The organism is Stenotrophomonas sp. WHRI 8082 (assembly GCF_040223995.2).
Lineage (GTDB): Bacteria > Pseudomonadota > Gammaproteobacteria > Xanthomonadales > Xanthomonadaceae > Stenotrophomonas.
In genome coordinates this window covers 115,343-230,685 of record NZ_CP167826.1, presented here as the reverse complement: position 1 = coordinate 230,685, position 115,343 = coordinate 115,343, and the positions used below count along the sequence as shown (strand labels likewise).

The window sequence follows — 115,343 nt, the reverse complement described above, 5'->3', positions numbered from 1 at the left end:
CCCAGTCCGATCAGGTAGCGGCGCTGGGCTTCGGATTCGATGCCTTCGGCGACAACGCCGAGCCCGAGGCTGCGGGCGATCCCGCAGACGGCTTCGCAGATCGCGGTGTCGGAGCGGTCACCGGGGACGCCTTCGGTGAACAGCTGGCTCAGTTTCAGCCCGTCGATGGGTAGCCGGCGCAGGTAGTTGAGGGCGCTGTAGCCTTCGCCGAAATCGTCGATGGCCAGCATCACCCCCATCTCGCGCAGGCGGGCGAAGGTGCGCAGGGTATCCGGCGCATCCTCGATCAGTACGCGCTCGGTGAACTCCAGTTCCAGCGCGGTACCCGGCAGATGGAACTCATCCAGTGCCTGGCGCACCTTCAGTGCCAGGTCATCGCCGGTGAACTGGCGATAGGACACATTCACGGCCACGCGTACCAGACCCAGCCCCTGGTCCTGCCACTCCCGCACCTGGCGGCAGGCCTCGCGCAGTGCCCATTGGCCGATGCGCACGATGTCGCCGGTGCTCTCGGCATGGGCGATGAACAGGTCCGGCCGCATTTCGCCCAGCTGTTCGTTCTGCCAACGGATCAGCGCCTCGGCGGCGATCACCTCGCCGGTGCGCAGGTTGACCTGCGGCTGGTACACCAGGCGGAACTCGTCGCCTTCAAGGGCGCGATGCAGGCGGCTTTCGATCTGCAGGCGGTCGTTCTGGCGCTGTGCCAGTTCGGGCGAAAACACCTGCCAGCCGTTGCGCGTGCGTCGCTTGCAGTCATACATCGCGGTGTCGGCATTCTGGATGAGCTGCTGCGGACGTACGCCGTCGCGCGGTGCGCAGGCGATGCCGATGCTCGCGGTCACGACGAACTCATCGTTGCCGAACACGAAGGGCGGCGCGAACGCGGCGGTGATGCGCTCGGCCAACTGTTCGGGTTGGTCGGCCTGGTCGCGGGTATCACAGACCACCAGGAACTCGTCACCGCCGAAGCGCGCAAGCAGGCCCTCGGTGCCGATGGCGCCGCCGATGCGGCGTGTGGCTTCCACCAGCAGTTCGTCACCGGCGTTGTGGCCCAGCAGGTCGTTGACGGTCTTGAAGCGGTCCAGGTCGATGTACAGCACCGCGGCCTTGCAGTGGGTCGGGTTGGCCAGGCGCACGCCGAGGTCGCTGAGCACGGCGTCGCGGTTCATGATGCCGGTCAGCGGGTCGGTCCGGGCCTGGATGCGCAACGTCTCTTCGGCCTGCTTGCGCTCGGTGATGTCCTGCACGGTGCCGGCGATGCGCGCGGCCTCGACATCGCCCTCGGATACCTCGCCGATCATCCGGATCCAGAAGCTGTGCCCATCCGCGCGCTGGCCGCGCAGTTCCAGCGTGAAGCCGCTGCGGGCGTCCACCGAGTTCGCCAGCGCCTGCTGCAGGGCCAGTCGATCTTCGTTGCGCAGGCAGTCCATCAGGTCGGGCATGTCGTCCATCGGCAGGTCCTGGCCGAGGATGCGGCGCGCCTCTTCGGTCAGGTACAACCGTGCCAGCCCACGGTCCCACTCCCATCCGCCGATGTGGGCCAGCGATTGCGCACGGTCGAACAGGGCGTTGTTGCGCTTCAGCTCGGTGATGTCGCTGAACATCGCGAACACATGATCGGCGTGGTCCCGGCCATTGCCGAACACCGGTACGTTGGTCATCGACAGCCACAACATCCGGCCACGCGGGCGGTGGTACAGGCCGATGATGGTGCTGCGGATGACCCGACCGGCCTGGAAGCACCGGTTCGCCGGCCAGTGCTCATGGCTGAGCAGGTGGCCATGTTCGTCGACCACGATCCAGTCCTGCGGATCGAGCAGGGTCTGCAGGCTGGCACCGGTACCGGCCGTGCCGAGGATGCGGTGCGCCGCCGGATTGGCCGACACGACGTGCAGTTCCCGGTCGAAGAGGATCACGCCCTTGTCGATCGACTCCATCAGCAGGCGATAGCGCGACTCGGCCTGCCAGCGCCCGCTCAGGTCACGGGCTACGGCTACGATGCACGGCGCGCCCTGCAGTTCGAAGCCGGCCGAGTGCACTTCGACGGGAAACCGGCTGCCGTCACCACGCATGTTGGTGACTTCGATGACATAGGTATCGCCGCGTTGGAAGGCGGCCCACACCGGTTCGAGGTGGTCACTGGGCAGGTCGGGGTTCAACAGTTCGATGGGCTGGCCGATGATCGCCTCGCGCGGACGGCCGTAAGCACGCACGCCGGCACGGTTGAGGTCCAGCACCACCCCGGCCGAGCTGAGGATGCTGACCGGGTCGGGCACCGCGTCGAACAGGGCGGCATAGCGCTGCTCGGCGTCCTGGCGGTGTTGCATGGACTCGGTCAGCGCGTGGCGTGCCTGCTGCAGCAGGGCGTGATGCTCGGCCCGATGGGGCTGCGCGAGTGCATGGTCCAGAGCGGCCAGTGCGTCGTTCTGCGTGGCGGGGTGTCCGCCAGCGGCCAGATCGTCGCACGGGCCGCGGCTGCTCATGCAGGCGCCAGGGCTTTGCCGGTGCGGCTGCCGGTCGTTCGGCCAAGCCGCTCCGCCAGCCAGCGGCCGATCGCGGCCAGTTCGTCCAGGTCCACGCCGGTCTCCAGGCCCAGGCCGCGCATCAGGTACACCACGTCTTCGCTGGCGACGTTGCCGCTTGCGCCCTTCGCGTAGGGGCAGCCGCCGGCACCGGAAACCGCACTGTCCACCACCCGCACGCCCGCTTCCACGCAGCTGGCGATGTTGGCGATGGCCTGGCCGTAGGTGTCGTGGAAATGCACGGCCAACGCCTGCATCGGCACCTCGGCCGCCACGGCCAGCAGCATCGCGCGCGCCTTCAGCGGCGTGCCGACCCCGATCGTGTCACCCAGCGAGATCTCATAACAGCCCATCGCGTGCAGCGCCTTTGCCACGCGGACCACTTCGCTGACCGGCACCTCCCCCTGATAGGGGCAGCCGAGCACGGTGGAGACGTAGCCGCGCACGCGCACGCCATCGTGTGCAGCACGCTGCAGGATGGGCTGGAATCGTGCCAGCGACTCGTCGATGCCGGCGTTGGTGTTGGTGCGGTTGAAGGTTTCCGAGGCGGCGGTGAACACGGCCACTTCCTGTACGCCGGCAGCCAATGCACGGTCGTAGCCCTGCTCGTTGGGCACCAGTACCGGATAGGCCACGCCCGCATGGCGGGTGATGCCGGCGTAGACCTCGGCGGCGTCGGCCAGCTGCGGTACCCAGCGCGGGCTGACGAAGCTGGTGGCCTCGATGCTGCGCAGCCCCGTAGCGGACAGGCGGTCGATCAGGGTGATCTTGTCGGCGGTGCTGACCGGCTGTTTTTCATTCTGCAGTCCATCGCGTGGACCGACCTCGACGATGCGGACGGCATCAGACATCGCACAGCCTCCCGCGGTTCGGGAAGGAGAGGGAACAGCGGAATGAGGGGCGGAAATCAGCGATCACGGAACGTCCTGTCAGCGAGGTGGCGCGCAGCGCGGCAGCCACGAGGGAAATACACGCGGGCCACGGTGACAAACGGCCAGCGTGGGGAATGAATCGTTTGGTTTCAGGCCCGGCCCGCCGCGTTGCAGCGTAGGATCCGCGCGTACCGGGCGGCAATGCGTGAAGAATGCGCGGATCAGGCGTCTGCGGCCCAGCTCGGCGACCGTTTTTCCAGAAAAGCCCCCAGGCCTTCCTGGCCCTCGGCCGACACCCGCAGGCGTGCGATCAGGTCCGCGTTGGCCGCATCCAGTGCGTCGCGGTCATGGCTGGCCAGCACCTGGCTTACCAAGCGCTTGGCGCTGGCTGCGGCGATGGGTCCGGCTTTCTGCAGCAGGCTGACCTGTCCGGCCACAGCCGCATCCAGCTGCCCGGCGGTGACCACCTGGTGCAGCAAGCCCATCTGCAGGGCCGCGGCGGCATCGAACTGCTCGGCGGTGGCGAACCATCGACGCGACTGGCGCGGGCCGATGGCGGCCACGACATACGGTGATATGACCGCAGGCAGCAGGCCCAACCGGCTCTCGGTCAGGCCGAAGCGTGCCGTGTCGACGCCGATGGCGATGTCGCAGCAGGCCACCAGACCGACCCCGCCCCCGAAGGCGGCGCCCTGCACGCGGGCGATGGTCGGCTTGGGCAGTTCATCCAGGGTGCGCATCAGCGCCGCCAGTGCCAGTGCATCTATGCGGTTGTCCGCTTCGCTGGCCGCCGCCATCCCGCGCATCCAGTGCAGGTCGGCACCGGCGGAGAAAGAGCGGCCTTCGCCGGCCAGCACGACAACGCGCACGTCGGGGTCATTGCCGGCCTGACGCAGGGCGGCGGTCAGGTCGGCGATCAGGCCGGCATCGAAGGCGTTGTGCAGGTCCGGCCGGTTCAGGCGCAGGGTAAGGGTGGCGCCGGAGCGCTCGATCAGCAGGGAATCGGTCATTTTCAGTCGTGGGTACATACCTGTATGGATCATAGCGGGCCGAAGGTCATGGGCCATGACGCGGCGCGGCGATGGTAGAATTGAGAACCATTCTTATCACTGAGAAGTGCGCGAGTGACGCTGTCCGATCTGCCCTTGCAAACCAATGCCGTGGTCGAAACTGTCCATGACACGCATGCCAATGACACCATCGCCCGTCGTCTGAGGGAGCTGGGCTTCGTCAAGGGCGAGTCCGTGCGCCTGGTCGCGCGCGGCCCCATCGGCGGTGAGCCGTTGCTGGTGCAGGTCGGTTTTACCCGTTTCGCCCTGCGCCGCAGTGAGGCAGCACGCGTGCAGCTGAGCGCCCAGCCGGGAGCGTTGGCATGAGCCCTGCTGCGGACCTGCCGCTGCGCGTTGCTCTGGTCGGTAACCCGAACAGCGGCAAGACGGCGCTGTTCAACCAGCTGACGGGCAGTCGGCAGAAGGTGGCCAACTACACCGGCGTGACCGTGGAACGGAAAGAAGGCCGCATGCGTGCACCGTCCGGTCGCGAGTTCGCCATCCTCGATCTGCCGGGTGCCTACAGCCTGCAGCCGGCCAGCCTGGACGAGGCGATCACCCGCGACCTGTGCCGCGGTTTCTACCCCGGTGAGGCCGCGCCGGACGTGCTGCTGTGCGTGATCGATGCCACCAACCTGCGGCTGCACCTGCGCTTCGCGCTGGAACTGCGCGAGCTGGGCAAGCCGATGGTGGTCGCGCTGAACATGGTGGACGCCGCGCAGCGTCGTGGCATCCAGATCGACGTGGCGGCGCTGGAGCGCGCGCTGGGCGTACCCGTGGTGGAAACGGTCGCCGTGCGCAAGCACGGTGCGCAGGCCCTGGTGGAGCGGCTGGACGCGATGGTGCCGCACCTCGGGGCACCGGTCGTTGCCGTGGACGGGCAGGGCGCGGATTACCACGCGCAGGTGCGCGCCATCCTCGACGCCTCGGTCAGCATGCCCACCCGCACCGCGAAGATCGACGACACGCTGGACCGCTGGCTGCTGCATCCGGTGTTCGGCCTGGTGACCCTGGTCGTGGTGATGTTCCTGATTTTCCAGGCGGTGTTTGCCTGGGCCACGCCGATGATGGACGGCATCGAAGCGTTGTTCGGTTGGCTGGGTGAGCAGGCCGGTGCGGTGCTGCCGGAAGGCCCGCTGGCCAGCCTGATCACCGACGGCATCATCGCCGGCCTGGGCGGTGTGGTGGTGTTCCTGCCGCAGATCCTGATCCTGTTCGCTTTCATTCTGGCGCTGGAAGAATCCGGCTACCTGCCGCGCGCGGCGTTCCTGCTGGATCGCATGATGGCGTCGGCCGGCCTGTCCGGACGGTCGTTCATTCCGCTGCTGTCGAGCTTTGCCTGCGCGGTGCCCGGGATCATGGCCACGCGCAGCATCCAGGACCCGCGCGACCGACTGGCGACCATTCTGGTCGCGCCGCTGATGACCTGTTCAGCGCGCCTGCCGGTGTATGCCTTGCTGATCGGCGCGTTCATCCCGGATGAAAAGGTTGGCATCTTCAACCAGCAGGGTCTGGTCCTGTTCGGCCTGTACATCGCCGGCATCCTCAGCGCGCTGCTGATGTCGTGGGTGATGAAGAAGTGGCGCCGCGACAAGAGCGAGCATCCGCTGATGCTGGAGCTGCCGTCCTACCGGATCCCGCATCCGCGTGACCTGGCGGTGGGCCTGTACGAGCGCGGCATGATCTTCCTGAAGCGCGTGGGCGGCATCATCCTGTCGCTGACGATCCTGCTGTGGTTCCTGTTGTCGTTCCCCGGTGCGCCGGCGAACGCGACCATGCCGGCCATCGATTACAGCTACGCCGGCCAGCTGGGCCACGCGATGACGGCGATCTTCGCTCCGCTGGGTTTCAACTGGCAGATATGCATCGCGTTGATCCCGGGCATGGGCGCACGCGAAGTGGCGGTGTCTTCGCTGGCGACCATCTATGCGTTGTCCGCGGCGGATGACGATGCGGCCATCTCGGCACTGACGCCGATCGTCAGCGATGGCTGGTCGTTGGCGACCGGTCTGTCGTTGCTGGTGTGGTTCATCTACGCGCCGATGTGCATTTCCACGCTGGCCACCATCAAGCGCGAGACCAACTCGTGGAAGCAGGTGAGCTTCGCGACGGTGTATCTGTTCGCGGCGGCGTACATCGCCGCGCTCATCACCTACCAGGTGACCGTGGCGCTGGGGGGCGGCTGATGGAGGCCGGCCTGCTGCTGCAGTACCTGATCATCGCGGTGGCCGTGCTGGTCAGTGCGTGGGTGGTGCTGAAGAAGCAGTTCCCGGGCGTGGTGCGCAAGGCACGCGGCGCGATTGCCGTGCGCCTGTTGCGGCCCGGAACGAAGGGCTGGCGTCAGTCGCTGGGGCGGCGCATCGCCCCGCCGGCCACTGGCAGCGCTGGCGCCTGCGGCGGTTGTGACAGCTGCGGGCCCACCCCGCCGAAGGCGCACTGACCAGTGACGTGGCGGCTCCTCCCTCGGACCGGTAGAGCCGACTTCAGTCGGCTGCTCCTTGCAGCAGGTAGAGCCGACTTCAGTCGGCTGGATGCAGCCGACTGAAGTCGGCTCTACCCCTCACTTGCCCGCAGTCAGTTCCGCACCAACCCGCCATCCACCACCAGGTTCTGGCCGGTAACGGCGCGCGACCACGGTGATGCGAAGAACAGCACCGCATCGGCGAACTCTGCCGGGGTGGTGACGCGGCGCAGCGGGGTGGCACTGGCGATGTAATCGAACACGGCCTCCGGCGTGGCCGCGCTGGCATCGGTCATGCGCAGCAGTCCGCCGGAAAGCATGTTCACCGTTATGCCGTCCGGCCCCAGGTCACCGGCCAGGGTGCGCGTGAGTGCCAGCAATGCCGCCTTGGCGGCGGTGTAATCGTGATAGGGCACGACCGGAAGCTGGAAGAGGTTGGTCCCGATGTTGATGATGCGTCCGAACTGCTGGCTGCGCATGCCCGGGATGGCGGCCTGCACCGTGTTCAGCGCGCCGCGGACACTGCCGTCGAACTGCGTCTGGAAGCTGCTCCAGCTGATGGTGTCGGCCTTCTCGCGGGCTTCGCCGTTGAAGGAGAAGTTGGCCAGCGCATTGTTGACGACAGTGGTCACCGGGCGGCCGAAATGTGCCTGTGCCAGCGTCATCAGGGTGTCCACCTGGTGGCGGTCGGTGACATCGGCCTGTACGGCCAGTCCCTGGTCACCGAGCTCCTGCGCCAGCGCGCGGGCGGCGTCGCTGCTGCGGTGGTAGTTGATGATCACCTGCGCACCCTGCGCGGCGAACGCGCGGGCGATGTGCTGGCCCAGGCCGCGTGCTGCGCCGGTGACCAGCACCAGCTGTTCTTCAATCTTCATGGTAGGGCGCAGGATCGTGAGGCGGGCGCGCAGACTAGCAAGCTGCTGCGTGAGGGCGCGTGCAGTGACCGGATCGGGTCTCCAGCCCCCCTGTGCAAACAGGTGGCCAACCGCTAGCCTCTGTGCATGAATCCGACTCCGCTACGTTTGCTTATCCACGGCGCCTCTGGCCGCATGGGCCAGGCCCTGTTGCGTCTCGCCGCCGAGAACTCCCAGCACGTGCAGGTGGTGGCTGCCTTCACCGGGCACTCGCCGGCCCAGCGTGTCATCGAGGGCGTCCCGCACTTCGCCGCCAGCGAACTGGCGGGTGCACCGCCGTTCGACGTGGCCATCGATTTCAGCCTGCCGGCCGGGTTCGATGCGATCCTGGCACTGTGCGTACAGCGCGGTGCTGGATTGGTGTCGGGCACGACCGGGATCAGCGACGTCCAACAGGACACGTTGGCGAAGGCTGGGCAGGCGATCCCGCTGGTGTGGGCGTCCAATTTCAGCCTCGGCGTGGCGGTGCTGGATGAGCTGGTCGAGCGCGCGGCGCAGGCGGTGGCTGGCTGGGACTGCGATATCGTCGAATCCCACCATACCCGCAAGCTGGATGCCCCCTCGGGGACCGCGCTGACACTGGGCGCCGCAGCGGAGCGGGGTGGGGCACACCCCCATTACGCCAGCCTGCGTGCCGGCGACATCATCGGCGAGCACCTGGTCCAGTTCACCGGCCTGGGCGAGCGCATCGAACTGGTGCATCGCGCGAGCAACCGGGACATCTTCGCCCGGGGCGCGTTGTTCGCCGCCGGGCAGTTGGCCGGCAAGGCCCCGGGCAGCTATCGCGTGCGGGATCTGCTGAACGGCTGAACGGGCGGGCGGGGAACCGGGCCGGACGGCCCGCTGCGCTCGCCGAGCATGGCTCGGCGCTACCAGTGGGCCAGCGATGCCGGTGGGCCCGCGCGACAGGCCCGCTGCGCTCGCCGACCATGGGTTGGCGCTACCGGCGCGCCTTTCCGCAACGCAGCGCTGGCGCGCGCGCCCACATGCGTCTACAATTCGCACTCGCCGAAACACGATAGCCGGACCGGTCCAGAACCGTACGTCCGCGCTTTTTTGCAACCGGTTTTTACCGTGAGCGCAGGCGTGACCTTCGGTACCCCATCGGTAGCCAAAGTGAGATTTCCGTGACCCAAGCCGCAATCCTCGTCCTCGAAGACGGCACCGTATTCGAGGGCGAATCCGTAGGCGCGCCCGGCCTGTCCGTTGGCGAAGTGGTGTTCAACACCGCCATGACCGGTTATCAGGAAGTCCTGACCGACCCGTCCTACGCCCGGCAGATGGTCACGCTGACCTACCCGCACATCGGCAACACCGGCATGACCGATCAGGACAATGAAGCGTCCAAGGTGTGGTCCGCCGGCCTGATCGTGCGCGATGTGCCGCGCCGGCCCAGCAGCTGGCGCAGCCAGGTTTCGCTGCAGGACTGGCTGCTGCAGCGCGGCGTGGTGGCCATCTCCGGCATCGACACCCGCAAACTGACCCGCATCCTGCGCGAGAAGGGTGCGCAGAACGGCGCGCTGATGGCCGGTGAAGGCCTCAGCGTGGAAAAGGCACTGGAGGCGGCGCGCAGCTTCCCCGGCTTGAAGGGCATGGACCTGGCCAAGGTCGTGTCGACCGAAACGACCTATACGTGGACCGAAGGCCAGCTGGACCTGGACGCCAACACGTTCGTCAGCGTGCCGTCGCAGTACAAGGTCGTGGCCTACGACTACGGCGTGAAGACCAATATCCTGCGCATGCTGGCCGAGCGCGGCTGCGAGGTCACCGTGGTGCCTGCACAGACGCCGGCGGCCGATGTGCTGGCGATGAAGCCCGACGGCGTGTTCCTGTCCAACGGCCCGGGTGATCCGGAACCGTGCGACTACGCGATTGCGGCGATCAAGACCGTACTGGACGCCAAGGTGCCGACCTTCGGCATCTGCCTGGGCCACCAGCTGCTCGCGCTGGCCTCTGGTGCCAGCACGATGAAGATGGGCCTTGGCCACCACGGTGCCAACCACCCGGTGCAGGATCTGGACACGGGCCGGGTGATGATCACCTCGCAGAACCACGGTTTCGCGGTGGATGAGGCGACCCTGCCGGCCACGTTGCGGGTCACCCACCGGTCGCTGTTCGACGGTACCAACCAGGGCATCGCGCGCACCGACGTGCCGGCGTTCTCGTTCCAGGGCCATCCCGAAGCGTCGCCCGGCCCGACCGATGTCGGCCCGCTGTTCGATCGTTTCGTGACCCTGATGGCGGGAGCCCGCGCCTGATGCGCGTTCCCGTACTGCTGGCCGGGCTGTTGCTGGCCGGCGCCGCCAGCGCACAGCCGGCCACTCCGGCCGATGTGGCGTTCATCATGCATCAGCTCGGCATGGAAGGCCTGGGCCGTAACAGCGCGGACGTGCTGTTCAGTGTGTCGCCCACGTTGCAGGCGCTCGACGACAGCGGACGCGACTGCGCCGCCACACAGATCGGCAAGCTGCTGGATGCGCATTTCCAGCAGCAGATCGCCGGCAATCTAGGTGACGACGGCGCGGCACTGGTCGTTGAGTTCACGCAGTTCCTGGCCACGCCTGCCGGCAAGGACATGGGTCGCACCTTCCAGGCCAGCGCCGCGGCGCAGCAGGGTGCGAACGCCGAAGCACCGCAGGTAAGTGAAGCGAACAAGGTGGAAATCGCCCGGTTCATGGGCACGCCTGCATTTCAACGTTTCATCGAAGGAATCAGTGCCGACGGCGGGATGCCGGAGAACATCGGCGAAGCGATGTCCGGCGCGCTGAAGCGCGAATGCCGCATCGATTTCGACCCGGAACAGATGTCCTGATCGTCAGCGTGCGATCACTCCCCCTTGTCACGCTGTACCGACCTAGAGAAGAAAATGGCAAAGCGCACTGACCTGAAAACCATCCTCATCATCGGTGCTGGCCCGATCGTCATCGGCCAGGCCTGTGAGTTCGACTACTCTGGCGCGCAGGCCTGCAAGGCGCTGCGCGACGAGGGCTACCGCGTGGTGCTGGTCAACAGCAACCCGGCCACGATCATGACCGACCCGGAGATGGCGGATGCCGTCTACATCGAGCCGATCAACTGGCAGACGGTCGAGAAGATCATCGCCAAGGAGAAGCCCGACGCCCTGCTGCCGACCATGGGCGGCCAGACCGCGCTGAACTGCGCGCTGGACCTGGCGGACAATGGCGTGCTGGAGAAGTACAACGTCGAGCTGATCGGTGCCAAGCGCGAAGCGATCCGCATGGCCGAAGACCGCGAGCTGTTCCGCGTGGCGATGGGCGAAATCGGCCTGGAATGCCCGTCGGCGGCCGTCGCGCACACGCTGGAAGAAGCGCTGGATATCCAGACGCGCGTGGGCTATCCGACCATCATCCGTCCCAGCTTCACCCTGGGCGGCAGCGGCGGCGGCATCGCGTACAACCGCGAAGAGCTGATCGACATCGTCACCCGGGGCCTGGAACTGTCGCCGACCACCGAAGTGCTGGTGGAAGAGTCGGTGCTCGGCTGGAAGGAGTTCGAGATGGAAGTGGTCCGCGATACCGCGGACAACTGCATCATCGTCTGCTCCATCGAAAACCTGGACCCGATGGGCGTGCACACCGGCGACTCGATCACCGTGGCCCCGGCGCAGACCCTGACCGACAAGGAATACCAGCGCCTGCGCGATGCCTCCATCGCCGTGCTGCGCAAGATCGGCGTGGACACCGGCGGCTCCAACGTGCAGTTCGGCATCAACCCGGAAACCGGCCGCGTGGTGGTGATCGAGATGAACCCGCGCGTATCGCGGTCGTCGGCACTGGCGTCCAAGGCCACCGGCTTCCCGATCGCCAAGGTCGCCGCCAAGCTGGCCGTCGGCTACACGCTGGACGAACTGAAGAACGAAATCACCGGCGGCCTGACCCCGGCGTCGTTCGAGCCGTCCATCGATTACGTGGTGACCAAGATTCCGCGCTTCGCCTTCGAGAAGTTCCCGGCCGCCGATGCCCGCTTGACCACCCAGATGAAGTCGGTGGGCGAGGTGATGGCGATGGGTCGCACCTTCCAGGAATCGATGCAGAAAGCGCTGCGTGGCCTGGAAACCGGCAAGGTGGGCTTCGACCCGACCGAGCTGGACCTGAGCAACGAAGACGATCTGCAGACCATGCGCCGCGAGCTCAAGGCACCGGGCCCGGAACGCCTGTTCTATGTGGCCGATGCGTTCCGCGCCGGCCTGAGCGTGGAAGACATCCATGCGCTGTCCTTCATCGATCCGTGGTTCCTGGACCAGATCGAAGAGATCATCACCGCTGAGGGCGAAGTCGCCGCCAGCGGCATCGACGGGCTGGATGCTGCGCGCCTGCGCAAGCTCAAGCGTGCCGGCTTCTCCGATGCGCGCCTGGCCCAGCTGACCGGCACCAATGAAGCCGCCGTGCGTGCCCTGCGCCGTGCGCACAAGGTGCGCCCGGTGTACAAGCGGGTTGACTCCTGCGCGGGCGAATTCGCCACCGGCACGGCGTATCTGTATTCGACCTACGAGGACGAATGCGAGGCCGCACCGACCAACCGCGACAAGATCATGATCCTGGGCGGTGGTCCGAACCGCATCGGCCAGGGCATCGAGTTCGACTACTGCTGCGTGCACGCCGCACTGGCGCTGCGCGAAGATGGCTATGAAACCATCATGGTCAACTGCAACCCGGAAACGGTTTCGACCGACTACGACACCTCCGACCGCCTGTACTTCGAGCCGCTGACGCTGGAAGACGTGCTGGAGATCGTCGAGCTGGAGCAGCCGAAGGGCGTGATCGTGCAGTACGGTGGGCAGACGCCGCTGAAGCTGGCGCGTGCGCTGGAAGCCAACGGCGTGCCGGTGATCGGCACCTCGCCGGACTCCATCGACCTGGCCGAAGACCGCGAGCGTTTCCAGCAGCTGGTCGACAAGCTGGGCCTGAAGCAGCCGCCGAACCGCATCGCCCGCAACGACCAGGAAGCGCTGCTGCTGGCGCGCGAGATCGGTTACCCGCTGGTGGTGCGCCCGAGTTACGTGCTGGGCGGCCGCGCGATGGAAATCGTCTACGGCGAGTCCGACCTGGCCCGCTACGTGCGCGACGCCGTCAAGGTGTCCAATGATTCGCCGGTGCTGCTGGACCGCTTCCTCGACAATGCCGTGGAAGTGGACGTGGACATCATCGCCGACAACCAGGGCAACGTGCTCATCGGTGGCCTGATGGAGCACATCGAAGAAGCCGGCGTGCATTCGGGCGATTCATCCTGCTCGCTGCCGCCGTATTCGCTGTCCGCCGAAACCCAGGCCGAGCTGCGTCGCCAGGTCGTCGAGCTGGCAAAGGCGCTGAACGTGGTCGGGCTGATGAACACCCAGTTCGCCATCCAGGCCGGTGAGAACGGCGAAGACATCGTCTACCTGCTGGAAGTGAATCCGCGCGCTTCGCGCACCGTACCGTTCGTGTCCAAGGCGACCGGCATGGCGCTGGCCAAGATCGCCGCCCGCTGCATGGCCGGCAAGACGCTGGCAGAGCAGGGTGCGACCAAGGAAATCGTGCCGGATTACTACTCGGTGAAAGAGGCGATCTTCCCGTTCGCCAAGTTCCAGGGCGTCGATCCGATCCTCGGGCCGGAGATGCGTTCGACCGGCGAAGTGATGGGCGTGGGCCGCAGCTTCAGTGCCGCGTTCGCGCGTGCCCAGGAAGCTGGTGGCATCAAGGCGCCGCCGGTGGGCAAGGCCTTCGTGTCGGTGCGTGACCCGGACAAGCAGCGCGTGCTGCCGGTCGCCGAGGCACTGCTGTCCAAGGGCTATACCCTGGTCGCCACCCGCGGCACCGCTGCATGGCTGCAGCAGCACGGCATGGAATGCGAGATCGTCAACAAAGTCGTGGAGGGTCGTCCGCACATCGTGGACCGGATCAAGAACGGCGAGATCGTCTACATCGTCAATACCACCGAAGGCCGCGCGGCGATCAATGACTCGTTCTCGATCCGTCGTGAAGCGCTGCAGCATCGCGTGACCTATTCGACCACCATCGCCGGTGCCAAGGCACTGGTGCATTCGCTGGAATTCCGCGGTACCGGCCCGGTCTGGTCGCTGCAGGAACTGCACAAGGAACTGAACGCATGAGAGCTCCCATCACGATGAAGGGCGCGCAGCGTCTGCGCGACGAGCTGGACCACCTGAAGTCGGTCAAGCGCCCGAAGGTCATCGCGGCGATCGCCGAAGCGCGTGAACACGGCGACTTGAAGGAGAACGCCGAGTACCACGCCGCGCGCGAGGAGCAGGGCTTCATCGAAGGCCGCATCAAGCAGCTTGAAGGTGAGCTTTCCCATGCCGAGATCATCGACGTGTCCAAGCTCAACGCGGGCTCGAAGGTGGTGTTCGGCGCATCGGTGACGCTGGCCGACGTGGAAACCGACGAAGAGAAGAAGTACCAGATCGTCGGTGACCTCGAAGCGGACATCAAGCTGGGCCTGATCGCCATCTCCTCGCCTGTCGCGCGCGCGATGATCGGCAAGCTGGAGGGCGACAGCATCACCATCGATGCGCCTGCTGGCCAGCGCGAGTACGAAATCGTCAGCGTCAGCTACGAAGGCTGATCGGTGGCCAACGCAACGCTGCTGCTGCCAGCGCGGAGCCGGTTTTCCGCGGCAGCGTTGCCCGATGACGCCGCACGTGCGCTGGGCCGTGCCCAGCACCACGTTCGCGAGCCAGGTGAGGCGGCGCAACTGCAGCGCCACTTCACCGTGGCGCCGGCGGGCGAGATGCCCGCCGCCGCCCTGACGCGGCAACTCGATGCCGGGGATGCGCAAGGACACCTCTGGCTGCGCGCCGATCCGGCCCATGTGGTGCCGGACATGCACGGCGCCCGCATGATGGGCCATGGCGACACGCTGCGGCCCGGCCACGATGATGTGGTGGCGCTGCTGCCTGCCCTGCAGCCACTGTTCGCCGATCATGGCCTGGTACTGGACGCACCCGTTGCATCGCGGTGGTATCTGCAGGTGCCCGCCGACATGCCGCTGCCGCGCTTCGCCAGCCCGGAGGACGTGCTGGGGGATGATCTGTTCTCGCATCTGCCATCTGGCGGGGAGGGACGCCGTTGGCGTGCCCTGCTGACGGAAACGCAGGTCGTGCTGCACACTCACCCGTGGAACGCCGAGCGCATTGCTGCCGGCAGTTCTCCGATCAATTCGCTGTGGTTCTGGGGAGCGGGCGCCCTCCCCGCCACGGTGACTACGCCGCATGCCCAGGTGCGCAGCCGCGATGCCCTGCTGCGCGCGCTGGCGCAGGCCGCGGGCGTGCAGATCGATGGCGAACAGACCGTGGATGCGCTGGTGGACCTGCGCCAGCTGCGCTCGCTGGAGCAGTTGGGTCGCGATGCGATCACCCCGTTGCTGGCTGCCCTGCAGCGCGGTGAACTGCGCCAACTGGTACTGGATTTCGAAGATGGCACGCAGTTTGTCTTCATGCGCTCGCAGCGCTGGAGCTTCTGGAAGAAACCGCGCCAACTGCACGACGAACGTTCGTCGGCTGGATGAAGAACGGGCGACGGGATGACTTTCGTCTGCTTCATGTAGAACGGCTGACGGGACACCTTCCGTCGGCTTCATGAAAAACGGCCGACAAGGTAGAGCCGACTTCAGTCGGCTGGGTCGCAGCAGCCGAGAGGTTAGAGCCGACTTCAGTCGGCTGGGTGACAGCAGCCGACTGAAGTCGGCTCTACCGAGGTAACAACTGTGGCCCGTTCGTTCGGCGGGGCGCTGCCAGCGCGGTATCATTCGCTGTCTTCCTGCAACCGGCGTCGCCGATGTCCCCTGCCGCCGAACCTGCACTGCTTATCCGTCGCCGTGAGCACACCGAGGTGGGATCGTGGCCCGACGGCACGCTCCCTTTGTTGGCACGGCTGTATTCCAGCCGCGGCGCGACGACACCGGAGCTGGCGTTGCCCAAGCTGGGCAGCCTGCATGCGCCCGAACTGCTGGGCGGCATCGACGGCGCAGTCGCGTTGCTGACGGCGGCCATCGCGCACGACAAGCGCATCGTGGTGGTCGGCGATTTCGACTGCGACGGGGCCACCGCCTGTGCGGTCGGCGTGCGCGGCCTGCGCATGCTCGGCGCGCGACACGTGGCCCATGCGGTACCGAATCGCATGGTGCACGGCTATGGCCTGTCGCCCGCGCTGGTGGAAGAACTCGCCGCACTGCAGCCGGACCTGCTGGTGACCGTCGACCATGGCATCGCCTGCCATGCCGGCGTTGCGGCGGCCAAGGCGAAGGGCTGGCAGGTACTGGTCACCGACCACCATCTGCCAGGGCCGCAGTTGCCGCCTGCCGATGTGATCGTGGACCCCAACCTGCAGGACGATGCCTTCCCCAGCAAGTCGCTTGCGGGCGTGGGCGTGATTTTCTACGTGCTGCTGGCGCTGCGCCGCCATCTGCGCGAAATGAAGGTGTTCGCCGATGGCAAGGGGCCGGACCTTGCCGTCCTGCTGGACCTGGTCGCGGTGGGTACCGTCGCCGATCTGGTCGCGCTGGACGCCAACAACCGTGCGCTGGTCAGCGCCGGCCTGCGCCGGCTGCGTGCGGGGCAGGGCTGCGTCGGCCTGAAAGCGCTGATTGAAGCCAGCGGTCGCGATGCCGCACGGCTCACCGCGACGGACATCGGCTTTGCCTTGGGGCCACGGCTCAACGCCGCCGGTCGCCTGGAGGACATGGCGCTCGGCATCGCGTTGCTGCTGACGGACGAGCCGCGACAGGCGCGCGAGATCGCGCAGACACTGGAACAGATCAACACCGAACGACGTGCCGTGCAGCAGACCATGACCGACGATGCCGAAAAAGCCGTCGCCAAGGTCGTGCTGGATGATGACGGCCAGCGGCCGATCGCGGCGGTGCTGTTCGATGCGGACTGGCACCCGGGCGTGGTGGGATTGGTGGCGTCGAAGATGAAGGATCGTCTGCATCGGCCGGTCGTGGCGTTCGCACCGGCCGAGCCCGGGAGCGATGCGATGCGCGGATCGGCCCGTTCGATCCCCGGCCTGCATATCCGCGACGCGCTGGCCTTGGTGGATGCACGGCACCCCGGGCTGATCGAGCGTTTCGGTGGCCATGCCATGGCGGCGGGCATGAGCATGCCGCATGCGCATCTGGCCGCGTTTCATGCCGCGTTCTGCGCCGCCGTACAACAGATGCTGGACCCGGTGATGCTGCAACAACAGTTGCTCAGTGACGGCGAGCTCGGCAGTGACGAACTGGATCACCAGCACGCTGATGCGCTGCGCCTTGCCGGCCCGTGGGGGCAGGGCTTCCCCGAGCCGCTGTTCGATGGGCACTTCGAGGTGACGAACTGGCGCGTGCTGAAGGAGCGTCATCTGAAGCTGGAACTGCGTCGACCGGGCGTGAGCGGTGTAGTGAACGCAATCCAGTTCGGCGGCTGGACCGGCAATGCGCCCGCGCGCAACGTACACCTGGCCTATCGGCTGGCCTGTGACGACTATCGCGGCGGCACCGCGATCCAGTTGATCGTCGAGCATTGCAGCGCGGCCTGATGGAGTCCGCCGAGCCGGGCTCGGCGCTACAGATACTGCATCAGGCCGCGCGATACCCTCCGCGTACTCTTATTCCTTGACGTGGGTCACCAGCGTCGGCAGATCCCACGCACCGCCTGCGGCCACCAACCGGCACATGCCGCTGGTGGACACCGCCGTGGCAACGAACCGGCGTCCATCCCAGCCCCAACCGTTCATCGACCAGCAATCGCCCAGTCCGCGCCCCTTGTGTGCGCCGCTGATGCTGCGCCCGTCGTCATCGTTGCCCAGATTCGTCACCAGGGTGGGCGCATACGGGGCGCGGTCGTTGACCACCCAATAGCCGCTGCCCTCGTTGTAGGCGCCGCGCCAGCACACCGTCGACACCAGCAGCTTGTCCGCGCTCAGTCGCCGCACGTTCAACGGCGGTGCCGGATCGTCCAGCACGACGGTCTGGTCCGGTTGGATCCCATCGCAGTCCTCGGCCGGCGTGGCCGCTACCAATGCGGCACGCAGCGCAGCTGAGCTGCCCAGCGCGGCATCGGACGGGCGCGGGGCAGGCAGCGTGCCCAGCACCACCACCGGTACCGGCAGCGCAGGCAGCACCGACGATTCGGCGCGCTTGCCCTTGCGCATGAGCGCACCCGGCGTGCCCAGGCGACCCTGGAACTCATCCATCTTCAGCAGCACTGCAGACGCGCCGCGCCCAGACAGCGTCCACTGCGTGCCCTCGTTGCCGGTGAACACGATGCGGCCCTGGCCGCTGAGCGCGGTGAGCAGCGCAGCCACCTGCTTGGGTGAAAACCGTGCCGTGCCTTCCTGGCCGGCATAGTCCACGCGGCCTTGGTCGACCCCGTCGATCTGCAGGCTGAGGCGCGCGGGCAACGTGATCTCTTCGTACTGGCCCAGCATCAGTTCGGCGGTCACCGGTTGGTCCGGCCCACCCAGGCGGGTCAACAGCACCGATACCGGCAGGCTGTCTGGCATCTCTTCATTCTGGTAGCCCGCCGCGCGGCAGGTGCGGGTGTTGTCGCAGGCCAGGGTCCAATCGTTATGGGTGAAGTCCACGCCAGGCACGATGGCAGGTGCGGCGATCGCGGTGAACGGCGCGAGCAGCAACGACGGCAGCAGGCAGAGTAGGCGCATGGGAAGCAGTTTCCGGAGGGCGATCAGGGAGTGACATGGTCGCTCATGCGGATGTGCAGGCCCATCATGCATCCACTCAACCCCGTTCCTCGCAACCAGCCGTTCAATGGAGCATCCACTACGCAGGAGCGCCCCATGGAATCTCTTCATCGCCGCATCGGTCTGCTCTGCTGTCTGGCCGCGGGTCTGCACGGCGGAACGGTCGCCGCACGCTCGCCCCTGCCGCCCGCGGCCGCCGTCACCGCGCCGGTGCTGCAGGTAAAGGGCGCGGAGGTGCCGGTACAGCTGCGTCGGGTCAGCCTGGACAGCCAGGTCGCCGGCGGCCTCGGCGAAACCCGTATCGAGATGGAGTTCTTCAACCCCAACGCGCGCGTACTGGAAGGGCAGCTGGCGTTTCCGCTCGCGGACGGTCAGCAGGTGGCCGGCTTTGCGTTGGACATCGATGGGACGTTGCGCGACGCGGTGCCGGTGGCGAAGGCCAAGGGTCGGCAGGTGTTCGAGGCCATCGAACGACGCCGGGTGGACCCGGGCTTGCTGGAGCAGACCGCCGGCAATCAGTTCCGCCTGCGCATCTATCCCATCCCCGCACGCGGCAGCCGACGCGTTGCCCTGGTGGTGCGGCAGACGTTGCCGGCCGATGCGCAGGGCCTGCGCTGGAGCCTTCCGCTACAGTTCGCCCGGAATGCGCAGCAGGTGGACGTGCACCTGCAGGCAAGTGGTGGCGGCACACCGCGTCCGGTGTCCGCAGCGGGCTGGGCCTTCGTCCTGCGCGATGGCCGGTATCACGCCCGTTGGCAGGGCGCGGGGGCCGCGTTGCCGCCGCTGGCCCAATGGACCGTGCCGCAGGTGCGCCAGGCCGATGTAGTGACGGGAACGCATGAGGGCCAGCGTTATCTGCTGGCGCAGGTGCCCGTCGCCAGCCAGGTCCGCGCGCGCACGATGCCGTCACGCGTCGGCCTGTTGTGGGATGCATCGGGGTCTGCGGTGCGGCGCAACCGCGAGGCGGAGCTGGCCGTCCTGGATGCGTACTTCCGCGCCATCGGCACGGGGCGGGTGCAGCTGACCGTGCTGCGCGACGAGGCCGAGCCCGTGCGTGACTTCGCCATCCGCGGTGGCGACTGGTCGGCACTGCGCGCGCACCTGCAGGCGTTGCCGCTGGACGGTGCCAGCGCACTGGGGGCGTGGACGCCGCGCGCGGACATCGAGGAGTACGTGCTGGTGAGCGATGGCCTGGCCAACTACGGTGCACGTGCGCTGCCGGCACTACGGGCCGGCCAGCGGTTGTACGCGATCAGTGGCGCAGGTGAGAACACCGACGTGCCGCGCTTGCGCGCTTGGACGTCGGCGCACGCCGGGCGCGTGCTGGTACTGACCCGTGCCGCCGACGCCGCAACCGTGGCACCGCAGTTGCTGCAACAGGGGGTGCAGGTGATGTCGCTCGAAGGACACGGCGTGGATCAACTGGTCGCCGAGGTGAGCGATGCAGCGCAGGGGTGGGTGCGCGTGCACGGTGCCGTGCGCGATGACAATGGGACCGTGATGCTGCGCCTGCGCGGGGCGGACGGTGGCATCGTGACCGAGCGCATTGCGGTCAGCGCCGCCCGCGACGTGACTGGAGGTCTTGTTGCCCATGCGTGGGCCAGGGCGATGCTGGCCGACTGGGCGGGCGATCCGTCGCGTCATGATGCGCGCATCCGTTCGCTGTCGCAGCAGTTCGGTCTGGTCGGCGCAGATACGTCCTTGATCGTGCTGGAAACACTGGACGACTACCTGGCCAACGGCATTCGCCCGCCGGCACCGCTGCGTGCCGACTATGACCGCCTGCACGCACTGGGTGTGGACGACGCCGCGCACGCGCGCAGCGCCAGGCTGGAGCAGATCGCGGGGCAGCTGGCCGCACGCCGCCGGTGGTGGGAGACGCGCTGGCCGAAGCAGGCACCCCCGCGTGTCGAGCAGCAGAAAAGCCGCCCGGTGGCACTGCGGGAGAGCGCCCCCGTGGCGGCGCTGCAGGCATTCGCCGAACCGCGTGCCGCCGATGAAATGAGGGCGCCGGCGCCGGCGCCGGTGCCCATCGCGGTGACAGCAGCGGCTCCGGCCGGGCGTCCGGCGATGGACGTGGCTGGGGATCGCGCGAGCAATAGCGGCGCCATCGCCATTTCGCTTGCGCCCTGGGCACCGGATTCCGACTACGCCCGGCGCCTGCGTGCCGCCAGTGCGGGAGAGCTCTACCGCACTTATCTGCAGGAACGTGCCGCGCATGCCGACAGCAGTGCGTTCTACCTGGACGTGGCTGATCTGCTGCTGGCCAAGGGCCAGCGTGCATTGGCCCTGCGGGTGCTGTCCAACCTGGCGGAGATGCAGCTGGAGAACCGCCATGTGCTGCGCGTATTGGGCTATCGCCTGATGCAGGCAGGGGCCGCAGCGCAGGCGGTGCCGGTGTTCCGTGACGTGCTGGCACTGGGCGAGGAGGAGCCGCAGAGTTTCCGCGACCTGGGGCTGGCGTTGGAAGCCGATGGCCAGTACCCGGCCGCATTGAGTGCGCTGTACGAAGTGGTGCTGCGGCCGTGGGATGCACGCTTCAGCGGCATTTCGCTGATCGCGCTGGATGAAGCCACGACCCTGGCGGCCCGCGAACAGCTGGATGCCGGTCTGATCGATCCGCGGCTGCGCGCCCCCATGCCACTGGACCTGCGCGTGGTGCTGGGCTGGGACAGCGACAACAGTGACATGGACCTGTGGGTGACCGACCCGAATGGCGAGCGCGCGTACTACGGCAATCGATTGACCTACCAGGGCGGGGCGATGTCGGAGGATTTCACCGGCGGGTATGGGCCCGAGCAGTTTTCACTGCGCGAGGCCAAACCCGGCGTGTACAAGGTGGAAGCCAATTTCTTCGGCAGCCGCGAGCAGCTGGTGACCGGTGCGACCACGCTCACCCTGCGCCTGAGCACGCACTGGGGGACTGCCCGGCAGCAGGACCAGCAGGTCACCCTGCGGCTGAAGGATCAGGCGGATACGGTGCTGGTGGGCGAGTTCGAGGTGCGTTGACGGCAGACGGACTGGCTGGATTCCGAGCGGGATGCCGGCGCGGCAGGCCGAACAGCGGCCGCAGCAGGGGCACGCGGCGGATCAGCAGCTCATGCAGCAGCAGGCTGCCGGCGAACGTGCCGACCAGCACCAGCACCGGTTCCAGCCAAGGCCCCAAGGCCAGTGGACGCAGCCAGTACAACAGCACGATCAGCACGGTCTGGTGCAGGATATAGAGGCAGAACACCGCCTCTCGCGCATAGGGCAGCCATCGGAACGGCCGGTCCAGCCATGCTCGTGCCCAGCCGAACAGGGCCAGCAGCGCGGTCCACGTGTACAGCGCGCGTGCGATGCGCTCGGTCTGCGCCCACGGCAGTGCGAGCATCCACGCCTCGCTTCCGTCCAGGCCCGGCATCCGGCCCAGCGCGCGGATGCCCAACTCGAGGCACAGGCCCACCACGGCCAGCCACAGCGTGGGCCAGCGCCAGCGCAGCAGCAGGTCCCAGCCGCGCTGCCAACGGGCACCGATGAAACCCAGCGCGAACAACGGCAACGACTCGGCATGGACGAACAGATCGCCGATCAGGGCATGGGTGGGCGGATGGTCGGGCAGCACCACCAGAATGTTCCAGGCCAGCCAGGACACCGGCAGCAGCAGGCCGGCCGTGGCGATCACCCGGTTCGACAGCGACCCGCTGGGCAACAGCGCGCGCAAGGGCCGCAGCAGCGACGCCAGCCCGATCATCAGCAGCGAATACGGAACCAGATAGGCCAGGTACCAGAGATGGTTCCAGGTGAAGCCGAAGGCCGCGCCGGTGAAGTGGGCGCCGGGCCACGGGCGGAATTGCCAGTAGCGGAGCAGGAAGGCGCCCAGTCCGGGGGCGACGTCGCCGGTATCCACCGCTTCGCAATAGGCCTGCAGGCTGACCACCGCGACGATGCCGAACACCAGCGGCAGCAGCAACCGCCCACTGCGGCGCAGCGCAAAGCGCATGCGGCCCGCCGCAGGAACAGCCAATCCCAGCGCGATGCCGGAGATGGCGAACAGCAAGGGCATGCGCCAGCGGTTGAGCGCGATCATCGGCCACTGCAGCCATTCCACCGTGTAAGCGCTCTTCAGATGAAAGCCCCAGTCGTCCACGTAGGCCATGCCGACGTGGTACGGGATGAGCAGCATGAGGGCGAGGACGCGCAGGGCGTCGAGATCATGTCGGCGGTGCATGGTGACGGGCAGCCCGGGAAGGAAGTCCGAAGCGTGCCGTCGTCGGGTGGAGGCGGTGCAGGGCAGGGGCCGTGTGGGCGACCGGCAGGGACCGATGGCGGGCAGGGAGGGACCAACGGGGCGGCTGAAACCGTCGTCGCACGCCATAATGCGCCGGATGGACAGCCCCCACCCAACGCCGCAGGCCCCGGCAACGACGCCACACGTTCTCCGGTCACCACGGCGCACGGCACGTGCGGTGGCCCTGTTCTGGCTGGCCGTATTCATGGGCACGGCAGCGGCCAATGTGCTGGTCGGCTGGATGCGTGCTGCCCGCGACCACGAAGCCTTCGACTGGTTTTCCACCAGCGTGGATGAAGCCAGTAGTGGGGGGGTGTCGCTGCTGTTGCTGGCCGTGCTGATCCGGCTGGCGTGGCGCTGGCCATTGCATGCCGATACGTGGCGGAGGCGATTGCCGGTCTATGTGCTGGGCGGGGTGGCGTGGTGGCTGCTGCATGTCACCGGCATGGTGGCCCTGCGCCAGGCAGCGCACGCGGTGGTGGGCAGCACCTATCAGTACGGACCCTGGCCCACCCAGTGGCTGTACGAACTGTTCAAGGATGTGCAGACCTACGCGATCCTTGTCTGTGCGGTGCATGCGGTGGCGTGGTTCGGGCGGCGGCGGCAGGGCGAAGCGGCCCTGTTGGCGGCACCGGACGATGCGCCGCCGGTGGAGCCGGTGGATCGCCCGGCGCATTTCCTGGTGCGCACGCTGGGCAAGGAGTTCCTCGTCGCAACGGCAGATATCGAGTACGCGCAGGCGGCCAGCAACTACGTCAACCTGCGGGTGCGCGGACGCGACTACCCGCTGCGGACCACCATGGCCGCGCTGGAGCAGCGGCTGGATCCGCAGCTGTTCCTGCGCAGCCACCGCAGCTGGCTGGTCAACCGTGCCTGCCTGCGCTCGATCGAAGCCACCGAAGGGGGCGAAGCCCTGCTGCACATGGCCGATGGCGGTCGGGTGCCGTGCAGCCGGCGGCAGCTGCCGGTGCTGCGCCAGGCGCTGGGCGCGTGATCGGCCACGACGCCGGGCAGGTGCCGGGTCGGCCGACCGGGTGGCCGCAGTTTGCTATCATTGCAGGTCATCTTTCGAACAGAAACCGCCGACATGCTCGAGCTGAATCCTGTCCGCCAGCGCATCACCGATCTGACCGATCGCGTGCTGTCGCTCAGGGGGTATCTTTGACTACGACGTCAAGAAAGAGCGCCTGGAAGAAGTAACCCGGGAACTCGAAAACCCCGATATCTGGAACAAGCCGGAGTACGCCCAGAACCTGGGGCGTGAGCGCTCGCTGCTGGAAAAGACCGTGGGCGGCATCGCCAGCATCCTGGATGGCCTGGCCGAATCGACCGACCTGCTGGAGCTGGCGGAGAGCGAGCAGGACGAGGAAACCGCCGACGCGGTGGTCGCCGACCTGGACAAGTACCAGAAGCACGTGGAACAGCTGGAATTCCAGCGCATGTTCTCCGGCGAAATGGACAACTGCAACGCCTTCGTCGACATCCAGGCCGGTGCCGGTGGCACCGAAGCCCAGGACTGGGCCGAGATGATGTTGCGCATGTACCTGCGCTGGTGCGAAGCGCGTGGCTGGAAAACCGAGCTGATGGAAGTCTCCGGTGGCGACGTGGCCGGCATCAAGTCGGCGACGTTCCGCGTGGAGGGCGATTTCGCCTACGGCTGGCTGAAGACCGAGATCGGCGTGCACCGCCTAGTGCGCAAGTCGCCGTTCGATTCGGACAATCGCCGCCACACCAGCTTCACCTCGGTGTTCGTGTCGCCGGAAGTGGACGACAACATCGAGATCGACATCAATCCGGCTGATCTACGTACTGACGTCTATCGCTCCTCCGGCGCCGGTGGTCAGCACGTCAACAAGACCGAATCGGCGGTGCGCATCACGCACATCCCGACCAATACGGTCGTGGCCTGCCAGACCGGCCGCAGCCAGCACCAGAACCGCGACACCGCGATGAAGATGCTGGCCGCCAAGCTGTACGAGCTGGAGGTGCAGAAGCGCAACACCGAGCGCGATGCGCTGGAAGCGACCAAGTCCGACATCGGCTGGGGCAGCCAGATCCGCAACTACGTGCTCGACCAGAGCCGTATCAAGGATCTGCGCACCGGCATCGAGCGTACGGACACGCAGAAGGTGCTCGATGGCGACCTCGACGAATTCATCGAGGCCAGCCTGAAATCCGGCCTGGAAGCGGGCGCCAAACGCAGCGACGCCTGAGCCTGCGGGTCACCGGTGCGGTGACCCGTCCGGTGGCTGCAAGCGCAGCCACCCCTGGTCCGTCGTATCCTCGGCGGGCTGGAATCCCTGATTCCCCTCCCCAATGACACGACCCCCACGCCCATGAACGAGCAGACCGCCGCGCCGCAGCCCCCCGTCGACGAAAACAGCCTTATCGCTGAGCGTCGCGCCAAACTGAACGCGCTGCGCGCCCAGGGCATCGCCTATCCGAATGATTTCCGCCGCGAGGATTTCGCCGGCACGCTGCAGGCCGACTTCATCGACGCCGACCAGTGGACGGCCGAGGCGCTGGAAGCCGGCGAGCGGCGGGTGCGGATGGCGGGCCGACTGATGGCCAAGCGGGTGATGGGCAAGGCCAGTTTCGCGCAGATCCAGGACGAATCCGGCCGCATCCAGGTGTTCCTGCAGGGCAACGTGCTGGGCGACGCCTACACCGCCTTCAAGGGCTGGGACGTCGGCGACATCATTGCCGTGGAAGGCGGTCTGACCCGCACCCGTACCGGCGAACTGTCGGTGAAGGCCGACGCGATCCGCCTGCTGACCAAGTCGCTGCGTCCGCTGCCGGACAAGTGGCACGGCCTGGCCGACGTGGAGCAGCGCTATCGCCAGCGCTATGTCGACCTGATCGTCACCCCGGAATCGCGCGAGGTCTTCATCAAGCGCTCGAAGATCATCCGCGCCATGCGCGCGTGGCTGGACAACCGCGACTTCCTGGAAGTCGAAACGCCGATGATGCATTACATCCCCGGCGGCGCCACGGCCAAGCCGTTCACCACCCACCACAATGCGCTGGACCTGGACCTGTACTTGCGCGTGGCACCGGAGCTGTACCTCAAGCGCCTGGTCGTGGGTGGCCTGGAGCGCGTGTACGAGATCAACCGCAACTTCCGCAACGAGGGCGTCAGCACCCGCCACAACCCCGAGTTCACGATGATGGAGCTGTACGAGGCGTATGCCACGTACAACGAAGTGATGGACCTCACCGAGGGCGTCATCCGTGATGTGGCGCAGAAGGTATTGGGCACCACCGAAGTGGAGTGGGATGGGGCGCGCATCGACCTGGCGCCGGCGTTCCGTCGCTGGCGGATGGACGAGGCCGTGCGCCACCACAACCCGGACATCAGCCTGGCCGACTGCACCAACCGCGACGCACTGGCGGCCCACTGCGAACGTCTGAATATCCGCATCAAGCCGTCCTACGGTTGGGGCAAGCTGCTGCTGGAGATCTTCGAGGCCACCGTCGAACACACGTTGATCCAGCCGACCTTCATCACCGATCACCCGGTGGAAGTGTCCCCGCTGGCCCGCGCGAACGACGACGCACCGGGCTATACCGACCGCTTCGAGCTGTTCATCAACGGCAAGGAGCTGGCCAACGGCTTCTCCGAGCTCAATGACCCGGAAGACCAGGCGGCCCGGTTCCAGGCGCAGGTCGAGGCCAAGGACGGTGGCGACGACGAGGCGATGCACTACGACGCCGACTACATCCGCGCGCTGGAATACGGCATGGCCCCGACCGGCGGCCTAGGCATCGGCATCGACCGCCTGGTCATGCTGCTGACCGGCAGCAGTTCGATCCGCGACGTGCTGCTGTTCCCGTACATGCGTCCGGAAGCCTGAGTCCGGGGGCCGGGTGTCGGCCGAGGCCTGCACCTACCTAAGCTGCGATGTCTGGAGTATCGTGTCGGCGAGGCCTGTGATGGCCGATATGGCCTGCAATTCCTGGGGGGAGGCGGCAGGCCGCGTCCAGAATGCCGCCACAATGTGACGGCGATCAAGATCCGGGGAGCGCATGGCGGATATCGGACTGATGCAGGGTGCGGGCACGCAGGATGGCAGGTTATCCTCGCCAACCCTGATTCCAGGGTGGTCGAACAAGCAGGCAGAAGCAGCATTGAATATTGTGATCGTTGACGATCAGACGTCTGCCCGGACGATGCTGCGCCATGTCATCGAAGACATCGCGCCGGAACTGGCTGTGTACGATTTCGGCGACCCGCTGTCGGCGCTGAACTGGTGCGAGTCGCAGCCGGTCGACCTGCTGCTGCTGGACTACCGCATGCCGGAGATGGACGGGCTGGAATTTGCCCGCCGCTTCCGTCGCCTGCCCAAGCACCGCGACATTCCGGTGATCCTGATCACCGTGGTCGGCGATGAGCCGATCCGCCAGGCGGCGCTGGAAGCGGGCGTCATCGACTTCCTGGTCAAGCCGATCCGGCCACGCGAGCTGCGCGCACGCTGTTACAACCTGCTGCAGCTGCGCAAACAATCCGAGAACGTGAAGCAGCGTGCGTTGTCGCTGGAGCAGCGCCTGCTGGCCAGCATGCACGAGGTGGAAGAGCGCGAGCGCGAAACGCTGTCACGGCTGGCGCGCGCCATCGAATTCCGCGATGCGGGCACCAGCGCGTATCTCGAGCGGATGGCCCGGGTGGCGGGATTGATCGCCGAACAGTTGGGGCTTCCCGAAGAGGAAGTGAAGCTGATCGAAATGGCGGCCCCGCTGCATGACATGGGCAAGATCGCGATTCCCGATGCGGTGCTGCTGAAGCCGGGCAAGCTCAACGACGAAGAGCTGGCGATCATGCGTCGGCATCCGCGGATCGGCCACGAGCTGCTCAGTGGCAGCCAGAACCGTTTCATCCAGGTCGGCGCCTTGATCGCCCTGCGCCACCACGAACGCTACGACGGCAGCGGCTACCCGGACGGCCTGGTTGGCGATGCGATCCCGTTGGAGGCGCGCATCGTCGCGGTTGCCGATGTGTTCGACGCGCTGATATCGCCACGACCGTACAAGGAGGCGTGGACGATGGATGCCACGTTGGCGTATCTATACGCGCAGCGGGGACGCTTGTTCGACCCCCGTATCGTAGACGCGCTGCTGCAGGGGCGCGAGCAGCTGGAACAGATCTGCGCCGAACACTCCACCGCTTCGGTCCGACCCGGCTTCTGACCATGACCGCCCTGCTGCCCCGCCTGCGCCAGCGACTGGCCCTCCGCCAGGATTCCGAGCACGGGCAGCAGATCGTCCGCATCGCCCTGATCAGCGTCATCCTGGCGTACGTGCTGATGCCGGGCGTTCGCAACGACCTGCCGCACTCGCAGTATGTCGGCGTGCTGGCGATCGTGCTGGGTGGGCTGGGGCTGTCGGTGCTGGCCTTCGCCTGGCTGCTGTGGCGGCCGCAACGTTCCGACCCGCGCCGTGTGCTTGGCATGCTGGCCGACTACGGACTGATTGCCGCCGGCATGATCCAGATGGGCGAGCCGTTGTCGTGGGTCTACATCGTGGTGATGTGGGTGACCGTGGGCAACGGCATGCGTTTCGGCAACAACTACCTCTACCTGGCCGTGGCGATGGCCATGGTCAGCTTCGGCTGCACCGCGCTGTATACCGAATACTGGGTGGATAACGCGCGCCTGGCGATAGGCCTCTGGTTGGGACTTGCGGCGGTGCCGTTGTATTTCTCCACGCTGCTGCGCCAGCTCACCCAGGCGATGGACGAAGCGCGCCGGGCCAGCGAGGCCAAGAGCCGATTCCTGGCCAACATGAGCCATGAGTTCCGCACGCCGTTGAACGGGCTGGCGGGGATGACCGAAGTGCTGGCTACCACGCGTCTGGACGAAGAGCAGCGCGAATGCCTCAACACCATCCAAGCGTCATCGCGCAGCCTGCTGGCGCTGGTGGAAGAGGTACTGGACATCTCGGCGATCGAGGCCGGCAAACTGCGCGTGGCGGCGGAAGATTTCGCCTTGGGCGACGTGATCCAGGCCATCGGCCTGATCCTGCTGCCGCAGGCCAAGGCCAAGCGGCTGGACTACCGGGTGAAGATCGACGAGACCGTGCCGCCGCGGTTGCGCGGTGACACCGGCCACCTGCGGCAGATCCTGCTGAACCTGGCCGGCAACGCGGTGAAGTTCACCGATCACGGCAAAGTGGAGCTGCGCGTCGGCGTGGTCCGCGCCGAGACCGATGGGGGCGTGCGGCTGCGCTTCGACATCATCGATACCGGCATCGGCGTGGCGCCGGCCATGCGACCGCGGCTGTTCGAGGCGTTCGAGCAGGCCGACGTAAGCATGGCGCGCCGCCACGAAGGCACCGGGCTGGGCACCACCATCGCCAAGGGGCTGGTGGAAGCGATGGGAGGCGAGATCGGCTACCAGGAGAACCTGCCGCAGGGCAGCTGCTTCTGGATCGAGGTGCCGTTTGCACCGCCGCAACCGCAGTCCCATGTTGTTACGCCCGCCCTGGTGGGAAATCCACTGCAAGGCGAGGGCGGCAACGTAATCGCCTTCGCCGATCCCTTCCTGCGTCACCGCGCGCGGGTGCGCAGCATGAGCATCCTGGTCGCTGATGACCACGAAGCCAACCGCATGGTGCTGCAGCGCCTGCTGCAGAAGGCCGGTCATCGCGTGCTGTGCGTGGACGGCGGCGAGCCCGTGCTCGATGCGATGGCCGACAACGATTTCGATGCGGCCATCGTCGACCTGCATATGCCGGGCATGAGTGGCCTGGACATGCTCAAAGAGCTGCGGGTCCTGCAGGCCGGCGGTGCACCGCGCACGCCGGTGCTGGTGCTCAGTGCGGATGTGACCCCGGATGCGATCCAGCGCTGCATGCAGGCGGGCGCGCATACGTTCCTGGCCAAGCCCGTAGTGGCCGTGCGCCTGCTGGATACCCTGGCCGAGATCGCGTCCAATCGTGACCTCAAGCCATCGGCGCCGATCGTACGCACGCTCACGGCGGGCACCGACGGGGTGCTGGATTCGGCCGTACTGGACGAGCTGGCATCGCTGGGCATGGGCGAGGGCTTCGAGCGGGAGTTCATCCGCCAATGCCTGGCCGATGCTGAGACCTGCATGCGCAAGGCGCAACAGGACGGCGACGCAATGAACTGGGTGCAGTTCCGTGAACAGTCACACGCCATCAAGGGCGTGGCCAGCAACCTTGGGCTGGTGCGCGCCGCCAACCGCGCGGGTGAACTGATGCGCATGGCCGACTGGCAGTTGAAGGCGGAGTGGCGGCAGCGTCTGTCCGTGCTGGCCGATACCGTGAAAGAAGGACGCCTGGCGTTGAATGCGCGTGCCGTCCATCGCAGCCAGCCCGGCGTCGACGAGGCTGATCCGCGCTGAGTGACAGGATGGTGCCGGGCGATGCGCGGCGGGATGCCTGCCATCGCCCGGTCCTGGTCGGAACGCAGTGTGCCGGCCCATGGCCGGCACCTGCCGAATGTACGCGTGGGGGAGGGAGCGCACTCAGGCCGCGTCAAGGCCGGCACGGCGCGTCTGCGCCTTGATCAGCCGATCCATCGTGCGCAGCGAACGGTCGCCCAGCGCCAGCGCCGAATCCACCCAGACCTTGGTGATTTCCAGCAGCTCGTCGTAGCTCACGGCCTGCGCCAGGTTGCGCGCAGCGTTCATGGCCAGGTAGGACTGTGGAATGCGCTGATGCTGGCGGACCAGGTCTTCTACCGCCTTGCGCCCTTCGCCCTTCTTTACCAGCACATCCACCACACCCATCGCATGCATCTCTTCGGCGCTGTAGATCCGGCCGTCAAGGATGATCTTTTCTGCCTGCTGCGGGGCCACCCGGCGGCACAGGAACGAGTATGCGCCCATGCCCGGGAACAGCCCGAACAGCACCTCCGGCAGGCCCATGCCCGCACCTTCCTCGGCCACGATGGTGTGGCAGGCCAGCGCCATTTCCAGGCCGCCGCCGAGCGCATCGCCCTGGATCAGGGCGATGGATCGCACATCACCGCCGAAGCCGGTATGCAGGTGGTGCACGCCTTCCACGCAGCGCTGGGCGTACGCCAGCAGGCGGTCCCTGTTGCCTTCCCGGATCAACCGCGTGAAGAGGTCCAGATCGCCGCCGAGGTTGTAGGCACTGGCATCGGAGGCCAGCACGAAATGGCGCAGTCGCCCGTCATGCCGCGCCGCCGGTCCGCGGGTGATGGCGCTCATGTAGCTCCACATTTCGTCGAGCATGTCTTTGCGGCAGCAGGGGCGGATACCGGTGCTGGCATCGGCGTGCATATACAGCCAATGGGCGGCGCCATCGGTGCTGTCTTCGGTGCGGATGGTGGTGTAGGGGCGGGTGACGGGCAGCTTTTCAATGGTGCTCATGGCAGTTCCTCGGCATGGCTGGCCCGCGGGAGGATCGGTGGTCGGCGGGCCGACGGGTCCACTCGCGGCGATGCTACACCGACGCAACTGCCCCGAATGGAAAAGCCAGAGTCATTCGCGACGCCGGCCCTTTCAGGTTCCGGTCATCGTGAGGGTCGAGCGGCGGGATGCGGGATCGTGCGGGCCGCTGCGGTCGCCGACCGTGGGTCGGCGCTACCGGGGTGCCGGGATCGTGCCGGCCGCTGCGCTCGCCGACCATGGGTCGGCGCTACCGGGGGCGGCTCAGGGGGCCGGGGCGTCGCGCAGTTCGCGGCGCAGGATCTTGCCGACGTTGGTCTTCGGCAGTTCCTTGCGGAACTCGACGATCTTCGGATGCTTGTAACCGGTCAGGTTGGCGCGTGCGTGTTCCTTGACCTGTTCGGCGGTCAGGTTCGGGTCCTTCTTGACGATGACCACTTTCACGATCTCACCGGACTTGTCATCCGGCACGCCCACCGCGGCCACTTCCAGCACGCCGGGCATCATCGCGATCACGTCCTCGACTTCGTTCGGATAGACGTTGAAGCCGGACACCAGGATCATGTCCTTCTTGCGGTCCACGATGTAGAAGAAGCCCTGCGCATCCATCTTGGCCATGTCGCCGGTGTGCAGCCAACCGTCGGCATCGATGGCACCGGCGGTGTCTTCAGGCCGCTGCCAGTAGCCCTTCATCACCTGCGGACCCTTGATGCACAGTTCGCCCACGTCGTCACCGCCGACGATGTTGCCGTTGTCATCCTTGATGCAGGCGTCGGTGGAGGGAATCGGCAGGCCGATCGAGCCGTTGTACTCGGCCAGGGTCAGCGGGTTGATGCACGCGGCCGGCGAGGTTTCGGTCAGGCCATAGGCCTCCACGAGGGTAACGCCGGTGATCTTCTTCCAGCGCTCGGCGACCGATCGCTGCACGGCCATGCCGCCCCCCAGGGTGACCTTCATCGAAGAGAAATCCACCGTGTCGAAGCCGGGTGTGTTGAGCAGACCATTGAACAGCGTGTTGACGCCCGTGATGGCGGTGAAGCGCACGCCCTTCAGCTCCTTGACAAAGCCCTTCATGTCGCGCGGATTGGTGATCAGGTGGTTGCAGCCACCGAACTTCATGAAGACCAGGCCGTTCGCCGTCAAGGCGAAGATGTGGTACAGCGGCAGGGCCGTGATGATCCATTCCTTGCCCGGTTCGATGCCGGAGGCGCCGATCCAGGCCGAGGCCTGCTGCATGTTCGCGACCAGATTGCGATTGGTCAGCATCGCGCCCTTGGCAACGCCGGTGGTGCCACCGGTGTACTGCAGGAAAGCGATGTCGTCGTGGTCGATCTCCACCTTCGGCAGCTCATGGCGGCTGCCCAGCTTCAACGCACGACGGAAGCGCACGGCGCCCTTCAGGGTGTAGTTGGGCACCATCTTCTTGATGTACTTCAGCACGAAGTTCACCACCACGCCCTTGGCGCCCAGCATGTCGCCCAGGCCGGTGGTGATCACATGCTTGACCTGCGTATCGGCGATGACCTGCTGCACGGTGTCACCGAAGTTGTCGACCACCACCAGGGCGGTGACGCCGGCATCGACCAGCTGATGCTTCAGCTCGCGCGCGGTGTACAGCGGGTTGACATTGACCACGGTCAGGCCGGCGCGCAGCACGCCGAAGGTCGCGATCGGATACTGCAGGCAGTTCGGCATCATCAGCGCGACGCGGTCGCCTTTCTTCAGTTGCAGCTCGCCCAGCAGGTAGGCAGCGAACTGTTCGACCAGTGCATCGGTTTCACCGTAGGTGAGCACCTTGCCGAAGCTGGAGTAGGCGGGGCGATCCCGGTACTTGGCTACCGAAGCGTCGAAGACGGAGGAGACCGAGTGGAACTCGTTGATGTCGATCTCGGCGGGTACGCCGGTCGGATAACTCTGCAACCAGGGACGTTCCAGGCTCATGATTTCCCCCTCCAGGAAACTTAGAATTTGAGTGTTGCGGTAGCCAGTATCATGCAGATCCAGCCTTGGCAGCATACCGTCCCGGATGGAAAACGCGAAGAGGCCCGCCAATGGCGGGCCTCTGTGTCCTGCGCGGTAGTGACGGCCGCTGGCCGTCACGCGTGTCATATCAAAGGTCGCCGCCGAGGGAACGACGGCGGAGGGATTGACGGCCAGCGGCCGTCACTACCTCAACGCTGGCGCGGCGGGGCGCCGTTGGCCCTGTAGTACGGCGCGGTGCTGCGCGGCAGCGGGGTGCGCCCGCGCAGCACGTCGGCCAGCTTCTCGGCGATCATGATTGTCGGCGCGTTGAGGTTGCCGGTCACCACCTGCGGCATGATCGACGCATCGATGATGCGCAGGCCTTCCATGCCATGCACGCGGCCCTGGCCGTCCACCACCGCCATCGGATCCGAGGCGCTGCCCATCTTGTTCGAGCACGACGGATGGTACGCCGTCTCGGCATGCTCGCGGACGAAGGCATCGATCTCCGCATCGGTCTGCATCTGGTTGCCGGGCGAAATCTCACGGCCGGTGTACGGTGACAGCGCGGGCTGGGCGAAGATCTCGCGGGTGATGCGGATCGCATCGCGGAATTCGCGCCAGTCCTGATCATGCGACATGTAGTTGAACAGGATGCTGGGATGTTCGCGCGGATCAGTGGAGCGGACGTGGACGCGGCCGCGGCTCGGTGAGCGCATCGAGCCGACATGCATCTGGAAGCTGTGCTCCTTGATCGGGTTGGAGCCGTTGTAATTGATAGCCACCGGCAGGAAGTGGTACTGCAGGTTCGGCCAGTCGAATTCCTCATTGCTGCGGATGAAGCCGCCGCCTTCGAACTGGTTGCTGGCGCCGGTGCCGGTGCCCAGGAACAGCCACTCCGCGCCGATCGCCGGCTGGTTGTACAGCTTCAACGCCGGTGCCAGCGATACCGGCTGCTTGCACTCGTACTGCAGGTACATCTCCAGGTGATCCTGCAGGTTCGCGCCGACGCCCGGCAGGTCGTGCACCACGTCGATGCCCAGGCCACGCAGCAGGTCGGCCGGACCCACGCCCGAACGCTGCAGCACCTGCGGCGAAGCGATCGCCCCGCCACACAGCAGCACTTCGCGGCGCGCGCGCGCCTTCTGCGGTTCATCGTTGCGCAGCCATGCCACGCCCACCGCACGCTTGCCCGAGAACAGGATGCGATCGGTCAGCGCGTGGGTGACGATGGTCAGGTTTGGGCGCGGGCGGGACAGATCCAGATAGCCACGCGCGGTGCTCGAACGGCGGCCGCGCGGGGTCACGGTGCGGTCCATCGGGCCGAACCCTTCCTGCTGGTAGCCGTTGAGGTCGTCGGTATGCGGATAGCCCGCCTGCGTACCGGCTTCGATCATCGCCTTGAACAGGACGTTGTTGCCGGCCTTCGGCGTGGTGACCCGCAAGGGGCCATCGCCGCCGTGGTAATCATTCGCGCCGATGTCGCGCGTTTCGGCCTTGCGGAAGTACGGCAGGCAATCGGCGTAGGTCCAGTCGTCCAGGCCCGGCATGCTGGCCCAGTTGTCATAGTCCATCGCATTGCCGCGGATGTAGCACATGCCGTTGATCAGCGACGAACCGCCCAGGCCCTTGCCGCGGCCGCAATCCATGCGCCGATTGTTCATATGCGGCTCGGGATCGGTCTTGTACGCCCAGTTGTAGCGCTTGCCCTGCAGCGGGAAGGCCAGCGCGGCCGGCATCTGCGTGCGGAAGTCGAGGCGGTAATCCGGACCACCGGCTTCCAGCAGCAACACCGTGACGTCGGCGTCTTCGGTCAGCCGCGTGGCCAGCACGTTGCCGGCCGACCCTGCGCCGATGATGATGTAGTCGTATTCGTTGAGGGTGCTCATGTCGTTCTCCTGCAGGCTGGCCGGTGCGCACGCGCGACCGGCTGGCGGGATGAAGGAACGACCGGACACGGGGGGAGGGGCGCGTCGGTCGTTACCGGGAAGGGGCAATCAGAAGATGCTGGCGTAGTCGCCCAGCTCCACCTGCACCGACTTGATGCGCGTGTAGTGGGCCAGGGTGGAGATGCCGTTCTCACGGCCGACACCGGACTGCTTGTAGCCACCGACCGGCATTTCCGCCGGCGATTCGCCCCAGGTGTTGATCCAGCAGATGCCCGCTTCCAGGCGATGGATGATGCGGTGCGCACGCGCGATATCGTTGCTGACCACGCCCGCGGCGAGGCCGAAATGCGTGTCGTTGGCGCGGCGGATCACTTCCTCTTCGTCGTCGTAGGCCAGGATGCTCATCACCGGCCCGAAGATCTCTTCGCGCACGATGGTCATGTCATCGCGGCAGTCGCTGAAGACGGTCGGCTGCACATAGGCGCCGTTGGCCAGCGCGGCGTCCGTCACGCGGCCACCGCCGGTCAGCAGACGCGCGCCCTCGGTCTTGCCGGTTTCGATCAGGCGCAGCACGTTGTCCATGTGCGCGAAGCTGACCATCGGGCCGAAGTTGGTGTCAGCCTGGGTGGGGTCACCGATGCGGATGCGCTTCACGCGTTCCACCACTGCCGCTTCGAACGCGGCCAGCATGCTGCGCGGCACGAAAACGCGGGTGCCGTTGGTGCAGACCTGACCGGAGCTGAAGAAGTTGGCCATCACCGCGATATCGGCCGCGCGGTCCAGGTTGGCGTCATCACAGATCACCAGCGGCGACTTGCCGCCCAGTTCCATGGTCACTTCCTTCAGCGACGACGATGCGGCCGACGCCATGACTTTCTTGCCGGTTTCCACGCCACCGGTGAAGGAGATCTTCTCGATCACCGGGTGTTCGGTCAGCCAGGTGCCCACATCGCGGCCTGGGCCCTGCACCACGTTGAAGACACCGTCCGGCACACCCGCTTCGGTGTAGATCTTGGCCAGCTCAATAACGGTCAGCGGGGTCACCTCGGAGGGCTTGAACACCATCGCGTTGCCAGCGGCCAGCGCCGGGGCGGACTTCCACAGCGCGATCTGCACCGGGTAATTCCATGCGCCGATGCCGGCGACCACACCCAGTGGTTCGCGGCGGGTGTAGAAGAAGCTCGACTCGCGCAGCGGCACCTGGCTGCCTTCGATCGCGGTGGCCAGGCCGGCGTAGTACTCCAGCACGTCGGCACCGGTGACGATGTCCACCGTGGTGGTCTCGCTCACTGCCTTGCCGGTGTCCAGCGTTTCCAGCCGCGCCAGGTCATCGTTGCGCTCGCGCAGGATGTCCACCGCACGGCGCAGGATGCGCGAACGCTCCATCGCGGTCATGGCCGCCCACACCTTCTGGCCTTCCGCGGCGCTGGCCACGGCGCGCTCGACGTCGGCCTTGTTGGCGACCTGGACCTCGGCGATCACCTCGCCAGTGGCCGGGTTGACGGTCTGGAAGGTCTTGCCACTGGTGGCGTCGACCAGCTTGCCGTGGATGTAAAGCTGCTGCAGGGGCAGGGTGGACATGGGAACTCCTGGAAGGGGGAGGGGGAGACGAGGAGGGGAGGGCACCCAGCGCTTATAGCGCGTTTGCCTGTAACTGGAAGTCGATATAGCCGTAAGCGATGCGGCGCGCCTTGTCGGCATTGAACTCACCGCCGACCAGACTGCCGCGCAGCCACAGGCCATCAATCATCGCGGCCAGCCCGCGTGCGGCCAGGATGGCCTGCGGCGCGGGCAACGCACGTTTGAACTGGTGGCACAGGTTGGAGAACAGGCGTTGATCGTTTGCGCGCTGCAGTCGAGCCAGTTCCGGCTGGTGCATGCTGGCGGCCCAAAACGTCAACCAGACGCGCATGGCCGTGCCGTTGGTCTGGCTGTCGTCGAAGTTGCCGTCGACGATGGCCCGCAGCTGGGCGCGCGCGTCGTCGGCGCAGGTGTCGCGGAAACGTGCGACGGCGGCTTTCAGTTCGCGCAGGATCTGCCGCATCGATGCATTGAGCAGCCCGTCCTTGTCACCGAAGTAATGGGCCACGATGCCGGTGGACAGGCCCGCCTTGCGCGCGATCGTGGCTACCGTCGCATCGGCCAGGCCGATCTCGTCGATCGTCTCGAAGGTGGCGCGGATCAGCTGTTCACGGCGGACCGGCTCAATTCCTTTCTTTGGCATCGTTTCTCCATGCGCGGCAACCGGTACGGGACCGGGAAGAGGAGTCACTATACTTTTTATTGATTGAACGTTCAATCAATAAAGGCGTAGGATGCGCCTGCGTCCCCCGCGCCCTGCGTCTGGCCCCCCGATCCGGCCCCACGTGCGTGCTTCCTGGATCGAAGAGACAACCCCATGTCTTCCAAGGCTTCCTCTGCTCCGTCGCCGCTGCGTTTGAACGGCTTCGTGTTCTTCAGCTCCGCCCTTTCCATCGGTGTGCTGGGTCTGCTCACCGTGCTGCACCCCGATGCCAGCGAGCACTGGCTCAAGGTCGCGCAGGCCGAAGTGTCCGCCGCGTTCGGCTGGTGGTACATGGTGCTGATGGTCATCTGCCTGTGCTTCGTGCTTTGGCTGGCGCTGTCGCGCTACGGCGCGATCCGGCTGGGCCACAACGAAGAAGCGCCGGCGTTCGCGTACGTCCCGTGGGTCTCGATGCTGTTTTCCGCAGGCATCGGCATCGCGCTGCTGTATTACGGTGCCTATGAGCCGCTGGACCACTTCCTGGCCCCGCCGGACCAGCCGGGCAGCACCGTGGAGGCGAGTCGCGAGGCAATGGCGCTGACCTTCCTGCATTGGGGACTGCACGGCTGGGCGCTGTACGCGCTTGTGGGTGTCGCACTTGCCTACTTCGCCTATCGCCGGGACCTGCCGCTGGCGCTGCGGTCTGCGCTGTACCCGATCTTCGGCGAGCGCATCCATGGTCGCATCGGGGACATGGTTGACGGATTCGGCATCCTGGCGACGCTGATATCGATGGTGACCAACCTGGGCATCGGCGCGCTGGTGGTGCAATCCGGGCTGACTTATCTGTTCGGCATGCCCGATACGCCGCAGACGCTGGTGCTGATCGTGCTGGTGATGATGGCGGTGGCCACGATCGGCGTGGTGGCCGGTGTGGAGAAGGGGATCGCTTGGCTGTCCAATCTCAATGTGCGCCTTCTGTGCGTGTTGCTGCTGTTCGTGCTGGTGACCGGGCCGACGCTGCATCTGCTGGACGGGCTGGTGCAGAACACCGGCGACTACCTTGCCTCGTTCGTGCGCAAGAGCTTCGATATCTACCTCAACCAGCCTCAGGGCCGCGAGTGGCTGGGCAGCTGGACGCTGTTCTACTGGGCGTGGTGGATTGCCTGGGCGCCGTTCGTCGGCCTGTTCGTGGCGCGTATTTCGCGCGGGCGCACCATCCGCGAAGTGATCCTGGGCGTCCTGCTGATCCCCTTGGGTTTCACGTTGGCGTGGCTGTCGATCTTCGGCAACACCGCCATCGACCTGGTGTTGAACCACGGCCAGGCGGTGCTGGGTGAGGTGGCCAAGGCGGATGCGGCGATGACCCTGTTCAAGCTGCTGGAGTACCTGCCGTGGGCGCCCTACGTGGCCGGTGCGGCGGTGGTGATCGGCTTCGTGCTGTTCCTGACCCCGGTGGACTCGGGCACGCTGATGATCGCCAACCTGTGCACCCGGCGCGTGGACGGCGGGGTGGAGGATGGCCACGACGCCCCGATCTGGCTGCGGGTGTTCTGGGCCGTGGTGATCACCGTGGTGAGCATCGGCCTGCTGCTGGCCGGCAACTTCGGCGCGATGCAGACGGCCGTGGTGCTGTGCGGCCTGCCGTTCTCGTTCATCCTGGTGTTCTACATGGTGGGCCTGCTGCGCGCGTTGCGCACCGACCCGGATGCCCCGCATCGGCGCTGAAAGCCGCCGAGCACGGCTCGGCGCAACCGGGGCGCGCGAAGTCGGTAGCGCCGAGCGACGCTCGGCGAGCGCAGCGCCGCCATTGCTTTCAGGCCGGTGTGCTACCGGAACGAAAGGCCGCCGAGCACGGCGCGGCGCGGCCAGGGCGCCGGAAGTGGGTAGCGCCGAGCCACGCTCGGCGAGCGCAGCGGCGCCGTTGCTTTCAGGCCGGTGCGCTACCGAGGCGTAGCGCCGCCTCCAGCAGCGGCACGGCCCATTCCGGCGTGCCACGCAGCTGCTCCAAGTCATCCGCCTGCGGCCACGCCAGCACGCCCTCCTGCAGCTGCAGAACCAGCACCGGATCGGCCACCGCCTCACCCGCCGCGGCATCGGCGCTGTTGTCATAGACCTGCAGCGCCGCCAACACCGGCATCAGGCCGATCAGATTCTGCTGCGCCAGCGGCCAGCGGCGGCGGATGTCGGCTTCATTGATGGGGTGCCCGCCGGCCTGCACGCGCGCCTTCACCCGGGCGATATGCTGCTCCGGACTGGACAGCCCGCAGAACCACACCAGCACGTCATGCGTTGCGCTGGCCTCATGCAGCATCGCCGTTATCGACGTACCACCCAGCGTGGTTTCAAAGGCATGGTTGTGGCCCTCGGCCAGTGCGGCCTGCAAGCGGCGTACGCCTTCCTGCCAAGCCTGCCCATTGGCTTGCGCCTGTGGCGTGCCGAGCTGCTGCACCAGTGCGCGCGCATAGGTATCCGGATTGAACCAGTCCAGCCCGGCCTCACGCAGCAGTTGACCGCCGATGGAGCTCTTGCCGGCACCGTTGACGCCGGCCAGCACGTACAGGAACGGACGCGCCATCAGTAGCCGGAACCGGCCTTGACCTTGCCCTGCAGGCGGGCAGGGCGCTGCAGCAGGTCACGTGCGCGCGCACCGGCCTGCGCCTGCTGCAGCACCGCCAAGCGCTCGTCGAAGCCCTGACGGAGCTCGGTCAGGGCAGGGGTCTGGCTGCGCAGTTCATCCAGCGACTGTTCCAGCGCCTCAACCTTGGCCTGCAACGCGCGGTACTGGTCAGCGGAGATGATCACCGCCTGCGGCTCGTTGTGGTTGGTGACCACCACCATGCGCTGGTCACGCACCTCCTGCATCACCTTGCGCCAGTGCTCTTTCACCGACGAGGCGGTGGTGCGGGTGAGCTCGGTGATGGGCTCGAAGCTGATCGGGGTGTGCAGCATGGTGGACTCCACAGGGTGTGCCTTGGGGTCGAGATTACTCCTGTTTCGTCCTATTTATATGAATTTTCTAAAATAGGAATTAATCATTTTTCCGAGTGGCGCCTCGTTGGTCCGAGCGAGGGTGGTTGAAGCCCTTGCGCAGGACACGTCGTAAACCCATCCATGGGGCCTGCTTTCCGCCCATCCAGGGCTCCAAGCGTCCTGCGCAAGGGCTTCAACCACCCTCCCGGCCGGCATCGCTGCGCCAGCGGAGGGGAGAGCGGCAGCAAAAGCAAAGGCGGGTGACGGGCATCGCCCGTCACCCGCCTTTTTCTTTTCATACGCGGCTGATGGCCACCGGAAACCGTCAGGGCGACGGGTGGATGGAGGGTGCGGGGGCGTTGAGCGCCATGGATGGCGCGAAACAAGGCCCGCAGGAGCGGCTTTTGCCGTCCCCCGGACCCTCCATCCGCCCGTCGCCAAACCCGGAAACCAGCCCCCCCCACCCGCGAGGGGGCTCAGCCCGTTCGGTACCCCCTTACCGCCCCGCCAACTGCCGCAGCACGTACTGCAACAGCCCGCCGTGGCGGAAATACTCCACTTCCTTCGGGGTCAGCAGCATCACCGAGGCCTCAAACGTCTGGCTGCTGCCATCTGCCTTGGTCGCGGTAACCGTGGCGCGCTTGCTGGCGCCGTCCTGCAGGCCGGTGATGTCCAGCGTTTCGGACCCATCCAGGCCCAGCGACTGCGCGTTTTCGCCATTGCGGAACTGCAGCGGCAGCACGCCCATGCCGACCAGGTTGGAGCGATGGATGCGCTCGAAACTCTCCGCAATCACGGCCTTGACGCCCAGCAGCAGCGTGCCCTTGGCCGCCCAGTCGCGCGACGAGCCGGTGCCGTATTCTTTGCCGGCCAGCACGACCAGCGGCACGCCGTCGGCCTTGTACTTGATCGCCGCATCGTAGATGGCCAGCTTCTCCGGCTCACCACCGCTGGCGGGGTAGTACAGCGTGTTGCCACCTTCCTCGCCGTCGAACATCAGGTTCTTGATGCGGATGTTGGCGAAGGTGCCGCGTACCATCACATCATCATTGCCGCGGCGGCTGCCGTAGCTGTTGAAGTCCGCTGGCTGCACGCCACGGTCCTGCAGGAAGCGACCAGCCGGCGATTCCTTCTTGATGTTGCCCGCAGGCGAAATGTGATCGGTGGTGATCGAGTCGCCAAACAGGCCCATGATCCGCGCACCGTGGACATCGTCGATGGTGCCGACCTGCATGGTCATGCCGTCGAAATAGGGCGGGTTCTTGATGTAGGTCGAGCCGTCATCCCACTCGTACAGATCGCCATCCGGCGAGGCGATGGTGTTCCAGCGCGAATCGCCCTTGAACACATCGGCGTAGTTCTGCTTGAACATCTCCGGCCCGAGGGTCGCGGCGATCACATCGCCGATCTCCTTGTTGCTCGGCCAGATGTCACGCAGATACACCGGCTGGCCATCGCTGCCGGTACCCAGCGGTTCGGTGGTCAGGTCGATATCGGTGGTGCCGGCGATGGCGTAGGCCACCACCAGCGGCGGGCTCGCGAGGTAATTCATCTTCACTTCGGGGTGTACGCGGCCTTCGAAGTTGCGGTTGCCCGACAGCACCGACGTCACCACCAGGTCGCCCTGGGCGATGCCCGCGCTGACTTCCGCCGGCAGCGGGCCGGAGTTGCCGATGCAGGTGGTGCAGCCGTAGCCCACCACGTAGAAGCCGAGCTTTTCCAGCTCGGTCAGCACGCCGGCTTTTTCGAGGTAATCGGTGACCACGCGGGAGCCTGGGCCGAGCGAGGTCTTCACCCACGGCTGGCGATTGAGACCGCGCGCGGCGGCGTTGCGGGCCAGCAGGCCTGCCCCGATCATCACCGCCGGATTGGAGGTGTTGGTGCACGAAGTGATGGCGGCGATGACCACCGCGCCGTCCTTCAGCCGGAACGCCTTGCCATCCAGTTCCACGTCGGCCTGGCCCTTGGCCAGCTGCTCGTTGCCCACGGCCGTGCCGCCGCCTTCGTTGATGAAGGTGGACACGTCCACGTCTTTCTTGTCACGGTTGGTGGTCAGTCCGACCAGCGCATCGCGGTAGTTGGCCTGCACGTCTTCCAGCAGCACGCGGTCCTGCGGGCGCTTGGGTCCGGCGAGCGACGGCTTGACGGTCCCCATGTCCAGTTCCAGCGTGGTGCTGTACTGGGCCGGTGCGGTGTCGGCGTCGTGCCACAGGCCCTGGGCCTTGGCGTAGGCCTCGACCAGCGCGATCTGCTCTTCAGGGCGGCCGGACAGGCGCAGGTAATTCAGTGATTCATTGTCGATCGGGAAGATGCCACAGGTTGCACCGTACTCCGGCGCCATGTTGCCGATGGTCGCGCGGTCGGCCAGCGGCAGATGCTGCAGGCCGTCTCCGAAGAACTCGACGAACTTGCCGACCACGCCGTGCTTGCGCAGCTGCTGGGTAACGGTGAGCACCAGATCCGTGGCGGTGGCCCCTTCAGGCATCTGCCCGGTCAGCTTGAAGCCGACTACCTGCGGGATAAGCATCGAGGAAGGCTGGCCCAGCATCGCCGCTTCCGCTTCGATGCCGCCTACGCCCCAGCCCAGTACCCCGATGCCATTGATCATGGTGGTGTGGCTGTCGGTGCCGAACACCGTGTCCGGATACGCGACCGTTACGCCATCCTTGTCAGCCGCCATCACCACGCGGGCGAGGTTTTCCAGGTTCACCTGGTGAACGATGCCGGTATTGGGCGGCACGACCTTGAAGTTGTGGAAGGCCTTCTGGCCCCAGCGCAGGAAGCCGTAGCGTTCCTGATTGCGCTGGAATTCGATCTTGCCGTTGAGGTCCAGCGCTTCTGGCTTGCCGAACACATCGACCTGCACCGAGTGATCGATGACCAGCTCGGACGGGATCTGCGGATTGATCTGTTCCGGGCTGCCGCCCAGTTTGACCACGGCGTCGCGCATCGCAGCCAGATCGACCACACACGGCACGCCGGTGAAGTCCTGCAGCACCACGCGGGCGGGCATGAACGCGATCTCGATGTCCGGCTCGGCCTTCGGATCCCACTTGGCGACCGCTTCGATGTGATCCTTGCCGACGGTGACCCCACCGTCCTCATGCCGGAGCAGGTTCTCCAGCAAAATCTTCATGGAGTAGGGCAGGTGGGAGATGTCGAAGCGCTGGCCCAGCGCGGGCAGGCTGAAGTAATCGTAGCGCTTGCCGCCGACGTCCAGCTGGCTGCGGGTGGAGAACGAATCACTCATTGCAGATGACTCCTTTGCGAATGGCTTGCAACGGCCGCGCACCAGGCGCGCCTGCTTGCTCAGCGCAGAAGCTTACACATTCAGATGTAGCGCCGATGTCATCACGGCCAAAAAGGGGACGGAGGGGATTAAGTCGTTTGTGGCCCCCTTCGGGCTGAAGACGACTTAATCCCCTCCGTCCCGTTTTTGAAAAGTATGTATAATTCATGCATACCGAAGAGGGCCTACCCATGGAAGCCACCGTAGCTGAACGCGGACAGATCACCTTGCCGAAGGCGGTCCGCGATGCGCTGGGCCTGACCAAGGGCACCCAGCTCACCGTGGAGCTGGAGGGCGGCCGGATCATCCTGCGCAAGAGCGTGGATGACGCCATCTCGCGTGCCCGTGGCAAGTTCGCGCTGGATGGCTTTGACAGCACCGACGCTGCGGTGAAGGCCGTCCGTGACGAACAGTAAGCCCGCCATGATCGCCGTGGATTCGCCGGTGCTGATCGAGCTGCTCAGCAATGGCGCGCAGGCCGATGCCGTCGAGGCCTGCCTCCGCCAGAGCCTGGTCGGTGGCCGCGTGGTGGTCTGCGGGGCGACGCTGGCCGAGGTCTGCGCCGCGCTGCGTGGCGGTGCCGAAGTGCTGGAGGCGCTGGAAGAGATGGGTGTGCATTTCAATGCGCTGGAAGCCAAGTCCGCCCTGCGCGCCGGCGAAATGCAGCGCCGTCATCGGCAGCGCGGCAACGAGCGCCGCAGCCTTGATGGCTTCATGGTCGGCGCCCATGCCCTGCTGCAGTGCGATGGCCTGATCACCTGGAACGACACGTTTTACCGAGATTACTTCAAGGGCCTGAAGCTGATCGTGCCGCAGGCCTGAGCGAAACCGTTTTACCGCTTCATCCATTCGTTGTATTCACCGCATTACCCCGGGAGTTGTCATGTTGGAAGCCTACCGCCACCACGTCGCCGAGCGCGCTGCGCTTGGCATCCCGCCCCTGCCGCTGACCGCGCAGCAGACGGCCGATGTCATTGAACTGTTGAAGAATCCGCCCGCTGGCGAAGCCGAATTCCTGGTCGAGCTGCTGACCCACCGCGTGCCGGCCGGCGTTGATGACGCCGCCAAGGTCAAGGCGTCGTACCTGGCGGCCATCGCCTTTGGCAGCGAGCAGACTCCGCTGATCAGCCGCGAGCGCGCCACCGAACTGCTGGGCACCATGCTCGGCGGTTACAACGTCGCCCCGCTGGTCCAGCTGCTGGACGACACCGCGGTCGGTGGCATCGCCGCCACGGCGCTGAAGAACACGCTGCTGGTGTTCGATGCCTTCCACGACGTGCAGGAAAAGGCCAACGCCGGCAATGCCAACGCGAAGTCCGTGCTGCAGAGCTGGGCCGACGCCGAATGGTTCACCAGCCGTCCCGAAGTCGCGCAGAGCATGACCCTGACCGTGTTCAAGGTGCCGGGCGAAACCAATACCGACGACCTGTCGCCGGCACCGGATGCGACCACGCGCCCGGACATCCCGCTGCACGCCTTGGCGATGCTGAAGAACAAGCGTCCCGATGCGGCCTTTGTGCCGGAAGAAGACGGCAAGCGCGGTCCGATCCAGGAAATCCTGTCGCTGAAGGACAAGGGCCACCTTGTTGCCTACGTGGGCGACGTGGTGGGTACCGGTTCCTCGCGCAAGTCGGCCACCAACAGCGTGCTGTGGTTCACCGGTGAAGACATTCCGTTCATCCCGAACAAGCGCTTCGGCGGTGTCTGCCTGGGGTCGAAGATCGCCCCGATCTTCTACAACACCATGGAAGATGCCGGCGCGCTGCCGATCGAGCTGGACGTCACGCAGATGGAGCACGGTGATGTCATCGAGCTGCGCCCGTACGACGGCAAGGCGCTGAAGAACGGCGAAGTGATCGCTGAGTTCCAGGTGAAGTCGGACGTGCTGTTTGACGAAGTGCGTGCCGGTGGACGCATCCCGCTGATCGTCGGTCGTGGCCTGACCGCCAAGGCGCGCGAAGCGCTGGGCATGCCGGTCACCGATCTGTTCCGCCTGCCGGTGCAGCCGGCCGACACCGGCAAGGGGTTCTCGCTGGCGCAGAAGATGGTCGGCCGCGCGTGCGGTCTGCCGGAAGGCCAGGGCATGCGCCCGGGCACCTACTGCGAACCGAAGATGACCTCGGTGGGTTCGCAGGACACCACCGGTCCGATGACCCGTGACGAGCTGAAAGACCTGGCCTGCCTGGGCTTCTCCGCCGACCTGGTGATGCAGTCGTTCTGCCACACCGCGGCCTATCCGAAGCCGGTCGACGTCAAGACCCACCACACCCTGCCGGAGTTCATCTCCACCCGCGGTGGCATCTCGCTGCGTCCGGGCGATGGCGTGATCCACAGCTGGCTCAACCGCATGCTGCTGCCCGACACCGTCGGCACCGGCGGCGACTCGCACACCCGTTTCCCGGTGGGCATTTCGTTCCCGGCCGGTTCGGGCCTGGTGGCCTTCGCCGCTGCCACCGGCGTGATGCCGCTGGACATGCCGGAATCGGTGCTGGTGCGCTTCAAGGGCAAGATGCAGCCGGGCGTGACCCTGCGCGATCTGGTCAACGCGATCCCGCTGTACGCGATCAAGTCGGGTCTGCTGACGGTGGCCAAGGCTGGCAAGAAGAACATCTTCTCCGGCCGCATCCTGGAAATCGAAGGTCTGCCGGACCTGAAGGTCGAGCAGGCGTTCGAGCTGTCCGATGCCTCAGCCGAGCGTTCGGCCGCCGGTTGCTCGGTGCACCTGGACAAGGCACCGATCATTGAGTACCTGACCAGCAACATCACCCTGCTGAAGTGGATGATCACCGAGGGATATCAGGACCCGCGTTCGCTGCAGCGTCGCATCGACAAGATGGAAGCCTGGCTGGCCGATCCGCAGCTGCTGGCACCGGACGCCGATGCCGAGTACGCCGCGGTGATCGAGATCGACCTGGCCGACATCCACGAGCCGATCGTGGCGTGCCCGAACGACCCGGACGACGTCAAGACGCTGTCCGAAGTGGCCGGTGCCAAGATCGACGAAGTGTTCATCGGTTCGTGCATGACCAACATCGGTCACTTCCGCGCGGCGGCCAAGCTGCTGGAAGGCAAGCGTGACATCCCGACCAAGCTGTGGGTGGCCCCGCCGACCAAGATGGACGCGTCCGAGCTGACCCGCGAGGGCCATTACGGCACCTTCGGCAGCGCCGGTGCGCGAATGGAAATGCCGGGCTGCTCGCTGTGCATGGGCAACCAGGCGCAGGTGCGCGAGGGCGCGACGGTGTTCTCGACCTCGACCCGCAACTTCCCGAACCGTCTGGGCCGCAACTCGAACGTGTACCTGGGTTCGGCGGAACTGGCGGCGATCTGCTCGCGCCTGGGCCGTATTCCGACCAAGGAAGAGTACATGGCGGACGTGGGCGTGCTGGAAGCCAGCGGCGCGGAGATCTACCGTTACATGAACTTCGATCAGATCGAGGAGTATCAGGAAGCCGGCAAGTCGGTCGCTGCCTGATTGCGGTAGCGCCGACGTCGGTCGGCGCCTGCTGATACAGAACCCCCGGTGCAAGCCGGGGGTTTTTTATTGCGTGCAGAGCGGGGGGGGCCAGGGGCGGTGGTAGAGCCGACTTCAGTCGGCTGCTCTTTCCCGCTACCCCGTGACACTGACGCGAACCGCATCAGCCGAACGATGCACAAGGCGGCTCGATTGCAACTCCGCCCATGTACGGTGCGTCGTCGTGTGGTCACGCTGGACGTGCTGGTGCGCCATCGCACCGGTCGGGATTGCCGTCCTGGAAAACCTCACAAACAGCTCTGTTGGTCCCCTTGGGAAACACGGAGCATGCACTGGCCTGCCGATTCCATGGCGGGTGGTGCGTGGGGATCTTTAGATCCGCCGGTTTGTGAGGTTATCCGGTACGGCAACCCGCATCGCCCGCCGCCTTGCGCATCTGCGCAGGCGGCCTCCATGCATGTGAGGTCCAACGTTGAATACCGCATCTCCCACGACGCAGGAAGCAGAATCCGCCATCGCCGATGAGCTCAACGCCCGGCTGCATGCACATCCTGTGGATGGCGACTGCCTGGTGGCGGCGCTGCTGCTGATGGCAGAGCAGCGCGGAATCAGCGGCGTGGCGCGCAGCTGTGGCATGAGCAACGGCACGTTCCGGCGGCAGTTCCGCAATGCCCGCGGATTGCCGTTGTCCACGGTGCTGCGCGTGCTGCAGTCGCTAGGTTGGCAACTGCAGGTGCAGGTCCGGTAGCGCCGAGCCATGCTCGGCGGAAAGCATCAGGGTGCATCAGCAAAAAGCCGCCGACCATGGGTCGGCGCTACCAAGGCGCTGACGGCCAGCGGCCGTCACTACCTTTCCGCAGCCGGGTAGCTGTCCGGGCGCATCCGCAAACAGCCGCCGACCATGGATCGGCGCTACCGGCTTACGTGCGCGACAGCGCCAGCAGGCGTTCGGCGATCTTCTCCAGCGGCAGCTGCTCTTCGGCCGCGCCGAGCTTGAACGCGGCGCCCGGCATGCCCCAGACCACGGACGTGGCTTCGTCCTGCACCAGTGTCGGCGCGCCGGCCTGGCGCAGCTGCAGCAGGCCGCGTGCGCCGTCATCGCCCATGCCGGTCAGGATCACCCCGATCGCATTGGCGCCTGCACTCTGTGCCACCGACTGGAACAGCACGTCCACCGCCGGCTTGTGCCGGTTCACGGGCGGGCCATCGTCGATGCGGCAGCGCCAGCGGGCACCGTCGCGGATCACCCGCAGGTGCTTGCCGCCCGGCGGCAGGTAGGCGTGGCCCGGCAGTACCGCTTCGCCGTCGGTGGCCTCGCGCACGGCCATGGCCGAGTGCCGGTCCAGCCGTTCGGCGAACGCAGTGCTGAACGTGGCCGGCAGGTGCTGGGTCATCACCACGGCCGGGGCATCGGCGGGCAAGCCTTCCAGCACCACGCGCAGTGCCTCGGTGCCGCCGGCGGAGGCGCCGATGGCGATCAGCCGGTCCGTGGTGCGGAACTGTGACGGCCGCGGCGCAGTGGGCGTGCCCGTGGACGCCAACGTGAGTTTCGGTGCCACCGGTGCACGCACCAATGCGCGTACCCGCGAGCGCGAGGCGGTCTTCACCTTCTCGATGATTTCATCCGCATACCCCTGCAGCCCGCGGGTCACGTCGAGTTTCGGTTTGGACACGAAATCCACTGCGCCCAGCGCCAATGCCTGCAGCGTGGTGTCCGCGCCGCGTTCGGTCAGCGATGAGATCATCACCACCGGCAGCGGGTGCAGACGCATCAGGTTCTCCAGGAAGGCCAGGCCGTCCATGCGCGGCATTTCCACGTCCAGCGTGATCACGTCCGGCGCCAGCCGCTTGATCTTCTCGCGCGCCAGCAGCGGATCGGCCGCGGTGCCCACCACTTCAATGCCCGGATCGCTGGCGAGGATCTCAGTCAGTATCTGCCGCACCACGGCAGAGTCGTCCACGATCAAGACGCGGCACGGTTGCTCCAGGCTCATTCGAACAGCTCCACACCACCGGTGACCGGTGCCTTAGACAGACGGGCACGCACCGCCGATTCGGTTGCCGCCACTTCGGCCTCGTGCGCGTGTGGCAGGCGGTTCACCACGACGCGCCCGCTATCGGCGAAGAACCATATCTTGCGCGGATGGATGCCGCACAGGTCTTCGGCAATGATCGGGATGTGTTCGGCCTGCAGGTACTGGCGCACGAACTCGGCGTTGCGGGTACCGACCGGATTGCTGGTGAAACCTTTCAACACGTTGGCGCCACCGAACACTTTGGCCTCCAGGCGCTTGCGGTTGGCGCCGCGCTTGAGCAGGTCGTTGATCAGCAGTTCCATGGCGTAGCTGCCGTAGCGTGCGGGCGCGCCGTCGCCGACGTTGCCTTCCGGCAGCAGGAAGTGGTTCATGCCGCCGATGCGCAGCACCGGGTCGCGCAGGCAGGCGGCCACGCAGGAACCGAGGATGGTGGTCAGTGCGGTGTCATCGTCCACCACCAGGTACTGGGTAGGCAGCAGCTTGGCGGCGGTCACCTTGAAACGGCTGTCGTAGTACCGCATGACATCGTCTTCGCGCAGTGCGGCGGCACTCATACCGGGGCCCCCGGTGCGCGGCGGTACAAGGTGCGGCCGCACGGCTGGATCAGGTCGGCAGCGTGCAGATAGTTCTCCGAGTGACCGGTGTACAGCATCCCGTCATCGGCCAGATGCTTGACCAGCCTGCCCAGGATGTCGCGCTGGGTGGGCTTGTCGAAGTAGATCATCACGTTGCGGCAGAACAGCGCAGTGAACGGCCCACCGATGTCGAAACGTGGCGCCAGCAGGTTCAGCGGGCGGTAGTCAATCAGATCGCGCAGCGCGGGCACGACGCGGCACTGGCCATCATTGGGGCCCGTCCCGCGCTGGAAGTAGCGGCGGCGCAGGTCGGGCTCCAGCCCGGACACGCGATCGATCGCGTACACGCCGCGTGCTGCGGTGGCCAACACCTGCGTATCCACGTCGGTGGCCACGATGCGTACCGGCGGCTTCAGCGTGCCAAAGGCTTCACAGGCAGTGATGGCGATGGAGTAGGGCTCTTCGCCGGTGGACGCCGCGCAGGACCACAGCAGCAGCGGATTGGCGCTGGTCGCCGTGGCGGCACGTGCCATCAGCTCTTCGCGCAGTTTCTCGAAGTGATGCGGCTCGCGGAAGAAGGCGGTGAGGTTGGTGGTCAATGCGTTGGTGAACGCCTGCCATTCGTCATCGCCGCCGTTTTCCAGCAGGTCCAGGTACTGCTGGAAGCTGCGCAGGCCGAGCGCACGCAGGCGCCGCGACAAGCGGCCGTAGACCATGTCGCGCTTGGCGGGGGCCAGCGCGATGCCGGCCCGCTGGTGGATGAGTTCGCAGACACGGCGGAAATCGCGGTCGGCGAAGTCGAACTCGCGGTTGTCACTGCGGATGATCGGGGAGGCGGGCAGGGTCACAGGGTGTGTCCAGAGCGGGGACGGTGGCGCGGGACAAGCCCACGCCGGACGGATCAGAATTCCTGCCAGTTGCCATCGTCAGGGGTCGACAGCGCACGCGGCGTCGCAGGCGCGCGGGCCGGCGGACGGGCGGCCGCGCGGGATGCGGCGGGTGCCGGGGTGGATGCGCGATGCGCCGGGCTCTCGATGCGCTCGGCCACGGCGCGCACGGCGGCGTTGACCTGGTTGTCCAGACGGAAGATCGCCACGGCATCGGCGAGCTGGGTGGCCTGTTCTTCCATAGCCCGCGCGGCGGCAGTGGCTTCTTCGACCAGCGCGGCATTCTGCTGGGTGGTTTCGTCCATCTGCACCACGGTCTGGTTGACCTGTTCGATGCCGGCGGACTGCTCCTGCGATGCCGCGGAGATCTCGGCCATGATGTCGGTGACGCGCTGCACCGAGGCGACGATCTCGCCCATGGTGGCACCGGCCTTGTTCACCAGTGCCGAGCCGTCGGCCACGTTGGTGACTGAGTCATCGATCAGGCCCTTGATCTCCTTGGCCGCCGCAGCCGAGCGCTGGGCGAGGGTGCGGACTTCGCTGGCGACAACGGCGAAACCGCGGCCTTGTTCACCGGCGCGCGCCGCTTCCACCGCAGCGTTCAACGCCAGGATGTTGGTCTGGAAGGCGATGCCGTCGATGACGGTGATGATCTCGGCGATTTTCTTTGACGAGGTCTGGATGGCGGACATGGTGGTGACCACCTGGCCCACGACGTCGCCACCCTGCGAGGCGACGGATGCCGCGCCGATGGCCAGCTGGTTGGCTTGGCGTGCGTGCTCGGCGTTCTGGCGCACGGTGGAGGTCAGTTCCTCCATCGAGGCAGCGGTTTCTTCCAGGTTGGCGGCCTGCTGTTCGGTACGGCGCGACAGATCGCTGTTGCCGCTGGCGATTTCACCGGCGGCCAAGGTGATGCTGCTGGTGGCGCCCTGGATCTGGCCGACGATCTGGGTCAGCTGGATCACCGTGGCATTGGCATCGTCGCGCATCCGCGCAAACACGCCCTGGAACTCGCCGTGCATGCGGGCGGTCAGGTCGCCTTCGGCGATGGCGGACAGCAGGCGCGACAGCTTGCCCAGGTTGTCATCGCTGACGGCGGTCATGGCGTTGAGGTTTTCGACCATGGCACGGAAGTCGTGCTCGAACGAGGCCGCATCGCCGCGCTGGCTGAAATCACCGGCCGCCGCCGCACCAGCCAAGCGCTTGATCTCGGCGTTGATACGGGCGAGGTTGGCCTTTACGGCGTCCACGGTCGTGGTGATGGCCGCCTTCTCACCCGGATAGCGGGCGATATCGGTACGCAGATCGCCAACGGCGTACTGCTGCACCACGCCCAGCACATCGTGCAGGGTCTGCACGTGGTTGCCGACGAGGGTGTTGGTGTCACGCACCATCTGCCCGTACTCGCCGGGCACGGTGCTGGCGTCGATACGGTAGGACAGCTCGCCTGACTCGTGGCGGCGGGCCATCTCCCGCTGTCCACCGATTACCGCGTGCAGCTGATCCTGCATGCGCGACATGCTGTGCAGCAGGCGGCCGGTTTCATCGTGCGGCTGGTCGCCGATGGTGTTGTCCAACTTGCCGGCGGCAATGCCTTCGGCTACCAGGGTCGCCTTGCGCAGCGGGGTGGCGATGCGGCTGCCGATCACCCAGCTCAGCGCCAGCACCAGCAGCACGACGAGGCCGCCGGTCAGCGCCATGATCAGGGTGAAGGTCCATGCCTGCGCCTGCACGTCGTCCATATAGACGCCACTGGTGACCACCCACTGCCACGGCGCGAACATGTGCGCGTAGGTGACCTTGTCGATGGGCTTCTCGGCGCCGGGCTTGTTGGTCTGGTAGTAGGTGTAGCCGCCGCCGATGCGCGCCATGCCCACCTGCAGGTAGTACAGCGGCACCCCGTCGACCGATGTGTAGTCCTTCTGCACGCTGCCGACACGTTCGGGCTTGAACGGGTGCATCAGCAGCACGTAGTTCGTGTCCAGCACGTTGTAGTAGTAGGCATCGTCCTGGGCGCGCATGGCATCGATCGCCTGCAGCGCGGCGGCCTTGGCGGCTTCTTCGCTCAGCTCACCCTTGGCGGACAGACGCTGGTAATGGGTCAGCACGCCCTCGGCAAGCTCGACCTGGACGGCAAGCGATTCCTTGCGGGTTTCGGTCAGGTCCAGGTACTGCATACGCGCCGCCACGATGGACAGCGCGACGACGCCGATGGCGATCAGCACGGTCAACAGGTTGAGCTTGCGGCGGACCGGAAGGTTGTCGAAGTAGCGATGCCAGCGTTGCTTGAGCGTCATGGAGGGGGCCAGAACAGGGAAGGGGACGCGGTACTGCGTCAACCACGTTATCGGCCGCTGCGGCGGACAATTGAGTGCTTTGGTCGCGCCGCGCTTGTCTCGGCGGTTACTTCCTGCCGGCAACGCGATGCCTGACGGACGCCGCGCGGTGCGCTCGCCGAGCGTGGCTCGGCGCTACCAACGCTGCCCCGCGCCCAACATTCCCCGCGCGTGCGATCCCCGTTAGAGCCGACTTCAGTCGGCTGCCGTTCGCGTGACGCACGCGGTTCTCACGCCCGCTGGCCGTCCATGCCTTGCCGCTGCGCTCGCCGAGCGTGGCTCGGCGCTACCGGGTATCGCGGGCGGCGGGATAAAAAAAGGCCGGGCACATGGCCCGGCCTCATCCGAAGATGTCGTCGGATCAGAACTCTGCCCAGTCCCCTTCGGCCAGCTCGGCGGCGGGCTGGCGGGTGGCGGGACGACGCACTGTCGGCGCGGCGGAGGCGGCGGGTGCGGCGGCGCGCGGACGGGTGGCGGCCGGGGCCTCGTGCTGCACGTCCGACTCATCCAGGGTGAACACCGAAACGGCTTCACTCAGGTGGCCGGCCTGTTCTTCCATGGCCCGCGCGGCGGCGGTGGCTTCTTCCACCAGCGCGGCGTTCTGCTGGGTGGTTTCATCCATCTGCACGACGGTCTGGTTCACCTGTTCGATGCCGGCGGACTGTTCCTGCGAGGCGGCGGAGATCTCGGACATGATGTCGGTCACGCGCTGCACCGAGGCGACGATTTCACTCATGGTGGCACCGGCCTTGTTGACCAGGGCAGAGCCATCGGCGACCTTGCCGACCGAGTCGTCGATCAGGCCCTTGATCTCCTTGGCGGCAGCGGCGGAGCGCTGGGCCAGGGTGCGCACTTCGCTGGCGACCACGGCGAAGCCACGGCCCTGCTCACCTGCACGGGCGGCTTCCACCGCGGCATTCAGTGCCAGGATGTTGGTCTGGAACGCGATGCCGTCGATGACCGAGATGATTTCAGCAATCTTCTTGGAGGAGGTCTGGATGGCCGACATGGTGGTGACCACCTGGCCGACCACTTCGCCGCCCTGCGAGGCGACACCGGCGGCGCCGATGGCGAGCTGGTTGGCCTGGCGTGCGTGCTCGGCGTTCTGGCGCACGGTGGAGGTCAGTTCCTCCATCGATGCGGCGGTTTCTTCCAGGTTCGCGGCCTGCTGTTCGGTACGGCGCGACAGATCGCTGTTGCCGCTGGCGATCTCACCGGCGGCCGAGTTGATGGCGCGGCTGGAGTGCTTGATGCGGGTGACGATGCCACTGAGCTGTTCGGCGGTGGCGTTGGCGTCGTCGCGCATCTGGGCGAACACGCCCTGGTAGTCGCCCTGCATGCGGGCGGTCAGGTCGCCGCGTGACAGGGCGGCAAGCAGCTGCGAGATCTGCTCGATGCTACTGGCATTGGCGTTGAGCAGCCCGTTGATCTGGTTGGCCAGCTGCAGGAAGAAGCCGTCCTTGCCTTCGCTGCCGACACGGCCAGTGAGGTCGCCTGCGGCGGCGCGGGCAATCACCTGCGCGACTTCCGCTTCCACGGCAGCTTCCGGGGTCCGGTCGCGCCATTCGGTCACATGGCCGACGGTGTCGCCGTCTTCGTTGCGGATGGTGGTGATGACCTGGGCGAACTGCGCCTGGCCATACTGGACTTCGCGGCGGGCGACGCCGGTCTTGGCCAGCTCGGCCATGACGGCCGCATCGGCTTGGCCACCGTGTTCCAGCTCGGCGACCGGGCGGCCGACCAGCGGTGCTTCGGGGTCGAAGCCCGGCAGGTCCTTGCGCAGTTCGTCGGCATGCTCGACGAGCGACTGCTGGAGCGCGCTGTTGGCGTAGACGATCTGCTGGTTCGCATCGCTGAGGAACACACCGGTAGAGCTGTAATCCAGCGCGGTGCGGATGCGCAGGTTCTCGCTGGCGATGGCTTCGTCGCGTTCGATACGCTCGCGCAGGTCGCGCTGCATGCGCTGCATGGCCTGCATCAGGTCGCCGACTTCATCCGAGCGCGAGGTGTCGATGTGGCCGTCCAGCTTGCCGCTGGCGACTTCGTTGGCAACGCTGACCGCGCCGCGGACACTGCCCACCAGGGAGCGGGCGAACAGATACACCAGTACCAGGCCGAGTGCTGCGCCGCCCAGTAGCGCGATCAGCATCAGCATCGACGAGGTGGCATAGGCGGAGGTGGCCTCGTCGCGCGCGGCGCGGGCAAGGCGGTTGTCTTCGGCGATCAGGGCTTCCAGGGCCGCTGACGACTTGTTGTGCAGGGTGCGCGTTTCACCGACGAAGGTATCGATGGCATCGTCGGGCAGCTGCAGTTCCAGCATCTCGCTGACCGAATCATAGGAGGTCAGGGTCTGGTTCCAGTCCTTGACGAAGGTGTCGAACAGGGCCTTCTGCTGCGCCCCATCGACCAGGGCCGGATAGGCCTTGATGGAGGTGTCCAGCTGCTTGCGCAGGTCTGCCGCACGCGTGCGTGCTTCGGCCTTGACGTCATCGCTGGCACGGATCAGCTGCTGGTAGGAGGCGCTGCGATACTCACCCAGCACGCCCCGCATTTCGCCGGCCGTGCGGATGCTTTCCATCCGCTTGCCGGCCAGCGTCGTCGTCACGTCGTTGAGCGAGTCCAGGCCACGGTAGGCCACGATGCCCTGAAGCAGCATCACCAGCAGGAGGACACCAAAGGTGGCCATCAGCTTGGGCATCAGTTTGAGGTTGTTGATCCAGGGCATGGGCGTTGCACTCTCCAAAGGCGGACGCGTCCGGACCACCATGGTCCGGGTGCAGCAGCCACGCCGGACGGGCCGGCGTGGCAGGACAGGCCGGTATTACTTGATGTCGGCCAGCTTCAGGCCAGCCGGCGAGCTGACTTCGATTTCAGCACGCGAGGCATCACGCTCGATCTTGCCGATCACGCAGACGGTCTTGCCTTCCAGGGTTTCCAGCGGGAAGCTGAACTTGCCGCGGTTGGCGCCGGCGATGCGCGCGGAGAAGGTGTGGCGCGGGAACGCACCGCCCATGTACAGGAAGGTCGGCGACCCTTCCGAGCCTTCAGCGAAGCGGGCCTTTTCCACCTTGCCGCAGACCATGCCGTCCTTGCCGACCTGGCGGGCTGCCATTTCCGGCGGAATCATGGCCGACTGCGCGGAGGCGGTGAGGGCGGTGGCGGCCAGCAGGGTGGCAGACGCAAAAGCGAGCAGGGACTTCATCGACGGGTACTCCAGTAAGAAGAATGGTGATCGGGTGGCCGGCCTGGCGCGTTCCATCGCGGGCGGTCCTGACTCCCCTATCGGCCGTTGCAGGTGGAACTGAAGGATTTTGTTTTGATCGGTGACGATCAGGCAGCGACTTCTTCCAGCGCAGCGGGCTGACCCATGTCAGCGCTGTCGAGCAGGGTTTCGATGTCCAGCAAAATCAGCATGCGGTCGTCCTGGGTGCCGATGCCCGAGATGAAACGGGTATCGACGGCGGCGCCGAATTCGGGGGTCGGGCGGATCTGCTCTGCGGCCAGCGGGATCACATCGGACACGCTGTCCACCACGATGCCGACGACGCGGTCTTCCACGTTCAGCACGATCATCACGGTGAAGGCGTCGTAGCGGGCATTTTCCAGGCGCAGCTTCAGGCGCAGGTCGATGACCGGCACGATGGTGCCGCGCAGGTTGATGACGCCCTTGATGTAATCCGGTGCGTCCGGCACGCGGGTCACCGCGTCATAGCCGCGGATTTCCTGCACCTTGAGGATGTCCACGCCGTAGTGCTCGTCGCCGAGGGTGAAGCTGAGGAACTCGCCGCCGGTATCGGCGTGGGCCTGGTTCTTGTCGTTCATCGAGGGTGTCCTGGGTGCCGTGATTCGCGGTCTCAGGCTCGGTATCGGCTGCTGCTGCCACGACTTTAGCGCTGACCTGCAACGGCGGCCGTAGTGCCGGCCCGTAATGCGGATCTATAACGCCGACTGGTAGTGCCGACTTCAGTCGGCACCGTCAACAGGACAAGCAGCCGGCTGAAGCCGGCTCTACCGGGGTATCAGCAAGCAGCCGGCTGAAGCAGGCTCTACCGGGGTGCCAGTCCGCCGGCTACGATTCGCCGTTCTTGCGGGCGCTGCGCTGGCGGTCGATGCGGAAGATGTAGCGCTGGATGGTGCTGTCGCCGCCGCGCGGCAGGCGGTCGAAGCGCAGGCCGACGCGGTTCACTTCGACGCCGCTGGGCAGCTTCTGCACGCGCTCGTTGCAGGCGATCAGGCTGATCTGCAGGTCCGGACCATCCGGCACGGACAGCACGGCGTCGTAGCGCTTCTGCATCCCAAAGACGTTGTACTCGGCGGGCAGGGCTACCGCCAGTCCACCGCCGCTGATATCCACCACGCGCATAGACAGTGGCTCAGGCCGGCCATCGGCCGCAGGCAACAGCAGGTGGGGTGAGTCAGTGATCGGTGTCTCCAGCCGGTACATCTCGCGACGCTGCAGATGCACCATCTCGTCCGGCAGGCTGGCGCGGAAGGCGATATGGCGGCCGTTCTGCTCCCGCTGCACGATATCCACGCGGAAGCGCACCAGCACGCGATCCAGTTGGGCGAAGCACAACAGATAGCCGGCGGCCTCGGCGGCGCGGTTCGACGCCTCCTGCGGACTGCCATCGAGCATCAGCTGCTCTTCGTCCTCGTCGATTTCCAGTACGGCGGTGGGGAAGCTCTGATCGCGTCCACCAATATGGGCGTTGATCAGCGATCGGTGCTCGATCAGCTGACGGAGCAGTTGCCGCACCTGCAGCGGATTGCGCACGAGGAAACGCTCATCGGCGCTGTCGTCCTGCGCGGTAGGGTGTTCCTGTGCGTCGTCGTGGCTGCCTGCGGACATCGGTTCTGCGTTCGAGAGCGGGAAAAACCGTGACGTGCGGCACGGTGCGTCTTTCAGCATATCGGCAAAGCCGTGCGTTCCTGAAGCCCGCGACGCCGGCGTGTTACGCGGACACGTCCGGTAGCGCCGAGCCACGCTCGGCGAGCGCAGCGGCAGGGAGTTGACGGCCAGCGGCCGTCACTACCCAGCGGCCGTCACGTCCCTCAGGGCGCGTGCCCGGCGAGCTCCCGCAGCCGCCGCATCACGGCGGTTTCACCGTCGTCGGCCTGCAGGCGGAAACGTGCCACGGCTTCAGCCAGACGCGCGGCCTGTTCGCTCATCGCATGCGTGGCCTCGGTGGACGCTTCCACCAGAGCGCCGTTCTGCCGGGTGGACGCATCCATGTGGCTGATGCTCTGGTTGACCTGTTCTATGCCCGCGCTCTGCTCCTGCGATGCCGCCGCGATCTCGCCCATGATCTGGTTGACCTGCTGCACCGACTGCATGATCTCGTCCATGGTCGCGCCGGCACGCTGCACCAGTGTGGTCCCTTCGGTCACCTTGTCCACCGAGTCTTCGATCAGCCCCTTGATCTGCTTGGCGGCGTCTGCCGAGCGCTGTGCGAGCACGCGCACCTCCGAGGCCACGACAGCAAAACCACGACCTTGTTCACCGGCACGCGCGGCTTCGACCGCAGCGTTCAGCGCCAGGATGTTGGTCTGGAAGGAAATGCCGTCGATGACCGAGATGATTTCAGCAATGCGTCGTGACGCGCGCTCGATGTCGGACATGGTGTTCACCACGTTGCCGACGACCGCGCCACCGGCAGCCGCCACGTCCGCAGCGCCGCTGGCGACGCGGTTGGCGGTACGCGCATGTTCGGCATTCTGCCGCACCGCAGCGGTCAGTTCTTCCATTGTCGCCGCGGTTTCTTCCAGGCTGGCGGCCTGCTGCTCCGTGCGGCTGGCAAGGTGCTCATTGCCCTGCGCGAGACCGGATGCGGTGTGGTTGATGTGGCTGGACGCATCCTTGATGCTGCCGACGATGCCGGTCAGCTGGTCGACGGTGGCGTTGGCATCATCGCGGATGCGGGCGAAGACGCCGTGGAAGTCGCCCTCCATGCGCACCCTGAGATCGCCCCGCGACAGCGATGACAGCAGGGCGGATATCTGTTCGATGCTGGTGGCATTCGCATCCAACAGGGCATTGAGATGCTGTGCCAGCTGCAGGAAGAAGCCGGTCTTCCCTGCGCAGGCCACCCTGCCACTGAAATCACCGTCGGCCGCCGCCTGCACGATGCGGCCGAGCTCTTCTTCCACCTGCACTTCCACGGTGCGATCAGCCCATTCGACCACGAAGCCCTGGCGCTCTCCCTCGCCATTGATGATGGGGTTGACGATGAGCTGCAGCACGCGCCCGCCCACGCGGATCTGCGCGCGGTAGGTGGTGGTCAGCGTGTCCAGCAGCGCTGCCTGGTGGGCCGGGTTGCGGTGGAAGATATCGATGTTGCGGCCGAGCAGGTCGGCTGCACTGAACTGCGGCAGGTCGCGGCGCAGGTCGGCTTCGGCAGCGGCCAGCATCTTCTGCAGGGGACGGTTGACGAACACGATGTTGCGCTCACGGTCGGCAATCATCACGTTGGTGGTGACATCCTCCAGTGCGGAGCGGATGCGCAGCGTTTCGCCCAGCACCGCTTGTTCGCGCTCACGACGCTGCAGCAGCTGCGTGCTTGTCTGCACCAGGGCGCTCGCCAGCGAGTCCGCCGGGAACTGGCCTGCATGGATGCCGATGGGCAACGGCTGATCGGCCGCCACGCCACGGGCCAGCACGGCCAGCTGGCGCGGGTCATGGCCAAGCAGTACCAGCTGGCGACGCATCTGGATCGCCATCACCGACAGCAGCCCGGTCTCTATCACGACGTAGCTGGCATGCAGCACCAGCACACCGATGCCGCTGCCGGCGCTGAAGACCGGGTAGGGCAGGCCCCGCTGCTGCAGCCAGAAGAATGCAACGTGGTGGATCGCGATCGCCGCCGCCGCAACCACCAACGGCAGCCAGTCGCGGTAATACAGCAGCAGCGCGATCAAGACGATGACCGTGAAGTGGGTTTCAAGCAGTCCGTTGGTCTGGTGGATCAAGGTGGCGGCGAGCACCATCCAGCCCAGCGCCACCGTGCAGCGCGACAGCCGCGTGCCGGGCAGCAGCTGGACCTGTGCGGCGACCACCAGGGCCGTCGGCAGGCTGATCGCCAGGAAAGGCACCCAGATGCCTGCACGCAGGGCCAGGCCCATCGAGACCAGAGCGAGTACGGCGGTGAGGCCGAGGAACAGGCGGTCGGCGTCTGCGCCGAGGACCTGCAGGAAGGGAAGTTTTTCGTGACCGACGAATGACTCGGCGGTGCGGGAGGGTGCGGACATGCGCAATGCTCCTTTTGGCATGGACTGCGGTGTAGACACTCAGCGGCGGTCGTTGAACGCGACACACAGCGGAGCTGGGGATGTGCTGTTCTGGTGCCAGAGGGCGGGGACGGCCCAGCCGATCCAGCTGGCCAACAGCAGAAGGCCCACAAGCGCCCTCAGTGGGCGTCGGCGGGCAGTGGCTACCGGTTCGGCAGGTGCGTCCATGGCACTCCTTGCATCGGATGAGTGTGGTTGGATCCCTCCCGCGCGCGAGGGGGATCCAACACCGGGACGCGGCAGGGAGCGCGACCCGGGGTGATCAGAACTCCTGCCAGTCCCCTTCGCCCGCGAGGACGGGCTGGCGGATGACCGGCGCAGGCTTGCGGGCCGTCGTACGGGCTGCCGATGGTTTGGCTTTCGATGGCACGACGGGGGCCGCGGCGGCCGGGGTGTTGGCGGCACCGCCCGCGATACGGAACTGCGCGGCCGCATCGGTCAGCTGCATGGCCTGTTCTTCCATGGAGCGTGCGGCGGCAGTGGCTTCTTCCACCAGCGCGGCATTCTGCTGGGTGGTTTCATCCATCTGCACCACGGTCTGGTTGACCTGTTCGATGCCGGCAGACTGCTCCTGCGAGGCCGCGGAAATCTCGGCCATGATGTCGGTGACGCGCTGCACCGAGGCGACGATCTCGCCCATGGTGGCGCCGGCCCGGTGCACCAGTGCAGAGCCATCGGCCACCTTGTCGACGGATTCGTCGATCAGGCCCTTGATCTCTTTCGCGGCAGCGGCAGAGCGCTGTGCCAACGTGCGCACTTCGCTGGCCACCACGGCGAAACCGCGGCCCTGGTCACCGGCGCGGGCCGCTTCGACCGCGGCGTTCAATGCCAGGATGTTGGTCTGGAACGCGATGCCGTCGATCACCGAAATGATCTCGGCGATCTTCTTGGAAGACGCCTCGATCGCGCTCATGGTGCTGACGACCTGACCCACCACTTCGCCGCCCTGCGACGCGACACCGGCGGCGCCGATGGCAAGCTGGTTGGCCTGGCGCGCGTGCTCGGCGTTCTGGCGCACGGTGGAGGTAAGTTCCTCCATCGACGCCGCCGTTTCTTCCAGATTGGCGGCCTGCTGTTCGGTACGGCGCGACAGATCGTTGTTGCCGGCTGCGATTTCACTGGCTGCACCGCGGATGCTCTGCGCCGACACCTGGATGCGCGACACGATGCCGGTCAACTGGCTGACGGTGGTGTTGGCATCATCGCGCATCAGCGCGAATACACCGTGGAACTCGCCGTCCATGCGCGCGGTCAGGTCGCCGGCGGCGATCGCCTGCAGCAGCTGCGAGAGCTGCGACAGGTTGCCGTCGGCCACGTGCATCATGGTGTTCAGCTGCTCGATCATGAGCTTGAAGTCATGCTCGAAGCGGGACGCGTCGCCGCGCTGGCTGAAGTCACCAGCCGCCGCCGCGGAGGCCAGCTGCTGGATCTGCGTATTGATGGCCATCAGGCTGGCTTTTGCGGCATCCATCGATTCGTGCAGGATCGCGCGGGTGCCGGGCAGGCGTCGTGCATCCGGCGCCAGGTTGCCGGCGGCGTACTGGTTGAGCACGTCGATTGCATCGCGGATGGAATCAAGGTGCTCGAAGATCACGGTGTTGATGCCGTGCGCCAGCTCACCGTACACACCCGGGAAATCTTCCGGGATGCGGTGGTTGATGTCCGGGCCCGCATGCATTTCCACCATCTGCTGGGTCTGGCCGGAGAAACGGCGCAGGGTGGCGGTCATTTCGGCGGTCGCGGTCAGCATGCGGCCGGCTTCGTCGTTGCTGGTGGCCGGCGTACTGACACTCAGGTCACCGCGTGCAACCGCCTGGATGGCCTGCACGGCCTTGCCCAGTGGCACGGTGATGACGCGCGAAATAGTGACGGCCAGTGCTGCGGCGACCAGCGAGAGCAGCACCATCGCCGCGATGATGGCGACCATGCTGTTGCGGTGCGTGGCATTGGCGCGGGCGATGCCGGCGTCCATGACGGTGCCGCTGTAGGCGCTCAGCGCCTTGAGGTCTTCAAACAGTTTGCGACGCAGGGGGCGCGACTGCTCGTCGGACACCTGCTGGGCCAGCACCGCATCACCGTTTGCGCCTGCGGCACGCAGCTGTACGTTGGCGGCGAAATACGCATCGACGCCTGCCTTGACCTTGTCGAACAGCGCGCGCTCCTGCGCGTCGGCCTTCAGTACGGCGTAGGCGTCCAGCTCCTCACGGACGACCTTGGCGGTGGCGTCCATGCGGGTGTTGTAGTCGGCAACCTTCTCCGGCTTGTCCAGCATGGTCAGCTGGGCCATTTCGTAGGTGCGGAACTCGCCGAGCTGCGAACGCACCTCGCCCAGATGCTGCACGGAAGGAATGGCATCGATGGCCATGCCACGCAGCTGGGTGTTGGCTTCAGACAGGCGCAGCAGGGCGAAAGCGCCTACCACGAGGGTCATCAGGGTGGTCAGGGTGAATCCCACGGCCAGCTTGCGGGCAATGGGGAGATCGCGGAACCACTTCATGGGGGTGCTCCAGGGCAGGACGATGCGCCCGCGGCGGGGCCGTGGGAACTTTTCAGGAAAACGGCCCGCAATGGAGGGGGCATCATCACGCCGTCTACACAGATAGCGGCATCGCCGCGAGGATCTGTAGCGCGATCTGTTCGTCGGCAGCAATGCCCGGTAGCGCCGAGCCACGCTCGGCGAGCGCGCAGCGCGGCCTGTATCCGGCGTCGTGATTGCGGGCAGAAAAGCCGCCGAGCGTGGCTCGGCGCTACCGGACGTCAGCGCAGCGCGGGCTGTATCAGGCGTCGTGATTGCGGGCAGAAAAGCCGCCGAGCGTGGCTCGGCGCTACCGGAGGTCAGCGCAGCGCGGCTCAGGCCGCCTGCGGCACCCGCAGCGAGCGGACCAGGCCGCCGATGTCGACGATCAGGGCCACGCGGCCATCGCCGAGGATGGTCGCGCCGGACACGCCGCCGATGCGGCGGTAGTTGTTCTCGATGTTCTTCACGACAACCTGTTGCTGGCCGACCAGTTCGTCCACTTCCAGCGCGATCTTCTGGCCATCGCCTTCCACCACCACCACCAGCGACTCATCGCTGTGACGCTGGCCGTAGCCGTAGTACTCGCTCAACGACAGGATAGGCAGGTACTCGCCGCGCACGCGCAGCACGCGGCCTTCGCCGGCCATGGTGCGGATGTCGCTGGCTTGCGGCTGCAATGCTTCCAGTACATAGGCCAGCGGCAGGATCAAGGTTTCGCCCGCCACCGAAACGGTCATGCCGTCGAGGATGGCGAGGGTCAGCGGCAGGCGGATCAGCGTGCGCGTCCCGAAACCGGCGCGGCTTTCGATCTGCACTTCACCGCCCAGCGCCTGGATGTTGCGACGGACCACGTCCATGCCCACACCGCGGCCGGACAGGTCGGTCACGGCATCTGCCGTGGAGAAACCAGGCTGGAAGATCAGGTCCCAGACCTGCGAATCGGTGGGGTTGTCCGGCACGGCAAGGCCACGCTCGGCCGCCTTCGCCAGGATGCGTTCGCGGTTCAGGCCGTGGCCGTCGTCGCTGACTTCAATGACGATGTGGCCGCCCTGGTGTGATGCCGCCAACGTGATCGTGCCGGTTTCGTCCTTGCCCGCATTGCGGCGGAACTCCGGCATTTCCAACCCGTGGTCGATCGAGTTGCGCACCAGGTGGACCAGGGGATCGGCGATCTTTTCGATCAGGCCCTTGTCCAGCTCGGTGCCTTCGCCGATCGTCTTCAGGCGCACCTGCTTGCCCAATCGCGTGGAGAGGTCGCGGACCAGACGCGGGAAGCGGCGGAACACCGCATCCACCGGCAGCATGCGCACGCCGATGACCGCTTCCTGCAGGTCACGCGTGTTGCGCTCCAGCAGGTCCAGGCCGGCGAACAGGCGCTCGGCGTGGGCCGGGTCGATGTGGTTGGAGACCTGCTTGAGCATGGCCTGGGTGATGACGAGTTCGCCCACCAGATTGATCAGGGCGTCGACCTTGTCCACGCTCACCCGGATCGAAGTCTCTGCCTCGGCCGGCGGTGCGGCTGGCGCCGCGCTGGGGATGGCTGCTGCGATCGGTGCAGCGGCCGCCTGCGGGGCAACCTCGACCACCGGATCGAGGGCCAGGCTGGGCGGCGCGACCGGACGGATGTCCAGTTCGCAGTCATCGACCACCCAGGCGAAGGTGTCTTCGATCTGGCTGCGCTTGATCTTGCCGATCAGGCCGAGGTCCCATGCCAGGTGCGCTTCGAACGGATCCAGCTGCTCGAAGCCGGGCAGGCGTTCCATGCGGGCCTGCACCTGCAGCGGGCCGAGGTGCTCCAGCTCGCGGATGATCCGCAGCGGATCGTTGCCGCTCATGAACATCGACGGTGCCGGCGTAAAGCCGATCTGCCAGGCTTCCGGCTCGGCTTCAACGGCGGCAGCGGGCGCACTTGCGGCGGCGGCGGGCGCCTGCCCGGACAGAATACCTTCCAGGCGCGCCTTCATCGCGGCGACCACGGCCGGGTCGGCCTGCACGCCGTGTTCGGCTTCGCGCTGCAGGGCGCGCAGCACGTCCACCGATGCCAGCATGGCGTCGACGGCGTTGGCTTCCAGCGCGCGCTTGCCGGCACGCAGTTCGTCCAGCAGCGTTTCCAGCACATGGGTCAACGCGGCGATGGCATCGAAGCCGAAGGTGCCGGCGCCGCCCTTGATCGAGTGCGCGGCCCGGAACACCGAATTGATGATCTCTGCATCGTGCTGGCCGGATTCCAGGGTCAGCAGTCCAGCTTCCATCGCATCCAGCCCTTCGCGGCTTTCCTCGAAGAAGGTGGCGTGGAATCGTTGCAGGTCCATGCTCATGTCAGGTGTGTTCCAGGGGCGCGGGGGACGGGGGCGGCGAGGGCGATCAGCCCAGGACTTTCTGCACGGTGGCGATCAGCTGTTCGGGATTGAACGGCTTCACCAGCCAGCCGGTCGCGCCGGCCGCCTTGCCTTCGGATTTCTTGTCGGCCGCTGACTCGGTGGTCAGCATCAGCATCGGGGTGAACTTGTACTCGGCCAACTGGCGCAGCTCGCGGATCAGCGAGATGCCATCCATGTTGGGCATGTTGACGTCGGTCACCACGGCGTTGAAGCGCTGTCCCTTGGCGCGGTTGAGTGCGACGGCGCCATCCTCGGCTTCTTCGACGGCAAAGCCGGCCGAGGTGAGGGCGAAGGAGACCATCTGGCGCATCGACGCCGAGTCATCCACCACCAAGATACGTGCGCTCATGCCGCGTTCTCCACAGAATTCAGGTTGTCATGGGGTACATCCAGGCCGAGGGCCTGGCTGACGCCGAGCAGTCGCGCGGCGTCGGAAAAGGTTGCGGTGCATCCGCTGAACTGTGTCGGCCGGCCCGCACTGCGGCGGTCGTGCACGAACGCGCACAGCACCTGCACCGCTGCGGTGTGGATGCGGCTGACCCGACTGGCGTCAAGCACCACGGGCGCGGCCTCGGCCAGCAGCGGGGCCAGGCGGTTCTTCAGCTCGGTGCTGCTCTCGATGCCGAGATCTTCACCCAGGTCCACTGTGCTCATTGTTGCTCCGGACAAACGGTTCCAGACTTCATAGCGGCAATTTCCGGGAAAGCTTTAGGGATGGGTTTTTCTGTTTCTGGGCCAGGGCGGGAGCAGGACCCGGGGCCGAGGGGGCGGGCAGGGCCACGCAGGACACGCCGCAAGTACGTCCATGTAGGCTTGTGTTCGGCTCCTGCCTCACACAGTCCTGCCTGACCCTGCCCGCCCCCTCGCTGACAGTCTGCCCTTGACCGCAGTTGGGCGGAGAGCAGGAGCGCACAAGCGCAGGAACCAGGCCGAGGCCGGGCGCCTGCGCTGATCAGTTGAGCAGGCGCGTGGCGTCGAGCAGGATCATCGGCTGGGCGCTTACGCGGGCCACGCCACGGAAGATGTCGTTGCTGATCCGGCAGATACGCGCGGTGTCCGGGGGCTCGATCTGCGAGTCGCTGAGGTTGGTCACATCCTCGACCGCGGTGACCCGCAGGCCCATGATGTCGCCGTTCTCCTCCAGCACCACGATGCGGGTCAGCGCATCTTCGCCCGCGGGGGCGCCACCCAGGTGGATGCCCAGGTCCATCACCGGTACCACCTGCCCACGCAGGTTCATGATGCCCAGCATGGCCGGGGCGGTGCCGCGCAGCGACAGCAACGGCACCGGCAGCACCACCTCCTGCACCTTCAGCAGCTCCAGCGCGTAGGCCTGGCTGCCACAGCGCAGGCGCAGCCAGCGCGAGCTGCGCTCGGCGGCGCGGCGCTGCGGTGAGGACGCATGTCCGTTCTCACGGGCCTGTTCCTGCAGCTCCTGCCATGTGCTGGGCGCGCCGGTCGCACTCGCTGGCGGCGGCAGGTTGGACGGGCGGTTCGGAATGCGCGCGGGCGCGGGGGCGCGGGCAACCGCGGCGGCGGCGATCGGCGCGGCGGGCGCTGCCAGGATCACCGTGTCTGCCGCGGTCGGGTCGGCAGCGGCGGCGAAGGCGGCTTCCAGCGACGGGCTGTCCGCATTGGCCAGCACGGCCGCGATGTCCTCGCCGGTTTCGTAGATCACCTCGTCGGGCAGGTCATCCCAGGTCGGTGGGCGTTCGGGCGGCGTCGCGGCGCTGGCGTGTTCCATCGCGTCCAAGGCGGCATCGAAGGCAGCCTGCAGCGCTGCTTCTTCATCGTCCACCACGGCGGGGGCGCCGGTTTCGTAGACGACCTCATGCGGCAGATCATCCCAAGTGGGCTCGCGCGCGTCGTCCGCGTCGCCCGTCACTGCAGGGGCGAGCACCTGCGCAGCGGCAGCCGCAGGCGCGTCGGCCGATGCCACCGCGTCACCCAGCAACTGCTCCAGATAGTCGTCCAGCACCTGTTCGTTGTTCATGCGGCCTGCTCCAGCGCGCGCGCATCGTCGGTCAGGATCCACTCCAGCGCACGCCGATAGGCCGCGAGCCCGCGCCCGGGGTAGTCATCGCCTTCCACCGGCGTCATCAGGGTGGCAGCGCTGCTCATGCGGGTGTCGACCGGAATCGCGTCATCCCAGACCCGCGTAAGGTGGCGGTCCTGCATCTGCCTCAGCGTCTCGTTGCCGGCGCGGGTGCGTCGATCGAACAGGGTAGGCAGGATCGACATCGGCAGCGGACGGCGACGCGAGCGCTCCACCATCTCGCCGGTGCGGACCATGCCATCCAGACCGTGCAGGGCCAACGGCTCGGCCTGGGTGGGAATGATCAGTCGATCAGCGGCTGCCAGTGCGTTGATCATCAGCAAGCCCAGCGTGGGTGCGCAGTCCAGCAGGATGTAATCGTGACGGCCTTTGTGGCGGGCCAACGCGTTCTGCAGTGACAGGCCCAGGCCCGGCTGGTTGGCGCTGCGCCGTTCCAGCGTGGCCAGTGCGGCCTGCGCGCAGACGTGGTCCAGGCCGGGAATGGCGCTGGGGTGGCTGAGCACGGACAGCTCCACCGGCGGGGTGGCGAACAGATCCAGTACGCCCGCCGGCGGTGGATCCAGCGGAATGCCGAACGAGCGGGTCAGCGATGCATGCGGATCGAGATCGATCAGCAGCACGCGATGGCCCAGGCCGGCCAGTTGGCGCCCCAGTGCGAGGGTGGTGGTGGTCTTGCCGACTCCGCCCTTCTGGTTGGCGATTGCCCAGATGCGCATCGGTCTACTCCTTCATGGCGGGGGTGACGGCGGCGCCGATGGGGCTGCCGGCCGGGGCGGGCGCGCGGGGCGCCTGCGGGAGGGGGGGTAAGGCAATGGGGGCGATCACCGGCGCGTCGGCGTCGCTGGAGGCGTTGAGGCGCTGGCTGATGGGATCCACGCCGTGGCTGGTATCGGCCAGGATGATCACCATCACGCGGCGGTTGCGGTTGCGGCCGTCCGCACTGGTGTTGTCTTCGCGGGGGCGGAACTCGCCGTAGCCGACCATCGCCAGCCGGGCGGGCTGCAGCCCCTGATCGGCGAACAGATGCACCACGCTTGCGGCACGGGCCGCCGACAGTTCCCAATTGGAGGGGAACTGGGCCGTGGCGATCGGGATGTTGTCGGTGTGGCCTTCCACGCGCACGCTGTTGGGCACGTCACGCAGCACCTCGGCCAGCTTGGCGAGCGTGTCGCGTGCGTGCACATCGAGCATCGATGCGCCGGTGGGGAACAGGATGTCGCTGTTGATCTCTACTTCGATCCACAGCTCGGTACGGCGCACGGTGATCATGCCGCGGTCGATCAGCGGTGTGAGCGCGGCGGTGAGTCGGTCGGCGATGCCATCCAGCTGTATTTCCGCCTGCTTCAGCTGCTCCTGGTCGCGGAACGAGATGGGCGAGCGCATCTGCGATGCCATCGAGGGCAGCAGGGTAGGGTCGTTGGCCGGGGCCGGTGCCGAGGGACCGACGCGGCTGCCGGCGTTGATGACCGACGGGGTGTCCCAGCCGCCGCCCTTTACCTGGTGACTGCCTACCTGCACCGGGTTGATGGTGCGTGGCGCAGACCCGAAGGCGCTGCTCAAGGCACTGGCGACCACCCGGTACTTGCCTTCGTTGACCGTGGAGATGGCATACATCACCACGAAGAAGGCAAGCAGCAGCGTCATCAGGTCGGCGTACGGAATCGCCCAGGCCTCATGGTTGGCATGCTCTTCGTGGTGACGGCGGCGGGCCATGTCAGTGCAGGAATCCGCTCAGGTTGGTTTCGATGTTGCGCGGGTTCTCGCCGTGGGCGATCGAGATGATGCCTTCGATGGCCATCTCGCGATCGCGCGTGGTGTGGGCGATCACGCTCTTCAGCTTGGCGGACACCGGCAGGAACAGCAGGTTGGCCGAGGCGATGCCGTAGATGGTAGCGGTGAAGGCGGCCGCGATGCCGTGTCCCAGCTTGCTGGGGTCGGCAAGGTTCTTCATCACGGCGATCAAGCCCAGCACTGCGCCGATGATGCCCAGCGTCGGGGCATAGATGCCCATGGCTTCGAATACCTTCGACGCGGCCAGGTCTTTGTGTTCCTGGCTGCTCAGTTCGATCTCCAGCATGTGCCGGATGGTTTCCGGCTCTACGCCATCCACCAGCAACTGCAGACCCTTGCGCAGGAACGGATCGCTCTGCGCGTCGACCTGCGCCTCCAGACCCAGCAAGCCTTGGCGGCGCGCGATGTTGCTCCATTCCACGATCTGCGTGATCAGCTGGCGGCGGTCGCTCTGCGGCGGGCGGATGACCCAACGCACGATCTTGAAGGCGTGCTTGAACACTGCCGGCGCGGTATGCAGCAGGATCGAGGCAAGGGTGCCGACGATGACGATGACGAACGCGGCAGGCGACCACAACGACGCCAGGCCGGCGCCCTTGAGGATGCTGCCCCCCACCAGAGATGCCAAGGCGAGGAAGAGTCCGATGAGGCTGAGTCTGTCCATGGATCGGTTATCGGCCTGTAGCGGGGTGACTTGAGGTGGTGGCCAGGGAGTGGCCGACCGGCGTCACAGTTTTCATCCGTCGTGCGGGCTGCGAAGGCCGTCCACATCCAGGATCAGGGCCATGCGTCCATCGCCGATCAGGGTCGCCCCGGCATAACCACGCAGCCCGCGCAGGGCCTTGGGCAGCGGTTTGATGACGACCTCTTCGCGGCCCCGCACCTGGTCCACGACCAGGCCGAAGCGGGTCTCGCCCGCCTGCAGCACGACGATGGTCAGCAGGTGCGACGGTGCCGGTTCCACGTCCAGCCAGTGGCGCAGGTCCACCAGGGCCAGGGTGTGCGACAGGCGATCAAGCACGGCGCGTCCATCGAACCAGCCGAGGGACGTGGCCGGTGCATGCAGCACCTCCAGCACGCGTGCCAGCGGCAGGGCGTACACATCCTCGCCGGCCTGTACCAGCAGGGTCGGCAGAATGGCCAGGGTGAGCGGCACGCGGATCATGAAGCGGCTGCCGCGGCCCAGTTCGGACTGGATCTGGATCTGTCCGCTGAGTTCGCGGATGCGCGACTGCACCACGTCCATGCCCACGCCGCGGCCGGAGATGTCGGTGACCTCGGCCTTGGTCGAGAAGCCCGGCAGGAACACCAGGTGCAGGCATTCTTCGCTGCTCAGGCGGGCAGCGGCCTCCGGATCGATCAGGCCCTTCTCGCGCGCCTTGGCACGCAGTTTCTCCGGGTCGATGCCCGCGCCGTCGTCCTGCACTTCGATGCTGACGTAGTCGCCTTCCTGCTGCGCGGACAAGCGCACGTGGCCGCTGCGGGGCTTGCCCTGTGCCTCACGCAGGTCGGGCATCTCCACGCCGTGGTCGATGGCATTGCGCACCAGATGCACGAGCGGATCGGCCAGTGCCTCGACCAGGTTGCGGTCCAGTTCGGTTTCGGCGCCGAACAGTTCCAGTTCCACTTCTTTGTTCAGCGAGCGCGCGACATCGCGCGCCACTTTCGGGAAACGCGAGAAGACCTTGCCCACCGGCTGCATGCGGGTGCGCATGACCGCCGACTGCAGACGCGCGGTCGCGATGTCCAGCGTGGACACGGCGCGATCAAGCTCTTCGTCGCGCAAACGCACGCGCAGGGTCTTCAGGCGGTTGCGCGACAGCACCAGTTCGCCGATCAGGTTGACGATGGCATCCAGGCGCTTGGTGTCCACGCGCACGGTGTGTTCGGCCTCGGCCAGCGGCTTGGCGGGCTTGGGCGTGGGGGCGGCGACAGGGCGCTTCGGCGGCGGGGCCGCCTGTGCAACGGGCGCCTGCTGCGCGAGTGTACTGCCCGGCACAGCGCCGCCATGCAGCTGGTCCAGCAAGGCCTCGAACTCGTCCTCGCTGATCATGCCATCGTCGGCCTTGGGCGCGACCGCCGTGGGCGCGGCGCCGCCATGCAACTGGTCGAGCAGGGCCTCGAACTCATCGTCGCTGATCATTTCCGAACCGGCGTCATTGCCGGCCAGCGGGGCCGACGCGGCAGGCGAGGGGGCCACGCCGACATCGAACTGGGCGATCAGGTCCGGCGGGGCATGGCCCGGTTCTTCGCCGGCCGACACCGCATCCAGCATCGCCTGCAGATAGTCCAGCGATTGTTGGCCTGCATCGAAGTGATGCGGCTGCAGCGTGGCCTGTCCGGAGCGCGCCAGGCCGAGGGTTTCCTCGGCGGCATGGCACAGCTCCACCATGGCGTGGATGCCGAGGAAGCCGGCACCGCCTTTGAGCGTGTGGTATCCCCGGAACACCGCATTGAGCTGGGGGCTGTCCTGCGGGTCCTGCTCCAGGGTGACCAGCTGCTCGCCGAGACGATCCAGGATTTCCTGCGCCTCGATGATGAAGTCCGCAGCGATGTCGTCGGCGATTCCACTCATGCTCAGAGCCCCAGGTCGGACAGCAGGTCGTCGGCGTCCAGCTGGGACACCGCGTGGCGATCCACGCCGGCCACGGCCGGTCCGGCCAGCGCCGGCTCAGTGCGGCCCTGCTGGCGCGATGCCTGCAGTTCCGGCGGCAGGCCCAGGGCACCGAAGCCTTCATGTACGCGACGCACGATGCCCACCACCCGGCGGATGATCTGGCCGGTCAGGTCCTGGTAACTCTGGGTCAGCGCGATCTCGGTCAGGTTGTGGCGGATACGCTCGAGCGCCTGCTGCTGCTCCAGTGCAGGCAGCGCCTCCTCGCCCAGGCGGGCGGTCAGGGCACGGCATTCCTCGGTCAGGTCCAAGGTGCGGTGGGTGGCCTGCTCGGTCATCGTGACCACGTGGTCCAGGCGCGCACACGCATCGTCGAGCTCTTCAGCATCGGCGTCGTGGCCCACGGTGGGCAGTTCTCCCAGCGCCTGGCCCAGCTCGCGGGCCAGCCGTGACAGGCCGGCCATCATCGGCTGGGTGCGTGCCGCCGCCAGCGCATCGATCTGCACACGCCAGCCGGCTTCATCGCCGGTTTCCAGTGCGGCCAATGCTTCCTGCAGGCGCTGCACCAGCCACGCCTTGTCCATGGCGACGTCCATCAAGCGCTCGCCGCCAGGCGTTCGAAGATCTTGCCCAGTTTTTCCTGCAGCGTCTGTGCGGTGAAGGGCTTGATGATGTAGCCGTTCACGCCGGCCTGTGCCGCCTCGATGATCTGCTCGCGCTTGGCTTCGGCGGTCACCATCAGCACCGGCAGGGTCTTCAGCTTGGCGTCGGCACGGATGGCCTTCAGCAGCTCGATGCCGGTCATGACCGGCATGTTCCAGTCGGTCACCACGAAGTCGAAGGACTGGCTCTGCAGCAACGCCAGCGCGGCATGCCCATCCTCGGCCTCGGCGGTGTTGCTGAAGCCCAGGTCGCCCAGCAGGTTCTTGACGATGCGACGCATGGTCGAGAAATCGTCGACGATCAGGATGCGCATGTTCTTGTTCAAAGCTTCATTCCTCTTGGGTACTTATGCTTCCAGGCCCGCGTCAACGGCCTCGAAGGCTTTCAGTCGGCCACGCAGGCGCAATACCGCCTGGCCATGGATCTGGCAGACCCGCGACTCGCTCACACCGAGCACTGCGCCGATCTCTTTAAGGTTCAATTCCTGTTCGTAATACAGCGACAGCACCAGCTGTTCGCGCTCGGGCAGGTGGCCGATGGCCTTGCCCAGCTCGCTGCCGAACTGGCTGCGCTCCAGCACCTGCTGCGGGGTGGGTCCGCCTTGGGCGACGGTATCCAGCTCGCCCTGGTCTTCGATGCGCGATTCCAGGCTCAGCACCTGGCCGCGCGAGGCATCTTCCATCAGCCGGAGGTATTCCGGCAGCGGGATGTCCATCGCCGCGGCCACTTCGGTGGCCGATGCGGCGCGACCCGTGGTCTGCTCCAGGCGACGGATGGTCGAGGCGGCATCGCGGGCGCGGCGGTGCACCGAGCGCGGCACCCAGTCGCCGCGACGGATCTCATCGATCATCGAACCGCGGATGCGAATCGAAGCATAGGTTTCAAACGAGGCCCCCTGGTCGGCGTCGTAGCTGCGCGACGCTTCCATCAGGCCCATCATGCCGGCCTGGATCAGGTCATCGATTTCGACGCTGGCGGGCAGTCGCGCGGCCAGGTGGTGGGCGATGCGCCGCACCAGGTCCGAATGCTGCGCGATGCACTCGGTTGCTGCCGTGCGCTGCACCTCGCGGTATTGAGCGGCGCCTTTCATGCCACCACCCCCCGCTGCTTGAGGATGCGTTCGAGGAAGAACTCCACGCCACCGCGCGGCTCCGTCGGTGCCTGCCAGCGCGCGGTGCGGCGGGCGATTTCGTTGATCGCCAGCGCCGACGGGCTGGACGGGTAGGCTTTCACCACCGGCTGCTGGCGCTGCACGGACATGCGCAGCCAGTCATCCTGCGGCACGCAGCCGAGGTAGTTCAGCGAGACATCGGCGAGGAATTTCTCGCAGACCCGGCTGAGCTTTTCATACAGCACGCGCCCTTCGTTGGGATCGCGCACCATGTTGGCCACCACCTGGATGCGATCCACGCCGCGTTCGCGCGACAACACCTTGATCAGCGCGTAGGCATCGGTGATCGAGGCCGGCTCATCGCAGACCACCACCACGGTGTCCTGCGCGGCCTGGCAGAAGGTCAGCACGCCGTCGGTGATGCCGGCGGCCGTGTCGACCACCATCACATCCAGGTCGCGCTCCAGCTCGGAGAACACGTTGACCAGGCCGACGTGCTCGGCCGGTGCCAGCTCGGCCATGTGCCGCCGACCGGATGCAGCCGGGACCACCAGCACGCCGTTGGGTCCCTCGATGATCACTTCTTCCAGCGTGCAGCGCCCGGCGATCAGGTCGGCCAGGGTGAACTCCGGCTTCAGGCCGAGGATCACATCGATGTTGGCCAGGCCGAGGTCGGCATCCAGCAGCAGCGTGCGTTTGCCCATGCCAGCGAGCGCCACGGCCATGTTGGCCGAAACGTTCGTCTTGCCCACGCCGCCCTTGCCGCCGGTGACGGCGATGGTGCGGACCGGGCCCAGCGGCTGGCTGCGGGTGGCCGACAACGGGAAGGTCGTGGTCAGCTTGGCGTATTCACGCGACGGCATGGTTCAACTCCGGGTTGCAGGGCATATCGGCCGCGCGGCGCAAATCTTCAAGGCGAAGTACAAGATTGGCCGCACTGGCCCGGTGCAGGTCTTCAGGAACGTCCTGGCCATCGGTCACCCAGGTGATCGGCAGGCGGTGGTCGACGGCGACCGACAGGGCCGTACCGAAGCGACCGGTCTCGTCCAGCTTGCTCAGCACGACGCCCTGCAGGTTGGCGGCGCTGAAGCGGCGCACCACTTCGTCCATGTCGCCGAAGCTGGTGTTGGCCGGCAGCACCAGCAGGGTGCTGACCTTCGGCGCGGCACGCAGCCACTGCAGCTGCGAGGCCAGGGTGCGGTCGCGCGGGCCGACGCCTGCGGTGTCGATCAGCACCAGCTTGTAGTCCTTCAGGCGTTCCAGCAACTGGTCCAGATCGGTACCGCTGCTGGCCTCGTGCACGGCGATGCCGAGCTGGCGGCCGAAGCCGTACAGCTGCTCGCGGGCGCCGATACGGGTGGTATCAGTGGTGACCAGGGCGACATCGCGCGGGGCGTGGCTTTCGGCAAAGCGCGAGGCAAGCTTGGCGATGGTGGTGGTCTTGCCGGCTCCGGTGGGTCCGACCAGCGCGATCACACCGCCTGCTTCCAGCGGGTCCACCGGCGAGATCGGCAGCTTGCGCGAGAGCAGGCCCAGCATCAGGCCGCGACCGCGGTGGGCTTCGGTCTCCAGCGGGATCTGCAGCACCACGTCGCGGGCGATGCCGGCATCGAAGCCATATTCGTCCATCAGGTCCAGCGCGGCGGCGCGCACGGGATTGCCGCGCAGGCGCTCATCGGTGAAGCGGTGCATTTCGCGCTCGATCACCTGGCGCATGCCGGCTACTTCGTTGCGCAGGTGGCGCATCTCTTCGTCGTCGCGGGCGATGACGGTGAGGGTCGGCGGGGCGACGATGGGGCGCGCCGGTTGTACGGCCTCGGCGACCTGCAGGGCCGGCAAGGTTTCCGCCGAGCGTGGCTCGGCGCTACCGGAGGTCGGCGCCGGGAAGGTGTCCAGGGCGGCAGGCGGCTGCGGGGCCGCGGAGATGTCCGGGGCGGCCGGGGGCTGCGGCGTCGAGAGGGTGTCCGGGGCGGCGGGGGCCTGCGGCGCCGGGAGGGTGTCCGCCGAGCGTGGCTCGGCGCTACCGATCATCGGCATCTGCGCGGCGAAGGCCATCGGCAGCGGCGGCGGCAGCACGGTCGGGGGGCGGATGACCGGCGCGGCAACGACCGGCGTCTCGATGGCGAAGGCTTCATCTTCCACCCAGGCGCGCGGCAGCGGCGGCAGTGGACGCGGTGCGCTGGCCTGCTGGCGCGGTTCGGGCTGTGCGTGTTCGAACGGGGCAAAGATCTGCTCCGGCAGCGCCGGTTCGTTGACACGCTGCGGCGCTTCGCGATGCAGTGCACCGCCGGCGGCACGGGCCAGGGTCGCGGCGAATCCTTCGCTGCCGCGCTGCATGACGATCTCATCGCTGCTGTTCAACGTGCGACCCGTCGCGCCCACCGCTGCGCGTGCCAGGGCCGCAACGGCCGACGTGGTCGCCGCCACCGGTTCGATCTCGGCGACCGGCTCGCGGCGACGGGTCATCGCGGCGATCATCGCATCGGCGGCGGTGCGCGGACGCGGCGCCGGTGCGGCTGCCTGCACGGGCGCACTGTCCTTGCGGGCGGTTTCCAGTGCACGCTGCACCACGCTCTCGTCGTAATGTGCGGCCGCCACGATTTCGACGCCTTCCTCGATCCGCCGGTTGGACAGGATGACCGCATCCGGTCCATGTTCCTTGCGAACCAGGTTCATGGCCGATCGCATGTCGGCGGCGACGAAGCGTTTGATTTTCATGCTGGGGTACCGGGACGGAGTCGGTTCGGTGGCAGGGGATCGCGATTGTTCGGTGGTCTGCACGGTGCGGGGTCCCCTTGGAAAATGGTTGGATCACTACGGTGGCGGCGGCGCTGCTGCCGGTTTCCCGGCGCCGGTGGAGGCCCGCGGTCAGCTGATCGTGCCGACCAGCTTCAACCGCTTGTCTTCCGGCACCTCGCTGTACGCCAGCACCGACAGCGATGGAACGCTGTGACGGACCAGGCGTGCCAGCGCGGCACGGACCGGGCCCGGTACCAGCACCACGGCGGGCTCGTTGCGGGCTTCCTGCTTGCTGACACAGTCGGCAAGACTCTGGTGCAGCCGTTCGGCGAGTCCGGGTTCCAGCGCAGCGCCGTTACCCTGCGTGGACTCCTGCAAGACGCGTTCCAATTGCGGGTTGAGGGTGAACACCGGCAGCTCGGCGGACATGCCGGCGATCTCCTGCACGATGAAACGGCCCAGCGTGTTGCGCACTGCCGCGGTGAGCACGGTCGGGTCCTGGCTGGACGGGGCGGTTTCCACCAGCGACTCGGCTATCTTGCGCAGTTGGCGTACCGGGATGCGCTCGATCAACAGGTTCTGCAGCACGCGTACCACCACCGACAGCGGCACGGCCTTCGGGGTCAGGTCTTCGACCAGCTTCGGGGCGCTCTTGGCCAGGTTGGCCAGCAGCTGTTGCACTTCCTCATGACCCAGCAGCTCCGGCGCATGCTCGCGGATCAGGTGGGACAGGTGGGTGGCGACCACGGTGGCCGGGTCCACCACGGTGTAGCCCATCGATTCCGCATGGGCGCGCTGATGCGGCTGGATCCACGTGGCATCCAAGCCGAAGGCCGGGTCCTTGCCGGCGATGCCGTCCAGCTGGCCCAAGGCACTGCCCGGGTCCAGCGCCAGTTCGCGGTCAGGATGGATTTCCGCCGTGGCGACCGGCACGCCGTGGATCAGCAGGCGGTAGGCGGTGGCGGGCAGTTCCAGGTTGTCGCGGATGTGCACCGAGGGAATCAGGAAGCCGATGTCCTGCGTCAGTTTGCGACGCACGCCCTTGATGCGGGCCATCAGTTCGCCGCCCTGCGCGGCATCGACCAGCGGGATCAGCCGGTAGCCCACTTCCAGGCCCAGCGGGTCGACCGGACGAAGTTCGTCCCAGGTCAGTTCGGCGCTGGGTGCGGGCGCGGCGGGGCGACCCAGCGCGTCCATCGGTTGGGCGGTCGGCGCGGCGTTGGCCTGCGCCTCGGCCAGCTGGCTCTTTTTCCATATCTTCCAGGCCATGAAGCCCAGGATCGTCGCCAGCGTCAGGAAGGCGACGTTCGGCATGCCCGGGACCAGGCCGACCACCCCGATGATGCCGGCGGTGATGGCCAGCGCACGGTACTGGCCGAACACCTGGCCCATCATGGCCTGGCTCATGTCCTGCGAGCGCGAGGCGCGGGTGACCAGCATCGCCACCGCACTGGACACCAGCAGCGCCGGCAGCTGCGCCACCAGGCCGTCACCGATGGACAGCAGGGTATAGGTGGCCGCTGCGTCGCCGAAGGCCATGTTGTGCTGGAGCATGCCGACGGCCAGGCCGCCGATCATGTTGATGAAGAGGATCAGGATGCCGGCGATGGCGTCGCCACGGATGAACTTGCTGGCACCGTCCATCGCACCGTAGAAGTCTGCTTCCTCGCGGACCTCCTCGCGCCGGGCCTTGGCCTCTTCACGCGTCAACAATCCGGCATTGAGGTCGGCATCGATGGCCATCTGCTTGCCGGGCATTGAGTCGAGGATGAAGCGCGCGGTCACTTCGGAGACGCGGCCTGCACCTTTGGTGATCACCACGAAATTGATGATGGTCAGGATCGCGAAGACCACGATGCCGACGGCGTAGTTGCCGCCGATGACGAACTCGCCGAAGGCGGCGATCACCTTGCCGGCGGCCTCGTGGCCGTTCTGGCCGTTGAGCAGGATCACGCGGGTGGAGGCGACGTTCAGTGCCAGCCGCAGCATCGTGGTGACCAGCAGCACGATCGGGAAGATGGTGAAGTCCAGCGGACGCTTCACATACACCACCGCCAGCAGCACCATCATCGAGATGGCGATGTTGAAGGTGAACAGCGCATCCAGCACGGGGGCGGCCAGCGGTACGACCACCATGGCCAGCAGGGCCATGACGATCAGCGGCGCGCCGAGCCCCTGGCGGATCATCGCTAGGATGCTGCGTGTATTGAAGGTGCCGGGCTGGGCGCTCATCGCGGCGCCCTGTCAGGCGCGGTGCCCGGTGCGTATTCGGCCACGTCCACGTACGGCTGGCTGGGCATGGGGCCGGTGCGCCAGCTGCGCAGCTGGTAGACGTAGGAGAGCACCTGGGCAACGGCCGAATACAGTCTCACGGGGATTTCCTTTCCGAGTTCCCCTTCCCGATACAAGGCCCGTGCCAAAGGCGGCGCCGAGACGATGGCCACCTTGTTGCCCTCGGCGATCTTGCGGATGTGCTGGGCGGTTTCATCCACCCCCAGCGCGACCACCTTGGGCGCGCCCATCTTGCCGCCTTCGTACTTCAGCGCAACGGCGTAATGGGTCGGATTGACCAGCACCACGTCGGCGGTGGGTACCGCTTCCATCATCCGGCGGTTGGACATTTCGTGCTGCAGCTGGCGGATGCGCCCCTTCACTTCCGGGCTGCCTTCGCTTTCCTTCATCTCGCGGCGCAGTTCTTCACGGGTCATCTTCAGCTTGCGCAGCCAGTTCCAGCGCTGGTATGGCGCATCAATGAAAGCCAGCAGCAGCATCGCTACCGCCGTGGCCAGCAGCAGCTTCAAGGTGAAGCCGAGGCCGCGCACGATGGCGGTCTCCAACGGCTGGTGCAGCAGTCCACGCAGCAGGTCCATGCCGCCCATCATCACGATGGTGGCGGCGGTGCCGACGAACAGCACGCGCAGCAGGGATTTGACGAACTCGGCGACCGCTTCGGGGCCATACAGGCGCTTGAGGCCGGAGGCGGGATTCATGCGGGTGAAGTCGGGCATCATCGCCTTGCCGGACCATCGCAGGCCACCCATCACCACCGGCGCCAGGAAGCTGGCCAGCAGGCAGACGATCAACAGCGGTGCGGTGACCAGCAGCAGGCGCAGGAACAGGTCGCCGACATGGCCAAACAGCTCCATCGGGTGCTGGCGCAGCGAGAGGTCGGGGGTCAGCGCCTGTTTCATCCAGTCGATGCCGCCGCTGGCCAGCTGCCCGCCGGTGGCCATCACCGCCAGCACGCCCCCGCCGAATACCGCAGCGGTCGCCAACTCGCGCGAGCGCGGCGTATTGCCCTGTTCGCGGGCCTCGCGCAGTCGTTTTTCAGTTGGCTGTTCGGTTTTTTCGCCGCCGTCTTCGTTCTCGGACATCGCGCGCAGATCCAGGGGGGTACCCGGCAGGCTGCAAGATCCGTGCCGCTGCAGATCACCGGTAGCGCCGACCCAGGGTCGGCGAGCGCAGCGGGCCCGGACGATGCGGGCATCCGCCGAGCGTGGCTCGGTGCTACGGGGTCGGCTCCACCTGCGGCCTTCGCTCACCGTGCAACTGCAGGAAACGTGCGGCCTCGACCGGACGCCCCAGCAGAAAGCCCTGCAGGGAGGTGCATCCCAGCTGCTCCAGGCAGCGCCGCTGGGCGATGGTTTCCACACCTTCGGCCACCACGTCCATGCGCAAGGCGCGGCCCAGCGCGATGATGGACGACACGATGACCACGTCCTCGCGGCTGTTGGCCAGGTCGCGCACGAAGGCGTGGTCGATCTTCAGTTCCGTGGCGGGCAAGCGCTTGAGGTAGAACAGGCTGGAATAGCCGGTGCCGAAGTCGTCGATGGAGATGCCCACTCCCAGCGCCGACAGCCCCTGCAACAGGTCGGTGCTGGTCGTCGTATCGCGCATCACCGTGCTCTCGGTGATTTCAAGGATGAGCTGGCGCGCGGGCAGCTGATGACGTGTCAACGCACTGGCCACATCCTGCAGCAGGCCGGGCGCGGTGAACTGCAGCGGCGACAGGTTCACTGATATCGTCCAGTCGTCCTGGCCAAGGCAATGCCACTGGCGCAGTTGCCTGCACGCTTCATCCAGCGCCCAGCGCCCCAGCGCGCCGATCAGGCCGCTGCGTTCGGCCAGGCCGATGAACTGGTCGGGGGCGATCAGGCCGCGCTGCGGATGCTGCCAGCGGACGAGGGCTTCGGCACCGCAGACGTCCCCGTCTTCTACCCGCAGCTTGGGTTGGTAATGCAGCAACAGTTGGTGGCCGTCGATGGCGGCGCGAAGCTCGGCCTGCAGCGCCGCTTGCGCAGCGGCATCGGAATCCATCCCATCGATGTAGACAACATAGCGGTTGCGACCCCGCTGCTTGGCCTGGTACATCGCAGCGTCGGCGCAGGCCATCAGCTGTCGCTCGGACATCGCGTGGTCGGGGCACAGGGCGATGCCGATGCTCGCACTCACCCGCAACTCGTGGCCGGCGACCAGGTCGTGGACATCCAGCGCCTGCAGCATGTGCTGCGCAAGCAGGGTCATGTCCTGCCCTGCGTCCAGGTCGGCCACCAGCACGAACTCATCCCCGCCCAAGCGCGCAAGCAGGTCACGCGGACGCAGCAGGCGGCCCAGCCGTTCGCTGACTGCAATCAGCAGCGCATCGCCGGTCTGGTGCCCGTAGACGTCGTTGACGTGCTTGAACCCGTCCAGATCGATGAACACCACAGCGAAGCGCTGGCCCGATGTGGTCACCTCGCTGAGCGATTGCTCGATGTGCTGCTGCAACAGCCTGCGATTGGGCAGGCGGGTGAGGGGGTCGTGCAACGCAGCCCGTGTCAGTTCGGCGTGTGCATCATCCAGGCTGTGGCTGAGTGAAGCGTTGCGTACGCGCAGCAGGTGGGTCTGCAGGCGGTGCTCCATCCAAGCCAACAACAGCGCCCCTCCCAGAATCAGCCCGGTAACCAGCACGACCAGCAGCGCCAGGATGTCGCTGGGCAGGCTGCCGACAGCCAATGCACCGCAGACGCTGTCCTGCGGAAACCGCGCTGCGGCCATGCCGGTGTAGTGCATGCCGCCAATGCCGGCGCCGAGCATGACCGATGCGGCCAGGCGTGCCGACAGGCGCGCCTGTGAGCGGTGCAGACGGAACACGATGAACAGGGCGCTCCAGCTTGCCGCGACAGCCACCAGCAGCGAGGCGATTACCCAGCCGAAATGCCACTGGATGGGCGGCTGCATCCGCATGGCCAGCATGCCGACGTAGTGCATGCTGGCAATGCCGGCGCCCATCAGCACTGCGCCACCGGCCAGTCGTCCGTGCGGCAGAGTGGGTCGGGTGACCAGCCAGAGGGCGAACACGGACGATCCGATGGCGATCGCCAGCGACGCGGAGGTCAGGGTGCGGTCATAGGCCACCGCAATGGGCAGCGCGAAGGCCAGCATGCCGATGAAGTGCATCGACCAGATGCCAAGGCCCATGGCGCAGCCGCCGCCGAGCCGCCAGACCCACATCGCCGACGCGCCGTCGCTGCGCGCAGCGCGTGATGCCATGGCCAGTGCGGTGAACGATGCCAGCGCAGCGACCAGCAGGGACAAAATGACCAACGAAATCTCGTAGCGGCCCTGCAGCATCGTCGATCTCCTGTTCGACTTGCGCTGGCTCGTGCAGGTCAGCGCATCTTCACGATGAATCTACCGATAAATGGCGTGGATGCACACGCGGCGTTGCCCCTGCCTGCTGTCAGTGAGCTGCCTTGCGTGCTGCGGTCAGCGGACCACGGCACCGGCCGCATCAAAGGCTGCATCAAACAGGCGCTGCACGGGTGGGCCCATCTCGCCCGCCAGCACGGCCAGCAGGGCCAGCCCCAACAGCAGCGATACCGGCAGGCCGAGCTGGATCGGATTGAGCGCCGGAGCTGCACGGGCGAGTGCGCCGAAGGCCAGGTTGACCGCCAGCATCGCCACGATCAGCGGCAACGCCAGTCCGACGCCGCCACGCAGCACAGTCAGCAGGAAGGTGGGAGCCAAGGTGGTCAGTGCCTGCGGATCGGGCAGGGTGGTGCCGATCGGCAATGCGCGATAGCTGTCCACCAGCAGCGTGATCAACGCCAGATGGCCGTTGGCGGTGAAGAACAGCAGGCCGAACATCAGGTAGAACCATTGCCCGATGACGCCCGAGCTGCCCCCGCGCATCGGGTCGGCCATCTGCGCGAAGGACAGGCCAGTGCCTTGGGCGATCAGCTCGCCGGCCAACGCGCCGGCCTCGAATACCAGCCGCAGCATGAAGCCGATCGTTATCCCGATCACCAGTTCGCGGAAGATGGTCAGTACGGTAGCGGCATCGAATCCCACCCAGCTGGGTACGGGCGGAAGGATCGGCGCCAGTGCGATCGCCAGCGTCGCCGACAGCAGCAGTTTGATGCGGGACGGCACCGCGCGGGTACCGATCAGCGGCATCGCCATGATCATGGCGCCCAGCCGCAGCAGGGTCCACAGCGTATCGCCGATCATGCCGAAGGCCTGCAGGCCGTCGGTCGCCATCTGGGTCGCAGGATCCATCAGCCGCCCTCCAGCGGGATCCGGTCCCTGTCGCAGCCGTTCATGCGGACGACGAAGGGCGCGTGCGCCCATCGGGTACTGATGCAGGGTGGGACGAAGCGCACGACCTAGCCGATCAGATGGGGAATGCGCTGGAACAGCAGGATGGTGAACTCAACCATATGTCCCAGCAGCAGGCTGCCCAGCGCGAACAGGACGGCCGTCAGCGCAGCCGCCTTGGCGACGAAAGCGATGGTCGGCTCGTTGAGCTGGGTGGCGGCCTGCACGATGCCCACCACCACGCCCACCACCAGCACGGTGAGCAACAGGGGGCCGGCCATCCATAGGGTGGCGATCAGGCCGCCGCGCAGTTCGGTCAGGGCAAGTTCGGGAGACATCGGAATTCCAGTGGAAGAGGGGCCGGGCGACTCAGGAAGGATTGAAGCTGGCGGCCAGTGTGCCGACGGTCAGCACCCAGCCATCGACCAGCACGAACAACAGGATCTTGAAAGGCGCCGACACCAGCATGGGCGACAGCATCATCATGCCCATCGACATCAGCACGCTGGCCACGACCAGATCGATGATCACGAAGGGGATGAAGATCAGGAAGCCGATTTCGAAGGCGGTCTTCAGCTCGCTGGTGACGAAGGACGCCACCAGCACCGGGAAGGGCACCGCGTCTGGACTGGCATAGGTGCCATGGCCGGCGATGCCGGCAAAGGTCATCAGGTCGGTTTCGCGGATCTGCGCCAGCATGAAGGCGCGCAGTGGCTGCGTGGTAAGCGTCCAGGCTGACTGGAAATCAATCTGCCCGTCCAGGTAAGGCGCCATGCCGCTGCTCCAGGCCTTGTCCCAGGTCGGCAACATGATCATCGCGGTCAGGAACAGGGCAAGGCCGAGCATGACCTGGTTGGACGGCGTCTGGCCGGTGCCCAGCGCCTGCCGCAGCAGGGCCAGCACGACGATGATGCGGGTGAACGCGGTGAGCACCAGCAGCATTGACGGGATCAGGGTGATCGCTGTCATCAGCAGCAGGGTCTGCAGCGGCAGGCTGACCGGCTGCCCACCGATGCGGCCGACATTCACGTCGGGCAGCGGCGTGGTCGGCGCACCCGGCACCGCGAAGGCCAGCGCGGGAAGCAGCAGCATCACCAGCAACGCCAGCAAAGGGAGCCAGCGGGTGGCTTCGGGCCGATGGCCTGCGCGCGGCAGAGAGATCGAACGCATTTCAGGAATCCTTGCGCAGCCGCTGCTGCAGCAACTGGGCGAAATTGGGGAGGTTCTTCAGGTCCGGCACGCGCATCGGCGTCGGTGGCGGGAGCGGTTCGCTCAGCGTGTCCAGCTTGCTGATGCCGCCAGCGGTCACGCCCAGCAGCATCTGCTCACCGTTGATTTCCAGCACCACCACGCGCTCCTTGGCGCCCACGGCGATGCTGGCCACCATCTTCAGGCCCTCGGCCTGGCGGAAGCTGCTGCCCGGCATGCGCTTGAGCAACCAGCCCAGGCCCACCACCAGCGCCAGCACCAGCAGCAGCGCCAGCACGGCACCGAACAGGCCGGGCGTGGAGGGCGCATGCTGGCCTACCGCGGGCGGGGCGACCTTTGCTGCCGCCTGACCGGTGGCGATGAGCAGGTGCAGGCTCAACGCAGTCTCCGGATCCGTTCGCTGGGGCTGACCACGTCGGTCAGGCGCACGCCGAAGCGATCATTGATGACGACCACTTCGCCATGTGCGATCAGCGTGCCGTTGACCAGCACGTCCAGTGACTCGCCGGCACCGCGTTCCAGTTCCACCACCGAGCCCTGGTTGAGCTGCAGCAGGTTGCGGATCGGCAGGCGCGCACGCCCGACTTCCAGTGACAGCGTCACCGGCACGTCCAGGATCACGTCCAGGTTGAGATCGGCACCGCCGGTGTCCTCGGCCTGCAGGGCCTCGAACTGGGCAGCGATGGCTTCTTGGCGCTCGGTTTCGTTCATTGCGGGTCTTCCTGGGTAGCTGGCGCACGCTGGCGGGTGCCCGGCGGATGGGTTGCGGTGATCTTTACAGCGTTCATGCCATTGGCCACGCCGAATTGGCCGGTGAACACCGGGATGCCTTCCACGCAGACCGGCACCTCGTTGGGCAGGTCGATCGGCAGGATGTCGCCGACCTTCAAGCGGGTCAGCTCGCGCAGGCTCATGCGCTTGGTCGCGAGCACGCTGGACAGGTTGACCTCGGCCACGTTGAGCTGCTCGCGCAGGGTCTTGCCCCAGCTCTCGTCGCGGTCGTTGCGGTCGCTCTGGATACCGGCATCGAGCAGTTCGCGGATGGGTTCCAGCATCGAGTAGGGCAGGGTGACGTGGATGTCGCCGCCGCCCCCGTCGAGTTCGACGTGCAGGCGGCACACCACGACGTATTCGCGCGGGGTGACGATGTTGGCGAAGTGCGGGTTGATCTCGGAATTGAGGTATTCGAACTCCACGTCCATCACCGGCGCCCACGCCTCGCGCAGATCGGCGAAGGTCTGCTTCAGCAGCAGGTGGATGACCCGCATTTCCGTGGCGGTGAACTCGCGGCCCTCGATGCGGGTGGGGTAGCGCCCATCCCCACCGAAGAAATTGTCGACGATGGCGAACACCAGGGTCGGCTCGAACACGATCAGGCCGGTGCCGCGCAGCGGCTTGAAGCGGATCAGGTTCAGGTTGGTGGGCACGTACAGCGAATGCATGTAATCGTTGAACTTGATCAGCTCGATGCCGCGCACCGACAGCTCGGCCGAGCGGCGGATCAGGTTGAACAGGCCGATGCGCCACAGGCGGGCGAAGCGCTCATGGACCATCTCCAGCGTGGGCATGCGCCCGCGGATGATGCGGTCCTGGCTGGCGAAATCGTACGAGCGCGCTTCGCCGGGCACGGAGGCATCGACATCGGTTTCCACCGCGCCGCTGTCGACGCCATGCAGCAGGGCATCGATCTCGTCCTGGGACAGCAGGTCATTCATGGCCGGCCCTTACTGGGTGACGAAACTGGTGAACAGCAGGTCATCGGCGCACTTCTTGCCGGTTTCCGCCATCAGCACTTTCTGCACCTCAGCCAACGAGTCGGCCTGCAGCTTCTCTTTGCCGGCCCGATCGGCGATCTGGTCCGGGGTAACCTGCGAGAACAGCATCAGCAGGCGGGCGCGGAGCGCCGGGGAATGGGTGCGGATGGCATCCAGCGAGGTGGCGTCGCGGGTCATCAGCTGTACTTCCACCTGCAGGTAGCGGGGGCCATCGACCGGGCCGTTGAGGTTGACCACGAAGGGCGGCTCAAGGCCGAAGTACTGCGCGGGTGCCGGCGGCGCCTTGGGCTTGGCCTTGGTTGCCGGTGCACCGGCATCGCCGTGCGCGGACTGGGTGAAATACCACACGCCACCGCCCGCGGCCGCGGCGGCAACGACGGCGATCAGGGCGATGACCAGCATGGGACGACGCGACGGGGCGGCCTTGTCCTTGTCGGCGGATTTCTTGGTTTTGTCTGCAGCTGCGGCCACGTGTGAAGCTCCTGGAGGTTGCCTGCGGTGACATGCAAGGGCTGTGCCGGGAGGTGGTTGGTAGCGAGCGGCTGGGCCCCTCGTGGCGGGTCGCTGGAAGCGGTGTCCTGGGAGGGGGCCGGACGGGAGGGGTTGGTGGGGGACGGCAAAAACTGCATCCATGCGGGCCTCGTTTCGCGCCATCCTTGGCGCTCAACGCCCCCACCAATCCCTCCCGCCCGGCCCTGACAGTCCGCGCGCGCGTCCCGCCACGTAAAAAGAAAAAAGAAAAGCGGTAGCGCCGACCCATGGTCGGCGAGCGCAGCGGGCCGTTGGCGGGAACATTCCGCCGAGCACGGCTCGGCGCTACCGCAGGCCCCGTTGACCTATCGGGTGGAGGGAGCCCCTGAGTCAGGGGCGGCCGCGACAGCGGCGGGGTGTGGGTGCTGGTGAAGGGGGGCCCATGGTTTGCGCAGCAAATCGTGGGAGCGGCAGCGCGAATGCGATGACGTGGACCCGTCCCCCGAACAGCTCCACCGCCCGGCCCAACCCACGTAAACCGCTTCTGACGACCCACCACGAGGGGCTCAGCCGTTCGCCGCGACGGATTACTGGCGGCGGTAATCCGTCACGCGTGGACGTCGAGCAGGCCCCGCTGGCGGATCAGCTGGGCGCTGGAAAGCGTGACCTCTGCGATGCCGCGCTCGGCTTCGCGTCCTTCGCCGGTGACGTTGCTCCGCTGCTCACCCTGGCCCGGCTCGCCCTGCGGCTGATGGCCGACATCGGCGTGGGCCAGCTGGAAGCCTTGCTCACCCAGCAGTTCGCGCAGCCGCGGCAGGCTGCTTTCGAGCGCGTGGCGGACTTCTACATGCGGACTGCTGAAACTGGCGTGGACCTTGTCGCCGTCCATCTGCAGGCGCACGTCGATCGCCCCCATGTCATCGGGACTGATGCGGATGTGGGCGTGGCCGATCTTCTGCTCGGCCAGCCAACCCACCTTGGCACTGACGGCGTCGTCGAAGCCGTCCTGGCCCAGCACCGGCGTCGGATTCGGATCGCTCATGCGCGCCACGGCGGGTTCGCTGCCGGTGCGCATCGCCTGCAGTGAGGACAGGCCGAACAGCAGGCCGGGTGTGGTAGCCGTGTCGTCGCTGGCCGCGGCCTCGTCCGTGCCGCCCGAGGCCATGAGGGCATCCATCAGGTCGGCAGGCAGTTCGGCATCGCCGGCTTCCGCGTCCACGGCGACGGCAAATCCGGCGGAGGGGGCTGCGGCGGCGATCGGCAGTGCCGGCGATGCCATGGCCGGGGATGTCATCGCGGCAGTGGAGGTCGACGGGCTGGTGAGTGCGGCGGACGCTTCCGTGGCGGCCGGCGGCATCGACAGCAGCAGGCCGGCCAAGCCGGCGGGCGGCCACTCAGGCACGTCATCACGATGCTCGACACCGTCAGGTTGGGCCGCCGGGCTGACGGCGGCTTCGGTGTCTGCCACCTCATCCGGGCTGGGCTCACGGGTGCCGCCGTCCTGTGCTGAAGACGGGCGGTCCTTGCGGGTCGCGGTGGTGTCGGACGGCGTGTCGGCGTTCGCGTTCTGCTGGGACCGTGGTGGACGCGAGGGGCTGTCCGCCTGCTGCAGCATGCGGTCGAATCCGTCGGCGCCGTCCTTGCCGCGCGGTGCGTTGCCGCGCGGCGACGTGCCCGCAGCGGCCACTGCGGTTCCAGCGGTACTGCCCCCCAACGTCGGCGCCATCACGACTGCACCCCGGAATCGGGGTCTGCGACCTGCTGCAGGCGGGATCGCCGGGCGCCGAGATCGTCCATCTCGCGCTGGGTGCGCTTTTCGGCGACCTGCTGTTCCTGCGCGCGATAACTGGCCGCCAGCTGCTCAAGCACCTTCTTGTCACGGCTGGCAAGCAGCAGGCGCGCGCGTTCGGCTTCCACTCTCTCGCGGTTGCTGTCCACGTTCTGGGTCTGCTGGGTGACCGCACTGTCCAGCCGGTCCAGGAAGGCGCGACGATTCAATAGTTGTGCCGGGCTGGTCGCGGCCATCTGCGCATTGGCGTACTCATCGGCATAGCGCCGCAGTTCGTCCAGTCGCGAAAGATGCGTGTCCAGGGTGCGCTGGCGGTCAGCCAGCTCGCGCGCCACGGTGTCTTCTTTTTCCTGCGCGCGCTTGAGCAGCGGATCGATACGCTTTGATTGCATCATGCCGCGTGCTCCGGTTCCACCAGGCGCTTGAGGGCGGCCTGGCTGTGGGGAAGGTCGGCCGCCTTGGCGACGTCCTGGCCGAGGAACTCGACGATCTCGGGCCAGCGCTCCAACGCTTCGTCCGTCGCCGCATCGTTGCCGCGCTGGTAGGCGCCGATCGCGATCAGGTCGCGATTGGACGAATAGGCCGAGACCAGCCGCTTCAACTTGCGGATGCGCAGGCGCCAGGCTTCATCGGCGATTTCCGTGACCACGCGGCTGACCGATGATTCCACGTCGATTGCCGGGTACAGGCCGCTGTCGGCCACCCGCCGCGAGAGCAGGATATGACCGTCGAGAATGGCGCGCGCGGCATCGGCGATCGGATCCTGCGGATCATCGCCTTCGGTCAGCACGGTGTAGAACGCGGTGATGGAGCCGCGGCCCTTGGCCCCGTTGCCGGCCCGTTCGACCAGTGCCGGCAGCTTGGCGAACACCGAGGGCGGATAGCCGCGGGTGGTCGGCGGTTCGCCAACGGACAGACCGATCTCACGCTGGGCCTGGGCGAAGCGGGTCAGGGAATCCATCAGCAGCAAAACGTTCAGGCCCTGGTCGCGGTACCACTCGGCGATGGCGGTAGCACGGTAGGCGCCATGCAGGCGTGCCAGCGGCGGACGGTCGGCGGGTGCAGCCACGACCACCGCGCGGCGCAGGCCCTCTTCGCCCAAGGTGGATTCGACGAAATCACGGACTTCGCGGCCACGTTCACCGATCAGGCCGACCACGATGACGTCTGCCGAGGTGAAGCGGGTCATCATGCCCAGCAGCGTTGACTTACCCACACCGGAGCCGGCGAACAGGCCCACGCGCTGGCCGCGGCCGATCGGCAGCAATGCGTTGATCGCGCGCACGCCGACATCCAGTGGCTGGGTGATCGGTTCGCGGGCGAGTGGGTTCATCGACACGCCGGCCATGCCCACCGAGCCCTCCGCGCGGATGGGTCCCTTTCCGTCCAGCGGCACACCATCACTGTCGATGACACGCCCCAGCAGGCCTTCGCCCACGTCCACGCCGCCACCACGGCGCAGCGAAGGCACCACCCGCGCATTGGGCAGCAGGCCGTGCAGTTCGGCGCTGGGCATCAGGTAGGTGCGATCGCCGGCGAACCCGACCACTTCCGAGTCCACCCAGCCGCCGTCCACTTCCACCTTGCAGCTGGCGCCCAGCGGCGCTTCGCAGCCGACAGCTTCGAGGGTCAGGCCCACGGCGCGACGCAGTACACCCTCGCGGATGAGTCCGCGCCCGTGCAGCGTGTCGAACTTCAAAGCGTCCAGGCGGGCACCGAGGCGCAGGTTGCGTGCACCGGTCCATTCCGGCGGCAGCGGCAGATCGATCGTGCTCATGCGCCGGCTCCTACTTGTCGCATCACTTTGTCCAGCGCACCGCGCAGGCGGGCCTCCAGCGTGCCGTCGATGCGCACGCTCTCCGCGTGGACGCGCAGGTCGCCACGGCCCAGCGCGGGGTCGGGCACCAGACGCTGCTGCGGTGACAAGGTGAGCAGGGGGGCGAGGGCGGCGATGTCATCCGGATGCAGGCGCACTTCCACCTCGCGGCTGCTGCCACCGACGGCGTCAACGCCTTCTGCGACCAGCTGCGCCAGCAGCTCCGGATCCACTTCGTACGCGCGTCCGACCAGGCTGCCGGCAATGCGCACGGCCAGCTCGCCGAGCGCGGCGACGGCTTCGTTTTCCAGACGCACCAAGGGGCGGCTGAAGTTGTCCAGGATGCCCTCGATCTGTGCGACGACGCGGCGCACCTCGGCCTGGCCCTGGGCAAAGCCTTCGGCATGCCCATGGCTGAAACCTTCTTTCTCGGCGCTGTCCTGGATGGCCTGGATTTCTTCCAGGGTAGGGGGCTGCAGCAGCGGCTCCGGTTCGTGCTCCGGCTCGCCCTGCAGCAGGTGCTCGTCGAGCAGCGGCTGCGCATCGGCCAGCAGGTCGGGTGCATTCCAGCGGATGGCCGTGTTCACAGCATGGCCTCCGCGCTGCCACCGAGGGCGACCGTGCCCTCATCGGCCATGCGCTTGACGATGGCAAGGATCTCGCGCTGCGCCCCTTCCACGTCGGACAGGCGTACCGGACCGCGCGCTTCCATGTCTTCCAGCAGGATCTCCGCCGCGCGCTGGGACATGTTGCGGGTGATCTTGTCGCGCACCTTGATGTCCGCACCGCGCAGGGCCAGGCCCAGCCGTTCGCCGCTCACTTCGCGCAGCACCAGCTGCATCTCGCGGTCGTCCAGGTCGACCAGGTCGTCGAAGACGAACATCATTTCCTGGATGCGCCCGCTGAGCGAGGCATCCACGCGTGCGATCTCGCCCAGGATGACCTGGTCCTGTCCGCTGTCCATGAAGTTCAGGATGTTGGCGGCCACCTGCACGCCGCCGATATTCGACGACTTCAGGTTCTGGTTGCCGGAGAACTGGCGTTCCATGATTTCGTTGAGCTCATTGAGCGCGTTGGGCGGGATGCCGTCCAGCGTGGCGATGCGCAGCAGTACGTCCACGCGGGTGCGCTCCGGCAACAGCTTCAGCGCATCGGCGGCCTGGTCGGTTTCCAGGTGGGCCATGACGATGGCGATGATCTGCGGGTGTTCGTTGCGCACCAGGTCGGCGACCGCGCGCGGATCCATCCACTTCAGCGCATCCAGGCCCGTCGTGTTGCGTCCGAGCAGGATGCGGTCGATCAGGCTGCTGGCTTTCTCGCTGCCCAGTGCCTGCACCAGCATGTTGCGGATGTAGTCGTCCGAGCCGACACCGAGGGAGGTCTTGGAGGTCAGCTCGTTGTTGAAGCTGTCCATCACGCCTTCTACCTGCTCGCGGGTGACATTGCTCATGGTCGCCATGGCGATGCCGATCTTCTGCACCTCCTTGGGCTCCATGTGGCGCAGCACGTCGGCGGCTTCCTGCTCACCCAGGGAAAGCAGCAGGATAGCCGCGCGCTGTACGCCGCTGATCGGCACCTCATTCATGCGCCACCCACCCCTTGACGACCTGCGCGACGCGCTTGGAATCGGTTTTCACTGCTTCGCGTGCCATGCGCAGGCGCTCTTCATAGGAATCCACCGGCAGGGCCAGCGGTACGCTGCCGAGGCTGCTGCGGTCACGCTCCAGCGCGGGCAGGTCCATGTCATCGTCCACCAACTGCACGTCGGCGGTCAGCGGATCCTGTCCGAGCTGTGCCGGGCGCGGGCCGTTGCCGCTGATCGCGCGCAGTGCCGGACGCAGCACGCCGAACAACAGGGCCAGCACGACCACCGCACCCAGCAGCAGGCGCAGGCCATCCTGCACCCACGGCAGCTCCCACCACTTGGGACCTTCCACCGGAATGACTTCACGCACGAAGGGCGCGTTCATCACTGACACCGTGTCGCCGCGCTCGGCATTGAAGCCGACCGCCTGCTTCACCAGGCCCTCGATGCGGGTGAGTTCGGCGGCCGATAGCGCCTGCTCGGTCACCTTGCCATTGGCACCGGGACGCGGGACGTTGTCCAGCAGTACCGCCACCGACACGCGCTCGATGCGTCCGGCAGGTTGGCGGGTGTGCTGCAGGGTGCGGTCCAGTTCGTAGTTGCGGGTGGCGTTGCGCGAGGTTTCGGTCGGCGCTGCCGTCGCCGCCGCAGGCGCGGGCTGTCCCGGCGGTGCATTGCTGGCAGCCCCTGGCACGCCCTGCGGACCGGTTGCGGCGGTGGAATTTTCGCTGGTCTGCTCACTGCGCACCTTGGCCGGCTCGCCGTTGTAGAGCTCGCGGGCTTCTTCGGTGGTGGAAAAGTCCATCGCCACGCTGACTTCCGGTTTGACCCGCCCCGGGCCGGTCATCGGCTCCAGCAGCTCACGGATGCGCTGGTTGAACGAGGTTTCCTGGCGGCGTACCTGCTCGAACTGTGCCGCATTCAAGGCCGCTTCGCTGTTCGGATCGGACACGCTCAGCATGCGCCCACTCTGGTCGACCACGGTCACGCGTTCCGGGGTGAGGTCGGGGATGCTGGCGGCGACCATGTGCACGATCGCGTCGACCTGACCGCGCTCCAGCTGCTGGCCACCGCGCAGTTCCAGCACCACCGACGCGCTGGCGACATCGCGCTGGCGGGTGAAGGCGCTGGGCTTGGGGATGGCCAGGTGCACGCGCGAATCGCGCACCGGACGCAGCGTGTTGATGGTGCGCGACAGCTCGGTTTCCAGTGAATGCTGGTAGCGGGCGCTTTCCACGAACTGGCTGACGCCGAAGCCAGGATCGCGCTCCATCAGCTCGAAACCGAGGCGTCCGTTGTCGGTCAGGCCGGAGCTGGCCAGCTTCAGCCGCGCATCGTGCAGGTTCTTCTCCGGCACGGTGATGCCACCGGTGGCCGCATCCAGCTCGAAGGGAATCTGCGCCGCGCGCAGCAGGTCGGTGGCTTCGGCGGTGGCCTTCTGGTCCAGGCCGGTGTACAGCGGCACCATGCCGGGCTTCTGCGACCAGAAGAACACCGCCAGGCCGGCGGCGACGGCGACCGCGATCATGGCCATCAGGCCGAGGCGGCGTGCGATCTGCAGGCTCTGCAGGCGATCAAACCACTGGCCGGCCTTCTCGCCGTTCAGTGCTTCCTTGGAAAGGGTGAGTGCCATGGGATGCGGTCCTTACAGCGGCATGTTCATCACGTCCTGGTAAGCCTGGACGAGACGGTTGCGGACTTCCACGGTGGCACGGAAGGCGATCTGCGATTGCTGCGAGGCGATCATGACCTTGGCCAGGTCGGCACCGGGTACGCCCAGCTCGAAATCACGCGCCAGTCCACCCGACTTCGCCTGTGCTTCGTTCACCGATGACAATGCGCCACGCAGGGTATCGCTGAAGCTGGTCGGCGCAGGGCCGCCGATGGCGGTTCCGCCCGGGATCGCATTGGTACGCGGCATCTCCGACAGCGGACTGGACAGCGGCTGGGTGGCCTGCGTCTGGAAGCTGCGGATCTGCGAAAGGATCGAGGTGACGGAGTGGCTCATGTGGCGCGATTCCATGGAACGGGAACAGGGAGTTGCCCTGATGCCGATGCAAGCGCCGTGCCGGAACCGTTAATGTTTGCCGAACGTCTGTCGGGCGGGGAGGACAGCGCCTTTCTGTGAGCGCTGAAGGCGCTGTCCCCAGGAGACGTCGGAAATCCGGCGTCGGGTTTCCGCCTCCGTTCCGTCAATGCGGCTGCAGCGTCCACGTGCCGCCATTCTGGCGACGCTTCGGTGGGAGGGGACCGTCGAACTGGGTGAACACGAAGCGGCCCTGCAGGTCGGTCTGGCAGGTCAGCAGCAACTGGTAATGGCTGTCGCCCGCTTCAAACGCTTCGTGCATGTCGATCGCGGCGATGTTGGCGGCGATCCGTTGGTAGTGGTACGTGCCCTGATAGCGCAGGCGCGTGCCGAGTACGGTGAGCAGGTAATGGCCACCGCTGAAGTCGACCCGCACCATGCGGCCCGCATTCGGGTTGTCCGGTCGCCACAGGGGATCGGTGAGGTTGGTCAGGCGGCGGCTGTCGATGCTGCTGGGCATGCTGCAGCCGGGCGGTTGAGCCGGGGCGGCGACCGCAGCATGGACCAGCAGGCAGGAGGCGAGGACAGAAGGCAGGATGCGCATGGGCGGCTCCAGAGAAGCGGAGTGTCCAGCGTGTGGCGCAGTGGCGGCCGTGGCTCTGAGGAAATATGCAAAGTGTGCGTTGTAGCGCCGAGCCGTGCTCGGCGGAATGCTGGCCGCGTGCGGGGTCACGGAAGGCGCCGCTGCGCTCGCCGAGCGTGGCTCGGCGCTACCGGGTCGGTCAGCCGGTCATTTCCGGCTGATCGCGTTCGATGCCGTACTTGCGCAGCTTTTCCACCAGCGTGGTACGGCGCAGGCCGAGCAACTGGGCGGCGTGGGCGACGACGCCCTGGGTCCGTTCCAGCGCTTCATGGATCAGCGCCAGTTCGATGTTGGCCATGTGGTTGCGCAAGTCCAGGCCATCATCGGGCAACGCGGCCGGGGCGGCCGGCGCCGCGTGGGCGTGCTGGCCAGGCGCATGGAAGGAGAAGCTGCGCAGGTCCAGGCGCTCTTCACCTTCCGGCGCATTCGCCGCGACGGGCGCCGCTGGCGTGGCCACGGTCGGGATGTCGGCGCGGTAGCGCACCGGCAGGTCCTGCACGCGCACGGTGCCGCCCGGATGCAGCACGGCCAGGCGCTCCACCAGGTTGGTCAGCTCACGCACATTGCCCGGCCATGCATAGGCGGTCAGCGCCTGCAGGGCTTCGGGGGAGAAGCGCACTTCGCCGCGCCCGGTCCGCGCCAGCTGGCCGGCGATGGTTTCTGCCAGCGTCGGCAGATCCTCCAGGCGCTCGCGCAGGGCCGGTACGTCGATGGGGAACACATTGAGCCGATAGAACAGGTCCTCGCGGAACTTGCCATCGGCAATGCGGCTTTCCAGGTCGCGGTGGGTCGCCGCGATCACGCGCACGTTGCAGCGGATCGTTTCGTTCCCACCCACGCGCTCGAAGCTGCGTTCCTGCAGCACGCGCAGCAGCTTGACCTGCATCGGCAGGCTCATATCGCCGATTTCGTCCAGCAGCAGCGTGCCGCCCTCGGCCATTTCGAAGCGGCCTTTGCGGGTGCTCAGTGCGCCCGTGAACGCCCCTTTTTCGTGACCGAACAGTTCGCTTTCCAACAGGTCCGGCGGAATCGCGCCGCAGTTGATCGCGACGAACGGGCCGTCGCGGCGCGGCGAACGCTGGTGGATCGCACGCGACACCACTTCCTTGCCGGTGCCGGATTCACCCAGCACCAGCACTGTGGTGTCGAACGCGGCGACCTGCTCGATCATCTGCCGCAGCGCGATGACCGCCGGCCCGGTGCCGGTGGGTCCCTGTTCCTGCACGGTGCCGGCCTGGTGTTCGGCATCCAGTCGCTTCAGGCTCGCGCGGCGCAGCAGCGCTTCCATCTGGGCATGGCGCAGCGGCGCTTCCAGCGGCCACACATTGGCCTCGTGCAGGCCATGGCGTCGCGCGAAGGCGGGGGCATCCCCGTCGATCAGCAGCACCGGCGGCGGCAGGCTGCTCTGGCCCAGCCACTGGTACAGCGAGGCACTGGAATCACTGTCGTCCAACTCGCCGACGATCACCGCCATCCAGTCGTTCTGGCGGTAACGGCCCGTGGAAAAATCCGCCGCGTCGGCGACCCAGCGCGGATTGAAATCCATGAACTCCAGCAGGGCAACGGTGTGCTCGGCGCGGACGGCATCGTTGTCCAGCAGCAGGATCCGTGACTCGCTCATCTCAGTTTTCCTTCAGCCCTTCCAGAATCGGCATGACTTCCTGGATATAGGACAGCTTGCTGACGAAATTGTCGGCACCGGCGCGCAGGGCGTGCTCGCGGTGTTCGGCATCGTCGAAGTGGCTGGCGATGACGATGTACGGCGCGTCATCCTGCGATTTGATCAGCCGCGTGGCCTGCAGTCCGCCCATCTCGGGCATGGCCAGGTCCATCAGCACGACCTTCGGGCGCAGGCTTTCCGAACGTTCTATGGCTTCCAGGCCGTTACCGGCGCTGCCGACCACGGCCAGCCATTCCACCTTGCGGAAGTGGCGCATGGCGGCATTGATGAAACCCTCGTGGTCATCCACCAGCAACACGGTCAGCTTGTTGTCCATTCCAGTTCGTCCTCAGCCCGTCCGGGCCATCAGCGGTTGCCGGACGGTCTGCCGGCGGCGTTCGCGGGCCGGAGCGATGTCCAGTTGTTCCCGGTATTTTGCAACGGTCCGGCGTGCGATGTTCACCCCTTGTCGCGCCAGCAGTCCGGCGATCGCCTCATCGGCCAGCGGCCGGCCGGCCGGTTCGGACTCGATCAGGCGGCGCACCATGGCTTTCACGGCCGCGCCGGACACGCTGGCCCCTTCAAGGCGCACCGCGAAGAAGTGCTTCAACTCGAAGGTGCCGCGCGGGGTCTGCAGGTATTTTCCGGTGGTAATGCGCGAAATCGTCGATTCGTGCATGCCGATCGCATCGGCCACTTCCTTCAGCGTCAGCGGTGCCATGGCCTCGTCGCCACGGGTCAGGAAGGCGGCCTGCCGCTCCACGATCACCCGCGCCGTGCGCAGCAGGGTGTCATGGCGCATCGACAGCCCGCGGGTCAGCCAGCGCGCTTCAGCCAGCATTTCGCGCATCGCCGGGCTGGCGTCGGGGCAGTCTGCCAAGGCCTGTTCATAATCACGGTTGATGCTCACGCGGCGGCTGCCACGGGTGTTCAGGGCGACCCGCCACTGTCCGTCAGCGTGCCAGGCACTGACATCCGGCACCACGGTGGCATTGCTTTCCGGCAGCAGGCTGTCGCCCGGGCGCGGCTGCAGGGAAAGGATCAGCCGAACCGCCTCGCAGATGTCCGCTACGTCGGCATCGCATGCGTTGGCCAATGCGGCGTAGTCGTGGCCGGCGAGCAGATCCAGCGGCCCGCGCAGGATGCGGCGTGCCAGATGGCGGGCCGCGACCGTGCCCGGCAGCGCATCCAGCTGTGCCAACAGGCACTCGGCCAGGTCCTGCGCGGCCATGCCGGCCGGGTCACCGTGCAGCAGGCGCTGGCGGACCGCTTCCACTTCCGTGGCCGGGATGTCCAGATGGGCGCTGGCCAGCAGGTGCAGTTGCGCCAGCGGCGCGTCCAGATAGCCGGCGTCGTCGCAATGCTCCAGCCAGAAGGCGGCAACGGCCAAGTCGCGCTCGTCCAGTTCCAGCGCCAATGATTGCAGCACGCGCAGCTGGGGATCGCTGGAATGTCCGGCAGCGATGCGCGCCATGCGGTCATCGTCGCCGTCCTGCCAGCTCGCGCCGGGCACGTCCCACATGCCGCTGTCTGGCAGTTCGTCGAAGGCCGCCGTCTCCAGCGAGGCCTCCGGTCCGGCCGGGCCATCCGCTGCCGATTCGCTGGCCTCTTCGATTTCCAGCAACGGGTTGTTTTCCAGAGCGCGCTGGATTTCCTGCTCCAACTGCAGGCCGTTGAGCTGCAACAGGCGGATCGACTGCAGCAATTGCGGCGTCAGGTGGAGGTTCTGGCCCAGCTGGACATTGAGTGCGGCTTTCATCTGCATTCCCCGTCGCCATCCCCGGCGCGTTATGGAACACATCTTGCTTGTAGGCACGACGGGGTGTAATCGGGGCGTTCCTTAGGGCCTTGGTGCATCTCCTGACGCCGCGTCAGGAAAACCCTTACAGCGCAACCGAATTCCGTCGCGTGTCGATGCTAAGTGCCTGAATGTGCGTTGCCGGCGACCGCGGCGTCGGCCTTAGGGCACGCTCATCCTGTCGGGGTGACGGGAAAGCGACGCCGGCGATCAGCCCAGGTCGGTCTGATGGCGAGCCGCCATCAGCACCAGATCGTTCGCGCGGCGGCAGCCCAGCGATTCCATCATCCGGGCGCGATGGGTCTCGACGGTTTTCACGCTGATGCCGAGGTCGGCCGCCATTTCCTTGTTGCTCTGGCCGGCGCCGATACGTCGCAGGATCTCGCGCTGGCGCGGCGAGAGGGCAGCGACGCCGACCGGCTTTTCCCGGCCTCCCAGCAGCGGGGCGAGCATCTTCGCGGAGATCTGCGGGCTGAGGAAGACCTGTCCGGCATGGGCGGCACGCAATGCCAGCTCCAGTTCGGCCGGCGCCGCATCCTTGACCACGAAGCCTACCGCGCCGCGGTCAAGGGCATCGCGCACGTGGGCAGCGTCGTCGTGCATGGTCATCATCACCACGCGTGAGCCAGGGGCCCGCAGCAGAATATCGCTGAGTGCTTCCAACCCGCTGCGACCGGGCAGGGATAGATCCATCAGTACGACGTCGGGGGCATGCTGCAGGGCCTGCTGCAAGGCCTGTTCGGCGTTGCTGGCCTCGGCCACCACGTGCACGTCAGCGAATCCCTGCAGCAGCCGGCCCAAGCCAGCACGAACTAGGGTGTGGTCGTCGACGATCAGAACGCGCAAGGGCAGCAACTAAGGGCAGGAGAGCGCCCACCTTAACGGACCGGGGCCGGGCAGCCAATAGCGACAGGCCGGGACAGCGACGGCCGTCGCGGAACGGTATGGAGCCGTTGTCATGCCAGCCGCGAGCGGGTCGCTGTTGTAGCGCCGAGCCGTGCTCGGCGGAATGCTGGCCGCGTGCGGGGTGACGGACGGCGCCGCTGCGCTCGCCGAGCGTGGCTCGGCGCTACCGGGTTGGTTCGTGCGGGATGCAGTTGTGGCGCCGGCCGCGTGCGCTCAGCGGTGACGGCGGGCGTCGGCGATCTGTCGCCGGTGCATCCGGAACAGGTGGCGTTCCAGCGCCATTTCCAGGCCTTCGCCCAGTTCGCTGAAACGCAGCCACAGGTAATGCCCGCCGGCGCCGTTGGCTGCCTCGGCTACCACCTGGACCGGCAGATCAACATGATCAGGGAGCCAGTCGCTGGGCTGCAGGCGGACCACGCCTTGGCTGCCGATGGCCGCCCCGCTGCGCGGACCCAGCTGCAGGCGGATGCCGCGCCGTGACCAGCGCAGGGGGCGTAGGGGCAGGGCATCACCCTGCTGGCGCACCAGACGGCCCACCAGCACCAGCACCAGGTCCAGCTTCGCTTCAATGCGCTGCTGGGCCAGGTTGGTCTCGCCGCGGTCGTCCTTGTCTTCGGCCCGGCTGTCTTCCACCAGTGCCACGCTGCGCAGCAGCTGTTCGGCAACCGATGCACGCACCACGCCGCTGCCACGCAGGAAGTCGGCGGGCAGGTCGACGTCGCAGCTGAGCGTCTCGTCGAACAGCTCGCTTTCGGCCGGATGGTGGATCAGGGGCGCGGCGGGATCGTTCATGCCAGCGATTCTGCCTTCAGGTAGGCATGGGCGGCGCGAAGGGAGCGCTTGCCCTGGTTGATGTGCGCTGCCGCTTCGTCGCGCAGCTGCACCATGCGGCCCATCACTTTGGCCTGGTGGGCCAGCAGGGCGTGGATGGCCTCGTCGGTAGGCCGCTCCACGGCCATCGACAGACCGGCGACCGCTTGCAGATGTTCGCTCATCAGCCGCTCGCTGTAGGCATGGTCACCCACCGGCAGCGCTGCTTCCAGCGTGTCCAGCGCGGCGTGCAGTGGCTGCAGCGAGGCGATGTTCATGGCGCGCCAGCGCCGCGGATCTGGCGCTGATCGGCAGGAATGGCGCTCCATGCCGAATCGATTTCAACCATCAGTCCCAGCGCGTCCTGCAAGGCGACGGGATCGTTGTTGAGGTTGGCCTCGGTGAGCCGCACGATCACGAACTCGTACAGGGCCGAGAGGTTGCCTGCGATCTCGCCGCCGGCTTCGTGGTCCAGCGAGCCGTCCAAATGACCCACGATCGAGCAGGCTTCGCCGATCGCTTTGCCTTTGCGTGCCTGGTCGTTGCGCTGCAGTGCGGCCTCGGCGGTGCGGATGCGTTCGCAGGCACCGGACAGCAGCAGCGCCACCAGCTTGTGCGGGTCGGCATCGACGACCGACGTGCTGACGCCGACCTTGCGGTACTGCTCGGCGAACTGCCGGTTTGTGGCGTACATGTATCAGTCTCCTGGGGTGCCATCGTGCCTGCGCTCCCAACAGGTGAGCGGGGGACGGCACCGGTGTTTCAATGGTATCGGCGGTGGGGCCGGTGAACTTGAGGCGGAATGGATCAGCTGCTGCTGTTGTTCTTGGCCAGGTTCTGCGACAGCGTGTTGCTCGCGGTTTGCATCTGCGTCACGAGGCCTTCCATCGCGGTGAACTGTTTCGTGTAGCGCTGAGATACGTTCTCCATGCGCGCATCCAGGTCATCAAGCTGCTTTTCCAGCGCCTTGATCTCCTTGTTCAGCGAATTGGTGCGCTGGGTGATCGTGCCCGTGGTGGTATCCAGATTGCTTTTCAGCAGGGCGGTCATGGACTTGCCGATGCTGCCCTCGGCACCGAACAGTGACTTCGCCGCTTCCGGGTTCTGCGCCATTGCGGTGTCCAGCTTCGCGGCATCCAGGCTCAGCGTGCCGTCGGCGGCAATGGTCATGCCCATTGCTTTCAGATCGTTGACGTTTGCGCTGAGCGAACTGCGCAACTGCTGCTGCAGGCCGCGCACCATCGCATCGCCGGTCAGCGTCGCGGCCGTGCCGGTCTCCGCGTTGTAGGCGCTGGAGCTCTTCAGCGTGCTCTGGATCGAGTTGTACGCAGTGATGAAGGCATTGAGATTGGTCTTCAGCACGCTGTTGTCCGGTGACAACGTAAGCGTCTGTTTTTTTCCTTCCTCCGCCTTGCTCAGGGTGAGCGTGACGCCGGGCACCAGGTCAGTGACCGTGTTGGAGCTGGAGGTGCGGGTGAAACCGTCCACCACGACCACGGCATCCTTGGCGGCGACCATCTCGGTCATCTTCGATGCGCCGGCCGGATCGTGCACCAGATCGGCCAGGCCACCGTTGCCGCCGCTGGTGCTGACGGTCAGTGCGCCCTTCGTGCCGGAATCCACGGCGCTGAGCACCAGATGCTGGCCATCATCAGCGGTAACCACTGCGGCGGTTACGCCCTTGCCACCCGCGGCGGAATTGATCGCAGCCGCTACTTCGGCCAGCTTCGCGCCGGCCGGGATGGTGACATTGATGGTCTTGTCACCGTAGCCGATGCTCAATGCGCCATCACCGATCACCGCGTCCTTTTCATAGGCCTTGGAGCTCAGCTTCTGGTTCTGCGCCAACGAACGTACTTCAACTTCATGCGTGCCCGCTGCGGGCTTGCCAGCGGTACTGGCGGTGTCGATCACCGCGGTGAAGTTGGATTCGGTCGGAGTGCTCGTCTTGATGCCTGGATTGGCAACGCCCTTGACCAGGTTGCCGAGGGCGGTCTGCAGGCCGGTCATGCCACTTTTGATGGTGCCCAGTGACGAAAGCTTGGCGCTGGCAGCCACGCCGGCGGTATTGATCTGGTTCTGCTTCGGCGCACGCTCGTTGGCGACGAGCTGGGACACGAAGCTGGCGATGTCGAGTCCAGAACCAATGCTACCGAGGGACATGGGAGAATCCTTGTGCAGTGACGGCACGAGCCGATGCCATGCATCTGCTATCGGCCGCGATAGGGCGAGCTTGAGCGCAAGTGCGCTTAGCCCCGTCATGCAAGCCCTGTGCCAGCCCGGGCGAGTCCAAAAAGAAAGGGAGCTTTCGCTCCCTTTCCGGTGTCACGTGTTGCTGTCTGCGTGAATCAACCCAGCAGGCTCAGCACGCTCTGGCTGGACTGGTTGGCCTGGGCCAGCATGGCCGTACCGGCCTGCTGCAGGATCTGGTTGCGGGTCAGCTCAGCGGTTTCCGAGGCGTAATCCACGTCGCGGATACGGCTTCGGGCGGCCGACATGTTCTCCGAGGAGGTATTCAGGTTGGCGACGACCGAGGTGAAGCGGTTCTGGATGGCGCCGAGGTCTGCACGCGAGGAGTTGACCGAGTTCAGCGCTGCGTCCATGGCCAGGATGGCATTGTCTGCACCACCGACCGAGGAAATGTCCAGGTCGGCGAAGCCGTCCTTCGAGCTGCCTGCGGTGTAGTTGGTCGTCGTCGCAGCGGTCAGGCCCGTTTCCTGCAGCAGGTCATCGGCCGAGGTCGTGCCGGCAGCAGCGATGGTGAAGTTGCCTTCCTTGCCGGTCAGCTGCAGCTTGCCTTCCACCAGCGAGGCGCTGACGCCTGTTTCGTGGGTCTTTGCGTTGACGGCATTCAGCAGCTGCGTTGCGCGGTCACCTGCGCTGCCGACGGCGGTCAGGTCGATCTTGACTGCCGAGGTAGCGGCGCCGTCGATCGTGCCGGTCAGGGTGAAGCTCGCCGCGCCGTACTTGCCAGCAACGGCTGCTTCGCCTGCGACGCCGTTCGTGGTCGCGGCGGTGGCGCCAGCGAAAGCAGGTGCCGTGGTGTAAGCGGTACCTGCGACGGACTGTGCGCGGGTGAAGTTGGCGCCATCGGCACGGTTAACGGTCAGCGAACCGGCCGTGATCGCGCCTTCGATGGTGGTGGCTGCGCCGAGGCTCAGGCTGAAGCCGTTCACGCTGCCGCTGCCATCGGCGCCGAAGCCGGCGGTGACGAAGGCGGCGGCCGTATTGGTCGCGGTGGTGGCTGCGCCGGTGACGGTCACGGCCAGCGATGCGCTGCCTGCGGTGAAGGTTTGGGTGACCGAGCTGTCCGCGGCGCCGCCTGCTGCACCCGTGAAGGCGCCCATCGTCTTCGTTGCAGCCGTTGCGGCCACGGCCGGTTCCGCGTTGCCGTTGGCCACTACGCCTGTTGAACTTGCGGCGCTGGTCGCGCTGGTCCAGCTGCCCAGCTTGCTGATGTTGGCGTTCGCGATCTGCGAGATGTTGATCGTCTGGCCCTGGTTGGCGCCGATCTGGAAGGCCTGGTTGGTGAACTTGCCGTCCAGCAGGCTGGTGCCGTTGAAGTTGGTCTGCTCGGCGACGCGCTGGATTTCCTGCTTCAGCAGCTGCACTTCGGAGTTCAGGGCCTGGCGGTCCGAATCGGAGTTGGTGGCGCTGCGGGACTGCACGGCCAGCTCACGCATGCGCTGCAGGTTGTTGCCGATTTCGCCCAGGGCACCTTCAGCCGTCTGCGCCAGCGAGATGCCGTCGTTGGCATTGCGGGCAGCCTGGTTGGCACCGCGGATCTGGGTGCTGAAACGCTCGGAGATGGCCAGGCCGGCCGCATCGTCCTTGGCGCTGTTGATGCGCAGGCCCGAGGACAGGCGCTGGATGGTGGTGGCCAGGTTCGTGCCGCTGGTGCTCAGGTTGCGCTGGGCATTGAGCGACATGGTGTTGGTGTTGATGACTTGTGCCATGGTGCGGGTTTCCTTTTTGGCAGTGGGTCCGGCAGATCAGCCTGGCCGGTATTCGGGGGCAGTGGAATGGCGCCCCCGTGGGGGTGTGCTGCCGCTGCTGAAATCAATAACGGCACTGCCTGCCCAGCCTTTAGCCACAAGTCAATTATTTTTTCTGTTGGCAGTCACCCTGGAATGGAAAAAGGCCCCGTCAGTTGCCTGGCGGGGCCTTTGGATGCTGGGCTCGCTGCGGCAATCCGCCGAGCGTGGCTCGGCGCTACCGGCGCAAGGCAGTGTTACGACTGCAGCAGACTGAGCACGTTCTGCGGCACCTGGTTGGCCTGGGCCAGCATCGCCGTGCCGGCCTGCTGCAGGATCTGCGAGCGGGTCAGTTCAGCGGTTTCCTGAGCGTAGTCCACATCGCGGATGCGGCTGCGCGCGGCGGACATGTTCTCCGACGAGGTGGTCAGGTTGGCAATGGTAGAGCTGAAGCGGTTCTGGATCGCACCGAGGTCGGCACGCGAGGAGTTGACCGATTGCAATGCAGCGTCCATGGCGAGGATGGCGTTGTCTGCATCCGCTTGCGAGGAAATGTCGAGCGACGCGAAGCCCGTCTGCGCCGAGCCGGCGCGGAAGGACTTGCCGGTTACCGAGCTGTCTCCTGCGGTGAAGCCGGCGGCGCCTGCCAGTTCGTCCGCAGTCAGGCTGCCGCCTATCTCGAAGTTGCCGGTCTTCGATTCCAGCTGCACCTTGCCATCGATGATCGAGGCGGTGACACCTGTTTCATGGCTCTTGGCATTCACCGCATTGACCATCATGGTGTTGCGCTCGGCGGCATCCTTGGAGGCGCCGACCACGATGTCGACCGTGCCTGCACCATCGGCCGTGGACAGCGTGAGCTGGCCTGCGGTGATTGCGCCGAAGCTGGCCGGGATGGCCGACGTACCATTGGTGTGTGTGGCATTGAAGGCTGCGGTGGCAAAGCCGTTGGCGCCCGCACCGGTCACGTCCACATCAAAATCGCTGCCATCGGTCTTGGCAAACGCCAGCGTGCCCGCCGCGACCGTGCCGCTGGAGGTGAAGCCTGCGGCAGCCAGCGCATCGGCCTTGCCAGCGAGTGCGGTGGTGACCTGTGCGGCGGTGACGGTTGCACCCGCGGCGGCGGTAAGGATCTCGACGCCACCGACAGAGAACGAGAATCCACCGGCGGCAGCGGTGACATCGGTGAACGCGCCGGACGGGCCCGACGTCGTGGCAATCGCAGCGGCAGCGCCGCCGGTTGCCACGGCGCTGCTGACGCTGGCGGCCGTAGAGGCACTTGTCCAGCTACCCAGTTTATTGGTGTTGGCATTGGCGATCTGCGAGATGTTGATCGTCTGCCCCTGGTCGGCACCGATCTGGAACGCCTGGTTGGTGAAGCTGCCATTGAGCAGGTTGGTGCCGTTGAAGTTGGTCTGCTCGGCAACACGCTGGATCTCCGACTTCAGCAGCTGCACTTCGGCGTTCAGCGCTTGGCGGTCCGAATCGGAGTTGGTGGCGTTGCGGGCCTGTACGGCCAGCTCACGGATGCGCTGCAGGTTGTTGCCGATCTCGCCCAGCGCGCCTTCTGCGGTCTGTGCCAGCGAAATGCCATCGTTGGCATTGCGCGCGGCCTGGTTGATGCCGCGGATCTGGGTGGTGAAGCGCTCGGAGATCGCCAGGCCCGCCGCGTCATCCTTCGCACTGTTGATGCGCAGGCCCGAGGACAGGCGCTGGATCGAGGTGGCCAGCGAGTTGCCGCTGGTGGAAAGGTTGCGCTGGGCGTTCAGCGACATCGTGTTGGTATTGATGATCTGTGCCATGGGGCGTCTCCGTGGGTTGCTCGGGTCAGGTGATTGAGGCGCGCTCAGGGCGCCCGGTTGAAGGTCAGCGGATACTGTTGAACAGGGACATCGCCTGCATCTGGCTGAAGATCGTCTGCGCGGCCTGCAGGGCCGCGTTTTCGAGCTTGTACTGGCCGATGGCATCGGCGTAGTCCAGATCACGCAGGGTGGAAAGGGTGGATTTGACGGTTACAGCGGTGGCTTCGCGTGCACTGGCGGCGTCGTCGATGGCGGCCAGCTGGGCACCGCCCTTGGCACGTGCATCGATCATGGTTTCCGACGCGCGGGTGATGTCGCGCATGCTCGACTGCAGCAGGTTCTGCATGCCGGTGCGGTCGGCGGCGGTCTGTGGATCGGATTCCAGCGCGGCCACCAGGGTGTCCAGCGTGGCGAAGATGTCGCGCGAACTGGAGGCCACCACACCGAAGCTGTCGCCCGCAGCGGGCACCCCCTCGATGCGCAGACGTACGCCGCCCACCACGATGTCTTCGCCCGATGCGTGGGTGCCGGTGGCCACCACGGCGCCGGCGTCATCCAGCACTTCATAGGCACCGGCGCCTGCCGCGGTGAAGCGCACGTTGAGCGAGCCACCGGTCCAGGCATCGCTGCCGTCACGACTGACCGAGGTCAGCAGGCCACTGCCGGTGTTGCCGGCGGCGGCGCCAGCGTCGACGGTGCCGTCGCCGGTGCGGATGCGCATGAAGATCTCGCTGCCGGGCAGGGCGTCGTTGACCAGTTGGCCCGGTGCCACTTCCACCTGGCGCTGGGTCTGGTCACCGTTGTAGCTGACCACGCCGCCGGCCTTGAGGAAGGGCGCATCCGAATCGTTGCTGCCGCCGAACAGGTAGCGTCCGCTGCCGTCTTTGCTGTTGGCCAGCGACAGCAGGCTGTCCTGGATGGTCTTGAGTTCGCTGACGATGGCCTTCAGATCGGTGTTGCCGGGCACCGGCGTGTTCGCCTGGATGGTCAGCTCCACGGCGCGGGTCATCAGTTCGTTGGCCTGGGCCAGCGCGTTTTCCTGAAGGCCCAAGCGGTTCTGTGCGTTGTTCGCGTTCTTGCCGAGCTGTTCCAGCCCGGCCACCACGCGATCCAGACCGACGGCGGTGCCGGCAGCGACCGGATCGTCCTTGGCCGACACGATCTTGCTGCCGGTGGCGATCTGCTGTTCCAGGTGGTTGATCTTGGACTGCTTGCCCAGCATCAGCGAAACCGACTGGCTGAACATCATCCCGGTGGAAATACGGTCATTCATCGCGAGACGGCTCCGAGGATGGTCTGGAACATGGTGTCGGCGGTGGAGATCAACTGCGAGGCGGCCTGGTAGGCCTGCTGCAGGCGGAGCATGTCGGCCGCTTCTTCGTCGAGGTTCACCCCGGACACCGAATCACGCGCGGCCTGCGCCTGGTCGGTGATGACCTGCTGCGCATCCAGCGAGTACTGCGCCGAGCGGGCGGCCGCGCCGACCTGGGTGGTCAGGCCGCCAAGGGCACCGTTCAAGGTGACCGTGCCGCTGTTGAAGGTCTTTGCGTTCTCGACCTTGGCCAGTGCCAGTGCGTTGCTGTTGTCCGACGAGCCAGCACCGACCGGGGTGATGTTGAAGGTGTCGCCCGGCTTGGGCGCCCCATCCAGCACGAAGCTCCAGCCGTTGGCGCTTATGGTCTGGCCGGCGGTGTAGGCGAAGGGGCCGGCACCGTTGATGGTGTACTGGTTGTTGGCGGTGAAGACGATGGCTGCCGGATTGCGCAGCGCGCCGTTGGCCGCATCGGCGACCTTGACGTCGGTCAGCTTGCCGCTGCCGGTATTGGCAGTCGCGGCGGCACCCTTGATCGGCGCGGCGGCGGCGAGCCGCGACGGATCGGTGATCGCCACACTCATGCTGCCGGCCACGTTGGCGGTGGGCTGCAGCAGGAAGCGGTCATTGGCCGCAGGCGTGCCACCGACCACCAGCGCAACGCCGTTGATCACCAGCGGATCGGCGGCGCTGCCGCTGCCGATCAACGGCAGGCTGGCGCCGGTATCGGCCCGGTTGGCCTGCCACTGGGTGCCATCGAAGCGCAGCACGATGTTCTGTGCGTCCAGTTTGGACAGGTCACCGAAGCTGGCCTGGATCGTGGCGCTGCCGGTGTTGCTGGTGTTGTTGGTCACCCGCGGCGACCCGATGTTGAACAGGTCCGTGCCCATCTGGCCGTACAGGTCCACACCGTTGCGATGGGTCTCGTTGAAAGTGCTGGCCAGGCCGATCGCCAGCTTGCCGAGCTCGGCCTGCGCCGGCGTCAGCACGGTCTCGCGGAACTCCATCAGGCCACCGACCTGGCCACCCAGCGCCTTGGAATCCAGCACCACCTTCGCGCCCTGGGTTTCCAGCGCCAACTGCAGGCGCTCGGGCTGGTAGGCATCGGTGACGGTGGTGATTCTGCTGGCGGTCGCACCGACCACCAGCGCTTGGCCGCCGGCGGTGTAGACGTTCATGAAGCCGCCGTCCTGGATCACCGCGTTGCCGCCGGTGTACCCCACCAGGCTGGCAATCAGCTGGTCGCGACGGTCGAGCAGGTCCGGTGCGGCGTTGGCGGCATTGCTGCCGATCGCCCCGTTGATCTGTGCGACTTCGGCCGCCAGTCGGTTGATCTCGGTCGCCGCGGCACTGATGCCGTTGTTGACCTCGCTGTTCAGGCTGTCCAGGCTGGTATTGAGCTGGCGGAAGCGGTTGGCCAGCGTATTGGCGCTGTCCAGTACGTTCTGCCGGTCGGCGGTAGCCGACGCATTGGACGACAGCCCGCTGACCGAGTCGAAGAAGTTCGACCACACCCCGGCGACGTTCGTCGAGGCTTCGGAAAACAGCGAGTCCACGCGGTCCGCCATGGTCGACAGCTGCTTCAACCTCGCCAGCTCACCACTGCCGTCCAGCAGGCGCGAAATGGCCAGCTGATCGGCGACGCGGCGGATGTCGGCGATGCGCGTGCCGCTGCCTACGGTGCCATACCCCATCTGTTGCGGATCGGCGGTGGCGAAGTCCACGCGCTGCCGGCTGTAGCCCACCGTATTGATGTTGGCTACGTTGTGGCTGGTGGTCGCCAGGGCACGCTGGAAGGCGAGCAGGGCGCTGGTACCGGTGGAGAGCACGCTGGTCATAGGGGTCCTCAGCGACGGGCGATGCCCAGCGCTGCCTGGGCAGTGCTGGCGAAGGTGCGACCCAACTGCGCGCCGGCATCGCCGATGGCGGCTACCGCGCGTTCGATGGTCGGGCCACCAGCAATGCTGGCGATCTTGTTGGCGTACGACGGGTCGGTCGCATAGCCGGCCTGCTGCAGCCCGCGCGCGAAGCCGCGCACGTCGGTGCCGGCCTGCAGGGCCTTCTGGTAACGCGGGTTGGTCTTCAGCAGGCGCACATAGTCGGCGAAGCTTTCCGCAGGCGAACTGTAGCTGCGGAAGCTGGCCGTTTCGTTGCGGCGCGCGCCGTCGACGTACTCGTGGGTGCCTACCGTGGCGCGGTCACCGCTCCAGCCGGTGGCCTTGATGCCGAACAGGTTGTGCGCGCTGCGGCCATCGCCATGGGTGATCTGGCGCTTGCCCCAGCCGGTTTCCAGGGCCGCCTGTGCAACCAGCGCACGCGCGTCCACGCCGAGTTCCTTGGCTGCGGTCTGTGCGTGCTGCCAGATGCCGGCGACGAAGCCTTCCGGTGTATGCGAGCCCAGCCGCGCCACGGCCGAACTGCTGGCCAACGTGTCGATGGCCGACGGTCCGGTGCCCCGGTTGGTCGCGGTGGCCGACCACTGGTCTTCAGCCGCGACCGGTGCAGTCGCCGCCAGCGCCTGCGATGCGTACGGATCACTGCTGCCGAGGGCCTGATGCAGGCTGCTGCTGTCACGGCCGGCGATCAGGTCCAGCGTCTGCTCCATCGGCTGCAGCATCCGCGGCGACGTGCCGGCGGCCATCTGCTGCAGCATGCGCACGGCCTGGTCGGCATCATCGAGCGGCATGGGCGGTGCGCTGGTGGCGGGCGCATTGAGCTGGTACGCGCGGGTGGCGTCGGCAGGCTTGATCTGCGGGTCCAGCGCCGGGCCGGCGCCGTCCGTGCCGGAAAGTTGGCGCGTGATCACCGCAGACAGGCCCAGTCCCTTGCCGCGCGTCATCGCTTCGGCGATCTTCTGGTCGTACATCTCGCGGAACATGGTGTTCTCGCCGGGAAACAGCGAATCGCCAAAGCTGGCCTCGCGCATGCTCTTGACCATCATCTGCGCGAACTGACCTTCAAGCTGGCGCGCGACCTTGTCGACCTGGGCCGGGTCGGTTCGCTGTGCTGGATTGAGTTCGAAGGCCGGCTGGATGCGCATGTCAGATGACCTCGAGCTCGGCGCTCAGCGCACCGGCCTGCTTGAGGGCTTCCAGGATCGCGATCAGGTCACCCGGTGCGGCGCCCACGGCATTGACCGCGTGCACGATTTCATCCAGCGAGGTGCCGCCGTTGAACTTGAACATGCGGCTGCCCTCGTTGGTGGCGGTGATGGTGGACTGCGGGGTCACCACGGTCTGGCCGCCGGCCAGCGCATTGGGCTGGCTCACGTTGCTGCCTTCCTGGATGGTCACCGTCAGCGAGCCGTGCGAAATGGCCGCTGCGCCCACGCGCACCTGTTGGCCGATCACCACGGTGCCGGTACGCGCGTTCACCACGACCTTGGCCGGCGCGCTGCCCGGGGTGAGTTCAAGACTCTCGATGCGGGCCAACAAACCGATGCGGGCACCCGGGTCGGTCGGCGACTGGACCGCGACCGTGCCGCCATCAACGGCGCGGGCGACGTTGTCACCGAAGGCGTTGTTCAATGCCGCGACCATGCGCGACACCGTGGTGAAGTCGTTCTGGTGCAGGTTGAGGGTGATTTCGCCGGAGGCGCCGAACACATCCGGCACCGCGCGTTCGACGGTGGCGCCGTTGGGAATGCGGCCGACGCTCGGCACGTTGACCGAAACGCGGGAACCATCGCGACCCTGCGCGCCGAAGCCGCCGACCACCAGGTTGCCCTGGGCGATCGCATAGACCTGGCCGTCGGCTCCCTTCAGCGGGGCCATCAGCAGCGAGCCACCGCGCAGCGACACCGCATTGCCGATCGACGACACGGTGATGTCGATCGGCTGGCCGGGCTTGGCGAAAGGCGGCAGCTCGGCGTGGATGGCCACGGCTGCCACGTTCTTCAACTGCGGATTGACGTTCGACGGAACATTGACGCCCAGCTCGCCCAGCAGGTTCTTCAGGCTCTGCACGGTGAACGGTGCTTGGCTGGTGCGGTCGCCGCTGCCGTCCAGGCCGACCACCAGACCGTAGCCGACCAGCGCATTGCCGCGCACGCCGCCGACCTGGGCGATGTCTTTGATGCGCTCAGCATGCGCGGGCAGCGCGGCGGCGGCAACGGCCAGCGCGGCGACCAGCAGGCGGGCGGGGAAAGAGGTAAGGGTCATGGCAGGCATGCTCAGAACGGCGCCAGGCCGGAGTTGAAGAAGCGGCTCAGCCAGCCCATGGCATTGGACTGTGCGACCGCGCCACGACCGCCGTAGACGATGCGGGCATCGGCAACGCGGCTGGAAGGAATGGTGTTGTCCGGGCCGATGTCGGCGGCGCGCACGATGCCCTGTACCTGCACCAGCTCGTCGCCCTGGTTCAGACGCAGGTTCTTCTGCCCCTGCACGACCAGGTTGCCGTTCGGTAGTCGCTGCATCACCGTGACGGTCACGTTGCCCTGCAGGCGGTTGCTCTGCGCGCTGTTGCCACGGCCGGTGAAGTCACGCGAACCGTTCGCGGTGGCCGACAGAATGTCCTTGCCGCCCAGGGTGACCGGCGCGCCGAAGATCGTCGGCGTCCCGATGGCCAGCTCGGACTCCTTGCTGGTGGCGGTGTTGGCGCTCATCTGCGCCTGGGTGTTTTCCAGCAGGGTGATGGTCAACAGGTCGCCCACATCGCGCGCACGACGGTCCGAATACAGCTGCAGTGACGGGCCGGCGGCGTAGATCGCGCCAGCGGTAGCCTGCGACTGCGGCGGCATCACCGGCTGCACCGGCAGCATCGCCGGGTAGGGACGCACGTCGCCGGCGATCACGCAGCCGCCCAGCAGCGCGATGGCGGCGGCAGCAAGGGACAGGCGGGCGAGGGAGGCGGGAAGCAGCATGATGGCAGTCCGGTCAGACGTTGTTGTTGAGGTAGCCGAGCATCGAGTCGGTGGTCGAAATCGCCTTGGCGTTCATTTCATAGGCGCGCTGGGTTTCGATCATCGACACCAGCTCTTCGACCACGTTGACGTTGCTGCCTTCCAACGCACCCTGGACCACATTGCCCAGGCCGTTGAGGCCGGGGTTGCCGTTCTGCGCGGGGCCTGATGCGGTCGTTTCCAGATACAGGTTTTCGCCGCGGGCCTGCAGGCCGGCCGGATTGATGAAGTCGGTCAGCGTGAGCGCGCCGATCTCCACGGTGGCCGCGTCGTCGGCCATCTTCACGCTGACGGTGCCGTCGGTACCGATGGTCAGCGTCTGCGCGCCTTCCGGGATCTGGATGCCGGGCTGCACCGGGTAACCGCTGTTGGTGACCAGCTCACCGTCCTGGTTGACCTTGAACGAACCATCGCGGGTGAACGCGGAGCTGCCGTCGGGCATCGACACTTCGAAGAAGCCGCGTCCGTTGACCATCACGTCCAGCGCGCGACCGGTCTGCTGCTGGCTGCCCTGCTCGAAGTTCTTCGCCGTGGCGACCACGCGCACGCCCGTGCCCAGCTGCAGGCCGGTCGGCAGCTGGGTCTGCGCCGACGAGGCGCCACCGGGCTGACGCACCTGCTGGTACAACAGATCCTCGAAACTGGCACGGTCCTGCTTGAAGCCGGTCGTGTTCGTATTGGCGAGGTTGTTGGACACCACCGACATGCGCGTCTGCTGCGCGTCCAGTCCGGTCTTGGCGATCCACAGTGCCTGGTTCATGGTCAGTTCCTCTGCTGGTTGCCCGCGCCGACGTGGTCGGGGCGGATGACCTGCGACAGGCGCAGGTGCTTCACAGGGGGTACTGCAAGCGGCGTGCCATTGCGGCGCGCCGGATTTCCGTCATCTGTCGGCGGGTCAGCCGTTCAGGCGCAGCAGGCTGTTGGCGCTGCGTGCGTTCTCGTCGCCGTGCTTGATCACTTTGACCTGCATTTCGTACTGGCGCTGCAGCTGGATCATCTGCACCAGCGCGCCGGCGGCATCCACGTTGCTGCCTTCCAGCTGGCCGCTTTCCAGGGCCTTGCCCTGGGTCTGCACGAACGGCTGCTGTGGATCGGTGTTGCGGAACAGGCCGTCCAGGCCGCGCTCCAGCCGCGCATCGTCGGCGGCCACCACCTTGATCCGGCCGACCACTGCCATCGTCTGCGGGCCTTCCCCCAGCGGAATGATCGAGATCGTGCCGTCGTTGCCGATCTCCATCGCCTGGTGGGGCGGGATGGCGATCGGGTTTTCGTTCTCATCCAGCACCGCATGGCCGCCGGCGGTGACCAGCTGGCCATTCGGCGTCAGTGACAGGGCGGCGCCACGCGTATAGGCTTCGCCGCCGCCGGGTGCCTGCACGGTCAGCCAGCTGCCGGCCTGCAGTGACAGGTCCAGCGGGTTGCCGGTGATGTGCTGGGCGCCCATGCGGCGGTTGAACCCTGCATCCACGTGCACGGCGTCCACCCGCGAGGCGAAGCCCGGTCCGCGGATCGGGAACGCTTCGGTGTTGGCCAGTGCTTCCTTGAAGCCAGGCGTATCGGTATTGGCGATGTTGTGCGACAGCGTGCCCTGCGCCTGCAGGGAAGCGCGCGCACCGGTCATCGCGACGTAGAGGGCCTTGTCCATCGTGGAAGCTCCGTGCTGCGGTCAGTCGGCCATCATCAACGGATGTTGATGATGGTCTGGGTGACCTGGTCCTGGGTGCTGAGCATCTGCGAGTTGGCCTGGAAATTTCGCTGGGCCACGATCATGTTCACCAGCTGCTCGGTGAGGTCCACGGTGGACGATTCCAGTGCGCCGGCCTGGATCTTGCCCAGGTCCGACGAATCCGGCGCCGAGGTGCGCGGCGAACCGGAGGCGAAGGTCTCCACCCACATGTTGTCGCCGGTGGACTGCAGGCCCTGTGCGTTGTTGAAGTTGGTCAGGGCGACCTGGCCCAGTGCCTTGTCATCACCGTTCGAGTACCGCGCGAACACCACGCCCTGCTCGGACACGCTGATCTCGTTGAGCTTGCCGGCCGCGTACCCGTCCTGCTGGAAGTTGCGCAGTGCGAACTTCTCGCCGTACTGGGTGGAGCCGGCCACGTCCAGGGTCAGGTTGAGCTGGCCGGCACCGGTGGCGGGGGTGAAGCCATCCAGCGTGATGCGGCCGTTCGCCGGGGCGACCAGGGCGCCGCTTTCGTTGAACTGCAGCGTGCTCGGTGCGCCGGCCGACTGGCCGTCCACGTAGTTGTACACCTGCCATTCGTTGGCGGTGGCGCCCTTGACGAAGTAGGAGGTCTGCGTATGGCTGACACCCAGCGAGTCGTACACGGTCACGCCGCCGCTGGACTGGCTGTAGCTGTTCGAGTCGGTGGGATCGAACGGCGTCACGGTCGGCTGGGTGCTGTTGGCGGGCAGCGTGAAGGCCAGCTGCACGCTGCCGGTCTGCTTGGGAGGGCTGTCGGTGGTCAGCAGCTGCAGGTCGGTCAGGCGCCCGGAATCGAAGGTCGTGCCATCGGCATTGGGGGTGAACACCTGCAGGCGCGCGCCGGCAGGGTTGATCACGAAGCCCTGCGCGTCGGTCTGGAAGTTGCCGGCGCGCGAATAGGCGCGCTGGCCGTTGACGCTCATGGTGAAGAAGCCTTCGCCCGACACGGCCAGATCCAGGCTGCGACCGGTCTGCGAATTGTTGCCCTGGCTGAACTGCTGGGCGACGTTCGACACGCGTGCGCCCGAACCCACCGCATTGCGCGACAGGCCGTAGCTGGTGGCCGAGAACAGGTCGGCGAATTCAGCGCGCGACTGCTTGAAGCCGGTGGTGTTGACGTTGGCGACGTTGTTGGCGGTAACACTGAGGTCGGTGTTGGCGGCGTTGATGCCGGACAGCGAGACGTTGAAAGCCATGGTGGACTCCTCGTTGAAGCGGTCTGGGGGCTCAGCTGATGCGGAGCACGTAATCGATCGGGGCGGCGCCCAATCCCTTGAGATTCAGGTACAGCCCGTCGGAACCGACGGTCACGCTTTCCACCGGCGCTTCCACGTACGTGCCGAGCTTGGTCTTCGCCCCGGCGGTGTCGGTGTGGTTGGCCACCAGCGAGTAGTTGCCCGGCGGCAGGCGGTTGCCGCTGCTGTCCTTGCCGTCCCACACGAAGTTGGTCTCACCGGCTGCGGCGGCCTCCACCGTGATCTGGGCCACTTTCAGGCCGTTGGCATCGGTGATGTCCACGTTGATCATGCCGGCGCTCGGTGCAGCCACCAGGCCACCGACGGTGCCCTCGCTTTCCAGCACCATCTTCTCCGAAGGCACCAGCACGTCGTGACCGACCAGCGCGGCGCCGCGCAATACCTGGTCGCTGGCCATCGAGGTCTGGAACCCCTTGACCGTGGTGTTGAGGTCGGTGATGCCCTGCACGGTCGACATCTGTGCCATCTGCGCGACCATCTGCGTGTTGTCCATCGGCTTCAATGGATCCTGGTGCTGCAGCTGCTCGGTCATCAGGCGCAGGAAATCGGCCTGCTCCAACGTGTCTTTCTTCTTGCTGGCGCTGCTGTTGGGCGAGTTCAGGCCCAGCGCGGAGTAGACATCCTGGCTGGACTGGGTGGTGATGGCGGTGCTCATTGGGTTCGTCTCCGGGGCGCGCGTCAGCGGCCCATGGTCAGCGTGGCGAGGGCCAGTTCCTTGGCGGTACCGAGCATTTCCACGCCGGCCTGGTAATTGCGTGAGGTAGAGATCAGGTTGACCATCTGCGCCACCGGATCCACGTCGGCCTGGTAGATGTAGCCGTCGCCGTCGGCCAGCGGATGGCCGGGTTCGTAGCGTTTGATCGGGGCGGCGTCGCTCTGCTGGATCTCCTTGACCTGCACCGAGGTGACATTCGGGTCGGTGCGGCTGGTGACCGCCTGGAAGATTGGCTCCAGCGGCTTGTACACCGCCTCGGGCGAGCCGGCGACCGAATCGGCGTTGGCCAGGTTGGAGGCGATGGTGCTCATGCGCACCGACTGCGCCTGCAGGGCAGACCCGGCGATGTCGAAGATGGGGAGATTGCTCATGGCTTATTGCCCTGTGATCGCGGTGAGCATGGAGCGCACCTTGGATTCGACGAAACTCAGCGAGGCGCGGTATTCCAGCGCGGCGCGGCCGTAGGCGGCGCGCTCGGCATCGGGGTCGACGGTGTTGCCGTCGAGGTTGGGCTGCACCCCTTCGCGGCTGATCTGGAACGGGTTCAGTCCGTTGCCGATGGCCAGGTGCTGTTCGTTGGTGGTGCTCATCAGGCCGTTGCCGGCCTGCCCCTGGGCGCTGCGCAGGGCGGCATCGAAGTCCATGT

General features: G+C 66.6%; 97 protein-coding genes (2 of these 97 running past the window's edge). 21 read left to right on the top strand and 76 right to left on the bottom strand.

What is annotated here, in order from left to right; genetic code table 11:
- The 3 genes from ABRP17_RS00965 to ABRP17_RS00955 all read right to left on the bottom strand — a co-directional run.
- Positions 1 to 2,483 carry the 5' portion of an EAL domain-containing protein gene (locus ABRP17_RS00965; protein WP_349985598.1) on the bottom strand. Its footprint begins 73 nt before the window's first position, so 2,483 of the gene's 2,556 nt are visible here — the first part of the coding sequence; it begins with the start codon at positions 2,481 to 2,483; its stop codon lies beyond the left edge, outside the window.
- A complete protein-coding gene (locus ABRP17_RS00960; protein ID WP_188324174.1) occupies positions 2,480 to 3,373 on the bottom strand; it encodes a hydroxymethylglutaryl-CoA lyase in 894 nt (297 codons plus the stop codon). The genes ABRP17_RS00965 and ABRP17_RS00960 overlap by 4 nt, the downstream gene beginning before the upstream one ends.
- A gap of 242 nt (positions 3,374 to 3,615) precedes the next feature.
- A complete protein-coding gene (locus ABRP17_RS00955; RefSeq protein ID WP_349985599.1) occupies positions 3,616 to 4,404 on the bottom strand; it encodes an enoyl-CoA hydratase-related protein in 789 nt (262 codons plus the stop codon).
- Between the two features lie 114 nt (positions 4,405 to 4,518).
- Between ABRP17_RS00955 and ABRP17_RS00950 the strand changes: the two genes are divergently transcribed.
- From ABRP17_RS00950 to ABRP17_RS00940, 3 genes are read left to right on the top strand one after another with little or no spacing between them, the layout of a single operon-like run.
- Complete coding sequence (locus ABRP17_RS00950) at positions 4,519 to 4,770, top strand: FeoA family protein (RefSeq protein ID WP_188324172.1); 252 nt, start codon at positions 4,519 to 4,521, stop codon at positions 4,768 to 4,770.
- Positions 4,767 to 6,629 carry a ferrous iron transporter B gene (locus ABRP17_RS00945; protein WP_188324171.1) on the top strand — a complete coding sequence of 621 codons (1,863 nt, stop codon included), beginning with the start codon at positions 4,767 to 4,769 and terminating at the stop codon, positions 6,627 to 6,629. The genes ABRP17_RS00950 and ABRP17_RS00945 overlap by 4 nt, the downstream gene beginning before the upstream one ends.
- Complete coding sequence (locus ABRP17_RS00940) at positions 6,629 to 6,883, top strand: DUF6587 family protein (RefSeq protein WP_349985600.1); 255 nt, start codon at positions 6,629 to 6,631, stop codon at positions 6,881 to 6,883. The genes ABRP17_RS00945 and ABRP17_RS00940 overlap by 1 nt, the downstream gene beginning before the upstream one ends.
- A 134-nt stretch (positions 6,884 to 7,017) precedes the next feature.
- On the opposite strand, the gene ABRP17_RS00935 is transcribed toward ABRP17_RS00940, so the two are convergent.
- Positions 7,018 to 7,779, bottom strand: a complete 762-nt coding sequence (locus ABRP17_RS00935) for a 3-oxoacyl-ACP reductase (protein WP_192079250.1) — start codon at positions 7,777 to 7,779, stop codon at positions 7,018 to 7,020.
- A gap of 126 nt (positions 7,780 to 7,905) precedes the next feature.
- Between ABRP17_RS00935 and dapB the strand changes: the two genes are divergently transcribed.
- The 7 genes from dapB (at position 7,906) to recJ (ending at position 17,351) form a co-directional block, all read left to right on the top strand.
- The gene (dapB, locus tag ABRP17_RS00930; protein ID WP_349985601.1) at positions 7,906 to 8,628 is read left to right on the top strand and encodes a 4-hydroxy-tetrahydrodipicolinate reductase; all 723 of its coding nucleotides are present in this window, start codon (positions 7,906 to 7,908) and stop codon (positions 8,626 to 8,628) included.
- Positions 8,629 to 8,945: 317 nt separating this feature from the next.
- On the top strand, positions 8,946 to 10,076 hold the full coding sequence (gene carA, locus ABRP17_RS00925) for a glutamine-hydrolyzing carbamoyl-phosphate synthase small subunit (protein ID WP_188324167.1): 1,131 nt from the start codon (positions 8,946 to 8,948) through the stop codon (positions 10,074 to 10,076).
- Complete coding sequence (locus ABRP17_RS00920) at positions 10,076 to 10,630, top strand: hypothetical protein (protein WP_349985602.1); 555 nt, start codon at positions 10,076 to 10,078, stop codon at positions 10,628 to 10,630. Before carA ends, ABRP17_RS00920 begins: the two co-directional genes overlap by 1 nt.
- A 54-nt stretch (positions 10,631 to 10,684) precedes the next feature.
- Positions 10,685 to 13,927, top strand: coding sequence for a carbamoyl-phosphate synthase large subunit (gene carB, locus ABRP17_RS00915; protein WP_349985603.1), 3,243 nt, complete (start codon positions 10,685 to 10,687; stop codon positions 13,925 to 13,927).
- An 8-nt stretch (positions 13,928 to 13,935) separates the two neighbouring features.
- Complete coding sequence (gene greA / locus ABRP17_RS00910) at positions 13,936 to 14,400, top strand: transcription elongation factor GreA (RefSeq protein ID WP_188327290.1); 465 nt, start codon at positions 13,936 to 13,938, stop codon at positions 14,398 to 14,400.
- Between the two features lie 3 nt (positions 14,401 to 14,403).
- Positions 14,404 to 15,342 (top strand): phosphoglycerate mutase, encoded by a 939-nt coding sequence (locus ABRP17_RS00905; RefSeq protein ID WP_372486850.1) that lies wholly within the window; start codon positions 14,404 to 14,406, stop codon positions 15,340 to 15,342.
- Between the two features lie 269 nt (positions 15,343 to 15,611).
- Positions 15,612 to 17,351, top strand: a complete 1,740-nt coding sequence (gene recJ / locus ABRP17_RS00900; protein ID WP_349985604.1) for a single-stranded-DNA-specific exonuclease RecJ — start codon at positions 15,612 to 15,614, stop codon at positions 17,349 to 17,351.
- A gap of 69 nt (positions 17,352 to 17,420) precedes the next feature.
- Here the strand turns inward: recJ and ABRP17_RS00895 are convergent, their stop codons facing one another.
- Positions 17,421 to 18,476 carry a DUF1176 domain-containing protein gene (locus tag ABRP17_RS00895; RefSeq protein WP_349985605.1) on the bottom strand — a complete coding sequence of 352 codons (1,056 nt, stop codon included), beginning with the start codon at positions 18,474 to 18,476 and terminating at the stop codon, positions 17,421 to 17,423.
- 135 nt (positions 18,477 to 18,611) lie between these two features.
- Here ABRP17_RS00895 and ABRP17_RS00890 point away from each other — a divergent pair, with 135 nt between their 5' ends.
- Positions 18,612 to 21,524 carry a VIT domain-containing protein gene (locus ABRP17_RS00890; protein ID WP_349985606.1) on the top strand — a complete coding sequence of 971 codons (2,913 nt, stop codon included), beginning with the start codon at positions 18,612 to 18,614 and terminating at the stop codon, positions 21,522 to 21,524.
- Here the strand turns inward: ABRP17_RS00890 and ABRP17_RS00885 are convergent.
- Positions 21,463 to 22,725, bottom strand: a complete 1,263-nt coding sequence (locus ABRP17_RS00885; RefSeq protein ID WP_349985607.1) for an acyltransferase family protein — start codon at positions 22,723 to 22,725, stop codon at positions 21,463 to 21,465. The two genes, ABRP17_RS00890 and ABRP17_RS00885, sit on opposite strands and share 62 nt — an antisense overlap.
- A gap of 157 nt (positions 22,726 to 22,882) precedes the next feature.
- Here ABRP17_RS00885 and ABRP17_RS00880 point away from each other — a divergent pair, with 157 nt between their 5' ends.
- The 5 genes from ABRP17_RS00880 (at position 22,883) to ABRP17_RS00860 (ending at position 30,146) form a co-directional block, all read left to right on the top strand.
- On the top strand, positions 22,883 to 23,779 hold the full coding sequence (locus ABRP17_RS00880) for a LytTR family DNA-binding domain-containing protein (protein WP_372486849.1): 897 nt from the start codon (positions 22,883 to 22,885) through the stop codon (positions 23,777 to 23,779).
- Positions 23,780 to 23,872: 93 nt separating this feature from the next.
- Positions 23,873 to 24,998 (top strand): peptide chain release factor 2 gene (gene prfB / locus ABRP17_RS00875; RefSeq protein WP_188324158.1). Its coding sequence is split into 2 segments (ribosomal slippage): positions 23,873 to 23,947 and positions 23,949 to 24,998, totalling 1,125 coding nucleotides; the frame shifts between segments, so codons are not numbered across the junction.
- Between the two features lie 123 nt (positions 24,999 to 25,121).
- Positions 25,122 to 26,639 (top strand): lysine--tRNA ligase, encoded by a 1,518-nt coding sequence (lysS, locus tag ABRP17_RS00870; protein WP_349985608.1) that lies wholly within the window; start codon positions 25,122 to 25,124, stop codon positions 26,637 to 26,639.
- Positions 26,640 to 26,829: 190 nt separating this feature from the next.
- Positions 26,830 to 27,969, top strand: coding sequence for a two-component system response regulator (locus ABRP17_RS00865; RefSeq protein ID WP_188327289.1), 1,140 nt, complete (start codon positions 26,830 to 26,832; stop codon positions 27,967 to 27,969).
- Between the two features lie 2 nt (positions 27,970 to 27,971).
- Positions 27,972 to 30,146 carry an ATP-binding protein gene (locus ABRP17_RS00860; protein ID WP_349985609.1) on the top strand — a complete coding sequence of 725 codons (2,175 nt, stop codon included), beginning with the start codon at positions 27,972 to 27,974 and terminating at the stop codon, positions 30,144 to 30,146.
- A gap of 123 nt (positions 30,147 to 30,269) precedes the next feature.
- Here the strand turns inward: ABRP17_RS00860 and ABRP17_RS00855 are convergent, their stop codons facing one another.
- The 5 genes from ABRP17_RS00855 to betI all read right to left on the bottom strand — a co-directional run bounded on the left by ABRP17_RS00855 (position 30,270) and on the right by betI (position 37,232).
- Positions 30,270 to 31,139, bottom strand: coding sequence for a crotonase/enoyl-CoA hydratase family protein (locus tag ABRP17_RS00855; protein ID WP_349985610.1), 870 nt, complete (start codon positions 31,137 to 31,139; stop codon positions 30,270 to 30,272).
- Between the two features lie 282 nt (positions 31,140 to 31,421).
- Positions 31,422 to 33,098, bottom strand: coding sequence for a long-chain fatty acid--CoA ligase (locus tag ABRP17_RS00850; RefSeq protein ID WP_349985611.1), 1,677 nt, complete (start codon positions 33,096 to 33,098; stop codon positions 31,422 to 31,424).
- A gap of 230 nt (positions 33,099 to 33,328) precedes the next feature.
- Positions 33,329 to 35,008 (bottom strand): choline dehydrogenase, encoded by a 1,680-nt coding sequence (gene betA, locus ABRP17_RS00845; protein WP_349985612.1) that lies wholly within the window; start codon positions 35,006 to 35,008, stop codon positions 33,329 to 33,331.
- 108 nt (positions 35,009 to 35,116) lie between these two features.
- Entirely contained in the window at positions 35,117 to 36,589 is a 1,473-nt protein-coding gene (gene betB, locus ABRP17_RS00840) for a betaine-aldehyde dehydrogenase (RefSeq protein WP_349985613.1), read from the bottom strand.
- Between the two features lie 52 nt (positions 36,590 to 36,641).
- Positions 36,642 to 37,232: a transcriptional regulator BetI gene (gene betI, locus ABRP17_RS00835; protein WP_188324151.1), complete on the bottom strand. Its 591-nt coding sequence runs from the start codon at positions 37,230 to 37,232 to the stop codon at positions 36,642 to 36,644.
- Between the two features lie 174 nt (positions 37,233 to 37,406).
- Here betI and ABRP17_RS00830 point away from each other — a divergent pair, with 174 nt between their 5' ends.
- Positions 37,407 to 38,960, top strand: coding sequence for a BCCT family transporter (locus ABRP17_RS00830; protein ID WP_349985614.1), 1,554 nt, complete (start codon positions 37,407 to 37,409; stop codon positions 38,958 to 38,960).
- A 202-nt stretch (positions 38,961 to 39,162) separates the two neighbouring features.
- Here ABRP17_RS00830 and ABRP17_RS00825 read toward each other — a convergent pair whose 3' ends face one another.
- The 3 genes from ABRP17_RS00825 to acnA form a co-directional block, all read right to left on the bottom strand.
- Entirely contained in the window at positions 39,163 to 39,810 is a 648-nt protein-coding gene (locus ABRP17_RS00825; protein WP_349985615.1) for an AAA family ATPase, read from the bottom strand.
- The gene (locus tag ABRP17_RS00820; protein WP_188324149.1) at positions 39,810 to 40,184 is read right to left on the bottom strand and encodes a type II toxin-antitoxin system Phd/YefM family antitoxin; all 375 of its coding nucleotides are present in this window, start codon (positions 40,182 to 40,184) and stop codon (positions 39,810 to 39,812) included. The genes ABRP17_RS00825 and ABRP17_RS00820 overlap by 1 nt, the downstream gene beginning before the upstream one ends.
- A gap of 517 nt (positions 40,185 to 40,701) precedes the next feature.
- Positions 40,702 to 43,455 carry an aconitate hydratase AcnA gene (gene acnA / locus ABRP17_RS00815; RefSeq protein ID WP_192079291.1) on the bottom strand — a complete coding sequence of 918 codons (2,754 nt, stop codon included), beginning with the start codon at positions 43,453 to 43,455 and terminating at the stop codon, positions 40,702 to 40,704.
- Between the two features lie 230 nt (positions 43,456 to 43,685).
- Here acnA and ABRP17_RS00810 point away from each other — a divergent pair, with 230 nt between their 5' ends.
- The 4 genes from ABRP17_RS00810 to ABRP17_RS00795 all read left to right on the top strand — a co-directional run bounded on the left by ABRP17_RS00810 (position 43,686) and on the right by ABRP17_RS00795 (position 47,717).
- Positions 43,686 to 43,910 (top strand): AbrB/MazE/SpoVT family DNA-binding domain-containing protein, encoded by a 225-nt coding sequence (locus tag ABRP17_RS00810; RefSeq protein WP_057687522.1) that lies wholly within the window; start codon positions 43,686 to 43,688, stop codon positions 43,908 to 43,910.
- A 7-nt stretch (positions 43,911 to 43,917) separates the two neighbouring features.
- Complete coding sequence (locus ABRP17_RS00805; RefSeq protein WP_188327288.1) at positions 43,918 to 44,316, top strand: type II toxin-antitoxin system VapC family toxin; 399 nt, start codon at positions 43,918 to 43,920, stop codon at positions 44,314 to 44,316.
- Between the two features lie 61 nt (positions 44,317 to 44,377).
- Positions 44,378 to 46,969: a bifunctional aconitate hydratase 2/2-methylisocitrate dehydratase gene (gene acnB, locus ABRP17_RS00800; protein ID WP_349986073.1), complete on the top strand. Its 2,592-nt coding sequence runs from the start codon at positions 44,378 to 44,380 to the stop codon at positions 46,967 to 46,969.
- 472 nt (positions 46,970 to 47,441) lie between these two features.
- Positions 47,442 to 47,717, top strand: coding sequence for a hypothetical protein (locus tag ABRP17_RS00795; protein WP_188324146.1), 276 nt, complete (start codon positions 47,442 to 47,444; stop codon positions 47,715 to 47,717).
- A 172-nt stretch (positions 47,718 to 47,889) separates the two neighbouring features.
- Here ABRP17_RS00795 and ABRP17_RS00790 read toward each other — a convergent pair whose 3' ends face one another.
- The 62 genes from ABRP17_RS00790 to flgB form a co-directional block, all read right to left on the bottom strand.
- Positions 47,890 to 48,963 carry a chemotaxis response regulator protein-glutamate methylesterase gene (locus ABRP17_RS00790; protein WP_188324144.1) on the bottom strand — a complete coding sequence of 358 codons (1,074 nt, stop codon included), beginning with the start codon at positions 48,961 to 48,963 and terminating at the stop codon, positions 47,890 to 47,892.
- Positions 48,960 to 49,559, bottom strand: a complete 600-nt coding sequence (gene cheD / locus ABRP17_RS00785) for a chemoreceptor glutamine deamidase CheD (RefSeq protein WP_188324143.1) — start codon at positions 49,557 to 49,559, stop codon at positions 48,960 to 48,962. Before cheD ends, ABRP17_RS00790 begins: the two co-directional genes overlap by 4 nt.
- The gene (locus ABRP17_RS00780) at positions 49,556 to 50,422 is read right to left on the bottom strand and encodes a CheR family methyltransferase (RefSeq protein ID WP_188327287.1); all 867 of its coding nucleotides are present in this window, start codon (positions 50,420 to 50,422) and stop codon (positions 49,556 to 49,558) included. The genes cheD and ABRP17_RS00780 overlap by 4 nt, the downstream gene beginning before the upstream one ends.
- 59 nt (positions 50,423 to 50,481) lie before the next feature.
- Positions 50,482 to 52,764, bottom strand: coding sequence for a methyl-accepting chemotaxis protein (locus ABRP17_RS00775; protein ID WP_349986074.1), 2,283 nt, complete (start codon positions 52,762 to 52,764; stop codon positions 50,482 to 50,484).
- Between the two features lie 400 nt (positions 52,765 to 53,164).
- Positions 53,165 to 55,528 (bottom strand): methyl-accepting chemotaxis protein, encoded by a 2,364-nt coding sequence (locus ABRP17_RS00770; RefSeq protein WP_349986076.1) that lies wholly within the window; start codon positions 55,526 to 55,528, stop codon positions 53,165 to 53,167.
- Positions 55,529 to 55,624: 96 nt separating this feature from the next.
- Positions 55,625 to 56,005, bottom strand: a complete 381-nt coding sequence (locus ABRP17_RS00765) for a hypothetical protein (RefSeq protein WP_188324140.1) — start codon at positions 56,003 to 56,005, stop codon at positions 55,625 to 55,627.
- A gap of 128 nt (positions 56,006 to 56,133) precedes the next feature.
- A complete protein-coding gene (locus ABRP17_RS00760) occupies positions 56,134 to 56,625 on the bottom strand; it encodes a chemotaxis protein CheW (protein WP_188324139.1) in 492 nt (163 codons plus the stop codon).
- 247 nt (positions 56,626 to 56,872) lie between these two features.
- Complete coding sequence (locus ABRP17_RS00755; RefSeq protein ID WP_349986078.1) at positions 56,873 to 57,652, bottom strand: flagellar brake protein; 780 nt, start codon at positions 57,650 to 57,652, stop codon at positions 56,873 to 56,875.
- Between the two features lie 203 nt (positions 57,653 to 57,855).
- A complete protein-coding gene (locus ABRP17_RS00750) occupies positions 57,856 to 60,048 on the bottom strand; it encodes a methyl-accepting chemotaxis protein (protein ID WP_349986079.1) in 2,193 nt (730 codons plus the stop codon).
- A 301-nt stretch (positions 60,049 to 60,349) separates the two neighbouring features.
- On the bottom strand, positions 60,350 to 62,584 hold the full coding sequence (locus tag ABRP17_RS00745) for a methyl-accepting chemotaxis protein (RefSeq protein WP_349986081.1): 2,235 nt from the start codon (positions 62,582 to 62,584) through the stop codon (positions 60,350 to 60,352).
- Between the two features lie 353 nt (positions 62,585 to 62,937).
- Complete coding sequence (locus ABRP17_RS00740; RefSeq protein ID WP_349986083.1) at positions 62,938 to 64,923, bottom strand: chemotaxis protein CheA; 1,986 nt, start codon at positions 64,921 to 64,923, stop codon at positions 62,938 to 62,940.
- Positions 64,924 to 64,969: 46 nt separating this feature from the next.
- Complete coding sequence (locus ABRP17_RS00735) at positions 64,970 to 65,335, bottom strand: response regulator (RefSeq protein ID WP_192079307.1); 366 nt, start codon at positions 65,333 to 65,335, stop codon at positions 64,970 to 64,972.
- Complete coding sequence (locus ABRP17_RS00730; protein ID WP_188324133.1) at positions 65,332 to 65,640, bottom strand: lipid asymmetry maintenance protein MlaB; 309 nt, start codon at positions 65,638 to 65,640, stop codon at positions 65,332 to 65,334. The genes ABRP17_RS00735 and ABRP17_RS00730 overlap by 4 nt, the downstream gene beginning before the upstream one ends.
- A 298-nt stretch (positions 65,641 to 65,938) precedes the next feature.
- Positions 65,939 to 66,979, bottom strand: coding sequence for a chemotaxis protein CheW (locus tag ABRP17_RS00725; RefSeq protein ID WP_349986085.1), 1,041 nt, complete (start codon positions 66,977 to 66,979; stop codon positions 65,939 to 65,941).
- Positions 66,976 to 67,758: a ParA family protein gene (locus ABRP17_RS00720; RefSeq protein ID WP_188324131.1), complete on the bottom strand. Its 783-nt coding sequence runs from the start codon at positions 67,756 to 67,758 to the stop codon at positions 66,976 to 66,978. Before ABRP17_RS00720 ends, ABRP17_RS00725 begins: the two co-directional genes overlap by 4 nt.
- 4 nt (positions 67,759 to 67,762) lie before the next feature.
- A complete protein-coding gene (gene motD, locus ABRP17_RS00715) occupies positions 67,763 to 68,755 on the bottom strand; it encodes a flagellar motor protein MotD (protein WP_349986086.1) in 993 nt (330 codons plus the stop codon).
- Between the two features lies 1 nt (position 68,756).
- The gene (locus ABRP17_RS00710) at positions 68,757 to 69,497 is read right to left on the bottom strand and encodes a flagellar motor protein (protein WP_188324129.1); all 741 of its coding nucleotides are present in this window, start codon (positions 69,495 to 69,497) and stop codon (positions 68,757 to 68,759) included.
- A gap of 72 nt (positions 69,498 to 69,569) precedes the next feature.
- A complete protein-coding gene (locus ABRP17_RS00705) occupies positions 69,570 to 71,408 on the bottom strand; it encodes a chemotaxis protein CheA (RefSeq protein WP_188324128.1) in 1,839 nt (612 codons plus the stop codon).
- Between the two features lie 2 nt (positions 71,409 to 71,410).
- Complete coding sequence (locus tag ABRP17_RS00700) at positions 71,411 to 72,043, bottom strand: protein phosphatase CheZ (RefSeq protein ID WP_188324127.1); 633 nt, start codon at positions 72,041 to 72,043, stop codon at positions 71,411 to 71,413.
- Positions 72,043 to 72,435, bottom strand: coding sequence for a chemotaxis response regulator CheY (cheY, locus tag ABRP17_RS00695; RefSeq protein ID WP_188324126.1), 393 nt, complete (start codon positions 72,433 to 72,435; stop codon positions 72,043 to 72,045). The genes ABRP17_RS00700 and cheY overlap by 1 nt, the downstream gene beginning before the upstream one ends.
- A gap of 21 nt (positions 72,436 to 72,456) precedes the next feature.
- On the bottom strand, positions 72,457 to 73,200 hold the full coding sequence (locus ABRP17_RS00690) for an RNA polymerase sigma factor FliA (RefSeq protein WP_188324125.1): 744 nt from the start codon (positions 73,198 to 73,200) through the stop codon (positions 72,457 to 72,459).
- Positions 73,197 to 74,084 (bottom strand): MinD/ParA family protein, encoded by an 888-nt coding sequence (locus tag ABRP17_RS00685; protein WP_349986089.1) that lies wholly within the window; start codon positions 74,082 to 74,084, stop codon positions 73,197 to 73,199. Before ABRP17_RS00685 ends, ABRP17_RS00690 begins: the two co-directional genes overlap by 4 nt.
- Complete coding sequence (gene flhF / locus ABRP17_RS00680) at positions 74,071 to 75,939, bottom strand: flagellar biosynthesis protein FlhF (protein WP_349986091.1); 1,869 nt, start codon at positions 75,937 to 75,939, stop codon at positions 74,071 to 74,073. The genes ABRP17_RS00685 and flhF overlap by 14 nt, the downstream gene beginning before the upstream one ends.
- 150 nt (positions 75,940 to 76,089) lie before the next feature.
- Positions 76,090 to 78,192 (bottom strand): flagellar biosynthesis protein FlhA, encoded by a 2,103-nt coding sequence (flhA, locus tag ABRP17_RS00675; RefSeq protein ID WP_349986093.1) that lies wholly within the window; start codon positions 78,190 to 78,192, stop codon positions 76,090 to 76,092.
- Positions 78,189 to 79,334 (bottom strand): flagellar biosynthesis protein FlhB, encoded by a 1,146-nt coding sequence (gene flhB / locus ABRP17_RS00670; RefSeq protein WP_349986094.1) that lies wholly within the window; start codon positions 79,332 to 79,334, stop codon positions 78,189 to 78,191. Before flhB ends, flhA begins: the two co-directional genes overlap by 4 nt.
- A 133-nt stretch (positions 79,335 to 79,467) precedes the next feature.
- A complete protein-coding gene (locus ABRP17_RS00665; RefSeq protein WP_349986096.1) occupies positions 79,468 to 81,573 on the bottom strand; it encodes a bifunctional diguanylate cyclase/phosphodiesterase in 2,106 nt (701 codons plus the stop codon).
- A 135-nt stretch (positions 81,574 to 81,708) separates the two neighbouring features.
- The gene (fliR, locus tag ABRP17_RS00660) at positions 81,709 to 82,500 is read right to left on the bottom strand and encodes a flagellar biosynthetic protein FliR (RefSeq protein ID WP_349986097.1); all 792 of its coding nucleotides are present in this window, start codon (positions 82,498 to 82,500) and stop codon (positions 81,709 to 81,711) included.
- 107 nt (positions 82,501 to 82,607) lie between these two features.
- The gene (locus tag ABRP17_RS00655; protein ID WP_349986098.1) at positions 82,608 to 82,877 is read right to left on the bottom strand and encodes a flagellar biosynthetic protein FliQ; all 270 of its coding nucleotides are present in this window, start codon (positions 82,875 to 82,877) and stop codon (positions 82,608 to 82,610) included.
- A gap of 31 nt (positions 82,878 to 82,908) precedes the next feature.
- The gene (fliP, locus tag ABRP17_RS00650; protein ID WP_349986109.1) at positions 82,909 to 83,631 is read right to left on the bottom strand and encodes a flagellar type III secretion system pore protein FliP; all 723 of its coding nucleotides are present in this window, start codon (positions 83,629 to 83,631) and stop codon (positions 82,909 to 82,911) included.
- Between the two features lie 79 nt (positions 83,632 to 83,710).
- Complete coding sequence (gene fliO / locus ABRP17_RS00645) at positions 83,711 to 84,127, bottom strand: flagellar biosynthetic protein FliO (protein ID WP_372486847.1); 417 nt, start codon at positions 84,125 to 84,127, stop codon at positions 83,711 to 83,713.
- Complete coding sequence (gene fliN / locus ABRP17_RS00640) at positions 84,124 to 84,459, bottom strand: flagellar motor switch protein FliN (RefSeq protein ID WP_188324118.1); 336 nt, start codon at positions 84,457 to 84,459, stop codon at positions 84,124 to 84,126. Before fliN ends, fliO begins: the two co-directional genes overlap by 4 nt.
- On the bottom strand, positions 84,456 to 85,463 hold the full coding sequence (gene fliM, locus ABRP17_RS00635) for a flagellar motor switch protein FliM (protein ID WP_188324117.1): 1,008 nt from the start codon (positions 85,461 to 85,463) through the stop codon (positions 84,456 to 84,458). The genes fliN and fliM overlap by 4 nt, the downstream gene beginning before the upstream one ends.
- A gap of 9 nt (positions 85,464 to 85,472) precedes the next feature.
- Positions 85,473 to 85,994 carry a flagellar basal body-associated FliL family protein gene (locus ABRP17_RS00630; RefSeq protein ID WP_349986100.1) on the bottom strand — a complete coding sequence of 174 codons (522 nt, stop codon included), beginning with the start codon at positions 85,992 to 85,994 and terminating at the stop codon, positions 85,473 to 85,475.
- A 607-nt stretch (positions 85,995 to 86,601) separates the two neighbouring features.
- Positions 86,602 to 87,720, bottom strand: coding sequence for a flagellar hook-length control protein FliK (locus ABRP17_RS00625; RefSeq protein ID WP_349986102.1), 1,119 nt, complete (start codon positions 87,718 to 87,720; stop codon positions 86,602 to 86,604).
- A complete protein-coding gene (gene fliJ, locus ABRP17_RS00620) occupies positions 87,720 to 88,178 on the bottom strand; it encodes a flagellar export protein FliJ (protein WP_349986104.1) in 459 nt (152 codons plus the stop codon). The genes ABRP17_RS00625 and fliJ overlap by 1 nt, the downstream gene beginning before the upstream one ends.
- Positions 88,175 to 89,560 carry a FliI/YscN family ATPase gene (locus ABRP17_RS00615; protein WP_188324114.1) on the bottom strand — a complete coding sequence of 462 codons (1,386 nt, stop codon included), beginning with the start codon at positions 89,558 to 89,560 and terminating at the stop codon, positions 88,175 to 88,177. The genes fliJ and ABRP17_RS00615 overlap by 4 nt, the downstream gene beginning before the upstream one ends.
- Complete coding sequence (locus tag ABRP17_RS00610) at positions 89,557 to 90,186, bottom strand: FliH/SctL family protein (RefSeq protein WP_349986105.1); 630 nt, start codon at positions 90,184 to 90,186, stop codon at positions 89,557 to 89,559. The genes ABRP17_RS00615 and ABRP17_RS00610 overlap by 4 nt, the downstream gene beginning before the upstream one ends.
- On the bottom strand, positions 90,183 to 91,169 hold the full coding sequence (gene fliG / locus ABRP17_RS00605; protein ID WP_188327283.1) for a flagellar motor switch protein FliG: 987 nt from the start codon (positions 91,167 to 91,169) through the stop codon (positions 90,183 to 90,185). Before fliG ends, ABRP17_RS00610 begins: the two co-directional genes overlap by 4 nt.
- A gap of 7 nt (positions 91,170 to 91,176) precedes the next feature.
- Positions 91,177 to 92,817 carry a flagellar basal-body MS-ring/collar protein FliF gene (fliF, locus tag ABRP17_RS00600; protein ID WP_188324113.1) on the bottom strand — a complete coding sequence of 547 codons (1,641 nt, stop codon included), beginning with the start codon at positions 92,815 to 92,817 and terminating at the stop codon, positions 91,177 to 91,179.
- A 12-nt stretch (positions 92,818 to 92,829) separates the two neighbouring features.
- A complete protein-coding gene (fliE, locus tag ABRP17_RS00595) occupies positions 92,830 to 93,192 on the bottom strand; it encodes a flagellar hook-basal body complex protein FliE (RefSeq protein ID WP_188324112.1) in 363 nt (120 codons plus the stop codon).
- Positions 93,193 to 93,376: 184 nt separating this feature from the next.
- Positions 93,377 to 93,814 (bottom strand): hypothetical protein, encoded by a 438-nt coding sequence (locus ABRP17_RS00590; RefSeq protein ID WP_349986106.1) that lies wholly within the window; start codon positions 93,812 to 93,814, stop codon positions 93,377 to 93,379.
- Positions 93,815 to 93,992: 178 nt separating this feature from the next.
- Positions 93,993 to 95,474: a sigma-54 dependent transcriptional regulator gene (locus ABRP17_RS00585; RefSeq protein WP_188324110.1), complete on the bottom strand. Its 1,482-nt coding sequence runs from the start codon at positions 95,472 to 95,474 to the stop codon at positions 93,993 to 93,995.
- 1 nt (position 95,475) lies between these two features.
- Complete coding sequence (locus ABRP17_RS00580) at positions 95,476 to 95,850, bottom strand: response regulator transcription factor (RefSeq protein ID WP_188324109.1); 375 nt, start codon at positions 95,848 to 95,850, stop codon at positions 95,476 to 95,478.
- Positions 95,851 to 95,862: 12 nt separating this feature from the next.
- Positions 95,863 to 97,272: an RNA polymerase factor sigma-54 gene (gene rpoN, locus ABRP17_RS00575; RefSeq protein WP_349986578.1), complete on the bottom strand. Its 1,410-nt coding sequence runs from the start codon at positions 97,270 to 97,272 to the stop codon at positions 95,863 to 95,865.
- 249 nt (positions 97,273 to 97,521) lie between these two features.
- Positions 97,522 to 98,157 (bottom strand): response regulator transcription factor, encoded by a 636-nt coding sequence (locus tag ABRP17_RS00570; protein WP_188324108.1) that lies wholly within the window; start codon positions 98,155 to 98,157, stop codon positions 97,522 to 97,524.
- 273 nt (positions 98,158 to 98,430) lie between these two features.
- On the bottom strand, positions 98,431 to 99,009 hold the full coding sequence (locus ABRP17_RS00565; protein WP_192093677.1) for a PilZ domain-containing protein: 579 nt from the start codon (positions 99,007 to 99,009) through the stop codon (positions 98,431 to 98,433).
- On the bottom strand, positions 99,006 to 99,305 hold the full coding sequence (locus tag ABRP17_RS00560; protein WP_188324106.1) for a hypothetical protein: 300 nt from the start codon (positions 99,303 to 99,305) through the stop codon (positions 99,006 to 99,008). Before ABRP17_RS00560 ends, ABRP17_RS00565 begins: the two co-directional genes overlap by 4 nt.
- On the bottom strand, positions 99,302 to 99,721 hold the full coding sequence (fliS, locus tag ABRP17_RS00555; RefSeq protein WP_188324105.1) for a flagellar export chaperone FliS: 420 nt from the start codon (positions 99,719 to 99,721) through the stop codon (positions 99,302 to 99,304). The genes ABRP17_RS00560 and fliS overlap by 4 nt, the downstream gene beginning before the upstream one ends.
- 113 nt (positions 99,722 to 99,834) lie before the next feature.
- Positions 99,835 to 101,190 carry a flagellar filament capping protein FliD gene (gene fliD / locus ABRP17_RS00550; protein WP_349986576.1) on the bottom strand — a complete coding sequence of 452 codons (1,356 nt, stop codon included), beginning with the start codon at positions 101,188 to 101,190 and terminating at the stop codon, positions 99,835 to 99,837.
- A gap of 185 nt (positions 101,191 to 101,375) precedes the next feature.
- On the bottom strand, positions 101,376 to 102,983 hold the full coding sequence (locus ABRP17_RS00545) for a flagellin (RefSeq protein ID WP_349986575.1): 1,608 nt from the start codon (positions 102,981 to 102,983) through the stop codon (positions 101,376 to 101,378).
- Positions 102,984 to 103,258: 275 nt separating this feature from the next.
- Positions 103,259 to 104,803 carry a flagellin gene (locus ABRP17_RS00540; RefSeq protein ID WP_349986573.1) on the bottom strand — a complete coding sequence of 515 codons (1,545 nt, stop codon included), beginning with the start codon at positions 104,801 to 104,803 and terminating at the stop codon, positions 103,259 to 103,261.
- 64 nt (positions 104,804 to 104,867) lie between these two features.
- Entirely contained in the window at positions 104,868 to 106,076 is a 1,209-nt protein-coding gene (gene flgL, locus ABRP17_RS00535) for a flagellar hook-associated protein FlgL (RefSeq protein ID WP_349986572.1), read from the bottom strand.
- A complete protein-coding gene (flgK, locus tag ABRP17_RS00530) occupies positions 106,073 to 107,953 on the bottom strand; it encodes a flagellar hook-associated protein FlgK (RefSeq protein ID WP_349986570.1) in 1,881 nt (626 codons plus the stop codon). The genes flgL and flgK overlap by 4 nt, the downstream gene beginning before the upstream one ends.
- A gap of 8 nt (positions 107,954 to 107,961) precedes the next feature.
- Positions 107,962 to 109,155, bottom strand: coding sequence for a flagellar assembly peptidoglycan hydrolase FlgJ (gene flgJ / locus ABRP17_RS00525; protein ID WP_192093671.1), 1,194 nt, complete (start codon positions 109,153 to 109,155; stop codon positions 107,962 to 107,964).
- Between the two features lies 1 nt (position 109,156).
- Positions 109,157 to 110,275, bottom strand: coding sequence for a flagellar basal body P-ring protein FlgI (locus ABRP17_RS00520; protein ID WP_192079353.1), 1,119 nt, complete (start codon positions 110,273 to 110,275; stop codon positions 109,157 to 109,159).
- 11 nt (positions 110,276 to 110,286) lie between these two features.
- Positions 110,287 to 110,979 (bottom strand): flagellar basal body L-ring protein FlgH, encoded by a 693-nt coding sequence (gene flgH, locus ABRP17_RS00515; RefSeq protein ID WP_197973938.1) that lies wholly within the window; start codon positions 110,977 to 110,979, stop codon positions 110,287 to 110,289.
- Positions 110,980 to 110,992: 13 nt separating this feature from the next.
- Positions 110,993 to 111,778: a flagellar basal-body rod protein FlgG gene (gene flgG / locus ABRP17_RS00510; protein ID WP_188324097.1), complete on the bottom strand. Its 786-nt coding sequence runs from the start codon at positions 111,776 to 111,778 to the stop codon at positions 110,993 to 110,995.
- A gap of 135 nt (positions 111,779 to 111,913) precedes the next feature.
- Positions 111,914 to 112,663, bottom strand: a complete 750-nt coding sequence (locus tag ABRP17_RS00505; RefSeq protein ID WP_192079354.1) for a flagellar basal body rod protein FlgF — start codon at positions 112,661 to 112,663, stop codon at positions 111,914 to 111,916.
- A 35-nt stretch (positions 112,664 to 112,698) separates the two neighbouring features.
- Positions 112,699 to 113,922, bottom strand: coding sequence for a flagellar hook protein FlgE (gene flgE / locus ABRP17_RS00500; RefSeq protein ID WP_349986568.1), 1,224 nt, complete (start codon positions 113,920 to 113,922; stop codon positions 112,699 to 112,701).
- Between the two features lie 31 nt (positions 113,923 to 113,953).
- Positions 113,954 to 114,637: a flagellar hook capping FlgD N-terminal domain-containing protein gene (locus ABRP17_RS00495; protein WP_192079357.1), complete on the bottom strand. Its 684-nt coding sequence runs from the start codon at positions 114,635 to 114,637 to the stop codon at positions 113,954 to 113,956.
- A gap of 23 nt (positions 114,638 to 114,660) precedes the next feature.
- On the bottom strand, positions 114,661 to 115,068 hold the full coding sequence (gene flgC / locus ABRP17_RS00490; protein WP_188324093.1) for a flagellar basal body rod protein FlgC: 408 nt from the start codon (positions 115,066 to 115,068) through the stop codon (positions 114,661 to 114,663).
- Between the two features lie 3 nt (positions 115,069 to 115,071).
- Positions 115,072 to 115,343: the 3' portion of a flagellar basal body rod protein FlgB gene (gene flgB, locus ABRP17_RS00485; protein ID WP_188324092.1), read on the bottom strand. The gene runs 124 nt beyond the window's last position; the window shows 272 of its 396 coding nt (coding positions 125-396); its start codon lies beyond the right edge, outside the window; it ends in the stop codon at positions 115,072 to 115,074.

Coding starts and splice junctions, on each gene's coding strand:
- ABRP17_RS00735 (WP_192079307.1), bottom strand. CDS start 65,335: ATGAGCGCACGTATCTTGGTGGTGGATGACTCGGCGTCGATGCGCCAG.
- ABRP17_RS00740 (WP_349986083.1), bottom strand. CDS start 64,923: ATGAGCATGGACCTGCAACGATTCCACGCCACCTTCTTCGAGGAAAGC.
- flhF (WP_349986091.1), bottom strand. CDS start 75,939: ATGAAAATCAAACGCTTCGTCGCCGCCGACATGCGATCGGCCATGAAC.
- ABRP17_RS00615 (WP_188324114.1), bottom strand. CDS start 89,560: ATGAGCACGATCGATCTGCCGCTGCCGCCGGAATGGACCGGTGCACGC.
- ABRP17_RS00935 (WP_192079250.1), bottom strand. CDS start 7,779: ATGAAGATTGAAGAACAGCTGGTGCTGGTCACCGGCGCAGCACGCGGC.
- ABRP17_RS00625 (WP_349986102.1), bottom strand. CDS start 87,720: ATGGCGCCGACGTTGGGGGGCAGTACCGCTGGAACCGCAGTGGCCGCT.
- betA (WP_349985612.1), bottom strand. CDS start 35,008: ATGAGCACCCTCAACGAATACGACTACATCATCATCGGCGCAGGGTCG.
- ABRP17_RS00540 (WP_349986573.1), bottom strand. CDS start 104,803: ATGGCACAGATCATCAATACCAACACGATGTCGCTGAACGCCCAGCGC.
- lysS (WP_349985608.1), top strand. CDS start 25,122: ATGAACGAGCAGACCGCCGCGCCGCAGCCCCCCGTCGACGAAAACAGC.
- fliD (WP_349986576.1), bottom strand. CDS start 101,190: ATGTCCCTCGGTAGCATTGGTTCTGGACTCGACATCGCCAGCTTCGTG.
- fliR (WP_349986097.1), bottom strand. CDS start 82,500: ATGGATCCTGCGACCCAGATGGCGACCGACGGCCTGCAGGCCTTCGGC.
- ABRP17_RS00685 (WP_349986089.1), bottom strand. CDS start 74,084: ATGCCGTCGCGTGAATACGCCAAGCTGACCACGACCTTCCCGTTGTCG.
- ABRP17_RS00885 (WP_349985607.1), bottom strand. CDS start 22,725: ATGCACCGCCGACATGATCTCGACGCCCTGCGCGTCCTCGCCCTCATG.
- ABRP17_RS00765 (WP_188324140.1), bottom strand. CDS start 56,005: ATGAAGTCCCTGCTCGCTTTTGCGTCTGCCACCCTGCTGGCCGCCACC.
- ABRP17_RS00855 (WP_349985610.1), bottom strand. CDS start 31,139: ATGAGCACCATTGAAAAGCTGCCCGTCACCCGCCCCTACACCACCATC.
- ABRP17_RS00505 (WP_192079354.1), bottom strand. CDS start 112,663: ATGGACAAGGCCCTCTACGTCGCGATGACCGGTGCGCGCGCTTCCCTG.
- ABRP17_RS00790 (WP_188324144.1), bottom strand. CDS start 48,963: ATGAGCCTGGAGCAACCGTGCCGCGTCTTGATCGTGGACGACTCTGCC.
- ABRP17_RS00810 (WP_057687522.1), top strand. CDS start 43,686: ATGGAAGCCACCGTAGCTGAACGCGGACAGATCACCTTGCCGAAGGCG.
- ABRP17_RS00880 (WP_372486849.1), top strand. CDS start 22,883: ATGGACAGCCCCCACCCAACGCCGCAGGCCCCGGCAACGACGCCACAC.
- ABRP17_RS00825 (WP_349985615.1), bottom strand. CDS start 39,810: ATGGCGCGTCCGTTCCTGTACGTGCTGGCCGGCGTCAACGGTGCCGGC.
- flgG (WP_188324097.1), bottom strand. CDS start 111,778: ATGAACCAGGCACTGTGGATCGCCAAGACCGGACTGGACGCGCAGCAG.
- ABRP17_RS00755 (WP_349986078.1), bottom strand. CDS start 57,652: ATGTCCGCAGGCAGCCACGACGACGCACAGGAACACCCTACCGCGCAG.
- betB (WP_349985613.1), bottom strand. CDS start 36,589: ATGTCCACCCTGCCCCTGCAGCAGCTTTACATCCACGGCAAGCTGGTC.
- flgC (WP_188324093.1), bottom strand. CDS start 115,068: ATGAGCAATCTCCCCATCTTCGACATCGCCGGGTCTGCCCTGCAGGCG.
- fliS (WP_188324105.1), bottom strand. CDS start 99,721: ATGTACGCCACAAACCGGCAGTTCGCCGAGCAGTACCGCAAGGTCGGC.
- ABRP17_RS00720 (WP_188324131.1), bottom strand. CDS start 67,758: ATGCGCATCTGGGCAATCGCCAACCAGAAGGGCGGAGTCGGCAAGACC.
- ABRP17_RS00820 (WP_188324149.1), bottom strand. CDS start 40,184: ATGCTGCACACCCCGATCAGCTTCGAGCCCATCACCGAGCTCACCCGC.
- recJ (WP_349985604.1), top strand. CDS start 15,612: ATGTCCCCTGCCGCCGAACCTGCACTGCTTATCCGTCGCCGTGAGCAC.
- ABRP17_RS00770 (WP_349986076.1), bottom strand. CDS start 55,528: ATGCCCTGGATCAACAACCTCAAACTGATGCCCAAGCTGATGGCCACC.
- fliJ (WP_349986104.1), bottom strand. CDS start 88,178: ATGATGCAATCAAAGCGTATCGATCCGCTGCTCAAGCGCGCGCAGGAA.
- motD (WP_349986086.1), bottom strand. CDS start 68,755: ATGGCCCGCCGCCGTCACCACGAAGAGCATGCCAACCATGAGGCCTGG.
- ABRP17_RS00850 (WP_349985611.1), bottom strand. CDS start 33,098: ATGAGCCTGGAACGTCCCTGGTTGCAGAGTTATCCGACCGGCGTACCC.
- ABRP17_RS00705 (WP_188324128.1), bottom strand. CDS start 71,408: ATGAGTGGAATCGCCGACGACATCGCTGCGGACTTCATCATCGAGGCG.
- ABRP17_RS00895 (WP_349985605.1), bottom strand. CDS start 18,476: ATGCGCCTACTCTGCCTGCTGCCGTCGTTGCTGCTCGCGCCGTTCACC.
- cheD (WP_188324143.1), bottom strand. CDS start 49,559: ATGAGTGCCGCCGCACTGCGCGAAGACGATGTCATGCGGTACTACGAC.
- ABRP17_RS00940 (WP_349985600.1), top strand. CDS start 6,629: ATGGAGGCCGGCCTGCTGCTGCAGTACCTGATCATCGCGGTGGCCGTG.
- ABRP17_RS00760 (WP_188324139.1), bottom strand. CDS start 56,625: ATGAACGACAAGAACCAGGCCCACGCCGATACCGGCGGCGAGTTCCTC.
- ABRP17_RS00920 (WP_349985602.1), top strand. CDS start 10,076: ATGCGCGTTCCCGTACTGCTGGCCGGGCTGTTGCTGGCCGGCGCCGCC.
- ABRP17_RS00945 (WP_188324171.1), top strand. CDS start 4,767: ATGAGCCCTGCTGCGGACCTGCCGCTGCGCGTTGCTCTGGTCGGTAAC.
- flhB (WP_349986094.1), bottom strand. CDS start 79,334: ATGTCCGAGAACGAAGACGGCGGCGAAAAAACCGAACAGCCAACTGAA.
- ABRP17_RS00725 (WP_349986085.1), bottom strand. CDS start 66,979: ATGAACAACGAACAGGTGCTGGACGACTATCTGGAGCAGTTGCTGGGT.
- ABRP17_RS00665 (WP_349986096.1), bottom strand. CDS start 81,573: ATGCTGCAGGGCCGCTACGAGATTTCGTTGGTCATTTTGTCCCTGCTG.
- ABRP17_RS00860 (WP_349985609.1), top strand. CDS start 27,972: ATGACCGCCCTGCTGCCCCGCCTGCGCCAGCGACTGGCCCTCCGCCAG.
- flgK (WP_349986570.1), bottom strand. CDS start 107,953: ATGACCAGCGTGCTCTCCACCGGTACCAGCGCCCTGCTCGCCTTCCAG.
- acnB (WP_349986073.1), top strand. CDS start 44,378: ATGTTGGAAGCCTACCGCCACCACGTCGCCGAGCGCGCTGCGCTTGGC.
- ABRP17_RS00560 (WP_188324106.1), bottom strand. CDS start 99,305: ATGAACATCGCCTCGCTGCAGCCACTGCACGCCGCGCTGGACACGCTG.
- ABRP17_RS00750 (WP_349986079.1), bottom strand. CDS start 60,048: ATGTCCGCACCCTCCCGCACCGCCGAGTCATTCGTCGGTCACGAAAAA.
- ABRP17_RS00655 (WP_349986098.1), bottom strand. CDS start 82,877: ATGTCTCCCGAACTTGCCCTGACCGAACTGCGCGGCGGCCTGATCGCC.
- ABRP17_RS00830 (WP_349985614.1), top strand. CDS start 37,407: ATGTCTTCCAAGGCTTCCTCTGCTCCGTCGCCGCTGCGTTTGAACGGC.
- ABRP17_RS00545 (WP_349986575.1), bottom strand. CDS start 102,983: ATGGCACAAGTCATCAACACCAACACCATGTCGCTCAATGCCCAGCGC.
- ABRP17_RS00520 (WP_192079353.1), bottom strand. CDS start 110,275: ATGACCCTTACCTCTTTCCCCGCCCGCCTGCTGGTCGCCGCGCTGGCC.
- flgE (WP_349986568.1), bottom strand. CDS start 113,922: ATGGCTTTCAACGTCTCGCTGTCCGGCATCAACGCCGCCAACACCGAC.
- fliP (WP_349986109.1), bottom strand. CDS start 83,631: ATGCTGCTGCTTCCCGCGCTGGCCTTCGCGGTGCCGGGTGCGCCGACC.
- ABRP17_RS00730 (WP_188324133.1), bottom strand. CDS start 65,640: ATGAGCACAGTGGACCTGGGTGAAGATCTCGGCATCGAGAGCAGCACC.
- ABRP17_RS00805 (WP_188327288.1), top strand. CDS start 43,918: ATGATCGCCGTGGATTCGCCGGTGCTGATCGAGCTGCTCAGCAATGGC.
- ABRP17_RS00775 (WP_349986074.1), bottom strand. CDS start 52,764: ATGACGCTCAAGCAACGCTGGCATCGCTACTTCGACAACCTTCCGGTC.
- ABRP17_RS00495 (WP_192079357.1), bottom strand. CDS start 114,637: ATGAGCACCGCCATCACCACCCAGTCCAGCCAGGATGTCTACTCCGCG.
- ABRP17_RS00690 (WP_188324125.1), bottom strand. CDS start 73,200: ATGAAAGGCGCCGCTCAATACCGCGAGGTGCAGCGCACGGCAGCAACC.
- ABRP17_RS00700 (WP_188324127.1), bottom strand. CDS start 72,043: ATGGACGTCGCCATGGACAAGGCGTGGCTGGTGCAGCGCCTGCAGGAA.
- ABRP17_RS00890 (WP_349985606.1), top strand. CDS start 18,612: ATGGAATCTCTTCATCGCCGCATCGGTCTGCTCTGCTGTCTGGCCGCG.
- ABRP17_RS00955 (WP_349985599.1), bottom strand. CDS start 4,404: ATGACCGATTCCCTGCTGATCGAGCGCTCCGGCGCCACCCTTACCCTG.
- flgH (WP_197973938.1), bottom strand. CDS start 110,979: ATGCTGCTTCCCGCCTCCCTCGCCCGCCTGTCCCTTGCTGCCGCCGCC.
- ABRP17_RS00710 (WP_188324129.1), bottom strand. CDS start 69,497: ATGGACAGACTCAGCCTCATCGGACTCTTCCTCGCCTTGGCATCTCTG.
- ABRP17_RS00960 (WP_188324174.1), bottom strand. CDS start 3,373: ATGTCTGATGCCGTCCGCATCGTCGAGGTCGGTCCACGCGATGGACTG.
- ABRP17_RS00585 (WP_188324110.1), bottom strand. CDS start 95,474: ATGAGCGAGTCACGGATCCTGCTGCTGGACAACGATGCCGTCCGCGCC.
- acnA (WP_192079291.1), bottom strand. CDS start 43,455: ATGAGTGATTCGTTCTCCACCCGCAGCCAGCTGGACGTCGGCGGCAAG.
- ABRP17_RS00565 (WP_192093677.1), bottom strand. CDS start 99,009: ATGAACGATCCCGCCGCGCCCCTGATCCACCATCCGGCCGAAAGCGAG.
- fliF (WP_188324113.1), bottom strand. CDS start 92,817: ATGGCACTCACCCTTTCCAAGGAAGCACTGAACGGCGAGAAGGCCGGC.
- ABRP17_RS00590 (WP_349986106.1), bottom strand. CDS start 93,814: ATGCGCATCCTGCCTTCTGTCCTCGCCTCCTGCCTGCTGGTCCATGCT.
- fliN (WP_188324118.1), bottom strand. CDS start 84,459: ATGAACGAAACCGAGCGCCAAGAAGCCATCGCTGCCCAGTTCGAGGCC.
- dapB (WP_349985601.1), top strand. CDS start 7,906: ATGAATCCGACTCCGCTACGTTTGCTTATCCACGGCGCCTCTGGCCGC.
- flgJ (WP_192093671.1), bottom strand. CDS start 109,155: ATGCGCATCCAGCCGGCCTTCGAACTCAATCCAGCACAGCGAACCGAC.
- ABRP17_RS00580 (WP_188324109.1), bottom strand. CDS start 95,850: ATGGACAACAAGCTGACCGTGTTGCTGGTGGATGACCACGAGGGTTTC.
- betI (WP_188324151.1), bottom strand. CDS start 37,232: ATGCCAAAGAAAGGAATTGAGCCGGTCCGCCGTGAACAGCTGATCCGC.
- fliE (WP_188324112.1), bottom strand. CDS start 93,192: ATGAGCCACTCCGTCACCTCGATCCTTTCGCAGATCCGCAGCTTCCAG.
- fliM (WP_188324117.1), bottom strand. CDS start 85,463: ATGAATGACCTGCTGTCCCAGGACGAGATCGATGCCCTGCTGCATGGC.
- ABRP17_RS00865 (WP_188327289.1), top strand. CDS start 26,830: ATGCAGGGTGCGGGCACGCAGGATGGCAGGTTATCCTCGCCAACCCTG.
- carB (WP_349985603.1), top strand. CDS start 10,685: ATGGCAAAGCGCACTGACCTGAAAACCATCCTCATCATCGGTGCTGGC.
- flgL (WP_349986572.1), bottom strand. CDS start 106,076: ATGAATGACCGTATTTCCACCGGGATGATGTTCAGCCAGTCGGTTTCG.
- rpoN (WP_349986578.1), bottom strand. CDS start 97,272: ATGAAAGCCGCACTCAATGTCCAGCTGGGCCAGAACCTCCACCTGACG.
- flhA (WP_349986093.1), bottom strand. CDS start 78,192: ATGAGCGCCCAGCCCGGCACCTTCAATACACGCAGCATCCTAGCGATG.
- ABRP17_RS00745 (WP_349986081.1), bottom strand. CDS start 62,584: ATGAAGTGGTTCCGCGATCTCCCCATTGCCCGCAAGCTGGCCGTGGGA.